This is a genomic window from Bifidobacterium bohemicum DSM 22767 (assembly GCF_000741525.1).
Taxonomy (GTDB): Bacteria; Actinomycetota; Actinomycetes; order Actinomycetales; family Bifidobacteriaceae; genus Bifidobacterium; species Bifidobacterium bohemicum.
The window spans coordinates 807,400-890,534 of the sequence record NZ_JGYP01000002.1; the positions used below are offsets into that span (position 1 = coordinate 807,400).

The 83,135-nt window shown below is 56.7% G+C and carries 59 protein-coding genes and 2 tRNA genes (1 of these 61 running past the window's edge); 32 read left to right on the plus strand and 29 right to left on the minus strand.

Going from position 1 to position 83,135, the window contains the following annotated elements; genetic code table 11:
- From BBOH_RS05565 to BBOH_RS08570, 4 genes are all read left to right on the plus strand, one after another.
- Positions 1-783 carry the 3' portion of an MFS transporter gene (locus tag BBOH_RS05565; RefSeq protein ID WP_033521444.1) on the plus strand. It extends 642 nt beyond the left edge of the window, so 783 of the gene's 1,425 nt are visible here — the last part of the coding sequence; the start codon falls outside the window, past its left edge; its stop codon occupies positions 781-783.
- A gap of 495 nt (positions 784-1,278) precedes the next feature.
- The gene (gene uriH / locus BBOH_RS05570; RefSeq protein WP_033521445.1) at positions 1,279-2,217 is read left to right on the plus strand and encodes a uridine-preferring nucleoside hydrolase UriH; all 939 of its coding nucleotides are present in this window, start codon (positions 1,279-1,281) and stop codon (positions 2,215-2,217) included.
- A gap of 135 nt (positions 2,218-2,352) precedes the next feature.
- Positions 2,353-3,747 (plus strand): uridine transporter UriT, encoded by a 1,395-nt coding sequence (gene uriT / locus BBOH_RS05575; RefSeq protein ID WP_143242430.1) that lies wholly within the window; start codon positions 2,353-2,355, stop codon positions 3,745-3,747.
- Between the two features lie 168 nt (positions 3,748-3,915).
- Positions 3,916-5,049, plus strand: coding sequence for a YwiC-like family protein (locus BBOH_RS08570; RefSeq protein ID WP_081930346.1), 1,134 nt, complete (start codon positions 3,916-3,918; stop codon positions 5,047-5,049).
- 267 nt (positions 5,050-5,316) lie between these two features.
- Here the strand turns inward: BBOH_RS08570 and BBOH_RS08280 are convergent, their stop codons facing one another.
- From BBOH_RS08280 to mvk, 4 genes are all read right to left on the minus strand, one after another.
- Complete coding sequence (locus tag BBOH_RS08280) at positions 5,317-6,108, minus strand: DNA-3-methyladenine glycosylase (protein ID WP_052118177.1); 792 nt, start codon at positions 6,106-6,108, stop codon at positions 5,317-5,319.
- A gap of 120 nt (positions 6,109-6,228) precedes the next feature.
- A complete protein-coding gene (fni, locus tag BBOH_RS08285; protein WP_052118178.1) occupies positions 6,229-8,841 on the minus strand; it encodes a type 2 isopentenyl-diphosphate Delta-isomerase in 2,613 nt (870 codons plus the stop codon).
- 391 nt (positions 8,842-9,232) lie between these two features.
- Positions 9,233-10,390 (minus strand): diphosphomevalonate decarboxylase, encoded by a 1,158-nt coding sequence (gene mvaD / locus BBOH_RS05600; RefSeq protein ID WP_202805400.1) that lies wholly within the window; start codon positions 10,388-10,390, stop codon positions 9,233-9,235.
- A 115-nt stretch (positions 10,391-10,505) separates the two neighbouring features.
- Positions 10,506-11,615: a mevalonate kinase gene (gene mvk / locus BBOH_RS05605; RefSeq protein ID WP_052118179.1), complete on the minus strand. Its 1,110-nt coding sequence runs from the start codon at positions 11,613-11,615 to the stop codon at positions 10,506-10,508.
- Positions 11,616-11,791: 176 nt separating this feature from the next.
- Here mvk and rfbB point away from each other — a divergent pair, with 176 nt between their 5' ends.
- Entirely contained in the window at positions 11,792-12,811 is a 1,020-nt protein-coding gene (gene rfbB / locus BBOH_RS05610; protein WP_033521496.1) for a dTDP-glucose 4,6-dehydratase, read from the plus strand.
- A gap of 141 nt (positions 12,812-12,952) precedes the next feature.
- Here rfbB and BBOH_RS08290 read toward each other — a convergent pair whose 3' ends face one another.
- Positions 12,953-13,354 carry an NUDIX domain-containing protein gene (locus BBOH_RS08290; protein ID WP_272945344.1) on the minus strand — a complete coding sequence of 134 codons (402 nt, stop codon included), beginning with the start codon at positions 13,352-13,354 and terminating at the stop codon, positions 12,953-12,955.
- 180 nt (positions 13,355-13,534) lie between these two features.
- On the opposite strand from BBOH_RS08290, the gene BBOH_RS05620 reads away from it, so the two are divergent.
- A complete protein-coding gene (locus BBOH_RS05620) occupies positions 13,535-14,554 on the plus strand; it encodes a glycosyltransferase (RefSeq protein WP_033521447.1) in 1,020 nt (339 codons plus the stop codon).
- Here the strand turns inward: BBOH_RS05620 and BBOH_RS05625 are convergent, their stop codons facing one another.
- The 5 genes from BBOH_RS05625 to BBOH_RS08830 form a co-directional block, all read right to left on the minus strand.
- On the minus strand, positions 14,555-15,667 hold the full coding sequence (locus tag BBOH_RS05625; RefSeq protein ID WP_081930347.1) for an acyltransferase: 1,113 nt from the start codon (positions 15,665-15,667) through the stop codon (positions 14,555-14,557).
- Between the two features lie 187 nt (positions 15,668-15,854).
- A complete protein-coding gene (locus BBOH_RS05630) occupies positions 15,855-18,263 on the minus strand; it encodes a DUF6541 family protein (protein WP_143242419.1) in 2,409 nt (802 codons plus the stop codon).
- Between the two features lie 9 nt (positions 18,264-18,272).
- Complete coding sequence (locus BBOH_RS08295; RefSeq protein ID WP_052118181.1) at positions 18,273-19,571, minus strand: glycosyltransferase; 1,299 nt, start codon at positions 19,569-19,571, stop codon at positions 18,273-18,275.
- An 88-nt stretch (positions 19,572-19,659) separates the two neighbouring features.
- Positions 19,660-20,595 carry a glycosyltransferase family 2 protein gene (locus BBOH_RS08825; protein ID WP_033521450.1) on the minus strand — a complete coding sequence of 312 codons (936 nt, stop codon included), beginning with the start codon at positions 20,593-20,595 and terminating at the stop codon, positions 19,660-19,662.
- A gap of 3 nt (positions 20,596-20,598) precedes the next feature.
- Positions 20,599-22,305: a glycosyltransferase gene (locus BBOH_RS08830; protein ID WP_033521451.1), complete on the minus strand. Its 1,707-nt coding sequence runs from the start codon at positions 22,303-22,305 to the stop codon at positions 20,599-20,601.
- A 154-nt stretch (positions 22,306-22,459) separates the two neighbouring features.
- Between BBOH_RS08830 and BBOH_RS05655 the strand changes: the two genes are divergently transcribed.
- Both BBOH_RS05655 and BBOH_RS05660 read left to right on the plus strand, forming a co-directional pair.
- Positions 22,460-23,287 (plus strand): ABC transporter permease, encoded by an 828-nt coding sequence (locus BBOH_RS05655; protein WP_033521452.1) that lies wholly within the window; start codon positions 22,460-22,462, stop codon positions 23,285-23,287.
- Positions 23,288-23,300: 13 nt separating this feature from the next.
- Positions 23,301-24,557, plus strand: coding sequence for an ABC transporter ATP-binding protein (locus BBOH_RS05660; RefSeq protein WP_033521453.1), 1,257 nt, complete (start codon positions 23,301-23,303; stop codon positions 24,555-24,557).
- 242 nt (positions 24,558-24,799) lie between these two features.
- On the opposite strand, the gene BBOH_RS05665 is transcribed toward BBOH_RS05660, so the two are convergent.
- Positions 24,800-25,162, minus strand: a complete 363-nt coding sequence (locus tag BBOH_RS05665; protein WP_052118182.1) for a histidine phosphatase family protein — start codon at positions 25,160-25,162, stop codon at positions 24,800-24,802.
- Positions 25,163-25,369: 207 nt separating this feature from the next.
- Here BBOH_RS05665 and BBOH_RS05670 point away from each other — a divergent pair, with 207 nt between their 5' ends.
- From BBOH_RS05670 to BBOH_RS05680, 4 genes are all read left to right on the plus strand, one after another.
- A complete protein-coding gene (locus tag BBOH_RS05670; protein WP_052118183.1) occupies positions 25,370-26,491 on the plus strand; it encodes a LicD family protein in 1,122 nt (373 codons plus the stop codon).
- A gap of 794 nt (positions 26,492-27,285) precedes the next feature.
- Complete coding sequence (locus BBOH_RS05675; RefSeq protein WP_044098159.1) at positions 27,286-28,434, plus strand: acyltransferase; 1,149 nt, start codon at positions 27,286-27,288, stop codon at positions 28,432-28,434.
- A gap of 12 nt (positions 28,435-28,446) precedes the next feature.
- Positions 28,447-28,776 carry a hypothetical protein gene (locus BBOH_RS08300; protein WP_052362750.1) on the plus strand — a complete coding sequence of 110 codons (330 nt, stop codon included), beginning with the start codon at positions 28,447-28,449 and terminating at the stop codon, positions 28,774-28,776.
- A 14-nt stretch (positions 28,777-28,790) separates the two neighbouring features.
- Entirely contained in the window at positions 28,791-30,287 is a 1,497-nt protein-coding gene (locus BBOH_RS05680) for a DUF6020 family protein (protein ID WP_156097527.1), read from the plus strand.
- A gap of 48 nt (positions 30,288-30,335) precedes the next feature.
- Here BBOH_RS05680 and BBOH_RS05685 read toward each other — a convergent pair whose 3' ends face one another.
- Positions 30,336-32,378 (minus strand): DUF6541 family protein, encoded by a 2,043-nt coding sequence (locus BBOH_RS05685; protein WP_033521454.1) that lies wholly within the window; start codon positions 32,376-32,378, stop codon positions 30,336-30,338.
- 282 nt (positions 32,379-32,660) lie between these two features.
- Between BBOH_RS05685 and BBOH_RS05690 the strand changes: the two genes are divergently transcribed.
- The 4 genes from BBOH_RS05690 (at position 32,661) to BBOH_RS05705 (ending at position 36,622) form a co-directional block, all read left to right on the plus strand.
- Complete coding sequence (locus BBOH_RS05690; protein ID WP_143242423.1) at positions 32,661-33,668, plus strand: glycosyltransferase family 2 protein; 1,008 nt, start codon at positions 32,661-32,663, stop codon at positions 33,666-33,668.
- 179 nt (positions 33,669-33,847) lie between these two features.
- Entirely contained in the window at positions 33,848-34,879 is a 1,032-nt protein-coding gene (locus BBOH_RS05695) for a DUF6020 family protein (protein ID WP_033521455.1), read from the plus strand.
- 19 nt (positions 34,880-34,898) lie between these two features.
- Positions 34,899-35,531: a hypothetical protein gene (locus BBOH_RS08835; RefSeq protein WP_143242425.1), complete on the plus strand. Its 633-nt coding sequence runs from the start codon at positions 34,899-34,901 to the stop codon at positions 35,529-35,531.
- Between the two features lie 32 nt (positions 35,532-35,563).
- Positions 35,564-36,622 (plus strand): glycosyltransferase family 2 protein, encoded by a 1,059-nt coding sequence (locus tag BBOH_RS05705; RefSeq protein ID WP_272945340.1) that lies wholly within the window; start codon positions 35,564-35,566, stop codon positions 36,620-36,622.
- 86 nt (positions 36,623-36,708) lie between these two features.
- On the opposite strand, the gene BBOH_RS05710 is transcribed toward BBOH_RS05705, so the two are convergent.
- A complete protein-coding gene (locus BBOH_RS05710; protein WP_237743147.1) occupies positions 36,709-39,489 on the minus strand; it encodes an RICIN domain-containing protein in 2,781 nt (926 codons plus the stop codon).
- 649 nt (positions 39,490-40,138) lie between these two features.
- On the opposite strand from BBOH_RS05710, the gene BBOH_RS05715 reads away from it, so the two are divergent.
- Both BBOH_RS05715 and BBOH_RS05720 read left to right on the plus strand, forming a co-directional pair.
- Positions 40,139-40,546 carry a hypothetical protein gene (locus BBOH_RS05715; RefSeq protein WP_033521457.1) on the plus strand — a complete coding sequence of 136 codons (408 nt, stop codon included), beginning with the start codon at positions 40,139-40,141 and terminating at the stop codon, positions 40,544-40,546.
- A 92-nt stretch (positions 40,547-40,638) separates the two neighbouring features.
- Positions 40,639-40,723 (plus strand) — tRNA-Ser (locus BBOH_RS05720).
- A gap of 662 nt (positions 40,724-41,385) precedes the next feature.
- Here the strand turns inward: BBOH_RS05720 and BBOH_RS05725 are convergent.
- From BBOH_RS05725 to ftsY, 4 genes are all read right to left on the minus strand, one after another.
- Positions 41,386-42,417 carry a class C sortase gene (locus BBOH_RS05725; protein WP_052118185.1) on the minus strand — a complete coding sequence of 344 codons (1,032 nt, stop codon included), beginning with the start codon at positions 42,415-42,417 and terminating at the stop codon, positions 41,386-41,388.
- A gap of 177 nt (positions 42,418-42,594) precedes the next feature.
- Positions 42,595-44,550 (minus strand): isopeptide-forming domain-containing fimbrial protein, encoded by a 1,956-nt coding sequence (locus BBOH_RS05730; protein WP_161786424.1) that lies wholly within the window; start codon positions 44,548-44,550, stop codon positions 42,595-42,597.
- Between the two features lie 161 nt (positions 44,551-44,711).
- Positions 44,712-47,636, minus strand: coding sequence for a hypothetical protein (locus tag BBOH_RS05735; RefSeq protein WP_033521459.1), 2,925 nt, complete (start codon positions 47,634-47,636; stop codon positions 44,712-44,714).
- A gap of 716 nt (positions 47,637-48,352) precedes the next feature.
- On the minus strand, positions 48,353-49,561 hold the full coding sequence (ftsY, locus tag BBOH_RS05740) for a signal recognition particle-docking protein FtsY (RefSeq protein WP_033521460.1): 1,209 nt from the start codon (positions 49,559-49,561) through the stop codon (positions 48,353-48,355).
- Positions 49,562-49,688: 127 nt separating this feature from the next.
- On the opposite strand from ftsY, the gene BBOH_RS05745 reads away from it, so the two are divergent.
- The 5 genes from BBOH_RS05745 (at position 49,689) to BBOH_RS05770 (ending at position 56,063) form a co-directional block, all read left to right on the plus strand.
- On the plus strand, positions 49,689-50,537 hold the full coding sequence (locus BBOH_RS05745; protein WP_237743148.1) for a TetR/AcrR family transcriptional regulator: 849 nt from the start codon (positions 49,689-49,691) through the stop codon (positions 50,535-50,537).
- A 148-nt stretch (positions 50,538-50,685) separates the two neighbouring features.
- Positions 50,686-51,726, plus strand: coding sequence for a glycosyltransferase family 2 protein (locus BBOH_RS05750; RefSeq protein ID WP_033521461.1), 1,041 nt, complete (start codon positions 50,686-50,688; stop codon positions 51,724-51,726).
- Positions 51,727-51,804: 78 nt separating this feature from the next.
- Positions 51,805-51,877: transfer RNA gene (locus BBOH_RS05755), tRNA-Lys, on the plus strand.
- A 774-nt stretch (positions 51,878-52,651) separates the two neighbouring features.
- Positions 52,652-53,092 carry a hypothetical protein gene (locus BBOH_RS08840; RefSeq protein WP_156097528.1) on the plus strand — a complete coding sequence of 147 codons (441 nt, stop codon included), beginning with the start codon at positions 52,652-52,654 and terminating at the stop codon, positions 53,090-53,092.
- A 148-nt stretch (positions 53,093-53,240) separates the two neighbouring features.
- Entirely contained in the window at positions 53,241-56,063 is a 2,823-nt protein-coding gene (locus BBOH_RS05770; protein ID WP_156097529.1) for a DEAD/DEAH box helicase, read from the plus strand.
- A gap of 253 nt (positions 56,064-56,316) precedes the next feature.
- Here the strand turns inward: BBOH_RS05770 and BBOH_RS05775 are convergent, their stop codons facing one another.
- Positions 56,317-56,688, minus strand: coding sequence for a DUF1516 family protein (locus BBOH_RS05775; protein ID WP_161786428.1), 372 nt, complete (start codon positions 56,686-56,688; stop codon positions 56,317-56,319).
- Between the two features lie 174 nt (positions 56,689-56,862).
- Here BBOH_RS05775 and BBOH_RS05780 point away from each other — a divergent pair, with 174 nt between their 5' ends.
- The 3 genes from BBOH_RS05780 to BBOH_RS05790 all read left to right on the plus strand — a co-directional run bounded on the left by BBOH_RS05780 (position 56,863) and on the right by BBOH_RS05790 (position 61,110).
- Positions 56,863-57,942, plus strand: coding sequence for a LacI family DNA-binding transcriptional regulator (locus BBOH_RS05780; RefSeq protein WP_033521465.1), 1,080 nt, complete (start codon positions 56,863-56,865; stop codon positions 57,940-57,942).
- 250 nt (positions 57,943-58,192) lie between these two features.
- Positions 58,193-59,524, plus strand: a complete 1,332-nt coding sequence (locus BBOH_RS05785) for an MFS transporter (protein WP_033521509.1) — start codon at positions 58,193-58,195, stop codon at positions 59,522-59,524.
- Positions 59,525-59,565: 41 nt separating this feature from the next.
- The gene (locus BBOH_RS05790) at positions 59,566-61,110 is read left to right on the plus strand and encodes a glycoside hydrolase family 32 protein (protein ID WP_033521466.1); all 1,545 of its coding nucleotides are present in this window, start codon (positions 59,566-59,568) and stop codon (positions 61,108-61,110) included.
- Positions 61,111-61,439: 329 nt separating this feature from the next.
- Here the strand turns inward: BBOH_RS05790 and BBOH_RS05795 are convergent, their stop codons facing one another.
- Both BBOH_RS05795 and BBOH_RS05800 read right to left on the minus strand, forming a co-directional pair.
- Positions 61,440-62,876 carry an MFS transporter gene (locus tag BBOH_RS05795; protein WP_081930350.1) on the minus strand — a complete coding sequence of 479 codons (1,437 nt, stop codon included), beginning with the start codon at positions 62,874-62,876 and terminating at the stop codon, positions 61,440-61,442.
- Positions 62,877-63,300: 424 nt separating this feature from the next.
- Positions 63,301-64,350, minus strand: a complete 1,050-nt coding sequence (locus BBOH_RS05800; RefSeq protein WP_033521467.1) for an NAD(P)-dependent alcohol dehydrogenase — start codon at positions 64,348-64,350, stop codon at positions 63,301-63,303.
- Positions 64,351-64,898: 548 nt separating this feature from the next.
- On the opposite strand from BBOH_RS05800, the gene nrdF reads away from it, so the two are divergent.
- The gene (nrdF, locus tag BBOH_RS05805; RefSeq protein ID WP_237743166.1) at positions 64,899-65,918 is read left to right on the plus strand and encodes a class 1b ribonucleoside-diphosphate reductase subunit beta; all 1,020 of its coding nucleotides are present in this window, start codon (positions 64,899-64,901) and stop codon (positions 65,916-65,918) included.
- Positions 65,919-66,092: 174 nt separating this feature from the next.
- Here nrdF and BBOH_RS05810 read toward each other — a convergent pair whose 3' ends face one another.
- The 6 genes from BBOH_RS05810 to BBOH_RS05835 form a co-directional block, all read right to left on the minus strand.
- Positions 66,093-67,265 (minus strand): ArgE/DapE family deacylase, encoded by a 1,173-nt coding sequence (locus BBOH_RS05810; RefSeq protein WP_033521468.1) that lies wholly within the window; start codon positions 67,263-67,265, stop codon positions 66,093-66,095.
- Positions 67,266-67,358: 93 nt separating this feature from the next.
- Positions 67,359-68,276 (minus strand): L-serine ammonia-lyase, iron-sulfur-dependent, subunit alpha, encoded by a 918-nt coding sequence (gene sdaAA / locus BBOH_RS05815; RefSeq protein WP_033521469.1) that lies wholly within the window; start codon positions 68,274-68,276, stop codon positions 67,359-67,361.
- 62 nt (positions 68,277-68,338) lie between these two features.
- Positions 68,339-69,070, minus strand: coding sequence for a serine dehydratase beta chain (locus tag BBOH_RS05820; protein WP_081930351.1), 732 nt, complete (start codon positions 69,068-69,070; stop codon positions 68,339-68,341).
- 220 nt (positions 69,071-69,290) lie between these two features.
- The gene (locus tag BBOH_RS05825; RefSeq protein WP_033521470.1) at positions 69,291-70,739 is read right to left on the minus strand and encodes an amidohydrolase; all 1,449 of its coding nucleotides are present in this window, start codon (positions 70,737-70,739) and stop codon (positions 69,291-69,293) included.
- Between the two features lie 108 nt (positions 70,740-70,847).
- Positions 70,848-72,101, minus strand: coding sequence for an MFS transporter (locus BBOH_RS05830; RefSeq protein WP_237743149.1), 1,254 nt, complete (start codon positions 72,099-72,101; stop codon positions 70,848-70,850).
- A gap of 103 nt (positions 72,102-72,204) precedes the next feature.
- Complete coding sequence (locus tag BBOH_RS05835; protein ID WP_074428538.1) at positions 72,205-73,026, minus strand: helix-turn-helix transcriptional regulator; 822 nt, start codon at positions 73,024-73,026, stop codon at positions 72,205-72,207.
- 372 nt (positions 73,027-73,398) lie between these two features.
- Between BBOH_RS05835 and zwf the strand changes: the two genes are divergently transcribed.
- The 5 genes from zwf (at position 73,399) to BBOH_RS08305 (ending at position 79,988) form a co-directional block, all read left to right on the plus strand.
- Complete coding sequence (zwf, locus tag BBOH_RS05840; RefSeq protein ID WP_033521472.1) at positions 73,399-74,937, plus strand: glucose-6-phosphate dehydrogenase; 1,539 nt, start codon at positions 73,399-73,401, stop codon at positions 74,935-74,937.
- Positions 74,934-75,983: a glucose-6-phosphate dehydrogenase assembly protein OpcA gene (locus BBOH_RS05845; protein WP_033521473.1), complete on the plus strand. Its 1,050-nt coding sequence runs from the start codon at positions 74,934-74,936 to the stop codon at positions 75,981-75,983. Before zwf ends, BBOH_RS05845 begins: the two co-directional genes overlap by 4 nt.
- Before the next feature lie 311 nt (positions 75,984-76,294).
- Positions 76,295-77,116: a 6-phosphogluconolactonase gene (gene pgl, locus BBOH_RS05850; protein ID WP_033521474.1), complete on the plus strand. Its 822-nt coding sequence runs from the start codon at positions 76,295-76,297 to the stop codon at positions 77,114-77,116.
- A 266-nt stretch (positions 77,117-77,382) separates the two neighbouring features.
- Positions 77,383-78,807 (plus strand): ABC transporter permease, encoded by a 1,425-nt coding sequence (locus BBOH_RS05855; protein WP_044098163.1) that lies wholly within the window; start codon positions 77,383-77,385, stop codon positions 78,805-78,807.
- The gene (locus BBOH_RS08305) at positions 78,804-79,988 is read left to right on the plus strand and encodes an ATP-binding cassette domain-containing protein (RefSeq protein WP_052118188.1); all 1,185 of its coding nucleotides are present in this window, start codon (positions 78,804-78,806) and stop codon (positions 79,986-79,988) included. The genes BBOH_RS05855 and BBOH_RS08305 overlap by 4 nt, the downstream gene beginning before the upstream one ends.
- A gap of 93 nt (positions 79,989-80,081) precedes the next feature.
- On the opposite strand, the gene BBOH_RS05865 is transcribed toward BBOH_RS08305, so the two are convergent.
- The 3 genes from BBOH_RS05865 to BBOH_RS05875 all read right to left on the minus strand — a co-directional run.
- The gene (locus BBOH_RS05865; protein ID WP_033521475.1) at positions 80,082-81,041 is read right to left on the minus strand and encodes an HD domain-containing protein; all 960 of its coding nucleotides are present in this window, start codon (positions 81,039-81,041) and stop codon (positions 80,082-80,084) included.
- 307 nt (positions 81,042-81,348) lie between these two features.
- Positions 81,349-82,458 carry a class II glutamine amidotransferase gene (locus tag BBOH_RS08310; protein WP_052118189.1) on the minus strand — a complete coding sequence of 370 codons (1,110 nt, stop codon included), beginning with the start codon at positions 82,456-82,458 and terminating at the stop codon, positions 81,349-81,351.
- 104 nt (positions 82,459-82,562) lie between these two features.
- The coding region (locus tag BBOH_RS05875; protein ID WP_420305067.1) for a KUP/HAK/KT family potassium transporter at positions 82,563-83,135 on the minus strand (573 nt) is incomplete at its 5' end.

The following is an 83,135-nucleotide window of genomic DNA, read 5'->3' on the forward strand; positions in this document are numbered from 1 at the left end:
GTGGACGCTTGGGGCTTCGTGCTGTTCGGCATCGCCACAGCGTTCCTCACCCTCTTCTTCTCCTACAACGCCTGGTGGATGATTCTCGTGGCCGTGCTGCTTTTCTTCGCCTTCGCGGTCTACATCAACAAGGCGAAGAACCCCTTCATCACCCCGGACTTCTTCCGCAACAAGCGCTGGATCATGGCCATCAGCCTCATTCTGCTCTTCTACCTGCCGAACTACTCCTTCTCACCGATCTTCAACGCAATCGGCAGTGAAATCCACCACCTTGACACTCGGAGCATTTCGCTCTACATCGTGTGGGCCTTCATCGTGGCGGCGATCTGTGGCACCTGCTCAGGGTGGATCATCGACAAGATCGGCCAGCGTACGGGTATCTTCCTGGCGGGTGGCCTGCAGCTGGTCGGGCTGATAGCCGCATCGTTCCTGGTCACGGCCAGCCCGATGGCTCTGGTGATCGCCGGATGCCTTTACTATGCGGGAACCGGCTTGCTGTATTCGCCGATCGTCGACACCGTACTGGGCACCCTGACGAAGGACGAATCCGGCCGAGGAGTCGGTATGAACGATCTGGCGATGAACGTCGCCGGCTCTGTCGGTATCGCCATCATCGGCGGTCTGATGACCTCGAAACCGCTGACCGGTTTCAGCCTGTCCGGAGCCACCGGTTCGACCGCAAACTACGGCAACCTCTTCCTCGTCGCCGCCATCGCAACAATCGCGGGCCTCGTGATCTTCGGCGTTTTCAACAAGAAGATTTACGCCACCGACAAGAAGTGACGCATCCTTGGAGCCGTCATCATGCATGACGGCTCCAGAAACCTGAAAACCTTACGGCTCGACGGCCTTGCGGTTCGATAAGCACCGCAAGGCCGTTTTATTGAAAGCGCGTGAGCTTGACTTTGTCGCAAGCCTTCTCGCATGACGATTACGACGTTTCCGATACAGGAGTCGCGGACGTCGTAATCAATCGCCCACTCCGGTTCCAAACAAACGGCTGCGCAGCCCTTCCCCATAATTGTTGTTTACCTCGAAGAAATCGGTGAGACAGATAAACGGACGGATCGTCACGGGCCACCTTCAACGTAAGTTCAATTCACTACCCGGTAACATCAATTTGACAGAAACCGATAAATACCCCTACAATCATGCCTCGTGTTGATAAAACGCTTTACTGACACGAAACACAGTGTCATGCAATGGCGCTGTCTGGTTGTTTTGGTAGTTCTGAAAAGGAACTTCTGAATAACCGGAAGCAAGGACGAAAGGGCATCAATGAAGAAAATCATCCTGGACTCGGATCCCGGGCACGACGACGCCATGGCGATTCTGCTGGCACTCGGCAATCCCAACATCGATCTACTCGGAGTGACGACGGTCGGAGGTAACCAGAGCCTCGACAAGGTAACCTACAACGCGCGCTCCGTACTCGAAATGGCACATGCCACTGACGTACCGGTCCATGCCGGATGCGATCGCCCGATACTCCGTCCCCTCGAAGTCGCAGCCTCGATTCACGGCAACACCGGACTCGACGGCGTAGAGCTGCCTGAACCTACACGGCCGTTAGACGAAGGCCACGCCGTCAACTGGATCATCGACACCGTCATGTCGAACGAGCCCGGGACCATTACGCTCGTACCGACCGGACCGCTGACCAACATCGCCATGGCCGCGCGCATGGAGCCACGTATCGTCGATCGCGTCAAGGAAGTGGTGCTGATGGGTGGCGGCTACCACGTCGGCAATTGGAGCGCCGTGGCCGAGTTCAACATCAAGGTGGACCCGGAGGCCGCCAAGATCGTATTCAACGAGCCCTGGCCCGTCACCATGGTGGGTCTCGACCTGACGCATCAGGCGCTTTGCACTCCGGAAGTTCAGAGCCGCATCGATGCCATCGGCACCCCCTTGGCGCACTTCGCCAGCCAACTGATGGACTTTTTCCGCAAATCCTATCAGGACAATCAGGACTTCATCAATCCTCCTGTGCACGATCCGTGCACTGTGGCGTACCTCATCGATCCGTCGGTCGTCGCCACCAGGCGCTGCCCCGTTGACGTGGAAACCGCCGATGGCCCGGCATTGGGCATGACCGTCGCGGACCTTCGTGGCCCGGAACCAAGTGCCGATGAATGCCACACACAGGTTGCCACGAAGCTCGACTTCGAAAAGTTCTGGGCCCTCATCATCGATGCCATCAAGCGTATCGGCTGATTGCCTCAGCCGTATCCGCCCCAACAATCGTCTTCAATCGCAATGACCTCCGACACCATCGGAGCAGATCACTACATAACAGAAAAGCACAACATGACTAATAACACCAAACAGAAGCCTAACGGCACAGGGAAAATGCTGGATGAGGGCGGCAAGTCCATCGTCGCGTTGATGGCGGCACTGCTGGTCGCGATCTTCGCCTTCCAGCTCAACGCCTCGATGCTTTCACCGGCCCTGACCACCATGGAACACGAACTCAATACCAGCTCCGATCAAATAGGCCTGACCCAGACCGTGTTCTTCACCGCCGCGGCACTCTTCTCATTGTTCCTGCCTCGTCTAGCCGACTTGGTGGGACGTAAGAAGGTACTGCTGGGCATCCTTATCGCCACCACCCTGGGTTGCGCGGTATCCGCACTGGCTCCGAATGTCACGATCCTGATGCTGGGTCGAATCCTGCAAGGCTCCGCCGGCCCCATGGTCCCAATGTGCCTGATCATGCTCCATGTACGCGTTCGTGAGGAAAAGCGCTACACCAAGCTCATGTCCATCCTGACCTCGGTCAACGGCGGCATCGCCGGCGTCGACGCCCTCCTCGGCGGATGGCTCGCCGGCACGTTCGGATTCCGTTCCGTCTTCTGGACCATGGCCGGCATCGCCGCCATCGCGATAATCCTCGTAGCCGTCGCGACCGATGAATCCACTGCGGACGATACACCGAAGATGGATTGGCTCGGCGTCGTCTGCCTCGGTATCGCCTTCCTCGCCGCATATCTGGCCATCAATGAAATCCAGAAACTCGCCAAGGCGAACTGGCTCATGGTCGCCGTGCTTATCGTAGTGGCCGCCATCTTCTTCGTGGCATTCTGGCAGGTTGAAAAGCGCAAGAAAGACCCGATGGTCGCCGTGCACTATCTCAAGCAGCGCCGCACTTGGGGACTGCTTTCGACCACCCTGTTGACCATGACCGGCATCTTCGCCGTCATGAACGGCGTAGTGCCCGCCATCGCACAGGATCCGAAATTCGGCACCGGACTGAGCGCCAGCGTGGTTCCGTTCGCCACATTGACCCCGTACGCTCTCGTCGGATTGATCTTCGGACCGATTGCAGGTCAATTGGCCAGCCGCTTCGGCTACCGCCGCGTATTGCGCGCCGGCATGCTCGTCACCCTCGTCGGCACCCTCTTCGGCATCTTCGTGGCACACAATCCTGCCATCTGGACGCTCGTACTGATTTCGGTCATTCTCGGTCTCAGCTACGCAGGCACCACAAACATCATGCTCAACGGACTGGGCATCGTGCTCTCCCCGAAGGACAACACCGGGTATTTGCCCGGCATGAATGCCGGCGCTTTCAACCTGGGTTCCGGCCTGAGTTACGCAGTGCTCTACGCATGCATGAACGCCTTTACCCAGTCCAGCGGCCAGGTTGCCGGTTATTCGGCAGCAATGGTGAGCGGAGTGATCCTACTCGCGTTGGCCTTTGCCTGCTCCTATCTCATTCCCAAGCCGGAAGGCGATGAGGCGTGATTGCCGCATGACCATCTAGTTTGATATCTCGGTGTCCCTGATTATTTTGTCAGGAACACCGTTTTTTTATATCGTTTCGATTCCGCAACCCATTTTCGGATTCATCTAGAACCATAGACTACGCAAATCTGTTCTGCTACATTTAGACATATACGCGAGAGGACAGATATGGATCAATTAGTCTCAAAAAATGTTCACGCAGACCGGCACCAGCGACCCACGCCAGCTCCTTGTACGCCTCAGAACACGCATGTGATTGTAACACAGACAGATAAGCATACGAAACTCGCAAAAAACACTCGGCACCACGTCAAACTCTGGATTCCGGACCAACCGGGCGCGTGGACGATGGCGCTCCTGCCGGCGGTGGGTGGAGTATGTGTCGGCGGGCCATCGTGGAGAAACTGCTGGATGCTTGCGGCGTGGGCACTCTGCTACTGCCTCGACTTCACAGCGGCACGCTGGCTGGCCGTCCGCTCGCATGAAGCGGGCCGAAGCCCGGCGAACCTGCAGCTCCGCGCCAACCAAGTTCCCCGCAGCGACCCCCCATCCAACCACACAACGGGAACGCCTAGCATGCTCCCCCACTCTCGTTCGCGCGCATTCCTGACTCCGGTGCTGGTTTATGCGTTTCTGGTTGCGGCGGTCGGCCTGCCGCTGTTGGCGCTAACGCCCGAACTGCTCTGGTACGCAGTGCCGTTCGCCGCGCTTGCCACGCTTTCACTGCTCGCCGCATGGCGAAGGCAGGAACGGACGCTGTGGGGCAACGCAGTCTCAGTGCTTGCGGCGGGCTGCATCACTTTGGTCGCCACTGCCATTGGAAATTCGAATTATCCCCATAACGCCGGACTATGGCCCATCTTCGGGCTAGTCCATGATGACACCGACATCCTAGGTTCGCCATTGCTGCCCGTCAACGGAATTATCGCGGCCGTCGCCTTCATCCTGACGGAATACGCCTCGGTGCTATTCGTCAAGACGATGATTCGCGAGCACGGCAACAAGAAATATTACATACTGTCGCTCACATACCATCTCACACTGTTCGCGCTGACCTCCGTCTACATCGGCTTCAAGGCACCAATCGGTCTCATTGCCTTGCATGCCCGGCCAACCGGTCTGCCCGCCAGCAAGCTCGACCCTATTGCAGGCCGGCTCTGGCTTGGGGCAGCACTCATCCTCCTGCTTCGCGCCGTTTTCCTGCCGCTGACGCGAAAACGTTTGAAACCGCTTCACATCGGTATCGTCGAGATATTCACAAGCCTGATGAACTTCGTTTGCATTGTGGCCGCATTGGGTTGAGAGGGACGGATAAAACAGCGTCTTTCGTCACATTTCTCTCCGGGTCTGCGCCCGTCCTGCGACCCCAACGGCCAAAGAGAACTTTGACGCATTCCGCCCTCGTCGGGCAGATTGACCTGAGGCTCAGACAGATCCGTTTATGCGGCACCGCATTGTTCCGGCGTTCCTCGGTATTCGACCGCGTGTGATTCGGAAGCATTGGCCAACAAACACGGACGTCTTAGGAATACCTCCCGATGACATCAACGGAGGTTTCAATCGGCCTTTTCATCTTGACAGGTAAGGGTTGCCGGCGATGACGAAGCGGCGCATACGGTCCTTGGCCTTCGTGATGCCGATACGTTCGGTGGCCTCGACGCACTCACCCGGGCGCAGCGGCGCAGATTCGAGGCGCAACGGGGGTTCGCGCAAATCGTGGTCATAGAGGTCCATATCGATGCCGAGCGTTTTACACAGTTTCGCCGGACCGTTGAAACTGTCGCGGACCCGTCTACCCGGGCGACGACGCGCTACGAACGACTCGATATTGGACGATGCCCCACCATCGTCGGCAGAGGCGTCATTTCGAAGTGCCACATCGGGAGCAGCGAGATCATTGCCATCAGCGACGGAACCGGCAGAATCATCCATACCAATATCTTCCATCCGAGACCGGGAAGAGGTGTCGTCAGCCGCCTTCACGCCTTCAACAGTGCCACACGAACCGGATCTCGGAACAATACCGGCGCTGGCATGGTCCGGGATTCCAGCCACGGAAACCGGCTCGACTGCACGGATGAGGACGCCCGCGCCGAATCCGTTCTCGAAGGCCGTGACGTTCATGCAATAGTGCATTCCGTAAATCAGGTAGATATATGCATGGCCGGCGGGGCCGAACATGGCGCGGTTGCGTTCGGATCTGCCGTGGAACGTATGACTTGCCGGGTCGAGTTGGTCATAGGCCTCGGTCTCCACGATGCGCGTGGTGACGCACATGCCGTCGAAATCGCGCACCAGCAGGCAGCCAAGCAGGCCACGTGCCGCAGTGTCGGCATCAGAGTCCAAAAAATCAGGAAACATAACGCAATTGTCACCTGCACCCACGATATGGCCGAAAGCGCCCAGGGAGGGGAACCGGCACTCAATCCAACGGTCTGTCGAAACCCCTACATGAAGTTCCTGCTGCTTCGAGCCCGGCTATCAACCGCGCTGGCGACTCCGGCACGCCAAGAATGCGGGATTCACGCCGAGCAGGCTCGCCTCCTGTGCGGTGCGTCCGGTCAGCAGCAAATCGGTCCCGGTCAGATCCGCCGTGGTCGCAGCCCCAACCAACGCCATCAACGAGCGCACCTGGTTCTTCCATGCGTTGATTTCCGCAGTGAGTCCTTCCGGCCCTCGGGATGCAAGGACGTGGAGGAAGTGCCCCGACACGCCGACGGCACGCGCACCCAGCGCAAGCGCCTTGACCACGTCAAGGGGCGTGCGCACCCCACCCGATGCAAATACGGTGAGGCCGGCGACACCCTCCGTTGCTCCATGAGCATCGACGGCATCAGCGGACGCCGGGAGGTTTTGGAGGCCACCCAAATGCGCGTCCGCAATCATGCTTCCACTCGATGTCTCTGGGCCCCGGACGGAACGGATCCCCAATCCATCGGAGCGCGACGCATTGCGGGCTCCGTCATCGTCCTCACCCGCTTCGATCAGGGCCAGCAAACACAGCACGGTCGACTGCCCCCAACCGTCGAGGTAGGCGTACTCATGCCCGGCACGGCGCGCATTTTCGATGTGCGCAAAATCGGTGCCGCCGCTTCCGCTGACATCCACCGCCCGTACACCCAGCGAGGCCAAACGCCGCACCGTGGACGCGCTCATGCCGAAGCCGACCTCTTTGACCACCACCGGCACCGGACACGCTTCGACAATCGCCGCGATCCGATCCGGCCATGACGAGAAATCACGCGCGCCCTCTGGCATCACAATCTCCTGCGCCGAGTTGAGATGAATCTGCAAGGCGTCGGCCCCGATCATGCGCACCGCAGCAAGCGCCCCTTCCACGCCGACATCGGGACCGACATTCGCAAATACAAAACCTTCAGGGTCCCACTGACGAATCGTGGCGAATGACTCTTCAAACGCGGAGTCACGCAATGCGGCTCGCTGGGAACCCGAGGCCATAGGGACCGAAGCGGCCTGAGCCACCTGCGCGAGCGCGGTATTGATGGCACCGGTTTTCACCGACCCGCCGGTCATGGCGTTGATATAGAAGGGGCTGTCCCAATGCGTTCCCAATGCATCAACCGAGATATCGACCTGTGACGGGTCGATACTCGCCAGGCTGTGGTGGACGAACCGCACGTCGTCAAAGGCATTGGCGCGCTGGTCGGCATGTTCCGCCAAAGCCAGACGCACATGGTCGTCCTTACGATTCGAACCGGCGGCGCCACACGTGGGCATGCCATGATACGAAGAGTTTTTATGGCTTCCGGCCGAACCAGCCGTTCCGACCCTTTCGACGCTTTCGACGCTTTCAGCGTTTGGGGCAGCCATCGTTTTCGTTGGACGATCACCGTCATGCGGGCTTGCAAGCGCCGAAAACCAAGGAAAATCAGCCGACTCGGCTTTGCCGGGATCTGCCCCCCATGACCCGATTTCGATTTGGTTGGCTTCATCCAGGGCCAGGTCAAGTGGCACAATGCCCTTCTCGCGCCATGCCTGAGCGATCTTGTCGCGATCTACTTCCGGCCCGACGATCGCCAAGCCGCAATCACCGCCGCCGGCGCCGGAACTCTTGCCAGCACCGCCATGCGCCTCGGCCACCTCAGCCAGTTCCCGAAGCATCGGCGTCTCGATGAGTGTGCCCGTGAACGTTGAAAGCCCGGCCAGCAGCATTCGCGCCTGACGGATGGAGTCGTACGTGCGCCGCTCATCATCCGCCTCAAGCGCATCGGCCAATGCGTTGACGCATGCATCGCTGCGGTCGAGAAAATCGTGGTACATCCGTTCGCGTTCGGCGGCGCCCCTGCCTTGGACCCGGCTGACCAGATTCGGCGTCGAAGCGGGATCCCCGGTCCAACCGACCATGAACCCCAAGCGGTTGCCCGCCCCCAAAGCATGCAATCGCGCCACACTGAGCCCCGGCCACGGCATGTCGATGAGCTCGGACAAGGGTGTATCCTGCAACCGCGCTACGACCCACTGTCGTTCGACCGCCGTGAAACGGATGCATCCGCCGAACAGGCTCGCCGCAATATCTCCTCCGGAACCGACCTTCTGTGCCCGGCTGGCCGCGGCGAACGCAAGCTTGTACTGCTGCATGGGGGTCAGGTCAAGCCTGTAGAAGTCCAGAAGCGCACGCATGGTCGCCACGGTCACCGCCGCAGAGGAACCGAGGCCGTATTTGCGTCCGGACTTATCGTCAAGCTCGCTTTCAATCGTCACGTCATAGATTGTGAGCGCCTTGCCGCTTTCGGTGGCCAGCTCCTCAACCGAGTGAATCACGGAGAGGATGAATGCCGCTCCGGGCTGTTCAAGGTCAGGCACCGCCCGGCCGGCACGCCGACGCCAGGTCACCGATGCCTCAGGATGGCCTTGGGAATGGATGCGTCCGACTGGTTCGCTATCTGCCACCACGGCACCGTCCGACCCGGTTACGCATTCGGTCACCTTCGCGGTGAGCCAACGATTCACTGCCACGAGTATGGCAGGATGACCGTGCTCAACCACCGCGTACTCACCAGCCACATAGAGTTTGCCCGGCGCCGCTGCTATGCCACTGCGCACTTCCTGGCCTGACGCACCACCACCCGTCATCTCGACTTCCGCCCTTCTTGCATCTATTCGCCGTTTTCGCCCTCTTCAGACCATAACGCGTTACTCTCGGTCGTCCACACAAGGATCGTCCAACACCATACCCACCTTAACTTAAGCCACGAAAAGACCCGTTCCGGGCAATATCGTCCACTCTGCACCAAATACCCCCGATAACCGCGCCTTTTCTTGCATGGCATTCATTCCGCTGGCACATCGGCATCACGCATGGACGGTATGCCACACATAAAAAAAGAGGATTATTGCTCACAACGTGTGTCTTATGTTCAGTGCGGGGCACGGTGACCGTAAGGCTTGCGGGATGTCTTTATGGTTGCCGTCGCTAATCGTCCGGTCGAGTTCGCCGTTCCGCGGCCGCGTGGTAGCGTCGGCGTCAGTGAAGGCGTACACCGGAGCCGGGGCGATGAATCTCCACCTCGCATTGAGGAACCCGCTCACGCAAAGCCGCGGCGACGGCCCGGGCATCGCGAGCGTCAGCCAGAACCTTCACATTCGGACCCGCATCCATCGTGGACCACGCACCCAGCCCGGAGTCACGGATGCCATCGACCGCACGCAGCACCGCAACCGTGTCGGGCAGCCAGTAGAGAACGGCGGGACGTGAAGCCATCATGGCGGCATGCATACCGAACGCATTGGCCTCGGTGATTGCGCCGAGCCGCTCAAGATCCCCTTGACGTATCGCATTCAACGCCTCATCGAGATCAACGGCGCATGATTCGACCCATGCCGGATACAACGGCGAGGTGGCGACCGTCCTACGCATCGCCTCACGACTGGAGACCGGCTTGAGATCCGATGAGACCAGAACCACGATAACCGCCAGGTCAAGAGAACCCATGTCAACGGGTTCGGCATAGGAAGTCTCGTCGTCATGGCCCGCATGCCACTGCACCAAACCGCCGAACACCGACCTGCATGCCGAGCCGGACCCCCGCCGCGCGAGCCGCGACAGGTCGCGTGGACTCAAATCCATGCCCGCGGCTTTGGAAGCGGCCGCCGCCAGAGCCGCGAAGGCCGAAGCGGAACTGGCCAGACCCGCTCCGAATGGCACGGTGTTGTGCGAGACGACGCGGGCCGGCAGATGCAGACCGGATTGGGCACGGACGATGTCAAGGAAGCGAGAGACGCGATCGAGCGCCTTACCTTGCTGCGGGACATCGTCGATGGTCAGGCTGTCGGCGCTTTTGATGTAGTCATAGATTTCGCGACAGTCGACCCCGGAACCGGAACCGCCGGCGACGTCAGCGTCTTCCTCGCCATCCACCTTGTCGAAAAACTCAACCGTCGTCCGGGAGGTCAGACCGTCGAGCGTAAGCGAAAGACTGGAGGCACGCGGGATGATAAGTTCTTCGTCGGCTTTGCCCCAGTACTTGATCAACGCGATATTCGCATTTGCGCTCGCGGTCGCCACACGCGGGTTCGCGACATCCGCCCCAACCTCATTCGGGGCGCTTTGCCGAACCGGCACATTCGATTCCCTTGTCTTCACAATCTGCGACTGTACCCCGTCCGCGGTTTCTTCCGTCACTCAATTGTCCATTGTCCACCAAATCCACGGAATTGACGCGACATTCACGAAACGGCGGCGGCAACGATCGTAGCCAATGGCCGAAGGACCGGAATCACACGGACGGCCCATCGGCCTACTGTTCGACCTCGCGCCCGGTCGCCCCACCACCGACCTCTCCTCCGTCGACGCCATCAGCCGAGCCGGCCGCATCAATATCAAGCGGGTACGTCCACACCTCGCGGGCGCCCTCGCTCAACAGCGCGACGCGCACACGCTGGGCGGTGACGGCATCCGGGGCGAGCGCGATCAAGCATCCGCCCAGACCGCCGCCGGTCATTTTCGCGCCGACCGCACCGGCACCACGGGCCGCTTCGACCAGCCGGTCAACGAACGGGTGACTGACCTTGAGGCCTGCGAGCAGATCATGCGCGCGATCCATGCGCCCGCCCAACGGCAAGACGGCGCCTCGTTGCAAATCCTCAACCGATGCGCGGGCCAGGCCGCCCAATTCATCCATGGCTGCTTTGACACGCCCGTGGTCGCGCGCATCCTGCTCACGCACCGAACCGACCGCCTCGCGCGTGCTGCCCTCGATCCCGGAATCCGCGACCACAAGATAGGCCGGCATGTCAATGGCCATGGTGCTCATCTCGCCCGATTCGAACACGACCGTGTCGAATGAGGAGGTGGTTGCCGCGTCCAATCCGGAGGGATTGCCGTGGGTGATGACCTCGGCCTCGTTCGTGAGTTTGAGGATGTCGGCATGGCTGGCTTGGATATCGCAGGCGTCGAGAATCGCACGGATCACGGCTCCCGCGCTAGCCGCCGACGATCCCATGCCGCGGCCGGCCGGGAACGTGCTTTTCGTGGTCACATCGAACGCCTGGTCGGGGCAGCCCGCGAAGGCCGTGGCGACCTTCACCGCCTCTTCGACGCCGCCGAACCGCGTGCCGGCATCAGCCAGTGCGCCATCGTAGTCAAGCGCGTGAAGACGATCCTGCGGAGGAACGTTCCGCCTATGAGGCGACATAGCGTACGTTTTCGAGTCGACCCCCGCGCTGTCGGCGCCCTGAGTACCGGATTGTTCACCGCGAACCCCGCGGGCAATCGGCTTGACCCACGCCTCCATGGTCAGCGCCCGAATCGGCACGGCTACGGCCGGGTATCCATAGACCACGGAATGCTCCCCCATCAGGATCACTTTCGCCCAAGTAACCCCGTAGCCTGCGTGAACCGCACCCATATACCGCGTCCCTTCAACCTGAGGCCGGACACCACCCGGCCCTTTCCGACGCAACCAAGTCTAGGAATCGTTTTGTGAACCCGACGCGAACACAAGTAAAGGAATTGAGAAGAGTGGCTCACGTCACCGCCTGCCGACGGACCAAAAGGTTCACGCTGGCCGCTAGCGTAGAGCTTATGACAGAGGGCTGTGTTCCATCCAATATCATCGTGACCGGCGGATGCGGGTTCATCGGGTCGAACTTCGTGCATTATGTTGCGGAAAACCACCCCGAGACACATGTGACGGTGCTCGATGCCCTCACCTATGCGGGCAACGTCGACAACATCGCAGGTTTGCCGGACAATCAGGTAGAGTTCATACAGGGCGATATCCGCGATGGGGAATTGCTCGATAGGATCGTTCCGGGTCATGATGCGATAGTCCATTACGCGGCCGAGTCCCACAACGACAATTCGATTGCCGACCCGGAACCCTTCGTCAGAACAAACGTCGAAGGCACCTTCCGTTTGCTTGAGGCGGCACGCAAATACGACGTGCGTTACCACCACATCAGCACCGACGAGGTCTATGGCGATCTCGCCCTTGACGATCCGCGCAAGTTCACCGAGCGGAGCCCGTACCGCCCCTCCTCGCCGTACTCCTCGACCAAGGCGTCGAGCGACTTGTTGGTGCGGGCCTGGCACCGCACCTTCGGCGTGCGTACGACGATTTCCAACTGCTCGAACAACTACGGTCCGTATCAGCACGTCGAGAAGTTCATTCCGCGACAGATCACGAACATCCTCGATGGCGCACGCCCCAAGCTCTACGGTAATGGCCGGGACGTGCGCGACTGGATTCACGCCGAGGACCATTCGAGCGCGGTCTGGACGATTCTGACCAAAGGCCGTATAGGCGAAACATATCTGATCGGCGCGAACGGCGAGCGCGACAATATCACCGTTTTGCGTGATATCCTGCGCGTGATGGGCAAGGATGCGGACGATTTCGACCGGGTCGGGGATCGCCCCGGCCACGACCGTCGTTATGCCATCGACTCCACCAAGCTACGAACCGAGCTGGGCTGGCGACCGGAGCACACCGATTTCGAGGCAGGAATCAGGCAGACGGTTGCCTGGTACATTGAAAACGAAAGCTGGTGGCGCCCCGCGAAGGCTTCCACTGAAGCCAGATACAGGGAGCAGGGCCGGTGATTCCGACACGCACCTGCCAGTCCAACGCCGGGGACGGCATGAAACGATAGTTGGCGGAACGGCCGGATCATTAACGCACGACGACTCGGGGCAGTCAAAACGCCGGGACATATCGGGTGAATAAACAAGGTCAATCCGAGGTCAATCCGCCTTCGGCCTATGCAGCAGACAGATCGCGAAAGCGGCAATGGTCGGTCCGTCAACGATTTGCCCCTGCGAGACGAGCCCCTTCAGTTCGGTATCGGGAACCCAACGCATCTGGGACAGCTCCCAATCCGAGCCGGTTGCCGGAACGTCGACGCCAGACAGCGGCACCTGCGCAATGGCCGCGCCCCTCTGAACGTCGGAGTCGAAATCGATGCGAACCACCGCCGCGTCGTCACGCAGGACCCCGGTGTCATTATGAATATTTTGGATCACATCGGCCTGAGAGGCATCGGCCTCTATCCCGGTCTCCTCGCGCAGCTCACGCACGGCGGTTTGCGTCGCGGACTCGCCGGACTCGCCCATTCCACGGGGGAACTCCGATTCCCGGCTCCTAATGCCGCCCTCACGAAAACCGTTCTCCCGGCGTCCAACCGCAGCGGCGGCTCATCATCTTCGACCCTCGACATTGAATCATCCATGCTTTGGCACTTGCCTTTTATTGTAAAGCAGAGGCGATTGCCCCGTCTCGAACCTGCCAAAACCTCTCGTTCGTGAGCATTCCATATACTTGACGGCATGAGCTTTTACGTGACCGCCGTCGTCGTCTCATACAACCGTGCAAAACTGCTGAACGAGTGTCTTGACGCCATATCGCGACAGACCCGTCCCGCGGATCGCGTGATCATCATCGACAACGCCAGCACCGACGGTGCCTACGACGTGGCCCGCAACCACTCCGTGGGAGCCGAGGTCGTCCGACTGGACCACAACGTCGGCGGGGCGGGCGGGTTCTGCGCAGGCATCGCTCTGGCCGTCGCCGCAGCCGACTCAGGCCACGCGGACGGACATGAAGCACAAAGCGGCGATGCCCAGGACACCCGCCACTACATCTGGCTCATGGACGACGACACCATGCCGACCCCGACCGCTCTCGAGGAGCTGCTCAAAGCCACCGGTCAGGCGGCCAAAGCAAACGGGGCATGGCCGACCGTCCTCGGTTCACAGGCACGTTGGATCGACGGACGCATACACACGATGAACAGACCCCGCGAACGCAGCAAGCTCGAGGGATTGCGCGCGAACACGGCAAGGCACCTTCACGGGTCGACCAACGCCTACCAGGTCCGCTCCCTTTCCTTCGTCTCCTGCCTGGTGAACGCTACGGCCATCCAACACCGCAAGGCCCTTCCGGTCAGCGCCTACTTTTTATGGAACGACGACTTCGAGTACACCTCACGGCTGCTTCGTGACGGCATAGGATATTACGTCCCGCAAAGCGAGGTCGTGCATAAAACCAGGACCTTCGGTTCAAGCGATGCCGATCCGGGCGCTCGCTTCAGGTTCGAAGTACGCAATAAAATCTGGATGCTACGATTCGCACGGCGGGATTTCAAGCCGCTCGAATACATCGAGCTGGTGCTTAAAACCATACGACGATTCACATTGACGGTGATACGCGCGAAGGATCACACGCTTATATGCCACTACTTCAATCAAGGTTGGCATGAGGGCTGGCGCACCGAACCCGCTTCGAACACAACCGTGCTGGCAGGCAATCTCCAAGTCATCGACGCGATCAACGACATCATGCACTGATCAGCGAAACGTGAATATCCTGCCGAGAACGGGAATCCTCGCACACAGCCGCGTAATGGCGGCGCACAACAGAAACACCGCAACGACCAGCAGGAAATCGACCACAAGCGCGGCCCACGAAGGCGTGGATACCGGCAGACGAACCCCATGTTTCGCCACCAGCCAGACCATGCACAGAACGGGGATATGCAGCATATACACCCCGAACGTATTCGAGCCCAGCACCGTCACCGCCCTGGCGGCCCCTGACGGCAGGCGAAGCGGAAGGAACAGCACAAAAAGCAGCACGGCCAGAGCCGCGACGGGCAGCATAAGATTGTAATCGACACTTACCGGGACCCTCGCCTGATAGACGGCGATGCCATATGTCGCCGCCCAGCACAATATGATGCCCGCCGACATGCAGACCTTCCATTTCACGCCGAGGCGCCATGCACGATCCGCCTTACCGAGCCCGGCGACACCACGTGCGACAAGGCCGCCTACGAAGGCGTACGCCAAGGCGTTCGCACAGCCGCCGAAAACACCGAATCCCTCAAGCGGGTCGATAAGACCCTGAATATCACGGCCGGTCCATGTGGAGAACATTGACAAAACAAGTTTGGCGCTCGGCAGAATCATGGTGAACGTCACCAGCAATATGCCGAACCAGTCGGAGACCTTACGGTCGGCGGCGGAAAACACATATTTCGTGACCGGCAGCATCACATAAACGGCCACCAGAGCGTTCAGGAACCAGAAATGCCCCACGGGATTTCTGCCTAGCACATTGTTGCCCAACAGAAAGAGCGTCAGATCCCAAACACCGAAACGGGAATCACCGAAAATGCCGAAACCCACCGCATAGATCACTCGCCAGATCTCCATGAACACCACCGTCCTGGCCATCCGACGAACATCCTTGTGCCAGTCCAAAGGCTCGGTGAGCAGCAACGCCCCATTCACCAAAAAGAACAGCGGGACGCACACCCGGGTCAAGGCGATGACAAGATCGCCTACAACCGTATTCCGTGGAAAATCCAAGGTGTAGCCGGGAGAATGCAGCAATATGACCATCAGCATCGCGAACGCCTTCATGCAGTCATACCCCAGGACGCGCCGCCTAGAGTGCATAGACACCTTCTTTCGAACTCAGCCACCCGACGACGCCAGGACCGGACCCATTGCAACTTGCCCATATGATATCTCAGGCAGTACTTTAAAGCCCCCTGGATGCGCTAGTCCAAGCCCAAGGCAAAAAGATCAGGGAACCACCCGACCCTGCGCCTTGTCACCATAACCGAAGCCACGCTTCAGCGGTCTACTCCCCGCCGCATGCCGTGATGCGATACAGCACGGCGCGCCCCTGCCTGGCGACCGGCCTCATCGCACCGTGAACGACCTTCAGCCCCTCGAACATATCATGTTCGGAATCCTGCACATACGGACCTCCCATGTCGAGATACCAATGCAAGTCGTTGCGCTTGAGTACGGCACAGACCCCGGAATCGGTCTTGATGTTCCCAAGATTCTGCGCCACATACCGGTGATCGGCATCCCAGAACATGAAAAGATGCGGATAGTAGGGCACCCGCCCACCTGCGCCGAGCAGGAAACCGCTGCCGTTCCACGGGTCGGACACCACCTGTTCGTCTTGCGGGACGTATACCGCAATATTTTTAAGCATCAGGTACTCATCGCTCGAAAGCATCGGTGAATCCGAACCGTTGGCCGCAAAGGCGTAGGCTTGCGAGACGGACCGGCTCATGGCATCCATCTGGGAGTTCCACGCCACGCATACGATGCCAATCGCCACAGCCAATGCCGCACTTGCCACCTGAACGACACGGGGCATACGTGACGAGCCGGACGAGCGTGGTAAACCAGACGACAAGGCATCCATCGACCGGCCCATCGAACCGCCCTCCGCGCCATCAAACGTTTGGGAGCCATGTGATGCTTGAGCACCGCCCCTCCAGACTGCAACACACCTTAAGATCGCGTCAATCGCCCAACAGATCAGCGGCACCGTCACCATCGGCCAAGCGGAGAAAAGACGCCGCTGGTCCTTGTACCACAACGCCGTTACGACCTTGGACCAATCGGCATGCGTCCCAGCACAACTGACGAAGACGAACCCGACCAGCGCATAGGAGGCCAAAAGCAAGTAGACGGGCGCATGCGCAGGCATATGGTCGCCATCCGTTTCGAGGCGCAACATTTGCATTGCGTCCCGGGCGACCAGCCACAGCACAGCGATAGCGACGCACAGCGCCAGAGCAACGACCGTCAGCACGGCAACGGGCCAGTAGACAGGAAGACGCCGGTTGCCTGCATCGATGGGCCGGCCGGTCAACCAGCGCACGATGGCGGACGGCATGTTCTCGGTGGGCCGCGCAGGGGTGCCGTTCAAATGCTGCGAGATGGGACGGTTCGCATGCGTGCCGCTCAAATACAGCCTGGCGAAGATTCTGAACGCAACACCGGCAAACGCAAGTAAAAGGATCACGGTCACGCAGCACACCACACGGAACACCAGTCTATTGCGACTACGGAGCGTTTTCAACACGTTATGGAACCATACACAGACCAGAGGCGCGGCAGCCAGCAGCACCGTAAAAACCACACGGAAATGGCAGAACGCGACCGCAAACACGCCAACCATAATCCACGCCAGGCCGCCACCGACCACATGCCGGTCCCGATTGCGCCAACCGCCCGTGCACCAGGCCCACAGAAGCGCAAGCAATACCGGAGCAATCATCTGAGCGGCGAACATGGCGTAAAGCGTGCCCCAATCAAGCAGCAGAAAAGGGGCTCCAGCGGCCGACACCGCAAGAATCGGCGCCAGAAAAACGACCACGGCATGCCGTAGGGCATAGGATTGCGGACGCACCTTCCCGATATGGACGCCTTCATCCCCGACGCTCCAAGTCCCGGCACCGGCACCGACATCACGGCCAAGCACAGTACGCACCAGATAAAGCACCGAAACCGGCCACACCAGGGCGGCGAACACCAGCCAGGTGCACGCCATGGCGGGCACAGCAAACCGGGCGGCGTCGGCTCCGCCTGCACCCAATGCGCCGAGCGCGGCGAACTGCTGGAAAGCGATTGGATAGACGTTCCGAACCGGCGGCAATGCGTGCAACGGAGAGGCCTCGCCGGTCATGAGAATGCGCCCGAGCACATTGTAATGGAAGACGGAATCGTAATTCTGCGTCACCTGCTCCGGCGAAGGGACGGCACGCACGAATCTCAACGACACGCTGGCGGCGGCCAACACGAGACCGGCCAAGGCCGGCAATGCCATGACAAAGTGGACGAGCGCGCCGCCATGAGGGACTCCCTGCAAACCGGAGCGCGTAATGGAGGCCGGAACCGCCGTTGCCTCGATGCCCGCCCTTGCATGGTTCGACACGTCACCCTGCGATGTTCCCGCGTCCATACGACGACGCCTGTATCGCGCAGCTGCCATGCGTACCACAACCACGACGATAAGCGCCAGCAGAGCGGAGCATGGATAAGACATCCAGCCCCAACGAATGTGCAACGGCCGGAACAGTATGCCATCGGCGCCCGCAAGCGCAATCGAGACGACCGGCCCCAAGGCCAACGGTTCCAACCAGCCACGATGCCCGCGACCAGCGGCCAGAGCAATCAGCGCACCAGGCACGTACAGGCCGAATGCAGACCACCATATCAGCGGAATCGCGGCACTCCAAGTCATCAGATGCATCTATTTGCGCCCCCGTGCTCCACGCAGGCCGAACACGGAGATCCCCGCACCCGACCTCCATCGCGTCAGCGCCCTATAGCCGAATCTACGCAGGCGTTCCGGCATAAGCCGGTAGACCGCACGCACCAGAACGTTGCGGAACCATTGCGGCCACGAGGTGAATCCGTCGCGTCGAAACACCCGTTGCAACCGAAGCTCGTCACGGAACATGCTCCAGCCGCCTCGCCGTTCATACGCGCCGAGATCCACACGATAGAGCACGAGGGGGTCGGCGACGTTATGCAGGCCCGCGCCGTTGAGCATCATGCGTTCCCAGAGCAGGTAATCCTCGAACCGTCCTGCTTGTTCCGGGTAGCCACCCACTGCCAGCACGGCCTGCTTGCGGAAGACGACGCTCGGATGGTTCAACGGCGATTGGATACGCGCGAACCGTTGCAGCTCGACACCTTCGGACGGCAATCTCCGGATTTGGCGAGGATGAAGGAATCGTTCGCGCACATCGTACCAATGAGGATTCTCGTCCACGACATCACCGGTCTCAACGATCCCCGTGATTAGCTCTTCATTCCTCCACTGCTCGGCGGAATCTCTTTGTTCAATCATCCCAATGTCGAACATGGCGGTCGACGTTGGCCCCAAGGAGGTGAACTCCTGAATCGCACTACCCACCAGATCGTACCCGGATTGGCCGGTCGAACCCGGAAGATCAGCCTTATCAGTGGCGCTTTCGCCGCCTACGGCTTCGCCACTGAAAACTTGACCGTGACGGAAGTCTCGCTTCTGCGAATCATTCTTGCCGGAACCCGGGTTCGCGCTGTCCGCCGAACCACCGTCCGCTGAACCGTCAGCGCACCCCCGAGCTTTTCCGCCGGCCAGAAGCGGAATCTGGACGGCGAACCGCTCGGGCCGCGAGGCATCGTCACTGTCCGCGCGAGCCACGATGTCATAGCGGCAATGCCGCAGACCCGCGTTCAACGCATGCGCAAGGCCGCGATTGGCTTCAAGCTTCACGACGGTCACTTCAAGGCCTCTGACGGTCGGTTTTACCACGGTGTCGTTCGAGTCGAAAACCGTTATTTCAGTATTGCCGGCGCGTTCGAATTGTTCTTGCAGCCAACGCGAAAGGTCATCCAGAAACGCCTGAATCGAGCTGGCAACCGGCCCGTCCCGCACAACGACGAGTTGCGTAGGCGGCAGCTGCTGGGTCACCGTATTCGAGCGCAACGCAAGTTTCACGTCGTCCAGGCGATCCCCGCGATAGACCGCCATCAGCAACGAGAAGGGAGGGACAAAAGCCATACCATTCCTTTCCGAATGACCGAACGGACGGCTAATCCGAAACCATGACTATGACCAATCAGACTCACCTGAGCATGAGAGGCGAACTCTAGATAACAGGCTTGTTCTGAGGGAAATCAATCTGCGGATTGAACCGAATCGACTTGAGCATCTGCTTGTACATGGTACGCCTTAAACGTCTATCCACATTGCCGTGACGCATCTGATTCCACACATTGCCACAGAATAGAACGAAATGCAGAATACCCTGGTGGTGCAACCGATAGGAACCCTCGTTACGCACGCCATACGAGAACTTCCAGGCGTTCTTCTCATCGATCATCGAGAAGTTTACCCCTTTATTCTCACCCATATCATGCAGAACAACGCTGTCGGTCACTTCCACACCCGGGCATGCCTTGCTGATCCGCAGCGTGTATTCGGCATCGTCAAACCAAATGAAGTACTCCTTGTACGGTAGGCCGTACGCCTCCATCACCCAGCGCGGCACCAGCACGGAGACGAATGAGCATCTGTTGACCAACACAAGATTCGTATGCCCCTTGGCCTGCAACCGTCCCCAGTCCCAGGTGGTGATCGGATTATTCATCTCGGAAATCGTGCCGTCGATGTAATCAACCATGGAACACGCAAACGGCACATCCGGGCCAAGCTCCGAGACGGCGGCGTCATAGCCCTCGACGAGCTTTTCCAAAGCCTGTGGCTCCGGGTAGCCGTCATCGTCGAAAATCCATGCGAAATCAGCTCCGAGCTCATAGCTCTTACGCATTCCGGCCGAGAAGCCACCTGCCCCACCGACGTTTTCAGGAAGTGTGACCACGACCAAATCAATCGAGTCAGCCAGCGAGAAATTACGCTTGTATTCTTCGAGGTACTCGGCGGTGTCATCGGTGGAGGCATTGTCGACCACAATGAGCTGGTCGGGAAGTCTGGTCTGGGATTCCAAAGAATGCAGTACGTTCTTCAGCTTCTCCAGTCGATTGAACGTCACCACCACTGCTGCTACTTTGTTTTTTTTCGTCATATCTCACATACTCCATTTCGCGAACAAATCACGGAATAAGCTATCCGCGGACTGTAGCTGGGCAAAAGCCGACAGACGATCGCGCTCAGCCAGCCAAAGACGCTCACGATCATTCTCGTTCTCCAAGATATGGGCAAGGGAACGAGTCGCACAGCCCACCAACGAATCCGTCCTACGAGGCAACAGTCCCTGCGGCGGGATCAGTGTCTTTTGCGAACCGACATTCGCCGAGAGAACGGGGATTCCTTCCGATATGGCTTCCATCGCAGTCAATGTAATACCCTCGTTGATCGAAGTCACCAACAGTACGTCCGATTGCTCGTAAGCCTGTGAAACGGGCAGTTTGTCGGGCCTGCGCTCAACGATGCGCCCTAGACCATATTTCGCGATCAGACCATCCACAAAGGGTTCCATCTCACCACTGCCCTGCATGATGAAACGGAATCGACCAGGATATTTCCGCTGCAGCTCGCGCGCCGTCAGCAGAAATGCCTCGGGCCGCTTCTGCCTGGTAATTCTTCCAACGAACAGCACGGTCAGGGCTTTCCCATTGCATCTTGGACGGAACGACATGTCACTCGGGTCAGCGGTCATTCCGATCAGAGGCGCATCGACCACTTTCTTCGGATCGATATGGTGCACGTCGACCATCCAATGCTCGATTTGCGGAGAGATGACATGATGCAGATCGATCCATCTGTCATGGGCGATGGCCTCACGCGGATACCCGCCCTGCATCACATACTCCACGATATGCAGGGAGTCCACGACCGGAACATGAGGGAAATATTTCTTCACCCACCATAACCTGTCATACATCCACTGGCAGTGGTGAATGGCTATGCCGCGAACATCGAACTGTTCGAACAGCGCCCGCAGAATGGGTATGTCTCCCACTCGCTCCTGTAAGGGCCGAATCAACGGGAGGACCAACGCACCGTCGCATTCGGAACTCGTGATCCACGGCTGCTGGCTATCGCGATCGGTGATGACGATAGGCAACATGCCGGCTTCCTTCACAAGCCGTATCGTCTCCATCCCCCAACGCTCAGCACCACCCGATTGCAGCCAGTGCATGGCGATTATCACCGCCTTGGGCGCACCTTCAACCTTGGGGCCGGGCGGGCACTCCCACCAAGGCAGACCGTTGACCACCAATGGCCTGGTGCCGGGCACTCTTGGAGGCTCGGACTCAAAAGCGGAATAAAGAGGGATCGGTTGCATCGTATGATGCTCACGCTCAATCCTCAACGCCTCTCGAACATAATCGAACGCAACGGGCGCACGCTGCTCACATGACTGGTAGACACGACGCTTGATGCTTGCACGCGGCCAACGCGCTTGGACGTCGGCATCGGTGGCATCATCGGGTGTCAACAGGATATGACGCACCCCACTGTCGACAAGCTGCCTATTCCCATTGAAATAGTGGAGCGGGTATTCGGACTGGTTTTCGACATGTGAAGTCATCCGAAAAGTCACTACTGGTTTCATGCCCGAGTTCGCAGTACATGACCCGTCCACGGTGGACACATCGCAAAGCCTTGGGTACTGCCATTTTTCGCCCATATAAATCCGATACTCCAGCGTGCGTCCCGGCTGGATCAACGAGTGGTAATTCAAAGCACCCTCAAGCAGCCGCTGCTGTCTGGAGCTCAACGATGACCAGAAATCCGCAGGCAAAGACGATTCATCGAAAAAGATACGCATACTCGGTATGGTACAGAAAGGGCTGTCCACGAAAACACCGCCCAGCCTCCGTAAAACCCCCTGGCGCCAATCGCGAAATAATTCCGTGAACCTTAGGCGCATATTCGCATGCCTCGGCATAAAAGAGGCGGGTCGCTGCTAGACTTCAATTCTTATGAAAGCACTGGCGAGAAAAATGACCGAGAGATATCACTACTCTCTGGTCGTACTCAAGGAGTTAGTAAAAACAGACTTCAAATTGCGCTATCAAGGCTCCTTTCTTGGCATCGCATGGTCGGTCGTTAAACCGCTTATGCTATTCGGCATCATGTATATGGTGTTTGTGCGTTTTCTGCATTTTACCGACGGAACGCCGCAATACCCAGTCGTATTGCTGATGGGTAATTGCCTATGGCAGTTCTTCTCCGAGGCAACAGGCACCGGCCTACGCTCGATCGTCGACCGGGGTGACATTTTACGCAAAATCCATTTCCCGAACTATATCATCGTGGTTTCGGCCACCTGCGGCGCACTGATCAGCCTAGGCATCAACCTCGTTGTGATTATGCTCTTCGCGGTCGTCAACGGGGTGCATTTCACATGGAGGGCGCTTCTTCTTCCGCTCAACCTGATTGAGCTCTACGTTTTTGCACTCGGCTGTGCTCTGCTTCTTGCTACGATGTACGTTCATTTCCGCGACATCCAGCACATATGGGAGGTCGTCAGCCAGATGGTCTTCTACGCCACGCCGATCATCTATCCGCTTTCCATGGTCAGCCACAACTACCCCGTGATCGGCAAGCTCATGCTGATGAGTCCGATAGCCCAGTCCTTCCAAGATGCACGTCACAATCTCATCGACCCGCAAAACGTGCAGATCATTTGGAATCAAATCGGCAATCCCGCAATCTGCCTGATTCCATATGCGTTGTCAATCGCATTCCTCATTCTGGGCGTATACGTCTTCCGCAAATACAGCCGCAAGTTCGCGGAGATCATGTAGCAATCGAGGCATAATGACTTCTTCACAACAGACCGAAATCGAAAAGCACGACGATACCGATGTGGTCCTTTCGGTACAACATGTCGGCAAGTTCTTCAAACTTCCGACAGAGCAGGCAACCGGGCTTAAGCAGGCGTTCATCAATTGGACCAAAGGCATCAAGGGGTACAAAAAGCAACAGGTGCTCAATGACATCAGCTTCGAGGTGCATCGCGGGGACTTCTTCGGCATCGTAGGCCGCAACGGCTCGGGCAAGTCAACGTTGCTCAAGATTATCTCAGGCATCTATATGCCGGACGGCGGAACGGTCGACGTCAAAGGGAAGCTGGTACCCTTCATCGAACTCGGCGTCGGTTTCAATCCGGAGCTTACTGGGCGCGAAAACGTGTTCCTTAATGGTGCGCTGCTCGGTTTCACACACAACGAAATCGAAGACATGTACGACGACATCGTCGATTTTGCCGAGCTCGGCGAGTTCATGGACCAGAAGCTTAAAAACTATTCCAGCGGCATGCAGGTCCGCCTTGCTTTTTCCGTGGCCATCAAAGCGCAGGGTGACATTCTGGTGCTGGACGAGGTGCTGGCAGTCGGGGACGAGGCTTTTCAGCAGAAATGCGATGACTATTTCACCCAAGTCAAAAAGGACCCCACCAAAACGGTCATACTCGTGACCCACAGCATGGACTCCGTCAAAAAGTATTGCAACAAGGCCATCCTCATCAAGGACGGAGACATTGTCGTCAACGGCAATAAGGAGGAGGCCGCCAACCAATACACTCTCGAGAACATTCAATCGGAGAAGAAGGACGCTGAACGCAAAAAGGGCGAGTACCCCGATGGACTCAACGAGCACTGCCCTCTCTTGCAGGTCAAGCCGATTTCGAATCAAATCTGCAAAAGCTCGGACACCTTCCATTTTGAAGTGGAATACGACTATAGCGAGCAGAACGAGTTTTACCTTGCTCTGGCTTTGCATGATCTCAGGCGAGGAGGCATTGCCTACGACACCGGCTCAAAAGCACTGAAGTTCACGCAGACCGGGCACCACAGCGTCGAGTTCGAGATGCCGCTGACCGTCTTCAATAATGGTGATTTTCGATTGGTCGCCTCACTGCGCACACCTTCGAAGACAGACCCGAAGAAGTCCGACATGGTGGCTTTTACCAACGATGCCAACTCATGCGCTTTCGCGATCAGGGATTCCAAGAATAGAGACTACGCATTATTGAGCGACAGAGCCTTGACGATCAAATGCGTTGAAACGCACTGAATGAATACCGATGTTCAGGTCGTTTGAATACTTTGCCTACTGATTGTATCCGTTCTTTTCTGCGTAGGAGCGGCAATCAACCAGATATCTAGGCGATATCTAGGCGCGTACTGATCGTTGGCGTAGTACTATTCGGAGGAACATTCATTACGGATACACGCCATCAGGAAACATCAAAAGAGGAACGGGGCTAATCTGTTCAATCCCAGTTGCAGGACGGAAATCATCTCGAAATGACCGCGTTACCGCTTATCCAGCAACTGGTTCTTCCCATTGTTATAATAACTCATCGAGCCAACCGGTCCCTCTACAGAAAACTTGTCGTGAGAAAAAACAAGTTTTGTCACCGACTCATTAGGAATACCGACGCCAGAATAGTGTTCACCGAGAGTCTCAAGGAACAAACTTATCGCCAGAGCCGAAGACACGACCAGAACGTTTCCGCCACCTGCCTTTCGCTGTTTCTCTGCGATCGCCGTTAGTGCTTCACTCATACGCTTGCTGACGGCATTGGCGCTTTCGGCCCTCGCGCTAGGACTTAAATCCGTTTTCAGGGCATTCCTTTTGTCCAGCTCATAAAGCCTGTCGTAGTATTTATGCGACATATCCTTACCGCTTGCAGCGATGAAGTCTTCAGCTCTGTCATATCGAACCGCTTTCGTGCATAGCCAAAAAGGAACGTTGCATTAGCCGTGCGTCTGAGTAAAATTAGGCAAGGAGCCAGGTTGCATATTAAGTAAATTGTATGCGGCTTACGCTTATGGATATTTCAACCAGAGTGGTTCATAGAAGGACGTTTCACAGTGACGAATATGCTGACGCTCATAAAAAGCCATTTGCCCGCATCCAAGAGAGCGGTGCGCACGCTTTCCGAGAACGTTGACGCATTGCGTCTTGATGTCAATAACCTCAATGCGGCCATCAACGACCTATCGACAAAATTGAACGATAATCTTGAAGTCTCTCATCAGAATCACGAATTATTAGACCGTTACGGCGCACATATAGAAAAGCTTTCATGGGTGGGGCTTCGGCGCGAAGACGAAGATGAACTCGCCGCCAAGCAACGAATCTTCAAGCAAATGTTCCATGCTACAGGCCCGCTCCGTCTTCTTCAATCAAGTTGCGCACAGCTGTTAAAGGAGTTCGACGCGCTCTGTCGCAAGAATTCCATCCAATATTGGATCAATTGCGGAACATTGATCGGTGCCGTGCGGCATCAGGGTTTCATCCCTTGGGATGATGACACCGATTTAGGCATGCCTCGTGACCAAATTCAAAAACTCCAGACCGTTATTACCTCGGATCCTATATACAGCAAGCGTTTCAAAGTCTCTTTGACATACGATCCATACGCTTTCTGCCGCCAGATTCGTTTCATGTACAATGATCCAAACAACCCCTGCTTCCTGGACCTATTCATCTATGACTACACCGACGAAGACCGGGAAGAGCACTACCTGGAGCGGACAGCCTTACGTAAAAGGATGATTGACGAGTTCCGCTCGCTGCCGTATTTTGAAGAATGGGAGCGACACGGGTATCTCGCGGTCGGAGATACGCACAGCCAGGAAATCGAAGCGATTTTTGAAAACTATCGGCAACGGGCTTTGGAAGAGGGCGTCATTACGACTGACTCCGAGGCACCTGCTCTCCTATACGGAATGGACAACTATACGCCACACGTGGAGCTGATGCGCGCTTATCGCTCAGATGACATTTTCCCTCTCAAGGACCTGTCCTTTGAAGGCGCCACGGTGCTGGCGCCACAACATCCGGAGACGATACTCGAACGGGAATACGGCGATATTTATGAACTCCCCGACGACATGGTCTCTCATTTCGAACATGTCTCACGCCAGTTGTTCAAGAATCCCGAAATCCTGCGGTCCTTGAAAGCTTGTTCGCAAAACCCTGAGGCGTATCTCAACTAGACACAGGCCCATCTCAGTAGCGTAGCAGGTACGCTCCAAGCACCCGCCTCTATGGTCCGTTACACCAACTCCCGCATAGAGACACAACACGGCTTCAACGAGAAATGGTGATATGCCGCCTCTCTTTGCTATTTCTCGTATGCCACGACCGGGGTTAATGCAGGAATCGTCCCTGGTGCTGTTGGTCAGGAACTCGATAGCGGGATGAATTTTGCGAAGCATTTCATCAGTCTTCGTTATTCCCGCACTCCAACTCAGAGTCGCCGATATATGACACTAATGCAATGAGGCAATAATGCCATCGCCAAAACTCGAAATCCACCGGCATGCACAACCGACCGACTATTTATTCGCTTCCTGATCTCTTGTATCTAACGGATGCCGCCATATCGATCGAGGCAAGTACATAAGCAATATCGCCAGAACCACGTACCAGCAACAACACATCATGTATAGCGGAGCAGAGGCACACAGGTAAATGTCGCAGCTCACAGCTACATTCCGGAAACATTTTCAGGATAACTGCCTTGAACCATAAAAGAATAATGAGAGAGAACAGCTACATCTATCCAGAACTTCGACGATCTCAAGCCAAGAATTCCTTTGAAACTATTATATGTCGTCAAAGTCCTAGCTGAGGAGAAACACACCTCACCATTTTAGGAAGATCCCGAGGAACAGACCAACTTCGAACACCATAATCCCTGTGATTCAAGCCGGACCTCCTGAGAGAGCCTTATAATGAGGAGGTTACACAGGGATGTATATTTCATGTATCCGACAAAGGGGAATTGATGTCTCAGAAAAATAGGGACTGGCGATATGAGCTGTTACGCATTTTCGCGATGTTTCTTATCGTCTTAGCCCATTTCTTTTCCGACGACAATTGGGCCGTGCATACTGATTCGAATAGATTCAATTCATGGGGATTCGCTTTCCATAGTGCCCTCATAATGCTCGGTCAAGTCGGTGTCACTCTCTTCGTTCTGATTTCCGCATATTTTTTAGCACAAAGTAAGTCCAATCCCATCCCGCGTGCCATACGTCTTTGGATTCAGTTATTCATATATTCAGCTGGTATCCTGCTGTCCTATACATTTGCATATTCACTTATTAAACACAGCAGACCACCGATCAGCCTAAGAGATATTCTGTCTTCACTACTACCCATAACGATGGGAACATACTGGTTTATTACGGCGTTCTTTTTCATGATTCTGTTCGGTCCTTTTCTCAATATTCTTTTTGACAATCTCAGCAGTAAGGGACAACTGCTTTTTGTTTGTCTGACCCTCTGGACGACATTCATAGTTCGTCTGCTCAATCCTTCACTTCAGTATTTTACCGATATCGCCTATCTCATCTCTATATATGCAATTGGAAGCTATATTCGGCGAAACAGCAATTCGTTACCCAGAATCGAATTGTGGAAAGCGGCGCTCATCACATTTGGCTGCTTCATCGTTTGCGCCGCAGGAACCTATCTGATTCAAAACAGTGCAGGTCTACGCAATACCATGGGGCTCCCCTCTAACCTTCTGACTGCTGGGCCAGGCGCATCCCCTATTCTCGCAGTCATAGCAGGCAGCCTTATTTTTATTTGGGTTTCACAGACAAAAGCCGCGAGCAAATCCACTACTTGTGGATCAATAATCCTCGCCATCGCTCCTGCCACATTCGGCGTTTACCTCATCCACGAGAATTTCTTGATAAAAGGCCATCTATGGAATTTCATCTTCATACATCCAGAGCCACCATCAATGATCGCCAAAATCGTTTTCAGCTTGGTATCGATCATAGTGCTTTATATTACGTTGCTAATCGTTAGCCTTATCGTGCACCAACTCGTCATCAAGCCAGTAACCAGTCTCGTCGACAACCATGTTATCGCCAGGATAAATTTCCACCCTGCCAGCCACCTGTCAGAGACAGCTGAACAATAAGGACGAACCATTATGACTTTTAAACTCAACAAAAATCATCAAGCGAGCACTCGATCGATTATCGCACAAGATCATTCCCTATTCGTCGAGCCCGAAACAACTCAGCTTTTTGTCAAAAAAGGGTGGGTTTTCCCCTGTCTTCTCGGAATAGGGTTTGCGGTTTCAACAGAGGCCGCGCTAACAGGCACAGTAGGTTTTCGGCAATTACGCCTTTACCTTGAAATGATTTTATTCGCCGGGTGTTTTTGGGTCTTGTTCAATGTCGTTTTCTTGTTGCTGGACAAGGCACAATACACAACCAATCCGTCACATCTGACCATTCTGACAAGCATCGAAAAATAACGCATTTCTCGCACTTGGAAGACATACGTTCAGTCTGTTATGACGCATTGCGTATTCTCTGTTGCTGGTTACCCTATATCATTCTGCTGGCTCCAGGTGTAATTCAATGGGATACCGGGGATCAACTTGCACAATACTTCGGTCTATCGGTTTTTGGTATGAAAAAAGGAGTCATCTGGGATCACCACCCGTTCTTTGACACTTATCTGTACGGCTGGTTCGCCTCCCTTGGACAGACCATTTTTCATAGTTACATCATTGGTTTGTTTATATATTCCGTAGTGCAAATCATCATTCTGTCTATCGCACTCTCTTGGATGCTGGCCTACCTCGGCACCAAAGGAACGCCGCGAGCACTGCTTAAAGGCATCACGGCTTTCTTCTGTTTTTTCCCGGTCATCCCGATTTGCGCGATGTCCATCGGCAAGGATTTCACCAATGCGGTCTTCACGGTAATTTGGGGAATTCTCTTCTATAAACTGATAGACAGTAACCTTACACTACTTAAAAAGCCGAAATTCTTAGTTGCGTTCGTTTTAATCAGTCTGTTGAATGCACTTTCTAAAAAATTAGGTCTATATGTTATTGCATTGTGCCTCTTGCTCGTGCTGATTGGCCATTTTAGAATACAACTCAAGGGAGCAATTCTTGCTATCATCGTCTGCCTGACGTTGACGGTTAATGCCATACTGCCTTTATGCGTCTACCCCGTGCTGCATATCATACCGGCTGACGCTCAGGCAACCATTGCCGTACCTACGCAGATGATGGCTCGCGCAGCACACGATCATCCCACGGACATCAGCAAGAATGAGCGGTATGTTGTCGACAATTACCTAGGCAACACGTGGGACGTTATGGCTGAAAACTATAATCCATATATAGCCGACCCCGCAACGGGTTTCATGCTAAAGGCAAAGACGTCATTCTCTTCATTTGCCAAAGTATGGTTTTCCGTGGGACTGCGACATCCTCTTTCCTATTTAAGGGGACTGACATGTCTGGAATCAGGCTGGCTCACATTTGAAGGCCCGAGTAATATCGAGGAGTTTCCTCACCCACCTTATAATCATTTCAGCGTCAAAATGAGGCCAAGCACATCCTCATCAGTAAACAAAGATACGTTTGGACAGATAACGACCGTTTCCAAACCCTCCCCGGAAAATGAGCTTGTCGATAGATTATATACGACGCTCATGGGGATTCCTGTTCTAAACGTGCTTTTCTATACGGCCCTGTGGACCACCGTTTTCCCCTGCTTTATCCTATATTACCTATGGAGGAAAAGAAACAGGGCTAAACGCACAAACGTCATATTCTACGCCCTTCCCACTTTAATTTCTGCATTAAGTCTGTTCGCCTGTTCGACGACTTTGTCGACCCCTTCCAGCGGATCTTCGGCGATGCGTTATATGTATCACCTTGTTCTTTTACTTCCCGCCGCCATAGGATTATTATCGACGATCTGCTCTAAAACAACGGGAAACGAGGACATATCGGCCCAATGCTAGGGTATCCAAGCACACCCAATGGGTCAGAGGCGGGTTGACACGCCTCCATCACGTGCAATTCGCCGTTATACGATAAAGACGCATATCACCCTGTTTCAGAACCACCTTCAGCCCTGGTGTCTTGTCGTTTACGGCATCGATTCCACGCCAATCCTTTTTGGTATACGCGGCGTACATGGACCTCATTTTTGCGTGATTATCCGAATCTTCCCGATAATCACGGCTATCAAGCTTGATGAGATATTGAGATTCGACCTTTTTAACCGCGGAACAAGTGTTTTCATCGGAAGCGATATGGTTCATGGCCGAACTGATTTGATAGTTCTCAGAAGTCGGGGTCCCCATCCAATTACCGTTCCATGCCTTGTAGTAGACGTTCAAATCGTCGAGACCATAGGCATAAGCACTCCCGTCATAGGGCTGGTTGATGATAACCGAATCTTCAGGAACAACCTGCTTTACTTTCTGCACGAATCGTCGCTCATCGGACGTATAGCTTTTCGGCTCATTGACGGAATTCCAAAACGCAATATCCCGACGAATCCCTCCAAAAGCTGTTGTCACGTCACGTTGACCGAAAAGATAGTAACTTGGGAACAAATCAACTAGGCATATAATCATGACCATAATAACGGCTAACACTCTGCGGTGCACAGCCGAAACATGAATCCGCGATAATCCAACAATCTGCCGAGCACCCAATAAAATCGTATAGATGCCCAATCCCGCAAGTACCGAACCGAAAAATACAGTCGATGCGCCCAATCTATATGCATCGTGATACCAGAACCCGGTCAAAAATGCCTTCAACCTGCCATCGGTTGCCGCACTTAACGCATACAACCCACACATAATAGCGTATGCACAAGTAATCCAAAGCAGATCTAAATGAATTAGGGTATAGACAATACCAATAAGCACTATGATGCCAAGCATGATCTGAGGCTCAGCATTATGGAATCCCAAAAAGGCGATATCGATTACGGCCTGCTTAGGCCGTTCAATAGCGGGCCACACCCATGTTACTGTGCGCCTCATGAATTTTGCATGGTATAGAACCCACCAAACAATCGCAATGCCTAATGTCAATCCGAACCAGACCAAAATATTCTGTATGTTTTTGCGTGATTTATTCCAATGAGTATTCCGATCCACATAGTGTGGAACCTGAGTGTAAAGATATGGGGCAACGAGGATGCCCAACGTAAATACGGCGTTGGGCTGAGCAACGGCAACACTGATAATAGAAATCAGAAACAGCACCAAATATTTGATTCGATCTTTGGTTTGAGTCGAAGCCTGTATCACATACACCAAGAGCACCATTGCCAGTGGCAGAATGGCAAACGAAAGAAGATTGGAATACAGCGGACCGAACGTGATAAATCGCCAAGGATATATAGCAAACAACATTGGGGTGACCGATCCCACTAATATAATCGCGTAGCGTTCGGCGAACAGCTTTCTGAACAGACTAAACATAGACAGCGGAAATACAACCGCACAAATCACAAATATCGCGGCATTTTCACACACTCCAATATTTGCGCCTACTATCGAGGCGGTCAAGGCCACGATGATATGCCAACCGGTGGGATAGAATTTAGAACCTAGGGTAGCAATAATATCTCCGGCGTGTAAGGTGGAGTAATCACCCGTATTGATAAATTTTCGAATAATGCTCAGATGCCACGCATTGTCATAAAGTTGAGAAACGGAATCAGCTCCATCTAGATTCTTGACGAATAAAAATCCGGTCACAACCACACCGACCATAATGTACAGTACCGCAAGTCCCCAAAAACGTTTTGAATCCGCATCAGAGCGTCCCTGACTATTCCACGTTACCTTCGCACAGACGTAAAGCAACACCGCCACAACCATCAAAGGCAAAAAAAGGGTTATCCAGGAACTCCGTATATGCAACACGGAATAGAAAATTGAAACTATCCCATAATAACCGACTGCCAGCGCCGGCGCGAAGCAAAGACTTGACAGCCATGACAGTCTGAAACAACGAAATAAAAACAATCCGGGAAGATACATCAAAACCAATGCAACAATTGCCGCAATACCGAAAGCGAACCACATGGGGAATATCCTCCCTGATCACAAACTCGTTTAGTACTATTGTTCTTCTACTTAATACAGCCCACTATATACTTTCATCAATATCGAAAAACACACTATCATTATGACGCCTAAGGACACACTGCATTGGCATCCACTCAACCAACCCAACAATAAATTGAACCTTTATACGAATAGATCAAGGCAAAAGAATCAACGCAAACACTGATCACCCTTTAATGCCTATCATTCAGCTTCCCCCCAACTGCACTTCAGGGATACCTGTTTACTATAATGGTCCATATGCTGAATACGAACCAAACCGTAGCCGTGCTGCTTCCCTGTTACAATGAGGAAGTCACGATTGGCAAAGTCGTGCGCAATTTCAAGCACGCATTGCCAAATGCTGATATCTATGTTTACGACAACAACTCCACGGACAAAACCGCCGATATCGCCGCAGCTGAAGGCGCCATTGTCCGTCACGAACCCCGTCAAGGCAAGGGCAATGTCATCCGTGCAATGTTCGAAGACATCGACGCCGATGTGTATGTGATGGCGGACGGCGATGACACTTACCCCGCAGAATCTGCCCCACAGATGGTTGAAAAAATCCTCGACGGTTATGACATGGTGATTGGCGACCGGCTAAGTTCCACCTATTTCGAGGAAAACAAGCGACCATTCCACAACTTCGGCAACCGGCTGGTACGCGGCTCCATCAATCTTCTTTTCGGCGCTCATGTACACGACATCATGACCGGTTACCGTGCATTCTCGTTCACGTTCGTTAAGACATACCCCGTCCTTTCACGAGGCTTTGAGATCGAAACCGAAATGACGATTCATAGCCTCAACAACAACCTGCGTATTTACGAGATGCCGGTTCAATATCGCGACCGTCCGGAAGGCTCTGTGAGCAAGCTCGACACAGTGGGAGACGGTATCAAGGTACTCAACACGATTTTCCAGATGATCCGCGAATATAAGCCTCTTCCGTTCTTTGGAGGTCTAGGATTCCTTGTCGCTTTGATAGGCCTAGGGTTCACGTTGAGCGTCATGATCGATTTCTGGCATACAGGCGTCGTGGCACGTTTCCCGACATTAACCGGTGCTGTGATGTTGGTGATAGCCGGACTGCTGCTGTTTATCACGGGCGTCATTCTGGACGTCACCGCCAAGAATGAGCGCAAACTATTCATCAGCGACAGCAACAAGTTTGCCTATATGCACAGGGCATGCCGTTCCATTAATCTACGCTGTGACTATTTCGGCAACTCAGCATCCGAAACATCAGAGAGACAACGATGATCTGTTTATTCCCCATCGGACTGTAGACAAAATGAAGATGTTCCCTGGTGAAATCCATAAAAAATTTAAACGTCCAAATCTTAAAGGCAAGAAATATGAAAAGGGCTCAGAACATTGACGTCCGAGCCCTTTTACAATAACCAGAATCCTTACATACCTATCTCATTATGAAAATGATTATGACACAATATACCCTTAAAATACATAAATGGTTGTTCCCGAATGTACGAACCACAATCATTACAAGCATCCTATCCTTGCTGTTCTCAGGCTTTACTGTTGCTGGTTACCTGTTGCATTCTCGGAATTCGCTTTGGATATCATTCAAAGTGCTGGCACTTATAGGTGTGCTGTGGGTCCTTTTTTATGGCGCTCTTTCAGCCCTTTGGAAATTCGACGACCGTCACCGGGTACGTTCGATCAAAATCTTACCCAAAAGGTACTTCATTTTATCCATATTATTCATCGCTGTCTGCTGGGTACTAGTTTGGCTCGCCAGCTGGCCTGGCTATTATGTCTATGACACGGGAGCGTTTTCCGATTATTTGAATTCCGGTCAGCTCTCAAACTGGCAATCGGTGTTTCACACCCTTGTGGTTTCAACGGTAATTAGAATTGGTAAATTCATATTCGGTTCTTACAACGGCGGGGTCGCGCTTTATCTCGGGATGCAGATGCTCTTCGTCTTAGCACTGACGGCGGTAATGCTCTATTTCCTACTTTACAAGCAACGATGCGGGTTACCGGTTTTCATTGTATCGGTGTTGTTTCTTGGCCTCAGTCCATCAATCTCGATGTTTGCATTATGCAGCACGAAAGACACGATGTTTTCAGTTGTGCTTCTCGCATGGGTACTGCTTTTTACGGTCTCCATTCAGCAAGACAATGTCATCAAATCACCCGTTTATGACATCGCACTTTTTCTGCTTACCTTCCTTGTCTGCGCATACCGTAATAACGGAGCATATATCATCATTGCCCTCCTGCCCTTCGCCTTCTTTTTAATTCATACAAATAAAGGGGAAAAGTGGAAGAAATCAGCGATTCTCTCGATAATATGCATTGTAGGAGTAGCCGCCTCACTGATCTGGTCTGGACCTGTTGCCACAACTCTTAACGCAAAAAAAACAAAATCCGTTGCGCGAAATGATTTCCATACCAACTATTCAACTCGCCCGAGCTGCAACGGACTCCCCCTCCATAGACCATGACGGGCTTGCAAAGCTTGGAGTGGATTCCAACACACTGGCATACCAATATCAGTCATTTGCCCGTTGCACCGACCCGATGCGTGCTCTTCTCGCAGATTCAATCGATCAGGGAGGGCATGGACCTGAAATGCTACATTATTACCTCTCACAGTTCCCGAATCACGAACGCAGCTATGTCATAGGTCCATTGGTATTGACAGATGCCGCCTGGAGTCCTTTTGCTTTTATCAGAGGTTACAACGATCCTTACCGCTCAACTTTTGATTATAATAAGACGGAAAGTTCAATCTTTGCGGCAGTGGTAGAAGCGCCAGCGAAAGCCCACTCCTTTTTACCAGGTCTATCCAATATTCTATGGAAGTACTCCAGGTCGAATCCTTTTCATCGATATCCAGCATTCGCATGGACAAGTATGGTGAGCTTTTTCTTCTGGCTTACGTTACTCGCCCTCGCCCGAACGCTTATCACACGAAATCGGCGAGGAATATTGATAAGCCTACTTTTCCTTATCGCTGCAGGTACAAGTTTATTGGGACCTATGGTATTGATCCGCTATTACTGGTTCATGTTCCTTGGTGCGCCTATGCTGCTTACCTTTTCATTGGAATCGAGCCCAATGCCACTTCCTGAAATTGAAGCGGATCAGTACTAATCACAACGAATTTGAGAGGGAGTATTGCTAGAGTGAAAGATGCGTCAAACAATGAGCACAGTATCGCGGTGCTGCTTCCTTGCTACAACGAGGAAATGACCATAGGCAAGGTCGTTCGCGACTTTCACACAACCTTACCCAACGCAAAGGTCTATGTCCATGACAACAATTCAACTGACAAGACGGCCCAAATCGCTACAGCCGAAGGTGCCATCGTCCGCAAGGAACCACGTCAGGGCAAGGGGAATGTCATTCGATCCATGTTCGAAGACATTGACGCAGATGTGTATGTGATGGCCGATGGAGATGACACCTACCCTGCGGAAGCCGCGCCCGACATGGTTCAGAAAATCATTGAAGGCTACGATATGGTGATCGGCGACCGATTGAGCTCCACTTATTTCCAAGAAAACAAACGACCGTTCCACAATTTCGGCAACTGCCTGGTACGTGGCTCAATTAATTTCCTGTTTGGTACGCATATTCACGACATCATGACTGGATATCGAGCCTTTTCGTTCACTTTCGTAAAAACTTATCCGGTACTTTCACGCGGATTCGAAATAGAAACTGAAATGACCATTCACAGCCTCAACAATAATCTGAGGATCTATGAGATGCCCATTCAGTATCGTGACCGTCCAGAAGGTTCGATTAGCAAGCTTGACACAGTCGGTGACGGTGTCAAAGTTATGAATACCATTTTCCAGATGATTCGTGAATATAAGCCTCTACCGTTCTTCGGAGGCAGCGGACTCATCGTAATTCTAATAGGTCTCAGATTCAGTTTGAGCATCGTAATAGATTTCTGGCATACAGGCCAAGTAACGCGCTTTCCCACTCTCATCGGCGCAGTGATGCTGGTCATAGCCGGTTTGCTGCTATTCATCACAGGACTCATTCTTGATGTCATCGCTAAAAATGACCGCAAATCCTTCATTGTCGACACCAATCAATTTGCATATCTGCATCACAAGAAAGGTGCGGCACAGCAGCAAAAGAGTGACATTTGTCATCAGCGAATTAGCTCAACCAAGCTCTTATCACAGGTGCACCGATTGCCAGCCGCTACTCACACCGAGATAATTTGATATTTTAGAGGGGAACCGCTCCATGAGTGCCGTACTAAGGCGCTTATGAGGCGGTTCCCCTTATGCAAACGACTGGCACTGTGATATCACTGACGTAGTGCAACCCATCGTTGAGCAACGGTGGAATTATCACTATATGTCTGCACCGTATTGCCATTAAACATACCAGCGCCAGAAATATCCAGAACCAGTCCCGAATCCAACGCGGAAACCAGCTTGAATGCATTGCCGTCCCTGACCGCAATCCATTTCTGAGCATAGGTTCCATTCAACGAATACTGTTGCATCCTGACACCTGCACGATCCTGAGCCCCATTGATGTCAAGAACCTTACCTGAGCCGATATTAGAAATCGTGACGTACCCGTTACCGTCATGACTGACCTTCCAACGCTGCGCACCCGATCCATTATTGGAATACAGCTGAACACGAGCGCCGTCCCACCGTGCAGCACCAGCAACGTCAAGCACCATCGTATTATTGCATTTGGCAGCAATCACGTACACTCCATCCGCCAAATCCGAACGATGCGCCGCAGCAAGCTCATCGATTATCTGACGTCGTGTCTTAATCGTCTCGATAGCCCAGCGCTGAGCATATGTCCCATTGCCGTCATACAGCTGTAGCGACTGATTCTTGGCAGCCTTCCCACCCGGGATGTCTATAGCTTTATCCGCCGCACAACTGCTATAAAAAGCATATTGTCCACTGGACAACTCGCGAAGTGCCCAATGCTGGGCACAAGTACCGTTAGTGCCATACTGATCGATTTTTCCACCATTCGCAGTACTTGCGCCCGCCAAATCAACGACTTTTCCTGAATTGACATTTTGAATCTCGTAGATGCCGTTTCCCACCTGATTGAAGTTGTATTTCTGCGCGTCAGTACCGTTCCAATCATAAACCTGCAATCGTGCACCATCATATGATGAGGCACCCGGCACATCGAATACCACGTTGCCGGCAATCGAACGGATACGCTTCGTACCACCGGAAACAGAAGAAACCGTGCTGAAAATATACTGCTGAGCACGCGTCAGATTGGGGTCCCACAATTGTAATTTCGTACCGTTCTTCGTGCTGCCACCTGGTAAATCGAGCACAAGGTTACCTAATTTGGATTGAATATACATACCACCCTGGCCAGCGTTGCGCAAATACCAACGCTGAGCATTTGAACCATTGGAATCCCATTGTTGAATAGGAACACCCGCATATGCATTCCCACCAGGAACGTCCAATACCTTGTCCGAATTGACATTACGAATTTCGTATGTACCGTCTTCGTTATGACGCACTAATCGATACTGCTGTGCTGCTGACTGGTTCGCATCATAAAGTTGAGCCCTTGCACCGGCATCGGTTGAACCACCCGGAATATCAAACCCCGCAGAATCCCTAAGCAGCGAACTAATAAAATATGTGCCATCAGGTAGCGCGGCCGCCTGATATGCACCGATGTTAGGCGCACTGGAAACGTAGCTATAATTCCCGAACGCATTGATATCAACGTTGCCGTTGATGCCGTTGATCCGGCCGTTGTCCGCGTACTGCCAGCCACGGTCGTTGGCGGAATACCCGAAGCCGGTGCGGGCGCCATAGCTTGCCACCCAGCGCGTCTTACCGTGAATATTGTCGGTATTGAGCTGATTGTACAGGTAGCTTGTGTAGGAATATACCGACAAATTGTTATAGCCGGCCGATTGCAGACGCGAGAACCAAGTATTGACCATGCCGTCGTAGACCCAAGGATTCTCAGGGTGGCAGTGGCCAGACCACGGACTGTATGCCTCAAGGTCATAGAACACGGGATAGGAAAGGTCTTTGGGGTTGACACCCACTGCCCGCAGAAGTCCGACGACATCATCGCCTTCTGCCGCAGCCGTGTTATTGTCATATGCGTACGAATACATATATACGCCGAACGGGATGCCCAACCGTCTGCATTCTTTGATGTTACGGACAGCCTGGGAATCATAACCGTTGCCCCAGCCAAAACTCAGACGGATGATGGCCCCTTCAACGCCTGACGCCTTGGCCGCCTCCCAGTTGATGGTTCCCTGCCACTGTGAAACGTCAACCACGCCCTTCGCCTGCTGCGCAAAAAGATTGCCGCCACGCTCGAAGAACGCCTGAGATCCGTTATATGTACCCCAATATGCGCCGTATTCGTTGTTCTGTAGCGCCGTATTGCGTACGTCACCATCCGTGTCAGCTACCGCCGACCGAACCGAGAAGGGCCTTGCCTGCCCCCTCTTGTTTTTGGATGCACTCTCCTTCATCGTCGACCCGGTGACATGCGCACCAGCCGTCGCACCAAGACCGGAAGTATTCGCATCACCACCATTGGCGGCAACGGCGCGTTTGACCTCCTTCGCCTCAACCGGAATGAAGCGCTGTCCGTCCGTCTTGGCCAGTGGGTCGGCGGGCTTACTGTTCCGCCCCACCACCTTCGGATCGGTGACGGGCTTGCCGGTCTTGATGTTTCTCACCTGTCCGTCTTTGGTGGCAGCGAGATCCGGCGAGACCAAAGTCGCATCATCGGGAATCGCCGCACTCACCTTGTCAGGCAGCTTCTGACTTGGGTTTTCGGGCATGGCATCCGAAGCGGACGGACTCGACGGCTGGTCTCCAATGGTCTTGACATCGGGCTGACCGGAACGCCCCGCGACCACGCCTTGAGCCATAGCCTTCGAAAACCCTTGGTCGGCGTAGGACGATGGGGACGGTGACGTGACCGACCGATCAAGACTCATGTCGGTCAAGGCGCTGGCCGGAGTCACCGCCACCGTCAGCCCAAGCGCCAACGTCGCGACCGCCGCGACCGTTTTAACCAATCGTCTGCCTGAATCCTTTCTATTCACCACAACACCCCTTAAACGACGTCGCAGACCAGACAAAACACATTCTTTTTTATGTCAATCCGACCTGAATAAACGTCAACGCATACAAACCATATTGATTCTAACGGGCTCAAACCTGAAAGTTTCCGATTTAAACCGTTCGTGAACGTAATCCTAACATATGACAAATTTATGACGAGACGAACCACCTCCCTGGAGCAATGGTTCATTGTCACATGATTCAAAACGCACACCCCGGCCAAAGCCGCATCTCACAGCCACCACCCGCCAACGTCCTAAGTCGAACGTTCGGCGGATCAACACGGATGGGTCCCGCAGAACATCGGTCAACCGGTTTTGCCGGATCGCCTGATACTGACATCCATGTTCGGTTCGACTCCGTATGAACGAGTCAAACCTGTTAACTTTTATCGATTTACGATCACGTAAGTAGGTGAAGGAGGATAAAAACGTCGGAAATCATCAATAAAATACGAAAATATAAAACACCACAATAAGAACGTTTTATCTACCAAAACTATGATACACTGGCACTACGGCACAAAAAAGTGTCGGAACCCAAGGCGGGTCAGAAACAGACATAATGATGTGAGATGTAACATCGCATGATTCGCCGCACGCGGCCACGATGGCCGGCAGGAAAGGAACGCATATGGCAGAGGAGAAACTCATTGTCGTTGACCCCTCGCTCTACGGGGAGACCGCGGAGGAGAAGACCGCCGAGGCAAACAAGGTCGCCAGGAAATTCGGCCTGAGCGAGGAGGCGATCGCGGGGGTCGAGGATTACAAAAAAGCGCTGACCGAGCACGACGCATGGGATCTGCCGTTCATGGGTTATGTGGACGAGGACGGATATGGTTATGCCTACGTGCCCAACAGGGCCGTCGCCCCGCCAAATTGGGATGCGCACAAGGCCTTCCAGGAGCTGCCGGCCGATGTTCAGACCGCATTCGCCATCCGTATGCTCTTCACACACCGCGACGTGGATCGCTATGGCGCGAAAATGTTCCTGCACTACGAACGCGGCTTCACCATCCATTTCAAGGAACCGACCCGCTGAATCAGGCATGGCACGCCCAACACGCTAAATAACGTTGCGACGGTCACGGCTTCATGATAACTTAATTGAGTTGTGCGCCGGTAGCGCACAGTGGAGGATTCGCCTAGTGGTCTATGGCGCACGCTTGGAAAGCGTGTTGGTGTAACAGCCTCACGAGTTCGAATCTCGTATCCTCCGCTCGCAGGGTTTCGGGCTTCGTCCCGAAACCCTTTTGTTTTGCCGAAAACGGCGTCGTTTCAACGGTTTAGAGTGCCTTCCAGCCTTCCCGACACCATACACAACTCTGCATAACCCGACATAAGTCAGCTAGAATAAGTGGGTAAATAAGTGGGTAACATTTGGCCCCATAGGCCAAAAAACGTGTCTCTAGCCGGATCGCGTTGAGATATGTCCTATATGGATGCGCGATCCGTCACCGATACCTTCTTCCCTGTTCACGAGCCATGATGGTTCGAATCGGATCGCACACGGTGAGGGCGAATAACAAGCTATACGATAAGTCCAACAGGCGTTCGTGCCAGAAACAGGTCACCCATGCCAGAAAACGTGCGTTTTCAATCAGGGAAACCGACGTTTTCTGGCATGAATGACCCGTCCGTGCCAATGACGACCTAGTTTCGACGGCTTGCAACATAGTTCTCTGGGGCTATCAGCCAAAATGCGCATCAATGCCTTTGCATTGAATCAATCCGATAGCCCACTGCCTTATTGGTCGCATTCAGGCAATCGACGCTTCCATAACCGCAGCCCACAGTGACGGGTCAACATCCACTCGCGACACCCACGGTTCACCATTCACAAATCAAAAGCGAAGGTGCAGCACAAGAGAAACCGACCAGTTATGCGCTACGGTGGCGAACCAGAAGAGGACGGCGACGGATGCGATGTGCCACGATCCAAACAAGAATCGGCAGAATCAGAACCGGCAAGACGACGGCAATGATAAGGAACAGAGGGTCTCCGCCGCCACGGTTCAGGGAAGGCATTGGGTCTGGGATTGGCCGGCGTTCGGCGGTGATGACAAGACGCTGGGTGTTGACGCCGTAGGGGGTGCATGTCATAAGAGTCACCAGATCGCGGCCAGGTACCACTCGGTAGAGGCGGGTATCGGCCGGGTCGATCACATGGATGCCGGTGACCTGATACCCCATCACACGGTCGAGGGTGTGTATATAGAGAAAGTCGCCACGTTTCAGCTCGTCGAGGCGCGTGAACATCAGGGCGTTCGTCAGGCCGCGATGCCCACTGATCACCGCATTGGTCGAAGCGCCTCCGACCGGCAGACTGGTTCCGTAAAGGTGCCCGGCTCCGTGACGCAACGCTTCGTCGGAAGTACCGTGGTAAATGGGCATGTTGACCGAGATTTTCGGGATGCTGATACTGCTCATGGCGCCGGTACCATCGTTCAAGAGGGACTGGTAAGTCGCATCGTCCCGACTTTCGGGATGCGCCACGGAAGTGGTGGACGGTGACGATGAACACAAGGAGGAGGATCGATCATTCCCGTCTCCCTGGTTCACAGCGCCATCACCGGCGATTCCGTGAGATGTCTCTGACGATTCGAGGGAATCCCCCGATGCCCTACCGCTCCGGGCACCGAACGGATCCTCGAACTCACCCAACACGCTTTGGTCGGAGGCGGCGATCTGGCGGTTATATTCCTGCGCACGACGGTATTCGTCACGGACCTTGCCTTGCGGCCAGGAACGAACCAACGCGAGCGATGCCGCAGCCTGACGACTTTCCCTCGCTGCACTGACCGACCACACGACGGGAAACCACGCAATCGCCCCGACAAGGGCTATGGCGCAGCATGCCAATAGCACGTCAACGATAATCAGCAATGTCCTGCGTGACGAATTCATGTGCATCGGGCTCCCCTCCCCGGAGACTCCGGATCTCACGAACCGGCATGCCGTCTCCGCAGTTTCGACAAGGCGTGTCGGAAGACACTTGCGAAGACAGGCATGAACATGGATCCGTCCGTATGTGCGTGTTGGACGAACTGTTCATGCCAGCACACCCACCGTGGGCATCCTGTTTACCGACTACTCGTCAAGCCGATGATGCGCCATCACCAACAGGGCCGTGGCCACAGCCAGGACCGCGATCACCAGCAGACCCAGCGCGATGCCGGCGCCACCGGTCAACGGCAGCTGGGAAACAGAAGTCACGGCACGCACCACGATCGGGTTGCCATCGCTGGCGATCATGCTGCTCTGCGCATCGACAAGACCGAGCACATCGGCCCTGTTGGTGTACATGGTCTTGGACTCGTCCGACGTATCCGGCCCAAGCGTGACGATGAAAGAGGGTTTACACAGCGAAGAGTAGCCTGTGGGATCCGTGATTTCAGTCACGGTGTAGTCGCCATCGGACAGACCGGCAATCGACACCATGCCATTGGAGCCGACTGCGAGATCCGCGGTATACCGAGAGTCCTTCGAATCCTGCAACGCGGCACGCTTGTAAACGCCATCACCGACTTTGAGGAACTTGATCGGGTCGCTGCTGCGATTCGTGGTCTGCAGCAGAGAGAAGACCGCGCCCGGCAGACCGGGAACCTTGGCCTTATCGGCGTCGGAAGCCGCATCAAGCGCGGCTTTGGATTTCGCCACGAGCGAGAAGTTGCGCATGTACGCAGTGGAGACACCGGCACCGGGCTTCACGGAATCAGACACGAGCGAACCATCGGTCCCACCGTCAGTGACCACGCCCGTGGTCGGGTCGATTGTGGCGTGGGTCTTACCGTCGCGGTCCGAAGCGGCGGGCTGATGATTGACGTCGTTGGAATAGGACAGCGTCACGCCGTTCTTTAAGGCGGTTCCGTCTGCATCATCGGTGACCATCATCTTGTAGGTGACGGTGATCAGGTTCTGATAATGGAAGCGGGAGTCGAGGATGCTCGGAGAAAGATCAAAGATCACATAATCGTTGGAGGCATCGGCGGCAGTGCTCTTGAAAGCGCTGGCGGGATTGACGTGCGCGGTGACCGTGTAGTCTGTACCCTCGGTGAGCGTGATGAGCTTGCCGGCCGCGTCTTTGATCGTGACCACGGCCGAACCGTCGACATAATGCAGACCGAGCGAGGAGGGGCGGTCGACCATCGTGTAGATGTAGTGGTTGAAGCCTGTGGTCAGCGGCACGGCGCCGGTCAGCTTATAGTTGAGGACGCCGCCGATGGATGCGTTGTTCATCTTGGACGGATCAAGTTCCTTGGACACCGAAGGCGCGTCGTTCTTGATGTCGACAAGCCCGAGCGTCCTGCCGTCAAGCTGTGAGTAAACGGTACCGCCAACGGTGATGCCGGTGCCCACCAGCATCGGGATCGAATTCTTGCCAGCGGACGGGACGGCCGCCTTGTCGGTGACATCGTCGAGCACATAGATGCCTGCGGACGGCACTTCGATCTTCATCGTGGCCTTGGCACCCGCCTGCGAATCCTTGTCGGGATCCGACACGGTTCCGGTCGCGACCGCGTTCTGTGACAGCACATCCTGGAACTGCTTGGAAGAGGACAGCTTGGTGACGAACTTGCGCAGCACACCGTCCCACGCGTCGGCCGCCGATCCGCTATCCGAAGTCGTATCGCGGTTATTTGCGTTGGAACTGGCATAACCAAGCCAGTGCGCAGCCACCTCACCCATCGGGTTATGGACGTAGCCCGAATCGGCGGGGATGTCCCGAACGGAGGCGAGCGCATCTTCGGCATCCTTGAGCACGGCGGAATCGGTGCCGACCGCCACGCCGCTCAGATTGCCGGTTGAGGCATCGCCGGTGGCGTTCTGGTATGTGCCCACACGGACGGCCTTGAACTGGTGACCTTTGAGCATCGCCTCGTCACCTTGAATCGTAATGGTTTCGGTTCCGACAACGGGCACGGAAATCGGTTCGTCAGCGCTTGGGCCTGCGGCATTGGCCGCACCCATCGGAGACAGTGCCAGCAGTGTTACGGCCGAAACCGCGACTGCCGCGAAGCGACGCATGGAGTCATGCATACTCATGGTGTCTGTTCTCTCTCTTTCGATTGATAGATGATATTTGGTTAGCGGCCTGAGTTCATTGTAAAAGCACGAGATTGGATTCAGGCCAAATATGAGGGGGCGCCACCATAACCGGCTGGCGCGGAGCCGTTCAATCGGTTCACATGGCATGGCGGGTGCCGTCACGTACGCTTATGCGCAGGGCCTTCAGCCGACACGCCACGGAGCTTTTCGCGTAGGCGTCGCAATACCATGCCTCCGATCACGCCACCAAGGGCTACGAGCGCGGCAACCGCCAGGAGGTACCATCGCCGCCAACCCGTAAACGGCAGGCCGGATGCGGATGGAACCGCGGCCAACCGTATCTCGAACCGGTCGGACTCGTTGCCCTTGATGTCGCGCGAACCATGGATGGTGTCTATGTTGTGCGTCATCTCGAGTGCTCCGGCGCGGTCGACGGCCTTTATCGAGATAGGACCGGCCGCCATGCCCGCAGGGACGTCCAGCCTCCATGTGCCGTCAGCCTTTGCGACGGTGGAGGAAAGGCCGCCATCAGGCCACGTGACGTCGATGGTCGATTTCGCAATCGGGTCGAAGCCCGCTCCGGAAAGTGCACCCGCCGCAACCGGCACGGAACTTTGGACCTTCCCGGAAAGCCCTTCGCTTTGACTGACGGCGAGCGAATCGACCGTTGGGGGCACCATGTCGATGACCTGGTCATAAACCACCCCGATGGCCGGCGGACCCCCATCGACGTCCTGCAAAACGGCATACACCGCGAACACTGTGCGATTACGATAGAGACTGCCTACCTTGAGAAAATCCGCAGCCGGAATATCAACCGACCACTGCGCCGCAACCGATGCCGGCGACGTGGATGATGCCGGCACATCGGTGACGGCCGCCAGCTTCCCGACGGACTTGACCGAGCCGGGGATCCGATATTTGCAATCCGGAACCCTGATGCCATCGTTGGAAGTGCCGATGGGGGCCGGTTTAGAGGAAGGACAGTCCGTCTCGCCTCCTGTTTTTGCCGCCGAACCGCCGTCGGATCCGTTGGCCGATCCGGCGGACGGACCGTCCTGGGGCACGATGTAGAGGCTGAACGTATCATCCTTGTGCAACGCCGTCAGACCTCCGGCAACCGACACCTTGGAACCAGCTGGCAACGCGGTTTCCCCGGTCTTTGTGTCGAGCACCGTATGTGGCGCAGACACAAGCCTGATTTCGGGGTTGGTGTTGAAATTCCGTTGGAAGTCGGCGCTCATGATAGGCGAGAAGCGCGAGGCCATGCGGAAACCGGCGTTCTGAGTCTGATAGGCACGATAACGCACCGATGGTTGGGTGCTGGGATCCAGCGCGCGATGATCGACCATGCTCCACTTGCCGTCAGCGCCCACAGTGACGCTGCCGATCAACACACCGCTGGTGTCATCACCTTTCGGGTCGTCCGTAAGCATCGGATGATCCGGGTCCTCCGAATAGAGCGTCAGCGTATACCCCGGCACACCGGTGCCGGTGATCAAGCGCGAGCTCGGGGCCGCGTAACCGCGGTATTGGTCGATCGTCGGAGCTTGAGGCCGCGCGATGTCGAGACCATAATATGCACTGTCGATCGTCCATCCCAGATCAAGCTGTTTTTGAACCGCATCCTGCGCCATACCGTCGGTGATGCCCGGGTCGGCCGGACCGTGAGGATCGTCCGGACTGGTCACCTTGCAGCCCGGTGTCGCCACAGGCCAAGTGACCAGCTTGAAATAGCCATCGAGCGGTTTGCCATCCTTCTGGCCTTTTTTGGCGACCTTGAAGTCGATCGAGCCATCGGCGCGCTGAGCGACACCCGGCTGGCCCGCATTCGGCACCATCAGCTTGTTGGTGTTGTTCGTCGTGTAGATGGAGTCGAAATAGTTGGACTTCCCATTGAATGCTGCGGAATAGGTCACTCCCCCCTGCGCCGTATACGGCGTGGGTCCCATGCCCGCCAAAGGCTGACCGGTGACCAGCTGCGGGGTCGGGGTCAAGGCATCCACCGGCACCCACGAATTCCCGTTCTGCAATCCGATCCATTGATATTTGAAGGCGCTCACCTGGTTGCACGGGTTGTTCGGGTCGGAACTGTAGGCGGCGTTGTACCAGAACACGAAAAACGAGTCCTTCGGCGCCACCCCTTCCTCGGCGCCCACCGCGACGCCATGATCGGTGACCAATCCCCAGTTGGACTGGCCGTAGCTCCATAGCTGCGGGGTGGTGTTGTAGCCGATAAAGGACATCGGCACATCGCAGCCCGTGCGGTCGCCCCCACCCGCACAGGTGCCCGGGTATACGGTGACGGTACGACCCGCCATGACGTTGGTCGCCAAAGGCTCGGCGTCGAGCCGCTGGGTGTTCATCGAAGCGTCCCAACTGGCATGCGCTCCGACGATGACGTATATGCGGGGCATGATCTTGCGGCCGTTCGACGTGGCCGACGCCCACCAGTCAGGGTACGAACCGGCGTCGATGTAGTTCATGTCGCATTCGACCGACATGGTGATGTAGTCGTACAGGCCAGAATGCAGCACCTTCAGAATGGTGAAATGCTCATCCTGATCGTCCGCCCATCGCTTCGCGCCCAATTGCAGGTTGGTCAGACCCACAGCGTCACTGGCATCACCCATGGTCTTGATGTAGTTGATCATGTGGGCGTAGTCCTCCCCGGTGGGATAATCGCCGTAATCGTAGTAGATGCCGATACCGGTATCCCTGCCCCACGTACCGTCGCCCTTATTGGGGTCAACCTCGCCGTGCGCCACACGCACCATGAAATCAAGGCGCAATTCATCGGTGTTCGTGTCGATCTTGTCGTTATTGCCCAGAATCTGGTACAGCATCGGCTTACGGTCGGCTCCGTTAGGAGCGGTGACGTCCTGCGTGTTCCGCCAAGCGGTTTGCTGGGTATTCACATCCCGAACCATTTCGGGAGCGCCATCGGAGCCTTCGGATAAAGCACTGCCGACGCCAGACCTGGTCAGTGGTTCTGATTCCGCATTGGCGGCAAGACCCGAAGAAGGCACGACAAACAGCAGCGCCAGCAGCGCCACCAATACGCCGCGCACCGACCTTTCCATACTGTTCATTTTCGAAACGCCCCCTAAAGAGTAGCGCATTGCGCCATGTTTTCATTAATGGATTGACATGCGCCGCTCTCTCATTTTTCATTAATGGGCATTCACAACATCAATCACAAGAACAGAAACAGTATGCACATTAAAACTGGTAACGCCGAGCACATAAGTATGAGCTAGGCTACAATCGTTCGACCTTGAACATCAACCGTTTATCGTCGAACCAATCGACAATGATTACGTATTTCATCATAAAAGCCGGTATGGCACACATCAGCGGGCCCCTTCAGGCAACCCAGGCCGCACGGTCAGAACCGGCAGCGCATAAACGCAACACATTACCAATTGCGACATTCCTCATACTTCCGGCTCAGATTTCACCAACAGGAAAGCCCTTGCGCGGTTCCGGCACACGAAGGCAACGCACCGACGACCGCCCCATAAACGGTTCAGCATCGTCGAATCGCCGACGGCCACGGCGGCAAACACGGACATACGGCCATCCCGGCACCGATACTGACACATGAATCAGAAAAACGAAACGACGAATGCAAACCAATGGACGGGCGGCGGTCCGCGACGGAACCGCGCGGGCGGCCATCTGACCGAGACGGCGGAATCCACAAGCCCCGACACAATAAGATCCGCGCGACATGGTGCGGAATCATCACCGAACCATGTTCGCGCGGATCAACGCAAGAAACCCTTAAGACAAATGCTTATGCAAGCACCCCTTCCACGAACCCCTCGGGATCGAATGGCGCGAGATCGTCCGGACCTTCGCCCAAGCCCACGAGCTTGACGGGCACGCCCAGCTCACGCTGCACCGAAACCACGATGCCGCCCTTGGCCGAGCCATCGAGCTTCGAAAGCACGACGCCCGTGAGCCCTATCGCCTCAGCGAAGACCTTCGCCTGAACCATGCCATTCTGGCCGGTCGTGGCATCGAGCACCAACAGCACCTCGTCGACGGGGAGGTTCTTTTCGGTCACACGCCGGATCTTGCCGAGCTCGTCCATCAGATTCGCCTTGTTCTGCAAACGACCGGCGGTGTCGACGATCAGCACGTCGACGTTCTCCTCCTTGGCGCGACGCGACGCTTCGAACGCGACCGAGGCCGGATCGGCCCCCTCCTTTTCGGCACGGACCACGGGCACGTTGACCTTGCTGCCCCAAGTCTCAAGTTGATCCGCGGCGGCGGCACGGAAGGTGTCGGCGGCGGCGAGCATCACCGATTTGCCCTCGGAGACGAACAGCCGGGCCAGCTTGCCCGCGGTGGTGGTTTTGCCGGTGCCGTTGACTCCGACCATGATGATGACGCTGGGACGGGTGGCGCCGGGCTTGTCCGCGTTCAGCGCACGATCCGGCTCGACGTTGACCAGATCGACCAGTTTGGAGCGCAGCGCCTCACGCACCGCAGCCGGGTCGGCATCGCCGTTGACGCGTGAATCCCTGCGAAGACCCTCGACGAGCTCCTCGCTGGCCTCACTGCCCACATCCGCAAGCAGCAGCGTATCCTCGACGTCCTCCCAGTCCGATTCGGAAAGGTTGTCTTTGGCGAGGATGTTGAACAGGGCTTTGCCGAAGGGGTTCGAGGACTTGGAGAGTTTGGCCTTCAGACGGGTCACGCGGGAGGCGGATGATTCGGGGCGTTCGGGCACAGGCTCCCCAGACGCCACAGAGCCGGCAGAAACTGGCGCAACGGACGTCGTTCCCGATTGCGCAGGAGCATCGGTCACCGGCACCCCACGGCCGGCGGCGCCCCCGTCATCCGAAGCCTCCGGTCCATCATCCTCACGCGCATGGGCGGCAATGCCGTCGGACGACGTTCCACCGTTCCGCTTGAAGTGAACGACTCCCCATACGACGATGGCGACGGCGATGACAAGGACAAGCGCCACTATGGCGACAATCAGGTTCGTGTTCATAACCCTTATTGTATGTGGACGCTGCCACCTCCGGGCGGATGGGGGGGGGGATACACGACGCACGACACCGCACCCGTCCTGCTTATAGCGGCGGTGAAAAGTGCCAGCCCCAACCTACAATGCAATCATGTCCAACACTTCCCGAATGACGTCATACCAGCGCCGCGAACAGCTTATACAGGTCGGCCGAGGCCTGTTCGCAGCCAAGGGGTTCGAAGCAGTGAGCGTGGAGGAGATTGCGGCGGCCGCCAAAGTCTCAAAACCGATCATTTACGAGCATTTCGGCGGCAAAGAAGGCCTGTATGCCGTGGTGGTGGACCGTGAGATGCAAAAACTGACGAACACTTTGATCGGCGCGCTCTCGGACGACGACGCCCACCCGCGGCAGATCGTGGAACGCACCTCATTGGCGCTCCTTACCTATATCACGGAAAACGCCGATGGTTTTGGCGTCCTGGTGCGCGACCGCCCGACCACCGACCCCACCGGTTCGTTCAGCTCACTTTTAGGCGACGTGAGCCTCAAGGTCGAGGAAATCCTGGCCAAGGCATTCAAAAAGTACGGACTCCCCGCAAAGAACGCGCCATATTACGCCCAGATGCTGGTGGGCATGACCGTCTTCACCGGACAATACTGGGCGATGAACAAACTCAAGACCAACAAGGAGCAGTTGGCGGCCCATATCGTCAACCTCGCCTGGCATGGCCTGTCACGTCTTGAAGCCAAACCTGAACTTGTCTTCGAGAAGGGCGGCGGCGACAGGCACCGGGACGACGGACCGGGGCAGGACGAACCGGCCTCGAGCCGGGAGAAGGGCAGACATCCGGAAGAACACCATGAAAGCGCGGGCGCGGATGGCTTGAATCGCGACATCGACGACGGGCCGGAATACGACAAAGCCGAAGGGGCACGTTCAGAACAGGCAAGGCGCGCGACGCATGACCATCTCAAGAGACAGCGGCGAAATCGGCCTTGATGCAACCCTCCGCAATGTCCGCGCCTCCGACGGCGATACGAGCCAGCGAGATAATACAGCAGCACCGCGAGGGCGGTCACCGCGTAAGGGTAAAATGTAGTCACTATTAAGCTTTGCTGTAACTATCGCTGATTATCATTGAGGGATCATGCCGCACGACGAGACACCGAAAACGCTCACCTTCGTGGTGCCTGCGTACAACATGCAGGAATATCTGAGCCGTTGCGTTTCGTCATTGCTGGCGACGCCGCACCCCGACGACATCGAGGTGCTTATCGTGGACGACGGCTCCTCCGACGGCACCCCGGCTCTGTCGGACCGGCTCGCAGCCCAGAACCCCGGCAACGTGCGGGTGATCCACCAAAAGAACAAAGGTCACGGCGGCGCCGTCAACACAGGCATGGCGGAAGCACGAGGCATGTACCTCAAGGTGATCGACGCCGACGACTGGGTGGGCGCCGGCACCCTGACCACCATGATGGGGGCGCTGCGAAAGCAACGCGGCTGCAAACAGCCAATCGACCTGTTCGTGACGGACTACGTATACGACAAGGTCAACAAACGACGCAAGCACACCGTCCATTTCAGGAACGTCATGAAGGCAGGGCAGCGCCTCGGTTGGGACGACCTCAGACGGTTCGGCATAGCGCAGTACATGATCATGCACGCACTGACCTTCCGGACCGACATTCTTCGACAGGCACAGACAGAACTGCCGGAGCACACGTTCTACGTTGATTTCATCTATGCCTATCAACCCTTCCCCTGGGTCAATTCGATCATGTACCTCCCCATCCCCTTCTACCACTATTTCATCGGGCGCGACGGGCAGAGCGTCCAGACCGATGTGATGATCCGACGCGTGAACCAGTTGGTACGCATCAACGGGCTGATGGCGCAGGCCACCCCCGAACGCGGCACGGTCTCGGACGGGCTGTATCGATATATGATTCACTTCCTCTCGATTCAGAGCGTGGTCGCCAGCGCCTTCCTCATCCTTTCGCGCGACCCGGTGAACTACGAAGCCAAACGTCGCATGTGGGCCGACATCGAGCGTGTCTCCCCCCGGATCGCTCGGGACGTGCGGCATCAGCTGCCCAGCAGGGCGATCAATCTGCCCGGTCGCGTCGGACGCTTCCTGATACGCCACGGATATCGTATCGCCGAAGCGATCATCGGATTCAACTAGACGTTCAGTGCGGGCGCGACGCACGACGCGACAGGTCGTTCCCGGAATCCAGGGATGGTTGTATAATATTTTTTCGTTGCCCCTCTGGCTCAATGGTTAGAGCAGCGTCCTTTTAAGTCGTGGGTTGTGGGTTCGAGTCCCACGGGGGGCACACGCAAGGTACCGCTATTCGGCGGTACCTTTTTCGTATCCATAGAAACCGTTGGAAACATTGGGGTTTTCGGATATTCAAAGGAATTTCCGACAGATTCCGGCATCAATGCCATTCCGCACTATATCAGGCCACAGATTTTTCGAAGGGCTATCCATGGAGACGAATAGGGAGGAGGTCACGATGCCAGGAGTGATGCCCACGAAGCCCGTCACCATGCCGGAAGCGGCGCCTGCCGCCGTATAATGGCTCGCACGAATTACCTCCGGTGAACCCCGTGGCTCAAAGAAGAGCGTGGTACTCCCCCACGCATAGCCCGCGGTGCCGAAGGCAGCAAACGCAGAACCCGCGTTGTCTGCACCGATTAGCATTCTGGAAATCATGACGACCGGAAGACAGCATTCACTCGACATTCTCAGCTATTGGTGCGCGGTCGAGCTTTTTTCTCCGCAGTCCTGGAACAATCCGACGACGATCAGCCTCGCGAACGTCCCTCAAAACCACCGAAACGACCCATATCAGAATCTGCCGTGGGAAGGTCTCCGGGCAAATATGCATATCGGTCTGACTCGTCACGGGAAATCCTCGTTCCCGGAAAAATACCATGAAGTGAAATTCGGCGGCTATCAGTTGCAGACCGATATGCAATCGCGACTGCAGCAACCTTTTTCCTTCATCCAAGCAACGAAAGACTGGATGGGAAAACGGAACATCTGGCCCAATGAAGCCGATTCGCACATCCGGGCGATCCTTCAAGAGGCACAAGGAAAATGGATGGAGCTGACATATGGTTCGGAAACCCTGCCCGTTGGCTCGTTCGTCTCGGATGCCTTGGTCAGGTTCCTGATGGACACCATGGAAAACGTGGCCCGCGCCGCAAAACGACCGGAACGCGTGACGGCTCTCTATCTGAAGAATTATCCGCGGAAGTACCGCGAAAAGCCTTATTATGCAATGGTCAATCCAGCCAAGGACGGGAACGGAGAAAGTCGGCGCACTTCAAAATGGCTCCGCCACGACTCCTTCTGCATTCAGGCCGGCCTGTTCCAACAGGTCGCGTTCAATGCCCTACAGAACGCGTCCGAATTAGTGCGCAAATCCACCGCATTGGAAAAAACGGGCAAGGAGGAACGGCTGCCGTCCGGATACGGCACGAAAAGCTCCGGAATGCGGCATCAAATAGCGTCGATGATGTGTTTCGAAGTGCGTGATTGACGGCGCCTTGGGACCTGTTTCCTCCTTGGCGATCTCTCAATACGCCAAGGCCGTTTCCTGCTTGTTCTCGCACGACCGATGGCCGTCCTGCCCAGAAGGATGGCCCGACATAAGCACTCTTGACCGCAACGAAGGCCGGATTCGCACCATGTTCGCGAAACTCGGCAGCACCGTGGCCGCCGACGGCTCACCCAGACGGGTGAACAGGGACACCCTGAACCACATCATCGACGTCACCGCCAAGGAATTGGGGTTGGACGACGCGGCCTTACGCCGATCCCCCGTCCATGATGAAAAAGCCATGAGCATCGTTGACAAGGACTCCGTCAGTTGCCGGTTGATCACCGGTGACAAAGGCAGCGAACCTTCTCTTATGGATTCATTCTATCTTTACGATTTGGAAAACCTGCACGGCATCAAGCTAAGGGAACCCGAGACGGCCGGCCATGACGCAGAGGCGTTTTCGGAGCCGCTGAAACGGTATCTTTCCGCGGCTCACCCCGAACGCTTCGACTTGTCGGAAGACCCTGAGGGCGCCGCACTTGATGAGCTGACCCGTCCCGATCGCACACCCGGCGGCCGCTGGCCGAGCAAAACGGACCAGTTCCAATCCGCGGCCCAGCAATTGGCGGTCAACCAGATAACGGCGACGACGGAAACAGGAAAAGGTGATTGTCTGATGGGAGTCAACGGCCCTCCCGGAACAGGCAAAACGACCCTGCTCAAGGATGTCATCGCAGAAATCATCGTCGCGCGCGCCAGACAACTGGTCCGCTTTAACCGCCCTGAGGATATATTCAAGGACAACGTCACCGAAGGGTCCTTGAATTACTGGACGCTGAAACCGGCGGTAACCGGATACGAAATCGTGGTCGCCTCCAATAACAACAAAGCCGTGGAGAACATCAGTCAGGACCTGCCACTGACCCAATCGATAGCAGCCGAATGGCAGGCTTGGATTGACAATGCGTACGGAAAGGAGTCCGAGGATTACGCATTCCGCCAATTCGCCGAAACGCTCCTGGAATCCGATGACGATAAGGGGTCAGCCGCCGACAAGACAACCGACGGTTCGTCTTCGGCATGGGCCCTTCTGGCCGCAACCTTGGGCAACACGAGCAACAAGAGCAAGTTCATCGGCCCGTTCGAATCGCATTTCATCAAAGAGCACCTATCGGAAACGGGACACCAATCAGCGCACGGCAGTTGGATCACAGCCAAAAAGGCGTTCGAATCCGCGTCGCGCAAGGAGGCCGAACTTCGCAAACAGCGGGAGGAGGCTTTCAAGAGGGATCATGACCCCTCTGATTTGCTGCGCGAGGAACAGCTGCTCGAAAACCGCTTGGCACAAGTCCGGACATTACTGCGAGACAGGAATCGCGAATTGGACGTCAACCGGGGACAAGCCCAAAACCTGCAGAACCGATTCAACGAAAGCTGCTACAGAGCCAACACCGCCATCAGCGCATCGCAGGAGGCCGACGCCGCCTATACGGCGCATCAGCAGTACTGGTCAACGCACTTTCTTAGGTCGATCATTCATTTCAGGGAACGCGACAAAGAGGAAAAAGAAAAATACATAGCCCGGGAGCAGGCTCGGTCCAGGACGCAAAGCCTATGCAATATAGCAAATGCCGAACAACGCGCCTTGGCGGATCTGCAAACGACGATAGTCGCGCAAACGGCGGAGAAGTCAAATCTGTCATACAATGAACGGGACCTCTCCGGACAGCTGGATGAAGTCAAAGCGAAGCTCGAGGACTATCGGAACCGTCCCAAACATGCATCCTCAATGAGCGACGAGCGCATCGCCTGGATGGACGAAGAATGGAACGCCGCCAGAACCGAGCTGTTCATCGCTGCCCTGCGCCTCCACCAGCAATTGGTGATAGGCGCCGCCGGCCAATTCCGCGAGAACCTGACACTCGCCTCCAAAGTGATACAGCGGCCAAGCCGTTTCAAGGAACAGGCACGACTGGCCGCTTGGCAATCACTGTTTTTAGTGGTTCCGGTAATCTCGTCGTCATTCGCTTCGATATCCAGAATGTTCGGGGGGCTAGGCAAGGAAAGCCTCGGATGGGCGATCATCGATGAAGCCGGCCAGGCAACGCCTCAATCCGCCGCAGGACTGCTGCAGCGAGTCCGACATGCCGTGGCGGTGGGCGACCCCATGCAGCTCGAACCGATCGACACCCTTCCCAACCAGATGCGTGAGCTGCTGGCCAAAACCCACAATATCCAGATGGGGCTCGAATCACGCAACGTGCAGGAAATGGTGGACCATCAGACACGATACGGTCTGCAAGCCGGGCAATGGCTGGGAATGCCGCTGGTGGTGCACCGCAGATGCGACGAGCCGATGTTCTCGATCTGCAACGACATGGCCTATTCCGGACGCATGGTTCGAGCAGGATCCGAGCACACGCCTTGCCTGTATGCCGAAGGGGCCAAAAAATCGATTGAGATACCCCCGTCCCGTTGGTACGACGTCCCCGCAAAATCCGATAAGGTAAGCCTCGATAAATGGCGCCCCGCAGAAGGACATGAACTGTATACGAGGCTCAAGGACCTTATTGAAGGCGGCATCGCACCTGAGCAGATACTGGTGATAGCACCATTCAGAGTCGTGGCCAACAGGGTTCGGGACATCTTCAGGTCCGTCCTCAAGGAATCGGGCCGTTACAGCGACGGCAAGGCGGCCGAAATCGTCGCGAACCAGGCCGGGACAGTACATACCTGCCAGGGGCGTGAAGCCGACGTGGTGTTCCTTGTGATGGGCAGCGCACCCGGTGATGCGGGTTGCGGCTCCCGAAACTGGGTCAACTTCAGTCCGAATATGCTCAATGTCGCGGTTTCACGCGCCAAACGACGCCTCTATGTCATCGGAGACATCAACGATTGGAAACAAGGCAAATACTCGGGGCAGATCGCCGACGTTCTACCGGTATACAGCGCACCCCCCACCCGGTAGTTCGGGTACTTTCGGCCGGTTGCACGCCACAACCGGCCGAAATACGGCATAAAAGCGGACGCCTCGACCCACTGGATACGCACACCGACAAACGAAACGTCTCAATGACAGTACAAGGTTTCACTGAGTCGACTTTCATGGCATCGTGCCGAATTCAAACAACGGCCTGCCTGCAGTTGCCTCACGTAGCTCCGACGCCCCTGAGCGTCCATGCCTGGCCGTCGAGGACCGTGGCGGCACCCACGCTGCGAAACTATTTCATAAGAATCGGGAAGCCGCCCGTCAACACGAATCCAAGAACGACCACGACTACGATAAGTACGATAGGCAGCCAGGCATCCACGGCCAGCACGGCATCCCTCTTCTTTCTGGCGAAGCCCATCTCAACCAAACCAATCGCAACAAGCGCCAGCACGATCTTGACGATCAACAGCACCGGATGCCGCAACGGTCCATGCATCAGGGACATCACCGCCATCACAACGCCGCTGAGAATAATGAGCACGTAGCAGACACGCGCGATCATGACACAGATTTTGGCGCCTTTCTCAGGCCCAAACAACCCTACGGCCACCGCAACGACCAATGCCACACCGACAATCAGATGCATCCAAGACCAAACCACAATGCGCTCCCTCACAATCATTGTGTATACAACAAACCGTTTCCAGTATATAACTCGTCGACCTCATTATCGGCATCTCTCGTTGTCGGCGTATTCTTGACTCTGACCGCGGTGCATACGCTCGTGAGCGATGAACGGGGGGGGTCATCTCGCGCTCGGAGTATATACATAGGAATGACCACCATCAAGGAAGTAGCCGAAAAGGCCGGAGCATCGGTCACCGCCGTCTCCCTGTCCCTCAACCATCGGGAGAACGGCCATGTGAAGAAGGAGGTCGCCCAGCGCATTCGCCGAACCGCGAAGGAACTGGGGTACCGCCCCAATCCGCTGGCGCGCTCGCTGAGGACCAGCAGGACGCGCACCATCGGCTTCATCAGCGAGGAGATCGCCACCACTCCATACGCCGGCAAGATGATTCTCGGAGCGCAGGACGCCGCCAGTGAGCTGGGCTACATGATGCTGTTGGTCAACACCGACGGGAAGGGCAAGGAGACCGACGAGATCGCCGCCCTCAAGCGCTATGGGACCGACGGTTTCCTGTACGCCAAAATGTACGACAGGATATCGTCGGTGCCCGAAGACCTGACCGGATGCCCCACGGTATTGCTCGACGCAACGGACGGCCGCGGCAAAGACGGCGTACCCTTCATCGTTCCGGACGAAGTGGCCATCGGGTATGACGCGACGATGTATTTGATCCGCGCAGGTTGCAGGCGCATCGCCTACGTGGGCTGCTCCGAGCCCCTGATCGCGGAGCCCCTGCGTCGCAAAGGATACGTAAACGCACTAAAGGATGCGGGGCTCGAGCACGACCCGTCGCTGTCGATCCAGGTGCTCAACAACCGACCGGCCCTGAAGGCCGTCGAGCGCCTGTTCGACGATGCGCGCCCCGACGCATTCTTCTGTTTCAACGACGCGCGCGCCTGGTATGTTTACGAAGCGGCCGCACGTCGGGGACTGACCGTCGGTCAAGACATTTCCGTGGTCGGAGTGGACAACAGCCGCATCATTTCCGAAACCTTCGACCCACGACCCACCACCATCGAACTTCCGCATTATGAAATGGGGTATTGGGGCGCGCGCAAGCTGATCTCTATCATCGAGGGGCATCCGTTGAAACCCGCCGACACCACGAACACTCTTGCCGAAATGCCCCCGCTTGACGCCCCCTGCCCGGTGCGCATCCACTGCTCCATCGTTGAACGCGGTTCGGTCACGAAAAGGAAGAACGGCGGCACGGTCCACGAGGCGTAGGCTCGTCCCGCACACGCGCAAGCCGCTACACTTTTTCCCTCACCATCCCCTCGAATTCGCCGGTTCCGGTTTACTCGGCCTAGCGAGGATGCACGAAACGCCGGAATCGATTTACAAGTTGACGTGAAACGATTCCTGTAATATATTTCTTACCAAGGTTCCTGATTCGGGCGATGCCGCAAAATCAACAGGAACCGTAGTCGAAATGATGCCGCGCGGCAGCGGCACCACCGAGAGAAAGCTGGCTATAATGGCGATTTCAGGCGCCAAGACATATCGGAATCCTTCGTATCTGCAAAGCTCGACCGGTATCTTCATGTTCTTCTGCTCATGGGGAATCTGGTGGTCCTTCTTCTCGATCTGGCTCACCAGCCCCGCGCCGAAAGGTCTGGGGATGACGGCCGCGCAACAAGGCCAGATCTATTCCATCAATTCCCTTGCCACCCTGTTCATTATGTTCTTCTACGGCCTCATCCAGGACAACCTCGGCATCAAACGCCGTCTGGTGATCGTGGTCTCATGCATCGCCGCATGCGTTGGTCCCTTCGCACAGTTCATCTACAAGCCGCTGCTGCTGGCCGGCGGCACGACCAAATTCATCGGAGTTCTGGTCGGCTCGATCGTGCTGTCCGCCGGTTTCATGGCCGGCTGCTCGCTTGTCGAGGCGCTCACCGAACGCTATAGCCGTCACTTCGGATTCGAGTATGGCCAATCCCGCGCATGGGGCTCCTTCGGCTATGCCGTCGTCGCTCTGATTGCCGGACCGCTGTTCAACATCGACATGCGCTGGAACTTCTGGCTCGGCTCCCTGTTCGGCATCGGCATGCTGTGCGTCTATCTGTTCTGGCGTCCGGCCGAGCAGAAGGAGGAGCTGAACAAGGAGGCCGACCCGAACGCGCCACGCACCAACCCGACGACCAAGGAGATGATCGCCGTGCTCGGCATGGGGTCGCTCTGGGCGTTGATCATCTTCATGCTTTTCACGAACACGTTCTACACGGTCTTCGACCAGCAGATGTTCCCGAGCTATTACAAGAGCCTCTTCGCCACTCCCGCCCAAGGCGCAGAATGGTATTCCATCCTCAACGCGGCCGAAGTGTTCTGCGAATCGGCGATGATGGGCATCGTCCCGATCATCATGGACCACATCGGGGTGCGCAACGCCTTGCTGCTCGGTGCCGTGACCATGTTTCTGCGCATCGGCCTGTGCGGCGTCTTCCACGACCCGGTGACGATCTCCGTGGTCAAGATGTTCCATGCCATCGAGACCCCACTCTTCTGCCTGCCGGCATTCCGTTACTTCACACTGCATTATGATACGAAGCTTTCTGCCACGCTGTACATGGTCGGCTTCCAGATCGCCTCGCAGGTCGGGCAGGTGATCATGTCCACACCGCTGGGCATGCTGCGCGACAGCCTCGGCCCACGCAAGACCTTCTTCACTATCTCCGGCATCGTGCTTCTTGCACTGGTCTACGGGTTCTTCGTCATCAAGAAGGACGACCAGCAGGTAGGAGGCGACCCGTTCATACGAGTCAAGGACCGGAAGGCCGGAGCCACGCAAGCCCAGGTCTCGGCCTGACGGCGCCCGTTCCGTAATCATCCCAAGGAAGGCAATCAACGATGACCACATATCCCGTCTACTCCCCGATCCGCAACCACGCCGAAGAACTGGCCAAGGCGGAAGCCGGGGTCGATCAGCTCGACCTTGAACGCGTGGACCGCTGGTACCCCAAGTTCCACATCGCCTCCAACGGCGGCTGGATCAACGACCCGAACGGACTGTGCCGCTATAAGGGCCGCTGGCATGTCTATTATCAGCTGCATCCCTACGGAACGCAGTGGGGACCGATGCATTGGGGTCATGTCTCCAGCGCCGACATGGTCTCCTGGCGCCGCGACCCGATCGCGATGGCGCCCAGCCTCGAAGAGGACAAGGACGGCGTCTTCTCCGGCTCGGCCGTGGTGGACGACCAAGGCAAACTCAGGTTCTATTACACCGGCCACCGCTGGAACAACGGCAGAAACGACGCCGATGGGCAGTGGCAGGTGCAGATGCTCGCGGACGCGATCGACGACGACGCGATCAAACTCGAAAAACGCGGTATGGTCATCGACTGCCCGCGCGAGAAGGTCGATTCGCACTTCCGCGATCCGAAGGTATGGAAGCAGGATGGCGTCTGGCACCTCATCCACGGCGTCTCCACGGCCGACCACCGAGGCCAGATCTGGGACTACACCTCCAAGGACATGGTCAACTGGACGTTCCAGAACGTCCTGTTCGACGATCCCAACCCGGATGTCTTCATGCTCGAATGCCCCGATTTCTTCCCTCTGAAGGACAAGAACGGGGACACCAAGTGGGTCATCGTCTTTTCCGCGATGGGCTCGAAGGCCAAGGGCTACATGAACCGCAACGAGAACAATGCCGGCTACATGATCGGCACTTGGAAGCCCGGGGAGGCGTTCAAACCCGAAACCGAGTTCCGCCTCTTGGACTGCGGCGCCAACTACTACGCCCCGCAGTCGTTCGAGGCCGACGGCCGCCGCATCATGTACGGCTGGATGAGCCCGTTTTCCGAGAACGCTCCGATGCAATCCGACGGCTGGTGCGGCCAGATGACCCTGCCTCGCGAATGCTACCTCGGTGAGGATGACGACCTGCACACCGTTCCGGTGCCGGAAATCGACAAGCTGCGCATCAACACGTTCGAGCACGTCGCCCGCCCCATCGAGGCCAACGAGGAGACCCTGATCGATGAGGACGCCGAAGCCGTGGAAATCGAGCTAAACATCGATTTGAAGGACACCACCGCCGAGCGCGCCGGGCTGAAGGTCCATGCCACGCCGGACGGTTCCTGCACCTATGTGGCCTACGACGCGCAGGCCGCCACCGTCGTGGTCGACCGTCTGGCGGCGGCACGCGGTGACCGCGGCTATCGCGCCGCCAGGCTGACCGACGAGGAGCTGTCCGCCGACGAGTTGAAACTGCGCGTCTACGTCGATCGCGGCTCCGTCGAGGTCTACGTCAACGACGGTCGGCACGTGCTGAGCTCCTACAGCTACCCGTCCGAAGGAAAGCGCGCCGTAAAGCTTTCCGCAGAATCGGGCGTACTCGCCGTCAACAAGCTCACCCTGCACGACATGAAGAGCATCGGGCTCGAATAATCCGGCAGGTTTATTTATGCGGGTCCTGATGGCCGGTCGCGCCATTCGGACCCGCTTGCATGGGCAGGTATTCCGATCGGGCAACCCGAAAGGCATAACCATACCGAACGGGAAATGCCCCTGACAATCATGTCATGAGACACTCTTATCAGAAAAACCGCTTACATGAACTCGGTGATGGAGGCTTCCCCTTCATCGAACCTTTTGGACAATCCCGCCAGCAGTGACGACAACGGATCAGGCCGGGCACAACGACCGGTCAAAACATAAACGGGGCGGATCGCACAGACTGCGAATCCGCCCCGCCGAACATGGGGTTCATGGTTCACTCAGACAACCGGTACGCCCAGATCGTCGCTGAAATCAATGTCCTTGGTCTCCTTGGTGAACACCAGCGCGACGAGGGTCAGCACCGCCGCGAACGCGAGGTAGACGCCCACCATCCACGTACTGCCGCCGGCCGCGCCCCACAACGCGGTGGCGATGATGGGGGCGAGCGCGGCTCCCAGAATGGAGCTGACGTTGTAGGCGATGGCCGAACCGGTGTAGCGCACGTTGGTCGGGAACATCTCAGGCAACAGCGCGCCCATCGGTCCGAACGTGAATCCCATGAGGGTGAACCCGATAATCAGGAACAGCTCAACCACTGCCATCCTGCCGAATCCGCCGGACTTGTCATCGAGGAAGAGCGGGAACATCAACGCGAATATGACGATGGCCACAGTGACGACAAGCAACATCCTGCGCCGGCCGAACCTGTCGGCCAATGGACCGGAGGCCAGTGTGAACAACCCGAAGAACACGACACCGGCGATCTGCATGAGCACGAAATGAGTGTATGGGATGTTCAGGCCAGCGGGCGAACCCGGCTTCGGAGGGTTGGGAGCTGTGCCGTAGGTGAGGCTGAAGGTGGTCATCAGGTAGAACAGCACATAGGTGGCGAGCATCGCGAACGTGCCAAGCACGACAGCCTTGAAGTGGTGGCGCAGCGTTTGCGCGAGGGGCATCTTGACGACGGCGCCTTGCGATTCCGCCTTCTTGAAGGTCTCGGATTCCACGAGTTTGGAACGCACCCATAGGCCGATGATGACCATCACCGCGCTGAAGAGGAACGGGATGCGCCATCCCCATGCGAGGAATGCGTCGGAGGCCATGCCCCGGTCATGCTCGCCCGGCATCGCGAAATTGATGATCAGGAACAACCCATTGGCGATGATGAAGCCAATCGGGGCGCCCAGCTGCGGGAATGTGCCATAAAGGGCGCGTTTGTCGGCCGGAGCGTTTTCCGTGGCCACAAGTGCGGCACCGGACCATTCGCCTCCGAGCGCGAAACCCTGCGTCAAGCGAAGAACCAGCAGGAGGGCCGGTGCCAACAGTCCGATTTGCTGGAAGGTGGGTAGGCAGCCCGCCAGGAACGTGGCGATTCCCATGGTCAGCAAGGAGACCACCAAGGTCGTCTTGCGACCACGCTTGTCGCCCATATGTCCAAAGACGATGGCGCCTACGGGACGGGCGATCATGGCCGCTCCGAACACCCCGAACGACGCAAGCTGGCTGGCGAGCTGACTGCTGGACGGGAAGAACAGCTTCGGAAACACCAGCACCGCCGCGGTCGCATATACATAAAAATCGTAGAATTCGATGGTGGTTCCCACCAGACTCGCAGCGATGACCTCTGCCGGCGAGTTCAGGGGTTTGCCGTCCGTTGCGGTCAAGTGGGGTCCGGCATCCCCTGTTTGCTCTTTCACTCTTTTTTCAGCGACCATACCTAGCTTACCCTCTTCCGTGCATCTGTCTTCTTTCCATACCGCAAAAGCGCGGCCCGATACGTTCATTGTGTGAACCTGTCGGCTTGGGGCATCGTCCTGGCAAGACTTGCCTGTTTGCAAACAATAAAGAAAATTACGCATTCCGGAACACGAAAATCCATAATATGGACGCTTCGTCCAAAATCGTGAACCTTACCGGACTCGGGTTGGATGGAAGGCCGCGACTTCGAGACCCGATTCTCAAAACCAACTTTCACACGGTCAGAATGACCTGATTTCCATGGACGGCTTACGATGGGTTGGAATGTTACGATCGCACAGACCAGCTCAAAGGCGCAAACACAACAGACGTTCCGGCAGTAACAAAAACTCGCACACCCCAGATAGGAGATATACGAGTTTTCGCGGTATAAAGCGGCTATCACTCACCCATATGAGGCACGACGACGGCGCGCTTGGTGAGCTTTCCATCGACCAGGTTGTGGTAGGCGACGAGGGCGTCATCCATCGAATAGGTCTCGACTTCAGGGGTGACCAGTCCCTGGCGGTAAAGCGCGGCGACCTCATGCAGCTCCGACATCGATCCCCAGTAGGCGCTGGTGAGCTCCTGCTCCCACGGATTCGTATACCAGTCGAACTCGCCCTTGCCGCCGGCAATGCCGACGATCGTCACACGCGAGCCGATTCCAGAGGCGGCCTGAGCTGCGGCGATGGTGGGGGCGATGCCCACGAAGTCGAACGCGGCATCCACGCCGCGCCCACTGGTGATCTCGCGAATCCTGGCGACCTCGTTCTCATCGCTCGGCACGGTGATGACGCCTTGCTCCTCGGCCTTGGCCATGCTTTCGGGTTTCATATCGGTGCCGATGATGGTCGCACCGGTCAACGCTTTGAGCAGCTGGATCGCAATCTGTCCCAATCCGCCAAGACCGATGACCAAGGCATACTTGCCGCCGCCGCGCAGGTGAGGCAGTGCGGCTTTGATGGCGTGGTACGGGGTCAATCCCGCGTCGGAGAGCGGAGCCGCCGCGATCGGGTCGGCATCGCCCAGCGGCACGAGGTTACGGGCCGGCACCACCGCGTACTCGGCCATACCTCCGTCGCGCCCCAAGCCGATGGCCAAGGATTCGTTGGTGGCCATGTTCTCGCAGTAGTTCTCTTCGCCGGCGACGCAACGCTGGCAATGACCGCATCCGGTCGGCCCATAGACCAAGTAGGCATCGCCTTTGTTGAAACCGGTGACGCCGGGGCCGAGCTCCTCGATCCAACCGGAGGTCTCGTGCCCGAGAATGAACGGGGGCTTGGTGTGCGTACCCGTTTCGGGGGTGTAGTCATGGAACACGGACACGTCCGAATGGCAGCAACCGGCCCCCGCCACCTTCAGCAACACCTCACCCGGTCCGGGCGTCGGTTTCTCCACTTCCTTGATCGTGGGGAACGTCTTGTAGTTCTCAAAAACCACGGCTTTCATAGCGGTCCTTTCTAAAATGGGTAGACACACGCGCAGACTCGGTCACGGTACATCCGTATTGAATCCGCTTGAGTTCGACCATACTATCGCCCAGACGCCGTCGATGGAGCCGTAAACGATGCTTATGATTGTAAAGTCACACCACTTGCCTTGCAAATGCCTACGAATTGGCCAAATTTTCTGTCATGCTTTCTCAAGAACGGCTTCATTCCGCCATTTTCCGACGTCGCGAGCACCCATGCCTCGCGTCATGCTTTTCTGTTACATTCATCACACCAAATTTCCGCGAGTCATGACGCAAACACACAATCAAGCGATTACTATATATAGAAGATATCGCCATACCGCACCACTAGATATCGTGTCAACGGCATGTCAAACGGTCGCTTCACGTCACCGAAACACAGCAGAATAGTTGTTTCACCGACATGCCCGCGGACGGACTGCGCATGGCCGAACATCGGCGATGCCGAATCCAAGGTAAACGTAAATACGGAACAACAGAAGGAAGCACGATGGCAGACGAAGTCAAACTGGCCGACGATAAGATGATGGCGGATTCACTGACCCCACCGCAGTGGTCCACGGCTTTCGCAAAGGGAGCGGACCCCAAGACCCTGCGAATCCGCCCGGTCAACTGGAACAACATCCAGGACGACAAGGACCTCGAGGTGTGGAACCGCCTGATCGCCAACTTCTGGCTGCCTGAAAAGGTGCCGCTGTCGAACGATATTCCTTCTTGGCGCAGCATGACCGAGCACGAGCGCGAGACCACCGTACATGTGTTTACGGGCCTGACCACGCTCGACACCGAGCAGGCCACCGTGGGTGAGCTGGTGCAGATTCCCGACGCCCTGACCGAGCACGAACAGGCCATCTACACTAACATCGCCTTCATGCAGTCGGTGCACGCCCGCTCCTATTCCTCCATCTTCTCGACGCTGTGCTCCTCCGAACAGATCGACGAAGCCTACCGTTGGGCAGTGGGCAACGACCTCGTACAGGAGCGCGTGCGCATCGTCATGGAGCAGTACCAGTCCGAGGACCCGCTCAAGCGCAAGGTCGCGGCCGTGATGCTCTCCTCGCTGCTGCTCTACGCGGGCTTCTACCTGCCACTCTACTTCTCCAGCCGCGCCAAGCTGATGAACACCGCGGACATGATCCGCCTGATCCTGCGCGACAAGGCCATCCACGGCTATTACTCCGGCTACAAGTACCAGCGCCACCTCGAGCACCGCACCGCCGCCGACCAGGAGATGCTCAAGAAGTACACCGACGACCTGCTGAACCAACTGTATGAGCTGGAGGTCAAGTACTCCGACCAGGTCTACGAAGGCTTCGACTTCATCGACGACGTGCAGGCGTTCGTGCGCTACAACGCCAACAAAACCCTGATGAACCTCGGTTACGAGGCCAAGTTCAGCGCCGCCGAAACCAAGGTGAGCCCCGAGATCATCGCGGCCCTATCCCCTTCGGCTGACGAGAACCATGACTTCTTCTCCGGTTCAGGTTCCTCCTATGTCATCGGCAACGCCGAAGCCACCGATGATGACGACTGGGACTTCTAAACGTAACCACCAACCCAACGGTTGACGCCAAACGACACCAACGCGAGAGGGGGCTGACCGGTTCTAATCCGGTCAGCCCCCTCTCGCGTTGCTTTTGTCAGAAAACCTCTACAGGCCTTCGTCCCGAACGCTTTTCAAGAGACCCTCATCAGGTCTCCGCCAACGACGACAGCTTCACTCGGTGATGCCCATGTATTGGTCGAGAATCTCCTGGTACATGGCGATGAAGTCCTCATACATGCCCTTCGGCAGGCTCTCATTGACGCAATGCATGGTCTTGTTGCCGGGGCCGAACACCACGTACGCGGTGTCGGACGGGCTGTTGATCAGCAGCTTGCTGCCATCGGTCGCCCCCGACAGGGCCAGCATCGGAATAGTCGGTTCCTTGCCCTGTGCAGCAAGGTGCTTTTCGCCTACCGATTGAGCGATCTTGGCGAGCTTGGCGTCCTTGGGGCCGACCTGTGCAACGATATCCATACCGATGCTATAAGAGACTTCGGCCTTGTGGGTCTCGTTGAACTTCTTGACCTCTTCATCGAAAATGCCGCGGATGGTGGCGTTGTCGAACTCGGGAACGATGCGGATGTTGATCTCCGCGCTTGCGGACTCGGGGATGGCGTTGACCTGCCGGCCGCCGTGGAAGACGTCGATGTTGTAGACCGTCCCACCCAGATCGGGGTTGTTTTTGCCCTCGGACTCCTTCTTGATGCGCTCGGAAAGGACATCAAGGAACTCAATGAGGTTCTCGACGGCGTTGATGCCGAGCTGAGGCATCGAACTGTGCGCGGCCTTGCCCTTCATGTTCACCGTGATGTCGTATTCGCCTTTGGTAGCGTAGACGATTGCATAGCCGGAAGGCTCACCGACCAGCAACGCCTCGACGCCCTTCATGTACCCCTGCTCCTCCAGGGCCTGGGCTCCGGGCATGCCGACCTCCTCGCCTGCGGTGCAGAGGAATCGTACCGTGCCGTGTATCTGGGACTCATGCTCCTTCAAGTGGAGCATGGCGATGACCAGGGCGGCGGTGCCGGCCTTCATATCGGTCACGCCGCGGCCGTAGATCAAATCGCCCTTCTCGGTGACCGTGAAGGGGTCGGTCTCCCAGCCATCCTGTTGAGCCGAGACCGTGTCCATATGGCCGCAAACCGCGACGACCGGCTCGCCGGAGCCCACTTCCGCGACAAGATTGGCACGTGTAGGGTCGTCCTCAAGCGGCAGCACCTTCGAGCGAATGCCTGCCTGTTCGAAAATACCGTGGATATAGTCGGCCACGACCTTCTCGTTGCCGTTCTCCGTGTGGAACGCAACCAATGTCTTCAATAGATCTTTGGCTTGTTCTGTATTCATAAGAGCCTCCTTAGGGGGTTATCGTTGATAAATCGACAGTTTTTTACAGCGGATCGGATGCGCCCTGACGCACGCACCCTGTGGATGCATGAATCAGGTCGCCGATTCGGTTTTTCTGAATGCGGACAGGTTCTTCTTCGCGGGGAATATGCTCTCCTTCAGTCTCCGGCCGGTCGGGGTATCAGCCAACCCGCCGAGCCCGGTCTCACGGAATTTCCTAGGCAGGTTTTTGCCAACGTCATCCATCGCGCCGATCACTTCGTCGGGCGGAATCTTGTTGGTGATGCCGGCCAAGGCCATGTCCGCCGCGATAAGACCGTTACCAGCTCCGATTGCATTGCGCTTGACGCAAGGCAGTTCCACCAATCCAGCCACCGGATCACAAATCAGTCCCAATAGATTCGATATGGCAATGGCCAAAGCCTCCGCACTCTGACGAGGAGTGCCACCGGCGGCCTCCACCGCCGCAGCGGCACCCATCGCGGACGCGCTGCCCACCTCAGCCTGGCAGCCACCCGTGGCCCCCGCGATACCAGCGTTGTTGGCGATGATCAAGCCAAATGCACCCGCCGTGAACAGAAAACGAATCTGCTGGTCGCGACCCAAGCCAAGCCGATCCGTCAACGTGAACAGAATCCCTGGAATCGTGCCCGACGAACCGGCCGTAGGCGTGGCGCAGATGACGCCCATCGCGGCGTTGACCTCATTGCAGGCCATCGCGTTCTGCACCGCCTGCATCATCACGTCTCCACTCAGGGTCCTGCCACGCTCACGGTACTTGCGCAGTTTCACGGCATCCCCACCGGTCAGGCCGGTCGTGCTATGTACGCCTTCACCCGCGGCGCCGTCTGCGACCGCCTGTTGCATCACATCGAGATTGCGCCCCATTTTCTCCCAAACGGCTTCACGCGGCTCATGGGAACGCTCGATCTCCTGCCGGATCATCAATTCGCAGACCGGCAGTTGCCGCCGCTCGGCGTCCTCAACCAATTCAGCAATTGTCAAATACATATTATTCCTCGTAAACCCATGAAAATCACATGTTCCTCGAACGCCGCCAGCCGCCGCGGAACCTATCTCAGGTAGAAAATCCGATCATCGCCATGCACTACATCCTCAACCATGCGTTGGGTCAGAGGGGAGTCAAGGTCGTATTCGTACATCCGCTCGTCGGTGTCCTGCCCGCCGAAGGAACGCACATCCCCGATCAGGCAGACGCCTCGGAGTTTTTCGCCAAGTTCCTGATTGTCCGAATCATGGCCTCGCAACAGCAACATCGGCAACGTTCCGCGCGGCCTGACGTCGAAACCGTCAACCACGATCCGTTTGATTTGCGCCACTCCGCCACCAATGGAGACGCCCACGACCTGCACCGACCGACGACTATTGGAAACGCTGACGATCGCGGTGTTCGGATGACCGACCGGACTGTCACCCTCCTTCTCGACGAATGATACATGAATACCCCGCCGCCGCGCAATCTCAAGCGAATTCTCGTTGCGCCTGTCGTCAGTCGCGAATCCCAGAACCCCACCGACGATCGCGAAATCCGTACCATGACCCTGATGGGTCTGTGCAAAGGATTCGTAATAATCAACGACAATGGTTTCGGGTTCATCACGAAAGACCTCGTTGACGACACGACCTATGGCCACCACACCGGCCGTATGCGAACTGGAGGGGCCGATCATGACAGGCCCTATGATATCGAACACGCTCCGGTAGTTCGCCGTTTTCGACGAAGTTCCGTCACCATCATCCGCCGCGCGTCCCGAATGTTGAGTGGCATCCCCCGATACCGCCATGCCCTCGCCCCTTTAATCATCGGATATAGAAACCGGCCGTACACCATACGCATGTACGGCCGGCGAAAAACACCAATCTTTTTCAATGGCGCTTGATGGTCAAGCACATTACCTTTCAACTGCCGTGATGCACAAGGTGTTTCACCATCGGCTTCAAACAGGGCAAGGCATCAGACCGAACCACCAAATGTGCGGACAATCGCACAACCACATCCCCAACTCAGCCGTGAGGCTGGGTTTCAGGCGGGATGACCGACTCATACGGTTTGCCTTTGAACTGTTTTGCATACGAATCTTTCGCCTCTTGCAACAGCTTCTCGTCGGTAAGCGCATCATACGCGGTCAGTGCGATGGTCTTCGCGGCCATAACCAGACCCTTGTGGGCCACGCTCGACTGCCCGTTTGCCACCCATTGCCAGGAATGCGGCGGGGTGCCAAGCGGCTCGAAGCCGCCATTGAACTGAGCGGTCGGGGTGCACCAGCTCACGTCGCCGACGTCGGTGGACGCCTGCCCTTTCGTGCTCGTGGTATAGATGAGCGGGAACTTGGGCAACGCCATGCTGGAATTGGCGATTTCAGAGGCCTGCTCATCGCTCAGCTCCGGGTTCGCGGCCTTGATTCGCTCGGTGAGCGGCCCGACATAGCCTTCGGGGTTGTTGGACTGGATCTTACGTTCGAACTCCATTTCATCATCGGTCAGTTCCAGCGGGCCGACCAAATCGAGATTCCTGTCCATCGCCTCGCTCAACGGATGGTTGGGCACGTAGTTGGCGCAGGCGGAATCGAAGTCTATGGAAAGCTCGGTGTCCGTCATCATCGCGGCACCCTTGGCGATCTTGACCACACGGTCGTAAATCGGCTTGGCCTGATCGAGGAACGGAGCCCGGACGAAGAAATACAGCGTGGAGGTCGGATGCACGACGTTCGCGGACTTGCCGCCGGCATCCAGATAGGCGTAGTGGATTCGGGCCTCATCGATGATATGCTCCCGCAGGAACTGCACACCCACCGTCATCAGCGTGGCCGCATCGAGCGCGTCACGTCCCTGCTCCGGAGCCGCCGCGGCATGAGCCGCCACGCCTTTGAAGCTGAAATTGGCCTGCATCACCGCAAGACCGCCACCGCCGGCAACACTGGTGATATCGGAAGGATGCCAAGTGAAAGCGGCATCGACATCGTCGAAGACACCGGCCCGCGCCATGAACGCCTTGCCGTACCCGCTCTCCTCTGCCGGGCAGCCGAAAAGCTTCAGCGTGCCTTTCAGATGTTGCTCCTCCATCAGTGTCTTGAGCGCAACGGCAGCACCCAAAGCACCGGTGCCGAGCACGTTGTGGCCGCAACCCTGGCCCGGAGCGCCTTCGACCAATGGCTTGCGGCTTGGATTGCCGGCCTCTTGGCTCAGGTTGTCGAGCGCGTCGTATTCGGCGGTGATGCCGATGACCGGCTTGCCGGAACCATACGTGGCGATGTAGGCATAATCCATGCCCGCGACGCCCTTCTGGATATCAAAACCTTCTTTTTCCAGAACCTTATAATGTTGTTCGACGGACTCCGGAACCGTGAAACGCGTCTCAGGCGTCTCCCAGATACGATCCGCGGCCTCGATGAACTCGGCCTTTTTCTCATCGACGATGTCCATGATCCGTTGCTTGTTGCCGTCAACCACCATGAAACACCTCCTTTCATCAGCCGTCGATGCTGACACGTCGACGGCCATTCAATATTTTGCGGGTCTCTAACCACCGCACCGCGTGATGGAAAATGAAGCCACCAGCGACTATTCGGTCTTGGGAACCCGGACGAACAGCACTGCGAACGCCGCGACTATGACGACGGCCGCAAGGAAGAAGAACGCAGGAGTGAAGGAGCCTCCGGCAAGCTTGATCAGATAGCCGATGACCATCGGCGCCAGGAAGCCGCCGAGGGTGCCACCGGTGTTGATCACGCCGATGGAGGAACCGATCGTCCGCGCATCCATGATCTTGTGGGGCCAGGTGAAGATGCCCGTGAACGCGAACATGCTGCACATGCCGATCACGATCAACAGGATGATGGAGATCACCAGGTTCTTGGACAGCACGAAGCAGACAATCAGCGCGCCGGTGATGGCCGAGGCGCCGACAATGGCCTGCTTCTCCCTATGCAGGAAGAACTTGGAAAGCAGGGTTCCCGAGAAGATCGCGGCGAAGGTCTGGAAGATGGCGTTGAAGGCCAGGATGTACCCGGCCTGGTTCACCGTCAGGTGGAACGTCTTGGTGATGTACGAAGGCAGCCAGGACATGTTGCCGTAGAGCACAACGTTGAGCAGCAGCATGGCCACGAACAAAATCAGGACGTTTGGGTTCTTGATGACCTCCAGGAAACCGGGCTTCGGTTCATCCGAGCTCTTGGTCTCAGCCAGGTTCGACATCTCTTCCCGTTCGCGCTTGCCACCAGGCACGAAAATCCAGATCATGATGAAGGCGACGAGGTAGAGGCTGCCAAGGACTGCGTAGGCAGTGCGCCAGTTGGAGGACACGAGCTGGGCCCCTAGCGTGAAGGCCAGGATGCCGCCGATGCCGGACGTGGACAGAATCAGCGACTGGACGAAGGTCCTTTTTTCGCGAGGGAAACCTTCCGCGATGGCTTTGGAGCAGCTCGGCGGGTAGCCGCCATGTCCGATGCCCGCGCAGAAGCGGACGACGATGAACATCAGCAGACCGCTCATCGCCCCGAACAAGTAGGAGAACACCCCGATGACCAGCATGGAGGCCATCAGCACACGCTTGGCCCCGAACTTGTCAGCCAGCCAACCGCAGGGAATCTGCATAATCGAGTAGCCCAGGAAGAACAACGACATGATCAGACCCGTCTGACCCGTGTCCAAATGGAACTGGGAGGAGATCGGGATGATGGCCGTCGAGATCATACTCTTATCCATATAGACCACAGAGTATCCGACCATGAGCGCCGCCACCAGCATCACGTTCATCAAACCGCTTCGTTGCGCTGGAGTTGGCGCCTGATCAGGTGTATTGACTGTTTCTGCCATTTATGGAACCACCTTTAGGAGTCAACGAAAATCAAATTATTACAGGGCTCATGTTACCTCGAATAAAAAACGAAATGCCATGTTTTGATAAATTTCTGGCATATTAATTATTTTTTATCTTTTTATCGTCGACAGCATTGGATTCGTTGGTTTCCCCGGATTGTTCCGTCCGCTTGGCGGCCTGCCTGACCTCACGCAGATAGCGGTAGACGGTCGGCTCCGAGACACCCAGACTTTGCGCGGCCACCGGAACGGCGTCCTTCAAAAGGAAAAACCCTTGTTCAAACAGACGACTGATCGCCAGCATTTTCTGATCGTGTTTGAGATAACCGACCTCAACACGACATTCGTCGCAAATCGCCCGGACCACGGAGTCAGCCATCGATTGCGCCGTAGTAGCCAAATGCTCCAGCAGCATCGCCGACGATTCCGCTCCGGAATCGGCTTCCATCCCCCGGCCTTCAAGCGCCGCGGCCTTGCCCGAAACACCCTCACGAATGGACGGGTCCGCCGTAAGCAACATCCCATAATTCCTCCGGAGCTTTTCAATGGCGGCGCCCATGTCCAGAAGAAGGCCATCATCGGTATTAATGCAGATCATCGCCACGATCCTACCGTCATAACGAAGGAAAAAAGTGGATGACCGCAACATGTGTCCGTTTCGCGAGACACCCGGGTAATTGGCCAGGTAATTACGCGACTCATCACCATGCTGCTGCACCACGCGCAACGCGAGATCGGTCGCCGGGTCGCCCACTTTACGCTGCGATATTTCCGAATTGCGAATCGCCACCACAGAATGGTTCAAATCCGTCAGATCGTTAAGCACGACCTCACTGCGCTCACCGAGAATCTCAGCGAGAAAATCAACCGCAGGAATAAAAGACCTGATATATCGACGAACCTCATCCGGTTGACGTTCCACCTCACGCCTCATTTCCGATCACCACCCAGTCAAGCCGCACCGCACAGAACATCACTTGACGTCTTTCGACCAGACCACGTTAAAACTTCCCCCCTACTCTACTCCACCGATCATTGACACGCCCCACGAAGCCGATTACCATCCGTCCGGGTTCATGACCGACACCGGCTGTCTGCATATACGACCACCGAACATCATCGTATTCAGCGACCCGGCAATATGATATACGGTCTTCAAACCATGCGAAAGGACACGGGGGTCACACTTCGCCCCACCCTTCCCCGCGCCTTTCAATTGTGATTCACGCAACATCCTGTCCATCCGGCGTCTTTAATCGCACCATTAGCCTTACCGACGGATAGACTGGAAACCATGAGCGAACAAACTTCTTGGGCCAACCCCCTGCGCGACCCACGCGACCTGCGGCTGCCCCGCATCGCCGGACCTTGCAGCCTGGTGATTTTCGGCGTCACGGGTGATCTGTCGAAAAAGAAACTGCTGCCGGCCATCTACGACCTAGCCAATCGTGGCCTGCTGCCACCCAGCTTCGGACTGACCGGTTTCGGCCGGCGCGACTGGAGCAACGAGGCTTTTGCGGACTTCGTCAAAGAGTGCGTCGAGACCCACTGCCGCACCCCTTTCCGTGAATCGACCTGGAATAACCTTGCCAAAGGCATCCGCTTCGTTCAGGGCACGTTCGACGACAAGGCGGCGTTCGAGCGACTGAGCCAAACCGTGCAGGAGCTCGACCGCGACCGCGGCACCCGCGGCAACCACGCGTTCTACATGTCCGTGCCGCCAAGCGCCTTCCCAATCGTCTCCAAGCAGCTCGCGGACTCGGGTCTGGCCAAATCCAGCGAAGACGCATGGCGCCGGGTCATCATCGAGAAGCCGTTCGGCCACGATTTGGAGAGCGCCAAAGAGCTCGACCGCGTCGTCTCCGAGGTGTTCGACCCCAACTCAGTGTTCCGCATCGACCATTACCTGGGCAAGGAGACCGTGCAGAACATGCTGGCGCTGCGTTTCGCCAACTCCATGTTCGAGCCGATCTGGAACGCCAACTACGTCGACCATGTGCAGATCACGATGGCCGAGGACATAGGCATCGGCGGGCGCGCGGGCTATTACGACGGCATCGGCGCGGCCCGGGACGTCATCCAGAACCACCTGCTGCAGCTGATGGCGTTGACCGCGATGGAGGAGCCGGTGAGCTTCGCGGCCTCGGATCTGACCGCGGAAAAGACCAAGGTGCTTTCCGCGGTGCGTCTGCCGAATGACCTCTCCGCCAACACCGCTCGCGGGCAGTATGCCGCCGGATGGCAAGGATCCGAGCAAGTCTGCGGATACCTCGAGGAAACCGGCATCGACAAGTCCAGCACCACCGAAACGTACGCGGCCATTCGCCTCGACGTGGATACGCGGAGGTGGGCCGGCGTGCCGTTCTACCTGCGCACCGGCAAGCGCCTGGGCAAGCGGGTCACCGAAATCGCCGTCGTGTTCAAGCGCGCGCCGCACCTGCCGTTCGAGCAAACGGCCGTACGCGAGCTGGGCAACAACGCGATCGTCATCCGCGTACAGCCCAACGAGGGCGTGACCATCCGCTTCGGCGCGAAGGTGCCCGGTGCCACCGCGATGGAGGTGCGCGACGTCTCCATGGACTTCAGCTACGGGCGCTCCTTCACCGAAAACCTGCCGGAAGCTTACGAACGCCTCATTCTTGACGTACTGCTTGGCGAGCCACCGCTCTTCCCGACCACCAAGGAAGTGGAACTGAGCTGGCAGATCCTCGACCCGATCGAGGAGTACTGGGCCGGACTGGGTCAACCGCAACCCTATCGCTCCGGAACATGGGGGCCAGGGGAGGCCGACGAAATGCTGGCGCGCGAAGGGCGCCATTGGAGGATGCCATGATTATCAACATGCCGAATACCGAGACCAACCGTATCGCGCGCAAAATCGAGGAACTGCACCAGGAACGGGGCGAGGCCGGCAACGACCGGGTATTGACGCTCATCATCTCGACCGAGAAGGACGAGCTGAAGGAGGCGTTGGAAGCGGCCAACGGTGCAAGCCGCGAGCATCCCTGCCGCGTCATCGCCGTGATAAACGATGACGGTTCACCTGATTCCACGCCGAATCAGGCAGGTCAGACCACCGTCACCACAAGCAACGACGTTCCCGAAAGTCCCGTCAATACGGCTCACTCCTCGAACGTCACTGCGATGGCGGCTCCGAACGCGACCTGCGATGTGATCACCATCGACCCTGACGGTGCGGCGACCGATTTGGATGCGCAGGTGCGCTTTGGCGCGGATGCCGGTGCGGGCGAAGTGATTATCCTACAGCCGCGCGGCGGACTGAAACGGCATGCCGATACGCTTGTCATGCCCTTACTTGTGCCCGACATTCCAATCGTCACATGGTGGCCGACCAACCCACCGGCAAACCCGGCAAACGACCCGCTGGGCGCGATGAGCGGACGACGCATCACGGATGCCGCCCGATCGAACAATCCCGCCGCGACTTTCGAAAGACTCGCCGCGAACTGGGAACCACAAGACATCGACCTCGCATGGACGCGCATCACCATCTGGCGCGCGATGCTGGCCTCGATGCTCGACCAGCCGCCGCATCTGCCGGTCACATCAGTCAAACTTACAGGCGGCGAGCGCTCCCTGCCGTTGCAACTGTTGGCCACATGGCTCGGCCGGCAACTCGCTGCGCCGGTTTCGATGGAATACGTGCCTGATACCGACTTCATCACGGGTGTCTATCTCGAACGGGGCGACGGCACGCTTTCACTGACTCGCGAGCATTCCGACGAGGCCGTCATCAGTCAGCCCGGTCAGAAGCCTCAGACCGTTTCGATGCCGTTGCGCACGCTCGAGGAATCCCTTAGCGAAGAGTTGCGCCGCATCGATCCCGACGAAGTGTACGCCTCGGTGATTCGAGGCTGACGCGCCCACCTGCGCCAGCCACTTTGTTTGCTGGCAGTGTCATCATGCCACTGCCAGCAAACTGCATATAGCACCATCCCAAGTGCCGTCTACTTACATACCCCGCCAACGACGGTGACGAAACAGGATCCGACGCATCCCAAGCCACCCTCCATTCGCAAAACGCACGATCAGCTGCAATGAATGAAATCCGCGACCGGTGAGAAGTGCGTCCGACTACGCTAGGATTGGAAATCGAACCGACCGGCGAACCCAACAGTTCGCCGGTCGGACGATAGAAGCGACGATGAACGGATGGAAAGGCGGCTGTTATGGCGGAACGACGGCTCGAGGTATACCCCGATAAAGCCACGGTGGCGGAAGCCGCGGCGCAGCGCACACTGCTGGCAATTTTGGATGGACTGAGCGCTCGCGGCGAGGGGGGGAACAACACCCACGCGACCGCGCGATACGACGTGGGGCTTACCGGTGGTTCAGACTCAATTCTGAGCCTCAAGGATATGGCGGCGAACCCGCTCGTCGATGCCGTCGACTGGAGCCGGGTGCATTTCTGGTGGGGCGATGAGCGATACTCGGCACCCGACAGCGATGACCGCAACTGCCTGCAGGCACGACGTGCCTTCCTTGACAAACTCGTATCGGACGGGCGTTTGCCGGAAACCAACATCCACGAAGTGCCTGCCGACATGCGCTCGGCCGCTGAGGTCGCCGCCGCTTCCGACGAGGAAAACGACGCTCTGCTGGCCCAAGCCGCAGCACAATACCAAACCGAGCTAAGGCGCGAGTTGGGTGATGCGCCCACGCTCGACCTGCTGATACTCGGCATGGGGCCCGACGGCCATTTCGGCTCCCTCTTCCCCGGCCACGATGAAATCAACGTCACCGATTCGAGGCAACTGGTGGTCGGCGTCTCGCACTCACCCAAGATGCCGCCTTTGCGTGTCTCCTTGACCGCGCCGATGATGGCGCGCAGCCGGAGAACATGGATGCTCACTTGCGGGGCCGGCAAGGCTGAGGCGAGCGCACAGGTCTTTGCTCACCGTAACAATCCGGCTTATCCTTCAAGCTTCGCCGACGGTGTCGATGAGTTTCTCTGGTCTACCGACCCCGCCGCCTCAGCCCTGCTGAAGTAGGTAACGCCCAGTCCGTTCCAGTTGCGTCAAGGACGCCGGCATGTTCGCATCACTCGGGCAAAGAGACGCATTTACGCACTGTACGACCACGTTCTTGGCAGAACACGAACCTACGCAGATCAGATGCCCAGCGAATATCCAGCAAAATCCCAAATGTTTGACATCACATGTGAGCTTTGTCCGATATACTTGAGCCGTTGCCTACCGTGCGTCCTACCATCAGTAAGTATGTGGCTCCGACGCGCCAAGCGCGATGTCGCGTGCCGATGGAACGGAAAGCGACGCCAGACCCGAAGGCTCAGAAGGAATCGAGGAAACGGATGTTTGTGCTCTCAAATGCGTGGTCTACGGTACTGCGCCACAAATGGCGAAGCCTTATCGCCTTGCTCGCCGCATGCATGGTGATGTTCGGCGGCGTCTTCGCACAGGCGGTGCACGCCGCATACTCCAAAGCGCACGGCAAGACGTATGAATTGCTGCAGCCCATCGCCGTGATCCGCCCCACCGAGGCAACACTAGCCAAACGCAACGACGCCGATCCCGCCATTGTCGGGAAGAACCTCGACCTGCAAGAATACGGGATGATCGCGCAAGCGTCTCAGGCAAACAACCCACAGTCACAGCCGCAATACGCCATGAGTGCGTCACTGCCTCTACGTCAGGCGAAAAGCGGGGTGAACTCAGCCGCGAAAGCCATACCGGGCAAGTCCGACCAGAGCGCAGACAAGACCGGAGGCGAGTTCACTCTTTACGGCCTGTTCAACGCGGATGCCGAGTCGGTCAACATCCCCGGCCGTTTCAAAGTGACCCAAGGCAAGAAGCTGAAGTACCCGACCCAAGACATGCAAGGGGCACAGACCAAGGGCACAGACGGCAAATCCGTACTCGTTTCCGAAGCGCTGGCCGAAAAGAACGGGCTGAAGGTCGGCAGCAGTTTCACCATCGCAGATCCGGACGACGCTGCCAAAACCTACAAATTCGAGGTTTGTGGCATCTACACCTACATCGATCCGGCACCGACCGGCATGGGGTCTGACGCCAAGCTCGCTAAAAACAACCGAGACAACGCCATTTACGGTACCGGCAACGTCATGTCGACCAACGAGGCATGGCAGACCAGCACCTCCGGCTGGAGCACCTTGAAGTATGACGTCGGATTCATCACGAGCAGTCCCGATGCCTACAAAACGTTCCAGAAGACCGTGAAGCGCCTCAAACTGCCGCAAGGGTACGCGGTGAGTTCACCAACGCTTGAACATTACAACGACTCGCTCAAGGGGCTGGACGCTTTCGACAGGAAAATGCGTATCGCGCAAATCGCGCTATACGCAGTGTGCGGGGTGCTGTTGCTGGCGCTGACCGCTTGGGGGCTGACCGGCCGACGCGACGAAATCGCCGCGGATATGGTGTTCGGCATGACCAAAGCACGTATCGGCTGGCAATTGGCTTTGGAAGCGCTGATGCCCACAGTACCAGGGTTGCTGATTGGCGGCGTTGCATCGATTTTCGCTTCGAAGCCCCTTGGATCGAAGCTGACCGGCGGCCACGCAACATCGTTGACCTCCGCTTGCTGGGCGCCAATGTGGTATTGCATCGCCGCTGTGGCCGCACTCGCAATCATTGCGTTCCTACGGGGCGCATTCGCAAGATATCAGACGATTTTTGATGCCGACGAAGGACTCGAGTCATGACCAGGAACAACAAGACGGATGACATGAAGACAACCATCACGCCCGAAGGGGTCAACGACGGCATGGACGGCATGACGCAGAAAGACCATGACGAGGTGCCTTACAGCGTGGTGTTCGACGACGAGGCCGAAGCGGTTTTCCCTGTCACCGGCGACTTCGACGAAACCGGCGACAACGCCGTAACCGCGACTTCGGCAGAAGCGTCGGACACAGCACGATCCGGTGAGAACGCACCGACATCAGCGGCCACAGGCAAGCGGAGACCCGAATCCGAAAAGGCCAGTGAAACCGCAAACGGCAATACCACGACCGGCACGTCAGACAAGTCCACGTCAGACAAGCCGGGCATTTCAGACAAATCCGACAGTTCGGCGGCCGTCGAGCCGGCCACGGCGCTTTCGGCAGAACTTGACCACACCACTGAGGATGAGATTCTGCTCAAGCCCAACCCTACTTTCGGCTTCGACCATGTGACCTACGTCAACGGCAAATCCGGCCGTACCGTACTCGACAACATCGAATGGGGCTTCTTCGCCGGAAAGCTGTATGCGGTCACCGACGCGGACGACGAGCAACGACGGGCCTTCCTGGCCTTGTCCGGCGGATTCGCAAACCCCAACAGCGGTCAAGTCGTGGCCAGGAGCCAAAGCATTGCCGAACTGGAGGTAGGCAAAATCCGTGCGCATCGTATAGGTCTGATTCCGCAACATAACAGCCTGCGACCGGATTTGGACGCCCAAAGCAACCTTGTTTTCGCAATGCGCGCCTCGGGACGGACATTTCTTAAGCCGTTGCCCGTTGTAGCCCGCGACCTTCTGAAAACGGTCGGCTTCGACCAGGCGGCCACCGGCGTGACCGCAGGCGGGCTCGACCCGCTCAACCAGCGTCGGCTCGCCATCGCCCGCGCCATCAGCTGCGAGGCGCCGATCATCATTGCTGACGACCCCGCCCGCGGCCTTGACAAGGCAGGACGGGAGACGATTTTGCAACTGCTGGCAAGGCTTGCGCACAGCCGCGACCCCAAGCGTTGCGTCATCATGCTCGCTCCCGTTGTTGGCGCCCCTGTCGTCGGAACCTCCGAGGACACGGACGCAACCGAAGCGGAAGTCAATCCCGACGACAACGACAATGCCGGCAGCAGCGATTACATCGAGGCAGCCGACAAGGTCTTCTCCTTCTAGGCAATAATCTGTAATGCAAGGATAGGGTACGCACTCGAACCATAATCGGCGGTGCATACCCTATTGTTTTGCCCATTTACGCAGCCACTCCGACTACACCTCAAGCTTCTGGTCGAAGTGCTTGGCCAGCGACGGAATGTCAGGCATACCGTACTTGACGACGAGCTCGCGCCAAGCACGCTCGTTGGGCGGGCCGAAACGCCGGGCCTTACGGGCGTACGCCTCGGCCGTCAGGAAGCGCGGCGGCACGGACTTGCTGTTGTATTTGTCCGCCACCATCACCACCTCCTGCTCAAGGTTGACCGGCACATAGTCGTCGGGAGGAAGTTTCAACCTTTGGGCCACGACCTGCTCGCGCGTCAGACCCACGCCGGTATGATTGCGCGCGAATTGCGCGATCGACTCGTCAACGCCTTGTTCGATCAGCCATTCGTAGCCGCGCAGGCCGTGGAGAATGTAGTTGGGGCCGTCGAATTGAATCTTGCCGCCATTTGAACCGTCGTTCTTAAGCACCAGATACGTGCCGATGTCGTGGAGCATCGCGCCCACGACCGCAAGGTTCTCGTCAAGCAGGCGTGGAGGCACCATCCCGCCGCGCACACCGTCAGTGGCCGGAACCACAGGCGTAATCCGGTGCGCGAGCATCGCCGGAGTCACACGAGGGCTTTTTGCGGTGTCTGAAGGCTTCGTTCCGCTCGAAGACGTGCCTACGTCCTGAGTTCCGGAGGCATCAGCGCCCATAAACCGTACGAAGGAGGCAGATTCGGAGTCCACGGAGCCAGTACTCTGCTTGACATCCTCAGCAGCATGGTTCTTATGTACACGGTTCGTCAGGCGACCAGCCAACGGGTCGTAATTCCCGGTCAACTCCGGCGCGTCGTGGGGCAGGGTGCAACGGCGCGCAAACAAAGCATTCTGCCGTCGTACCAGTTGCCGTGTAATGGTTGCGATGATGACGCAGTGCGTATGAATCAGGTCGTACGCCGGCTGCGAGGGTGCGAGTCTTTGGTGCAGCTCATCCGCTTGCGCAAGCGTGGGGATATATCCGGTCATACTACCATTGTACGGCTCCGCCCGTGTGGCGAGGGCATATGATTCACATTTGTGACACCGATGTCTTCCGCGTCATCTATGCAAACATGCTTCAGTGGTCGGTTCGACCGAGCGAACTTTCAAGCCACACCGTCCAGCATCTTCAGATTGCGCCATGCAGGTCAAATGAAAGGTGAGCCTCCTTATATACGACATATAACATACTACACATAGCGCTTATCTTCGGGGGAGGGGTTCCGGGCATAGCCAAAACTGTTACCGAACCGCACACAAACTTTGACCTCAACAAGACGATTAACCCATCACCTTACAGCCCACGAATCCGGAAATCACCGGTGGCCAAGGCGGAGACGATCATGTGGTTGTTGGGTAACGCTTTCCAGCCTTCAGATTGCGGGTGTTGGAAGCCTGAACTGGCGACGACGACACCACGGGCGCCCTCAACCGCGGCATCGCCCTCGACCGCACCTTCAGCACCAACCGCACAACCACCCACTTCAACACCCCCAGCTGTCCCCATGCCGTGAGCATTATCGGTAGCATTTTGAGTTCGCCCAAACGGAGCCGTAAAATCATCAGCGGTTTCGAAGGTGTCGGAAGCCGGGCTCCCTGTATCCCAGCGGTGCCCGCTCTCGACCGGACCGGTGGCACGATACCACATGTCCCCGTAGTCATCTGCCTGCCCACCCCAGCCGTAATCGGCATACGAATTGACGATCTCGCCCAAGGTCGGGGCGCCGGACGTGGCATGGAGGGCAACGAACCGGTCACTGTCGCAAACGATGCAGTTGTAACTTGCGTTTGGGTACGATCGGCGCAACTTCGCTACGGCACGACGCACGGCCTCATCCAGCGGCAGCCCGGCGGACACAAAACCGGCAATCACCGCGAAAACCACGGCCGAATCGCTATGAGGACTGATGGCGACGACAGTACGCCGATCGACTTCGAATGTCGGATCATCCAGAATATTGACTCCCGTCGATGAGGCGATATGCCCATTATGAATGAACGTCATGTCGTCATATGTAAACGGTTGAACGTTCTCCATGATTCCCGGTATGCCCGGACTTCCCCAACGCAGATGCCACAAGGCGACCTCTGCCGGGACATCGGCCAACGTGTTGAATTCAGGATCGGAGTACGCCGCCATGGTCGTATGGTAAAGACGCTGATCGCCCGGTTGGCCCACACTGTCGAGACCGCCCTGGCAACCGCCCAGCGCCACGCCCCAGCCGTCGCGATGAATCTCACTCAAGCGCCGGAAATCAGAGGTAGCCGCAGGACCGAGCACCTGACGGAGGCTCAGGCGGGCGGCCGATATGCTGTATCCAAGGAGTCTGCACATACCGTCACTATAACGGCCTTGCGCCGTCGACGAGACGAGAGGGCCATAACCATAACCTTGAACCTGCATACTGCGAAAACCATGGTGAACGGCGCACAATATGCCGCACCTATCCGAGGCAAAAGCAGGCATAACAACCTATGCATGCACGGACTGACGTTGCGGTCGATACGCTAGTCGTCCTGTCTGACCACACTCTCGCCGGCACCACTGGACTCACCAGCCTCGACCTTGTCGACCTCTCCGGTTTTTTCGACCCCGTAATCGTCAGCCACAGGTGCGGAGGTATGATGGTTCCCCGTATACACTTCCTTACGCTGCAGGCGTGGTGGCCTGCGTGTAGTGACGAACAGTGGTTGTACTTCGACGACGGGATTGTATGGCGCCAGACCGAACCACTTGACCGGCGAACCCGCGAAACGCCGGATCGCGTACTTCATCTTCAGACTCAACGCCTCACGGGCCGACAGCTTCGACTCCGGCATCAACGCCTTATGGATCAGCACATACCGCACCGTGCCGATATCCGGATCCGCATCCACCTTCGGATACACCGACACCTGCGCCGGCAACTCCCCCGTCGCCGACAGATCATGCATCACCTGATGGATGTACGCCGGAATCGACTGCGACACCTTGAACCCCAGACGGATACGCACCCGGAACATATAGTCCGTGCCGAAATCCTCCACCGAATACTCACGCGTGAACGGCTCGTCCGTGGTCACCACCGACACCGCCCACCA

Coding starts and splice junctions, on each gene's coding strand:
- BBOH_RS05790 (WP_033521466.1), top strand. CDS start 59,566: ATGACCACATATCCCGTCTACTCCCCGATCCGCAACCACGCCGAAGAA.
- fni (WP_052118178.1), bottom strand. CDS start 8,841: ATGACGGGTGGTGGTGCGTCAGGCCAGGAAGTGCGCAGTGGCATAGCA.
- BBOH_RS05855 (WP_044098163.1), top strand. CDS start 77,383: ATGGAACGGAAAGCGACGCCAGACCCGAAGGCTCAGAAGGAATCGAGG.
- sdaAA (WP_033521469.1), bottom strand. CDS start 68,276: ATGTATTTGACAATTGCTGAATTGGTTGAGGACGCCGAGCGGCGGCAA.
- nrdF (WP_237743166.1), top strand. CDS start 64,899: ATGATGGCGGATTCACTGACCCCACCGCAGTGGTCCACGGCTTTCGCA.
- BBOH_RS08280 (WP_052118177.1), bottom strand. CDS start 6,108: ATGTTTCCTGATTTTTTGGACTCTGATGCCGACACTGCGGCACGTGGC.
- BBOH_RS05725 (WP_052118185.1), bottom strand. CDS start 42,417: ATGCACATGAATTCGTCACGCAGGACATTGCTGATTATCGTTGACGTG.
- pgl (WP_033521474.1), top strand. CDS start 76,295: ATGGCGGAACGACGGCTCGAGGTATACCCCGATAAAGCCACGGTGGCG.
- BBOH_RS05660 (WP_033521453.1), top strand. CDS start 23,301: ATGACTTCTTCACAACAGACCGAAATCGAAAAGCACGACGATACCGAT.
- BBOH_RS05800 (WP_033521467.1), bottom strand. CDS start 64,350: ATGAAAGCCGTGGTTTTTGAGAACTACAAGACGTTCCCCACGATCAAG.
- BBOH_RS05730 (WP_161786424.1), bottom strand. CDS start 44,550: ATGAGTATGCATGACTCCATGCGTCGCTTCGCGGCAGTCGCGGTTTCG.
- BBOH_RS05785 (WP_033521509.1), top strand. CDS start 58,193: ATGGCGATTTCAGGCGCCAAGACATATCGGAATCCTTCGTATCTGCAA.
- uriT (WP_143242430.1), top strand. CDS start 2,353: ATGCTGGATGAGGGCGGCAAGTCCATCGTCGCGTTGATGGCGGCACTG.
- BBOH_RS05695 (WP_033521455.1), top strand. CDS start 33,848: ATGACACAATATACCCTTAAAATACATAAATGGTTGTTCCCGAATGTA.
- BBOH_RS05685 (WP_033521454.1), bottom strand. CDS start 32,378: ATGTGGTTCGCTTTCGGTATTGCGGCAATTGTTGCATTGGTTTTGATG.
- BBOH_RS05795 (WP_081930350.1), bottom strand. CDS start 62,876: ATGGTCGCTGAAAAAAGAGTGAAAGAGCAAACAGGGGATGCCGGACCC.
- BBOH_RS08825 (WP_033521450.1), bottom strand. CDS start 20,595: ATGACGAAAAAAAACAAAGTAGCAGCAGTGGTGGTGACGTTCAATCGA.
- BBOH_RS05620 (WP_033521447.1), top strand. CDS start 13,535: ATGAGCTTTTACGTGACCGCCGTCGTCGTCTCATACAACCGTGCAAAA.
- BBOH_RS08570 (WP_081930346.1), top strand. CDS start 3,916: ATGGATCAATTAGTCTCAAAAAATGTTCACGCAGACCGGCACCAGCGA.
- BBOH_RS08310 (WP_052118189.1), bottom strand. CDS start 82,458: ATGCAGGTTCAAGGTTATGGTTATGGCCCTCTCGTCTCGTCGACGGCG.
- mvk (WP_052118179.1), bottom strand. CDS start 11,615: ATGGGTGCGGTTCACGCAGGCTACGGGGTTACTTGGGCGAAAGTGATC.
- BBOH_RS08300 (WP_052362750.1), top strand. CDS start 28,447: ATGACTTTTAAACTCAACAAAAATCATCAAGCGAGCACTCGATCGATT.
- BBOH_RS05865 (WP_033521475.1), bottom strand. CDS start 81,041: ATGACCGGATATATCCCCACGCTTGCGCAAGCGGATGAGCTGCACCAA.
- ftsY (WP_033521460.1), bottom strand. CDS start 49,561: ATGAACACGAACCTGATTGTCGCCATAGTGGCGCTTGTCCTTGTCATC.
- BBOH_RS05750 (WP_033521461.1), top strand. CDS start 50,686: ATGCCGCACGACGAGACACCGAAAACGCTCACCTTCGTGGTGCCTGCG.
- BBOH_RS08295 (WP_052118181.1), bottom strand. CDS start 19,571: ATGGCTTTTGTCCCTCCCTTCTCGTTGCTGATGGCGGTCTATCGCGGG.
- BBOH_RS05780 (WP_033521465.1), top strand. CDS start 56,863: ATGACCACCATCAAGGAAGTAGCCGAAAAGGCCGGAGCATCGGTCACC.
- BBOH_RS05770 (WP_156097529.1), top strand. CDS start 53,241: ATGTTCGCGAAACTCGGCAGCACCGTGGCCGCCGACGGCTCACCCAGA.
- zwf (WP_033521472.1), top strand. CDS start 73,399: ATGAGCGAACAAACTTCTTGGGCCAACCCCCTGCGCGACCCACGCGAC.
- BBOH_RS05810 (WP_033521468.1), bottom strand. CDS start 67,265: ATGAATACAGAACAAGCCAAAGATCTATTGAAGACATTGGTTGCGTTC.
- BBOH_RS05825 (WP_033521470.1), bottom strand. CDS start 70,739: ATGGTGGTTGACGGCAACAAGCAACGGATCATGGACATCGTCGATGAG.
- BBOH_RS05625 (WP_081930347.1), bottom strand. CDS start 15,667: ATGCACTCTAGGCGGCGCGTCCTGGGGTATGACTGCATGAAGGCGTTC.
- BBOH_RS05690 (WP_143242423.1), top strand. CDS start 32,661: ATGCTGAATACGAACCAAACCGTAGCCGTGCTGCTTCCCTGTTACAAT.
- BBOH_RS05735 (WP_033521459.1), bottom strand. CDS start 47,636: ATGGAAAGGTCGGTGCGCGGCGTATTGGTGGCGCTGCTGGCGCTGCTG.
- BBOH_RS05745 (WP_237743148.1), top strand. CDS start 49,689: ATGTCCAACACTTCCCGAATGACGTCATACCAGCGCCGCGAACAGCTT.
- BBOH_RS05845 (WP_033521473.1), top strand. CDS start 74,934: ATGATTATCAACATGCCGAATACCGAGACCAACCGTATCGCGCGCAAA.
- BBOH_RS05665 (WP_052118182.1), bottom strand. CDS start 25,162: ATGTCGCATAAATACTACGACAGGCTTTATGAGCTGGACAAAAGGAAT.
- BBOH_RS05830 (WP_237743149.1), bottom strand. CDS start 72,101: ATGGCAGAAACAGTCAATACACCTGATCAGGCGCCAACTCCAGCGCAA.
- BBOH_RS05820 (WP_081930351.1), bottom strand. CDS start 69,070: ATGGCGGTATCGGGGGATGCCACTCAACATTCGGGACGCGCGGCGGAT.
- BBOH_RS05675 (WP_044098159.1), top strand. CDS start 27,286: ATGTCTCAGAAAAATAGGGACTGGCGATATGAGCTGTTACGCATTTTC.
- BBOH_RS08830 (WP_033521451.1), bottom strand. CDS start 22,305: ATGCGTATCTTTTTCGATGAATCGTCTTTGCCTGCGGATTTCTGGTCA.
- BBOH_RS05655 (WP_033521452.1), top strand. CDS start 22,460: ATGAAAGCACTGGCGAGAAAAATGACCGAGAGATATCACTACTCTCTG.
- uriH (WP_033521445.1), top strand. CDS start 1,279: ATGAAGAAAATCATCCTGGACTCGGATCCCGGGCACGACGACGCCATG.
- BBOH_RS08840 (WP_156097528.1), top strand. CDS start 52,652: ATGGAGCTGACATATGGTTCGGAAACCCTGCCCGTTGGCTCGTTCGTC.
- rfbB (WP_033521496.1), top strand. CDS start 11,792: ATGACAGAGGGCTGTGTTCCATCCAATATCATCGTGACCGGCGGATGC.
- BBOH_RS05715 (WP_033521457.1), top strand. CDS start 40,139: ATGGCAGAGGAGAAACTCATTGTCGTTGACCCCTCGCTCTACGGGGAG.
- BBOH_RS05630 (WP_143242419.1), bottom strand. CDS start 18,263: ATGACTTGGAGTGCCGCGATTCCGCTGATATGGTGGTCTGCATTCGGC.
- BBOH_RS05670 (WP_052118183.1), top strand. CDS start 25,370: ATGCTGACGCTCATAAAAAGCCATTTGCCCGCATCCAAGAGAGCGGTG.
- BBOH_RS08305 (WP_052118188.1), top strand. CDS start 78,804: ATGACCAGGAACAACAAGACGGATGACATGAAGACAACCATCACGCCC.